We start from the raw sequence: 111513 nt of genomic DNA, 5'->3' as shown, positions 1-111513 counted from the left end.
CGAGCGCCGTCGAGGTGAGCAGCCAGGAGGTGTCGCCGGTGTCGAGCGTCGGCTCTTCCTCGGCCGGAGCCTCGGCGGGCGCGGCCTCGGGGGCGGTTTCCACGACGGTGGTTTCGGCCACGACGGCCTCCACCGCAGGCGCGGCCGCCTCCTGGGCGAGCGCTGGCGACGCGATCGGCGCCCCCAGCATCGCGGCGGCGAGGATGATCCCCGTCAGCCGCTGAATTCCGAAGACTTTCATATTCATAATCCCCTTGTCCCGATGCCCTAGAGCGCCGCTGCGCCGGTTTCGCCGGTGCGGATGCGCACGGCCTCCGCGACGTCGAGGACGAAAATCTTTCCGTCGCCGATCTTGCCGGTGGCGGCCGCGGCCTTGATGGCCTCCACCGCCTTGCCCGCCGCCGCGTCGTCGACGACGGCTTCGAGCTTCACCTTGGGCAGGAAGTTGATCTGGTACTCCGCGCCCCGATAGATCTCGGTCTGGCCCTTCTGCCGGCCATATCCCTTGACCTCCGAGACCGTCAGGCCCTCCACGCCGGCGCCGACGAGCGCTTCGCGCACGTCGTCCAGCTTGAAGGGTTTGACGATCGCCATGATGAGTTTCATCCGCTCGCTCCCGCGTCCGGCCCTGTGGGCGGGCCAACCCCTCTCGTTCGTCGATGACCGCGTTTTCTGGATCCCCGTTCGGCGGTCGTCGGAACGCTATGTCGGGGTTGGGGGAGGGGCGGCCCGCCGGGGCGGCCCGTATGGTCAAGAAGGCGGCAGCCGCTCAATTTTCAGGCGATCGAGGGGGTTGGCGCCTCGAAACTGGACAAAAAAGGGTGTCCGGAGGGGTGTTGCGGTTCTTGACGCCGACCTGAGGCGTCGTAAATCCGGCGCCGTCCAAGCCTAGTGTCCCGTGCCTCCGGGCGGGAACCGCCTTGGAGTTGTCTGCGTAGTCCCTGGGACGCGAACGCTCGCGGCCCGACAACACAAGGATATCGAACGACGATGACCCGTTTCCTGCTTGCCGCCGCCGCCGTGGCCGCCCTTTCAGCCGCCCCGATGGCCGCCCAGGCCCAGGACGCCGCTCCCGCCGCCGGCCCGATCGCCGTCCAGGGAGACCTTGTGGATACGCTGAAGCTCTCGGGCCGGTTCAACACCTTCGTGGGCGGGATCGACGCCACCAACCTCACCGGTCTCCTGAAGACCAACAAGAACCTGACGGTGTTCGCCCCGACCGACGCCGCCTTCGCCGCCATGCCGGCCGACAAGCTGGCTCAGCTCAAGTCGGACAAGGCCGCGATGCAGCGGTTCGTGCTGCACCACGTCGTCAATGCGCCGATCGACTCCGCGAAGATCAAGGGCGCGAAGGGGCCGATTCCCTCGGGCGCCGGCGACACCATCCTCCTCGACGGCAGCGACGAGGGCGGCAAGCTGAAGGTGGACGGCGCCACCATCGTCCAGGCCGACCTCCATACCGGCAGCGGCCTGCTGCACGTGGTGGATCGTGTGCTGGTCGCCGGCGAGGGCGACGCCGAGGCGCCGGCCGCGCCCGCCAGCTGAGGCTTCGGAACGGACGCTTTCTGGCCCGGGGCGGGAACCAAACCGGGCCAGGATCGTAGAGCGTGAGCACACTCGGGACGGGGGCGCACATCTCGCGCAACCAGGAGTTCTGAACATGAAGCTCTCGCATCTGCTGACCGCCGCGACCGTAGCCGCCCTCGCGGCCGGCGCGGCCCAGGCCCAGGTCCACACCCAGACCCATTCGCCGCCCCAGGAGCCTGAGGTCGGTGCGGCGCCCGATCCGGCCCAGGCCGCGCCTGATCCGGCTACGTCGGCCGACACCTCGGTGAATCCGCCCGCCCCGGACGCGCCGGCCGCGAACACGCCGGCTCCGGCGGCGACCGACACCGACGTGAGCGCGCCGGTTTCCGCCTCGACCACCACCTATGACCAGGGCGCGCAGGTCACCACCACGACGGTCACGAACGGCCCGGTGCCGGATACGGCCGAGAACCGCGCCAAGTACGGCCAGCCCCTGTCGCAGACGGGGCGCAAGACGGCCGCCCGGGGCAACTGAAGGCCCCGAGCGAGGAGCCCTTCACACGGGTTGAAGCCAAGGTCGGCGGGCCCTATGGTCCGCCGACTTTTTTTGCGCCTGCGAATTCACGCCGAAGCCCCTCTCGAAGACTCCCTGGCCCTATGCCCGACAAGCCGCTTTCGTTTCAGGGCCTGATCCTGAAGTTGCACGACTATTGGAGCCGTCAGGGCTGCGCGATCCTGCAGCCCTATGACGTCGAGGTGGGGGCCGGAACTCTCTCGCCGATGACCGTCCTGCGGACGCTGGGCCCGAAGCCGTGGAAGGTGGCCTATGTCCAGCCGTCGCGGCGGCCGGCCGACGGCCGCTATGGCGAGAACCCGAACCGGCTGCACCAGCATCACCAGTACCAGGTGATCCTGAAGCCGAATCCGGAAGACCTCCAGGAGCTGTACCTCGGCTGTCTCGAAGCCATCGGCATCGATCCCAGGGTCCACGACATCCGCTTCGTCGAGGACGACTGGGAGAATCCCACCGTCGGCGCCTGGGGGCTTGGATGGGAGGTCTGGTGCGACGGGATGGAGATCACCCAGTACACCTACTTCCAGCAGGTGGGCGGCCTGGACGTCTTCCCGGTGGCCGGCGAGCTCACCATCGGCCTGGAGCGGCTCTCGCTCTACCTGCAGGACAAGGACAACGTCTACGACCTCGCCTTCAACGACGAGTTCACCTACGGCGACATCTACCTGGCCAACGAGCAGCAGTTCTCGGCGTTCGAGCTGGAGGCGGCGGATGTCGCCACCTGCAAGCGCCAGTTCGAGGACATGGAGCGGGAAGTGCCGCGCATCCTCGCCCAGCGGGGCCGCCAGGGTCAGCCGCTGGCGCTGCCGGCCTACGACCATGTGCTGAAGGCCAGCCACCTGTTCAACATCATGGACGCCCGCGGCGCCATCGCGGTCGCCGAGCGCCAGAGCTACATCGGCCGCATCCGCGACCTCTGCAGGATGTGCGCGGAAGCCTGGGTCGAGAGCCAGGGCGGGAACGCGTGATGGCCGCGATGACGACGTTCAGGTCCTCCCCCGTGCGAGCGGGGGAGGGGGACCACGCAGTGGTGGAGGGGGCGTTGGCCCTTCCGCCTTGTGCGCCGCAGCGCCCCCTCCGTCGGCTTCGCCGCCACCTCCCCCGCATGCGGGGGAGGAGCTAGATCGCCATGCCCCAGCTTCTCCTCGAACTCCTCTCCGAAGAGATTCCCGCCCGCATGCAGGCGCAGGCCGCGCGCGACCTGGAACGCATGGCGCGTGACCGCCTGCTGGCCGAGGGCCTCTTGCCCGAGGCTTTGAAGACGTTCGCGGGTTCGCGCCGCCTGACCCTCGTGGCCGAGGGCCTTCCGGAGGCGCAGAAGGATCGTCACGAGGAGATCAAGGGACCGCGCACCGCCGCCCCCGACCAGGCGCTGGACGGCTTCCTTCGCAAGAACAACCTCCAGAAATCCGACCTCGTCGAGAAGGACGGGGTCTGGTTCGCGACCCTGCACCGCCACGGGCGTCCGACGCCGCAGATCGTGGCCGAGATGGTCGAGGCGATCGTCCGCGATTTCCCCTGGCCGAAGTCGATGGTCTCCGGCGTGAGCAGGCTGCGCTGGGTGCGGCCGCTACGGCGCATCCTGTGCGTGTTCGACGGCGAGGTCGTGCCGTTCCAGATCGACGGAATCCCCAGCGGCGACACGACCGTCGGCCATCGCTTCATGGGCTCGGGCCAGGCGTTCAAGGCCCGCACCTTCGACGAATACGCCGAGAAGCTGGAGAAGCGCTTCGTCGTCCTCGACCCCGAGGAGCGGAGGGCGCGCATCCTGGAGTCGGCGAAGACCCTGTGCTTCGCGCGGAACCTGGAACTGGTCGAGGACGCCGGCCTGCTGGACGAGGTGTCCGGGCTGGTGGAGTGGCCGGTCCCGGTGCTGGGCGACATGGACCCGGCGTTCCTGGACCTGCCGCCTGAGGTGATCCGCACGTCCATGCGGGTTCACCAGCGCTACTTCGCCGTGCGCGACCCGCGGACGGGCAAGCTCGCGCCCCACTTCATCACCGTGGCCAACATCGACGCCACCGATGGGGGCGCCACGATCGCCAAGGGCAACGCCAAGGTGCTGTCGGCGCGCCTGTCCGATGCGCGGTTCTTCTGGACCGAGGACCGCAAGGTCCGCCTCGAGGACCGGCTGGAGAAGCTCCGCGGCGTCACCTTCCATGCGAAGCTGGGCGCGATGTACGAGCGCGTCGAGCGGCTGGAGATGATGGCCGCCGCCCTGGCGCCTCGCGTCGGCGCCGATCCGGCCAAGGCTGTGCAGGCCGCGCGCCTGGCCAAGGCCGACCTCGTCAGCGGGGTGGTGGGCGAGTTCCCCGAACTCCAGGGCGTGATGGGCGGCTACTACGCCGAGGCCGAGGGGCTGTCGCCGCTGGTGGCCGAGGCGATCCGCGACCACTACAAGCCCGCCGGGGCGAACGACGAGGTCCCGGACCGTCCGGTCACGATGGCCGTCTCCCTGGCCGACAAGCTGGACACGCTGACCGCCTTCTTCGCGATCGGCGAGAAGCCGACGGGGTCGCGCGATCCCTTCGCCCTGCGCCGTGCGGCTCTGGGCGTGATCCGGATCGTGCTGAATTCCGAGCTGCGCATCCCGCTGCGGGCGGTGGTGGCCGACTGGTACAAGGCGCTGCGCTGCTACGTCGATCCGGGCCGGGCGCTGTGGGTCTCGACGCCGAAGCTGGTGGCCCACCTGGGCGCCGCCGGCCGCGCCAAGAGCCGCGAGTTCGACACCTACCTGCGCGAGTTCGACGAGGCGCTGCTGGACGGGCGGCCGCAGGTGGTGGCGATGGACCGCGAGGTCGATCTCGTCTTCGACCGCCTGGAGCGCGAGACGCATTCCGGCGACGTGCTGTTCGAGTTCCGGCCCTACGAAGAGGTGTCGTCCGAGATCGTCGCCTTCTTCGCCGACCGCCTGGAGGTCTGGCTGCGCGAACGGGGCCAGCGGCACGACCTGGTGGCCGCGGTCTTCGCCCTGGGCGACGACGATCTGGTGCGCGTGGTGGCGCGGGTGAGCGCGCTGGACGCGTTCCTCAAGACCGACGACGGGGCGAACCTGCTCGCGGGCTACAAGCGCGCCGTGAACATCCTCAAGGCCGAGGAGAAGAAGGGGCCGCTGCCCGCCGGGGCGCCGGCGCGGATGGCGTCGTCGGCGCCTGAGGAGGCGGCGCTGATCGCCGCCGTGTCCGATCTGGACGGCGTGCTGGATGCGGCGCTCGACGCCGAGGACTTCGCCGCCGCCATGCGGGCGCTTTCGGGCCTGCGCGCGCCTGTCGATGCGTTCTTCGACAAGGTGTTAGTGAATTCGGATGTAGCGGAGGAGCGCGAGAACAGACTCCGCCTGCTGACCAGGGTGCGCGACGCGATGGGGCAGGTGGCGGACTTCTCGCAGGTTACGGGCTAGACACCGCCCGGGAGACCGCCTGCGGGCGGGAGAGATCGGAAGGTAGACAGGGTTATGGCCGATACGACGGTGAAGACGCGTTGGGTCTATGCCTTCGGCGGCGGTTCGGCCGACGGCGATGCGTCGATGAAGGATCTGCTGGGCGGCAAGGGCGCGAACCTGGCCGAGATGTCGTCGCTGGGCCTGCCGGTCCCGCCGGGCTTCACCATCACCACCGAGGCCTGCACCCACTACTACGCCAACGCGCGCAGCTATCCGGCCGACCTCAAGGACCAGGTGTCGGCTGGCCTGTCGAAGGTGGAGGAGATCACCGGCAAGCGCTTCGGCGACCCGGCGAACCCGCTGCTGGTGTCGGTGCGCTCGGGCGCGCGGGCCTCGATGCCGGGGATGATGGATACGGTCCTGAACCTCGGCCTCAACGACCAGACGGTGGAAGGTCTCGCGAAGCTCTCGGGCGACCGTCGCTTCGCCTTCGATTCCTATCGCCGCTTCATCCAGATGTACTCGAACGTCGTCCTCGACCTGGATCACCACATGTTCGAGGAGATTCTGGACGACCATAAGGACCGCCTGGACATCCATGTCGACACCGGCCTTTCGGCCGAGGATTGGGAGGCGGTGGTCGCCGACTACAAGCGCGCCGTCGAGGACGAGCGCGGCGAGCCCTTCCCGCAGGACCCGAACGAGCAGCTCTGGGGCGCCGTGGGCGCCGTGTTCGCGAGCTGGATGAACGATCGCGCCAAGTTCTATCGCCGGATGCACGACATCCCCGAGAGCTGGGGCACCGCGGTGAACATCCAGTCGATGGTGTTCGGCAACATGGGCGACGGCTCGGCCACCGGCGTCGCCTTCACCCGCAACCCGTCGACGGGCGAGAACAAGCTCTACGGCGAGTTCCTGATCAACGCCCAGGGCGAGGACGTGGTGGCGGGCATCCGCACGCCGCAGCCGCTGACCAAGGCCGCGCGCGAGGAGATGGGCGACGTCAACCCCTCGATGGAAGAGGCGCTGCCCGAGGTGTTCTCCCAGTTCAAGGGCGTCGTCGGCACGCTCGAGAAGCACTACCGCGACATGCAGGACATCGAGTTCACGGTCGAACAGGGCCGGCTCTACATGCTGCAGACCCGCAACGGGAAGCGCACGGCCAAGGCGGCGCTGAAAGTGGCGGTGGACCTGGCCAGCGAGGGCCTGATCAGCCGGGCCGAGGCGGTGATGCGGGTCGAGCCCGCCTCGCTGGACCAGCTCCTGCACCCGACCATCGACCCGGCCAGCCCGCGCGACGTCATCGCCACCGGCCTGCCAGCCAGCCCGGGCGCGGCCACCGGCAAGGTCGTGTTCACGGCGGAAGAGGCCGAGAAGCTGGGCGGCTCGGGCGAGGCGGTGATCCTGGTCCGCGAGGAGACCAGTCCCGAGGACATCCGCGGCATGGACGCCGCGCGCGGCATCGTCACGGCCCGGGGCGGCATGACCAGCCACGCCGCCGTGGTGGCCCGCGGCATGGGCCGCCCCTGCGTCTCGGGCGCCGGCGAGGTCCACATCGACGCCCGCGCCGGCGAGTTCCGCGCCCGCGGCAAGACCATCCGCGCCTACGACATCGTCACCATCGACGGCTCGACCGGCGAGGTCCTGCAGGGCGCGGTGAAGATGATCGAGCCCGAACTCTCGGGCGATTTCGCCACCCTGATGGGATGGGCCGACGAGATGCGCCGCCTGAAGGTCCGCGCCAACGCCGAGACGGCGCTCGACGCCCAGACGGCCCGCCAGTTCGGCGCCGAGGGGATCGGCCTCTGCCGGACCGAGCACATGTTCTTCGATCCGGCGCGGATCGCGGCGGTGCGCGAGATGATCCTGGCCGACGACGTGGCGGGCCGGAAGGCCGCGCTGGCCAAGATCCTGCCGATGCAGCGGCAGGATTTCGTCGAGCTGTTCAAGATCATGGAAGGCCTGCCGGTCACGATCCGCCTGCTGGATCCGCCGCTGCACGAGTTCCTGCCGCACACCGAGGAGGACGTGCAGGCGGTGGCCGAGGCCACGGGCCTCGACGCCGCCAAGCTCCTGCGCCGGGCCCAGGAGATGCACGAGGTGAACCCGATGCTGGGCCACCGCGGCTGCCGCCTGGGGGTCTCGTATCCCGAGATCTACGAGATGCAGGTGCGCGCGATCCTGGAGGCGGCCTGCGAAGTGGCCGCCGAGGGCCGCCCGGCGCCGATCCCCGAGATCATGCATCCCCTGGTGGCCAAGGGTGAGGAGATGCGCTTCCTGCGCCAGCTCACCGATCGCACCGCCAAGGAGGTGATCGCCGAGCAGGGCCGCGAGATCGGCTACATGGTCGGCACGATGGTCGAGCTGCCGCGTGCGGCGCTGCGGGCCGGCGACCTGGCCGAGAACGCCGAATTCTTCTCGTTCGGCACCAACGACCTGACCCAGACGACGTTCGGCATCAGCCGCGACGATTCCGGCCGGTTCCTGAACGCCTACATCGAGAAGGGCATCTTCGAGAAGGACCCCTTCGTCAGCCTGGACCAGGAGGGCGTGGGCGACCTGATCCGCATCGCCGCCGAGCGTGGCCGGGCGCAGCGGCCCGACGTGAAGCTGGGCATCTGCGGCGAACACGGGGGCGACCCGGCCTCGATCCAGTTCTGCGAGGGCGTGGGACTCGATTATGTGAGCTGCTCGCCCTACCGCGTGCCGATCGCCCGGCTCGCCGCGGCGCAGGCCGCCATCGGCGAGCGCGAGAAGGACCGGTAGGCCGGGGGAAGGGGCGCGCTCGGCGCGCCCCTCCGGTGACGGGATCAGGCCGTCTCGCGGTTCGGACCGATCCAGCGGTAGACGAGGCCGCCCAGCGCGCCGCCGACCAGCGGCGCCACCCAGAACAACCAGAGCTGGGACAGCGCCCATCCGCCCACGAACAGGGCGGGACCCGTGCTGCGCGCCGGATTCACCGAGGTGTTGGTGACCGGGATCGAGATCAGGTGGATCAGCGTCAGCGCCAGGCCGATCGCCAGCGGCGCGAAGCCGGCCGGCGCCTTGCCGTGGGTGGCGCCCATGATCACGAAGAGGAAGACCGCGGTCAGGAACACCTCCGCGATCAGCGCCGACGTGAGGCTGTATCCGCCTGGCGAATGGTCGCCGTAGCCGTTGGAGGCGAAGCCCGCCGACACGTCGAAGCCCGGTGCGCCCGAGGCGATGGCGTACAGGACGCCCGCGCCGACGATCGCGCCCAGGACCTGGGCGATGATGTAGGGTGCGATCTGGCCCGCCGGGAACCGGCCGCCGGCGAAAAGCCCCAGGGTCACGGCGGGGTTGAGGTGGCAGCCCGAGATGTGGCCGATGGCGTAGGCCATCGTCACCACGGTGAGGCCGAAGGCCAGCGACACGCCCAGCAGCCCGATCCCCACGTCGGGGAAACCGGCGGCGATCACGGCCGCCCCGCAGCCTCCGAAGGTGAGCCAGGCGGTCCCGATCGCCTCGGCGAGATACTTGCGGAAATCCATGACTGAACGCCTCCCGTTGCAGCGCCTTCCGGCGACCGGGCGGGAGCGTAGGGCGTCGGACTGCCCAAGAAAACACCGATATGGCCTATTCAAAGCGGCGAGGTTTCCGCAGGAGATCCTCCATCCGCCGCGCGCCGTGGAGGACCCGCCAAACCGCGATGCCATCGCCCTCGGGAAGCGGCTCGTAGAAGATGACGTAGGGGCGGACCACGATGCTGCGCGGGCTACCGGGAAACTCCGACCGCTCCCGGCCGATGTACGGAGCCGACGCCACGACTTCGAGCGCGCCGTAGATGCGGGCAAGGAAGGTGTCGGCAATCGTGGGCGAACTCTCGTCCGCGATGTAGGCCCAGAGGTCCAGGAGGTCGGTGCGCGCAAGCGGCGCGCGAAGGATGCGAGGCATCAAGCGGGAGGGAGACGCTACCGGGCTGTGCGCGCATCGCGCAACAGCACGTCGAGCGGCTCAAGCGGCTCCGCCTCTCCCTGCCCGATCTGCTGGCGGCCGGCCGCCAGCTTCGCGGCGACATCGTCATGATTGTCGACCAGGAACCGATCGATATCCCCGTCCGCATCCTGGAGCGGCGTACGTCGCACGCTGGTCGCCTTCAGATTCATTCCGGCAGCATAGCACATTGCGACATGGCGCGGCGATTTTCGGAGCCGTGCAGGCCTTGCTCCTGACTGCTCGGGAGCGCGCTCAGCGCTTCCGGACGAACACCGTGCCGGCCGAGTAGCCGGCGCCGAACGAGCAGATCAGGCCGGTCTCGCCCGGCCGGAAGTCGTCGCTGGCCTTGTGGAAGGCGATGATCGAGCCGGCGGACGAGGTGTTGGCGTATTCGTCCAGGATGATGACGTTCTCATGCGGCGCGGGTTCGCGGCCCAGCACGCGCCGTCCGATCAGCTCGTTCATGTTGATGTTGGCCTGGTGCAGCCACATGCGCTTCAGGCCGGCGGGGTCGATCCCTAGGTCGTTCGCGTGCTCGACGATCATCTCCGCCACCATCGGCACCACCTCGCGGAAGACCTTGCGGCCCTCCTGGACGAACAGCTTGTCGGCCTTGCCGCCGCCCTCGGGGCCTTCGCCCTCGGGCGCGCAGCGGTTGAGGAAGCCGAAGTTGTTGCGGATGTTGTTCGAGAACCGGGTCTTCAGGCGCGTCCCCAGGATGTCCCAGCCGCCGCCCTCGCCTGAACTTGGCGCATCCTCCGCCCGCTCCACGATCACCGCCGTGGCGACGTCGCCGAAGATGAAGTGGCTGTCGCGGTCGCGGAAGTTGAGGTGGCCCGAGCAGATCTCCGGGTTGACCATCAGCACCGCCCGCGCCGAGCCCGAGCCGATGAAGTCGGCGGCGGTCTTGACGCCGAAGGTGGCCGACGAACAGGCCACGTTCATGTCGAAGGCGAAGCCCTCGATCCCCAGCGCCTGCTGCACCTCGATGGCCATGGCCGGATAGGCGCGCTGCATGTTCGAGGCGGCGCAGATCACCGCGTCGATCCGCGAGGCGTCCTTGCCCCAGCGGGCGATCGCCTGGCGGGCCGCCTCGACGGCGATCTCCGCCAGGACCGAAAGCTGGTCGTCGCTGCGCTCGGCGATGTTGGGGGCCATGCGCTCGGGGTCGACCAGGCCGCTCTTGTCGATCACGAACCGGGACTTGATGCCCGAAGCCTTCTCGATGAACTCGACGGAGGAGGGAGCCAGGGCCTCGACCTCGCCGGCCGAGATGGCGTCGGCGTGGGCGGCGTTGAAGCGCTCGACGTAGGCGTTGAAGGTCTCGACCAGCTCGGCGTTCGAGAGGCTGTTCGGCGGGGTGTAGAGCCCGGTGGCGGCGATGACCGCGTCTGTCATGATGTCCTCGGCACGCGAAAGCGGGACTGCATAGCACGGTCCGGGTCGCCGTCACCCGCCCCGGTGATCCGGGTGTTGCATGGAAACCACAGACACAATCGGCCACGGCGTCGCCATAGAACCGGCCGCGCGTCGCCGCGTTTGGGTGTGATCCCGAATGGGACTGGGCGGGCTGTCCAGGACGAGTACGGAGTTCTCCCCAAAAATGAAAAAAGCTCTCATCAGCGTGGCCTCGCTGGCCGCGATCGCCGCCGCCATCCCCGCCGCCTCGCAGGCTCAGGACGCCGTCAACAGCGGCGTCTATGGCAACCTGAACGTCGGTATCGTCGACGCCAAGCAGGTGGACGTGAAGGCCATCCAGGGCCGCCTGGGCTACCGCTTCAACGACTGGATCGGTGTGGAAGGCGAGCTGGGCGCGGGCCTCAAGAGCGACACCGACACCATCGCCGGCGTCGACGTGAACACCAAGCTGAAGCATTCGGCGGGCGCCTATCTCGTCGGCTTTGCGCCGGTCGGCGCCAACACCGACCTGATCGCGCGCGTCGGCTACGGCACGAGCAAGTTCCGCGTGAAGGCCGCCGGCCTTTCGGCCTCGGATTCCGAGGACTCGTTCAACTTCGGCGTGGGCGCCCAGCACCACTTCGACGGCGTGAACGGCGTGCGGGTGGACTACACCCGCTACGAGACCGGCAAGAGCGCCCCGGACGCCAACGTCTGGACCGTGGGCTATTCTCGGAAGTTCTGACCCTTCCGGCCCAGGCTGAAGGAGAGGGCCATGCGGGCGACCGCATGGCCTTTTCCTTGACCGGGGGCCGCCCGGCGCTCACCCTCCCGCCAACCGGAACAAGGGAGACGCGAGCCTTGGACGAGGCGTTCTTCATTCAGCTCGCCCTGTCGGCGGCGGCGGTGGGGGCGCTCGTCGCGATCGTCGCCTGGGCCAAGATCGCCAAGCCCGTCCGGCCGCTCGACGACCACAAGGCGCGCGTGCTCCTCGCCGAGGAGTTTCCCACCCGATCCATAGACGCGATCTGGACCGCCTCGGACGGCGCCGGCGCCCTGGCCAAGTCGGGCGGCATGGCCCTGGTCCTGTGCCGGGTGGGCGACGGCTTTGCCGCACGGCAGATTCCCTGGCCCCAGGCGGTGTCGGCCACGTTCAGGAACGGCCGGCTCCATGTGAACCTCGACGACATCGCCGCGCCGGCGGCGACCATCCGCCTTCCGTCCTGGCCCCCCGAGAACCTGACCAAGGATCTGGCGGCATGACGGAGGCCGAATTCGATCCGGTCGCCCTCGCCACGCCGTTCTTCATCCTCACCATCATCCTCGAGATCGTTCTGGCCCGCCTGGGTAAGGCCAGGGCGAACTACGAGGTCAAGGACACGGCGATCTCCCTGAGCATGGGGCTTGGCTCCACGCTGGCGGGCCTCGTCACCGCCGGCCTCGCTTTCGCAGCGACCCTCTGGGTCTACGAGCACCGCCTCTTCACGATCCCCATGACAGCGGTCTGGGCGTGGGTGGCGATCTTCCTGCTCGAGGACCTCACGTACTATTGGTTCCACCGTCTCAGCCACGAGCGGCGGTTCTGGTGGGCGGCGCACGTCAATCATCACAGCAGCCAGCACTACAACCTCTCGACGGCGTTGCGGCAGACCTGGACGGGCGGTGTGGCGGGAACCTGGCTCCTGTGGCTGCCCCTTGCGTTCCTGGGCTTCCCGCCGGCGATGATCGCGATCCAGAAGGGGATCAGCCTCGTCTACCAGTACTGGATCCACACCGAGGCGATCGGCCGCCTGCCGCGCTGGTTCGAGGCGGTCTTCAACACCCCGTCGCATCACCGAGTGCATCACGCCCGCAATCCGGTCTACTTGGATCGCAACTACGCCGGAATCCTGATCGTCTGGGACAGGCTGTTCGGCACCTTCCAGCCCGAGCTGGACGCCGAGCCGTGCCGCTACGGCATCGTCAAGAACCTGGGCACTTTCAACATCCTGCGGGTGGCGTTCCACGAGTGGATCGCGATGGCGGCGGACGCGCTTCGCCACCCTAGCCACGCCCTGGGCTACATCTTCGGCCCTCCCGGCTGGAGCCACGACGGCAGCCGCGAGACCAGCGCGGCGATTAAGGTCCGGGCCTTGGGCGCACCAATCAACACCCCGCTCATCCCCGCGCATGCGGGGACCCAGGCTTCTTCTTTCACTCCGGCGGCAGAGTCTCGAACAGATCCTGCCAGTCTGGGTTGACGCTCTCGATGAGCCGCAGCTTCCAGATCCGATACCACTTCTTCATGGCCCGCTCGCGCGCGAACGCCGCTTCCCGTGTCTCAAAGTATTCGTAGTAGACCAGCGTCTTCACGCCGTACTTGGAGGTAAAGCCGGGTGACGAGCTCTCGCGATGCTCCAGAGCGCGCCGGCTCAGGCTGTCGGTATGCCCGATGTAGAGCGTGCCGTTGCGCCGGCTGGCCATGATGTAGACGGCGAACATCCCGACCTCTCATAGAGAAAAGCCTGGGTCCCCGCATCCGCGGGGATGAGCGGATATTTTAGTCTCTGAGCAGCGGCAGGCTGAGGCCGCCGACGGGCCGGGCGCCCAGGACCTCGCGGCGGAAACGGAACAGCTCGGCGGGGCGGCCGCCGGTGTCGGCGTCGACCCGGCCCAGGCCTTCCACCAGTTCGGCGCGTTCCAGCGCGCGGCGGAAGTTCTGCTTGTGCAGCGGAACGCCGGCGATGGCCTCCACCGTCCGTTGCAGCGCCGAGAGGGTGAAGGCGTCGGGCATCAGCTCGAAGACCACGGGCCGGTACTTCAGCTTGCCGCGAAGCCGACCGAGGGCGGTGGCGAGGATGCGCCGGTGGTCCGAGATCATGGCCTCGCCCACGGCCGCGACCAGCGCTTCGGCGCGGGCGGGCGAGGCCTCGCTGCGGTCGCGGGCCGCCTCGGGGGCCAGGCCCGCCTCGTAGAGCAGTTCGTAGCGTTCGAGGACGCGTTCCTCGTTCCAGGGCGCGCCGTCCAGGGCGAAGACCAGCCGCGCCCGCGCCAGCTTCTGGGCGTCGTTGCCGGCCCAGGCGCGCAGGGCCGGGCCGATGGTGTCCAAGGCCGGCGGACGTCCGCCGCGCCAATCCTCCCAGGGGAAGATGCGCGACCACGGCCGCCACTCGCTGCCGGCGAAATGGGTGTCGACCGCGGCGGGGGCGAGGGCGAGATAGCCTACGGAGATCACCCGCGCCGCGCCGTCGCCGTCGCCGAGGTTGGCCAGGGGGGCGTCGCGGCCCTTGTCCCCGAAGGTGTAGAGCTGCTCGACATAGCCCAGGTCGAACCGCGTCTGCTCGGTCACGAAGGCGCGCAGGGCCAGTTCGAACGTCCGGTGGCCGTCGGGGTCGAAGGGCCCGAACGGCAGGCCCGAGAGATTGCCCGCCCCCTTGTGCCGGACGGTGAGGGCCACGGCCTCGCCGTCCTTGATGGCCACGACCACCGCCGACAGCCCGATGACGAGGGCCGTGTTCATTCGGTGTCGAACGCCTGGGCGTGGGGGCTGTAGCCGGCCGCCTCGGACAGCACCTCGAAGCGGCGCAGGTAGTGAGCCTGGGCCTCGCCCGGCGCCTGGGGATCGATCCTGAGGGCGTAGCCCTCGGGCGGGGCGCCGAAGAAGTCGAGGCTTTCGGCGGGGTTGAAGCCCGCGAGCTGGACAGCTTCGAAGTAGGCGCACGCGCGGTCGGCCCGCTTGATCAGCTTCCTTATCGCCGGCGGCGTCTTCGCCGGCAGGCCGAAGCGGACATGGATGGCGGTCTCCAGCCGCTCCTCGAAGAGCTTGTAGTCGACCCCCAGGGCGGCCTTGAACGGGCTGATCATGTCGCCGATCACATACTCGGACGCATCGTGCAGCAGGGCGGCCAGCCGCCAGCGCGGCTCGATATCGGGCTGGATGTGGGCGACGATCTCCTCCACCACCACCGAATGCTGGGCCACGGAGAAGGCGTGTTCGCCTAACGTCTGGCCGTTCCAGCGCGCGACGCGGGCCAGGCCGTGGGCGATGTCCTCGATCTCGATGTCCATCGGGGAGGGGTCGAGCAGGTCCAGCCGGCGGCCCGACAGCATCCGTTGCCAGGCCCGGGGCGCCTCTTTTGTGCGACGCAGCCCTTTTCTCACCCGCACATTCCTTTCAGTGTCGCGTTGGTCAACTGGCCCAGGGACTGACAAAGATCAATCCGGGGGCGCGCGCCGTCGGCCAAGATGGGGCGAGGATGGGGCGAGATGAGGATGTTCGCATGAGTTGGGCCCGCATCATGGCGCCTCTGTCGGGTGGACAGGGGGACGCGGCCGCCGTGGCGGCGGCGAAGACGATCGCCGAGCCGTTCGGCGCGGAGCTGGCGTGCGTCTACACGCCGGCGGACGTGGCCGACGTCATGCCCTGGATGGGCGAGGGGTTCCTGGGCGGGGTGCAGACCACGGCGCTGGAGTCGCTGAAGGAGGCCACGGCCGCCGGGGAGGCGAACGCGCGCAGGGCGGCCGAGGGCGCCGGCTACGCCAAGGCCCGGTTCATCGCCCTGGCGACGCCGGTGTGGGCCGGGTTGTCGGCGGAGAGCCGGCTGTCGGACGTGGTGGTCTTCGCGTCCGACTCCGCGCGGGGACGTGGCCCGCTGGCCGAGGCCTTCCAGCAGATGGTGGCGGACGAACAGCGGCCGGTGCTGGTGGCCCGGCAGGGCCTGAAGGTCGGCGGCGTGGCGGTCGTGGCCTGGGACGGCGGCAAGGAGGCGAGCCGGGCGGCGCGCCTGGCGACGCCGATCCTGGAGAAGGCGTCGCGCGTGGTGATCGTGGGCGCGCCCAAGGCCAGTTCGCGCACCTTCGATCCCGAGCGGCTGAAGGCCTATTACGCCGCCCGCGGGGTGGCCGCCGAGGTCAGGCTGCTCACCGACGCCGGCGACGCCGCACCCGCGATCCTGCACGCCGCCGCCGAGGTGGGCGCCGACATCCTGGTGGCCGGCGCCTTCGGCCATCCCCGGCTGCAGGAGTTCATCTTCGGCGGCACGACCCGGACGTTGCTCGGGTCCGACGGGCCGTCCCTCTTCCTGTCCCACTGACACGCCTGTCTGGTTTCCTGGAGGTTGTTCCCATGTCCTTGTCCCGCATCGTGATGCGCCTCGCACGCAATCCCGGCACCGAATTCGCGGGCGGCGACGACCATCGAGGCTACGCCCTGACCGCGCCGCTCACCGACGACGGCCATCTCGACGAGGCCGCCTACGCCAAGGCGCGCGACGCCTGTACGGTGCGCCGCTTCGCCCCCGACGAGCCGCCGGCGGACGGACGCCTGGCGCGGCGGGGCCAGCGCTGGTTCTTCGACTACGACGACAGCGATTCCGCCGATGACGAGCCGGTCCACCGCCTGGGCCAGCACCGGTTCGCGGTGGGCGAGTATGTGACCGTGACCGACGAGGACGGCCGCCCCCTGACCTACAAGGTGGTCGAGGTCCAGCCCGTCTGAGGCCGGGAGCCGAGGGCGCCCCCACGTCACACTTGCCGGCCTCCCGATCGTTCGGCACGCTGAACGCCGATAACCAATACGGGAGGACGTCATGGCCGACGACAAGCCGGAGGTTTCGGGCGCCGACGATCTGGGCTTCGACCCCGATGCGCTGCTCGCGAAGTACCGGGCCGAGCGGGACCGCCGCGTCCGCACCGACGGCAATGCGCAGTACGTCGAGATCGCCGGCCAGTTCGCCCACTACCTGGAGGATCCGTACGTCGAGCCGTTCGACCGCGCGCCGCTGACCGACGACGTCGAGGTGGTGGTGATCGGCGGCGGCTTCGGCGGCCTCCTGGCTGCGGCCCGTCTCAAGGAGGCCGGCGTCACCGACGTGCGGATCATCGAGAAGGGCGGCGACTTCGGCGGCACCTGGTACTGGAACCGCTATCCCGGCGCCGCCTGCGACATCGAGAGCTACATCTACCTGCCGCTGCTGGAGGAGGTGGGCTACCTGCCGGTCGAGAAATATTCCCGCGCGCCCGAGATCCTGAAGCACAGCCGCGCCATCGGCGAGAAGTTCGGCCTCTACGACAACGTCTGCTTCCAGACCGAGGTCAAGGAACTGCGCTGGAACGAGGACGCCGCGCGCTGGATCATCTCCACCAACCGCGGCGACGCCATGCGCGCCCGCTTCGTGGTCATGGCGAATGGCCCGCTGCACCGGCCCAAGCTGCCGGGCATTCCCGGCGTCGAGGGCTTCCAGGGCCACAGCTTCCACACCAGCCGCTGGGACTACGGCTACACCGGCGGCGATTCCAACGGCGGCCTCACCGGCCTGAAGGACAAGCGGGTCGCCATCATCGGCACCGGCGCCACGGCCGTGCAGTGCGTGCCGCACCTGGGCGAATGGGCCAAGGAACTCTACGTCTTCCAGCGCACGCCCTCGTCCATCGACGTGCGCAACAACCGCCCCACCGATCCCGATTGGGCGGCCGGCCTCCAGCCGGGCTGGCAGCAGGAGCGGATGGACAACTTCAACATCCTCGTCTCGGGCGGGTTCGCCGACAAGGACCTGGTCAACGACGGCTGGACCGACATCATCGGCAACATCCTGCTGCTGGCCCGCAAGAAGGCCGAGGCGGGCGAGGCGGTCGGCAATCCCGCCGAGCTGATGCAACTGGCCGACTTCAAGAAGATGGAGCAGGTCCGCGCCCGCGTGGATTCGGTGGTGCAGGACAAGGCCAAGGCCGAGGCGCTGAAGCCCTGGTACAACCAGTTCTGCAAGCGGCCGTGCTTCCACGACGAGTACCTGGCCACGTTCAACCGGCCGAACGTCCACCTGATCGACACGGCCGGGAAGGGCGTGGAGCGGATCACCGCGAACGCGGTCGTGGTCGACGGCAAGGCCTACGAGGTCGACTGCCTGATCTACGCCACCGGCTTCGAGGTGGGCACCGACTACACCCGCCGCTCGGGCTACCAGCTCTACGGGCGGGACGGGATCACGCTGACCGAGAAGTGGAAGGACGGCGCCGCCAGCCTGCACGGCTTCCACGTCCGCGGCTTCCCGAACTGCTTCGTGGTCTCGAACGTCCAGTCCGGCTTCTCGGCCAACTTCCCGCACATGCTGAACGAGCAGTCGAAGCACATCGCCTACATCGTCAAGCACGCCATGGACCGCCAGGCGCGCACCGTCGAGGCCTCGCAGGAGGCCGAGGACGCCTGGATCGGGACGATCGAGAAGCTGGCCCTCCTGCGCGAGAACTTCCTCAAGGAATGCACGCCCGGCTACTACAACAACGAGGGCAGGCCCGAGGTGATGGCCAAGCGCAACAGCTCCTACGGCGCCGGCCCCGTGGCCTTCGCCAAGGTGCTGGAGGACTGGCGCGCCGATGGCTCGCTCAAGGGGCTGGAACTGACGCCTTGAGGGCCGAGCCGACCCGGCCCACTCCCTCGCGCTGAGGTCGTCTGCACGGAATCTGCACGCGAACCTGTCCGCCTCCGCGCGCCGGCATGCGCAGGAGGACGATGGCCCGGCCCCAAGGTGATCCCGAACAGCGGGAGAGCCTTCGCCGATGCGGCCGCGGATGCCGAGCTTCTGGGTCAAGGCGGCGCTCAGTTTGGCGGTCGTGGCCGCGGCCGACGTGCTGCTCTTCGACGCCGGCGGCCTGGGCCTGAACCTCGGCCTGTTCAGCCTGGCCCTGGTGGGCGCCCTCGGCTTCGTGACCCCGGCGATCTTCCGCCACAGGCTGGCGTTGCTGGCCTTCGCCGCCGCGGCCCTCCTGGCGGTGCTCCAGATCGAGCGGGCGACGTTCGTCGGCTGGATGCTGTTCGCCGTCGCCCTTGGGGTCGCCGCGCTGGCGCCGCGCGCGCCCGCTCGCGAGGACGGCTGGCGCTGGACTCAGCGGCTGGTCGTCGGCGGGCTCAAGGCCCTGGTCGGCCCGCTGGTCGATCTGCGCGACGTCCTCAGGGCCAGGGCGCGTCGTGGCCCTGCCCGCACCGCCCTGATGGTCGTGAGCGCCGGGCTGCCCCTTCTGGGCGGCGTGGTGTTCGTCAGCCTGTTCGCCGCGGCCAATCCGGTGATCGAAGGCGCCTTCGCTGCGATCCGGCTGCCCGAGCTGGAGGTCGCTCGCCCCGTCTTCTGGGCCATGATCGCGCTGATCGTCTGGGCCGTGCTGCGTCCGCGCGGCCTGCGGCGGACGCTGGACGCGCCGCGCCTGGACGGCGACCTGGACCTGCCCGGCGTCACGACCGGCTCCATCTGCGCCTCGCTGGTGGTCTTCAACCTGATCTTCGCCGTGCAGAACGGCCTGGACGTCGCCTTTCTCTGGAGCGGGGCGGGGCTGCCCGAGGGCATGACCTTCGCCGACTATGCCCATCGCGGCGCCTATCCGCTGATCGCCACGGCGCTGCTGGCGGGACTGTTCGTGCTGGTGTTCCTGCGGCCCGGATCGGCCACCGCGCAGTCGCAGCCGGTCCGCAAGCTTGTCGCGCTCTGGGTGGCGCAGAACCTGTTCCTCGTGGCGTCCACCGCGCTCCGGACCTTCGACTACGTCGAGGTCTATTCCCTGACCCGCATGCGCATAGCGGCGTTGCTCTGGATGGCGCTGATCGCCGTCGGGCTCGTCCTGATCACCTGGCGGCTGCTGCGGGGAAAGTCCTCGGGCTGGCTGGTCAACGCCAATCTCCTGGCGGCCGGCGCCGCGCTACTCCTGTGCAGCGTGGTGGATCTCGGCGCGATCGCCGCCGCGTGGAACGTCCGCCATGCCCGGGAAGCTGGCGGACGCGGGGTCGGACTCGACCTCTGCTACATGCGCGAACTCCGGGGCGCCGCCGTCGTCTCGCTTGCCGAGATGGAGCGGCGCGAGTTGCCCGAAGACCTGCGGAGGCGGGTGGCCGTCGTCCGCGCGGAACTGGCCGCGGACATGCTGGATCGGACCCGGGACTGGCGGGGCTGGCGGTTCCGCGACGCGCGTCGCCTGGCTCGCCTCGAAGCCCTCGGCTCACCGGCGTCGCGCGCAGGTCACGGAACGGCCTATCGTTGCGATGGCGCGCTGCGAATCCTCCGGCCGTCGTCTCCGGCCACCCCATTGACCCCCAGCCCGAAGCCCGGATCATGACGTCCATGCCGCAGGTCCTCGTCGTCGATGACGATCCCCATATCCGCCAGCTCCTCGCCTTCGCCCTGGAGAAGGCCGGCCTCGCCGTGCGTGAGGCCGAGGACGGGGAAGCGGCCCTGGCCGCCGTCGCCGAGCAGGCTCCCGACCTCGTGGTGCTCGACATCAACATGCCGCGCATGGATGGTCTCGACGTCTGCCGCCGCCTGCGGGCGCAGGGCGACCTGCCGATCCTCTTCCTGTCGTCCCGCGACGACGAGATCGACCGCATCCTGGGCATCGAGCTGGGCGGCGACGACTATGTGACCAAGCCCTTCAGCCCGCGCGAGGTCGTGGCCCGCGTCCAGGCGATTCTGCGCCGCGCCCGGTCGCCACGGCCGGTCGAGGCGGGTGAGAGCCAGACCGAGACCCTGTCCCGCGGCCGTCTGTCGCTGGACGGCGAGAGCTGGAGCGCCCGCTGGGACGGCGCCGAAGTGGGGCTGACCGTCACCGAGTTCGGCATCCTGAAGATCCTGCTCTCGGCGCCCTCGCGGGTCTTCACCCGCGACCAGATCATCGACCGGCTGCACGGCCCGGGCTTCGCCATCACCGACCGCACCATCGACAGCCACGTCCGCAACCTGCGCGGCAAGTTCGCGGCGGTCGGCGGCCACGACGTGGTCGAGACCCGTGCTGGCGTCGGCTATCGCCTGGGGCCGTGCCTGGGCGTCCAGCCGGACGTCGCGTCGCGCGCGTGATCGAGCGGCTCAAGGATCTCGTCGCCCCTCTCTGGCCGAAGCTGCGGCTGCGGACGATCCTATTCGCCGTGCTGGTCTTCGCCGCCGCCATGCCGGCGATCGGGGCCATCGCCCTGCGGGTCTATGAGAACACCCTGGTCCGCCAGACCGAGGCCGAGCTTGTGGCCCAGGGCGCGGCTCTGACCGCGCTCGCGGCGCTGAGCTGGCCCGGCGCGCCGCCGCCGGCGCCGCGCCCCGAGGATCCGCCCGAGAGCTACTTCCGCCCCGAAGGCACCACCATCGACCTCAGCCGCGATCCCGTGCTGCCTGAGCGACCCGACCTGCCGGCGGCGACGCGGCCCGCCCAGCCCGAGGCGGCGGGCGTGATCGCCGTCATCGATCCGGTGATCGAGCGCACAACCCGTACGACGCTGGCCTCGGCCGTGGTGCTGGACGCCGGGGGGGTCGACCGCGACGGCGACGACTACGCCGGCCTGCCCGAGGTGGCCGCGGCGCTCGCCGGCCGGCCGCGCACCGTGCTGCGGGTCAATGGCGACTACCGCCCGCGCTATCGCTTCGAATGGTTGAGCAAGGCCTCGGGCATCCGCCTGCACCATGCCCGGCCGATCCTGGTGGACGGGCAGGTGAAGGGCGTCGTCCTGCTCTCGCGATCGCCCCGCGCCCTGTTCCGCGGCCTCTATGAGGATCGCGGCAAGTTCGGCCTCGCGGCGGTGGTGATCCTGGGGGTCGTGGCGCTGATGGCCGGACTGATCTCGCGCGGCGTCACGCGGCCCATCGAGACTCTCAGCGCCGCCTCGCGCCGCGTGGCCGAGGGCGGCGGCGCCGTGCCCCGGACGCCGCGCACGGCCGCCGTCGAGATCCGCGAGCTCTACGCCGACTTCCGCGCCATGGCCGCGCGGATCGAGCGGCGCAGCGGCTATCTCCGCGACTTCGCCGCCGCCGTCAGCCATGAGTTCAAGACGCCGCTGGCCGGCATCACCGGCGCCGTCGAACTGCTGCAGGACCACTTCGAGACCATGTCGCCCGAGGAACGGCGGCGGTTCCTCGACAACATCGCCGGCGACGCCGACCGGTTGTCGCAGCTCGTGACCCGGCTGCTGGACCTGGCCCGGGCCGACATGGCGTCGCCCGAGGCCGGGGTCGCCACCGGCCTGGCTGAACCCGTTCGCCGCGCCGTCGACGGCCAGAGCCGCACCGACTTCGCCGTGACCATCGACCTGCCGCCGGACCTGCCGCCCGTGGCCGTGCCGGCCGCCACGCTGGAAAGCGTGCTCGCGGTCCTGCTTCAGAACGCCCGCCAGGCCGGCGCCCGTCATGCGGCGGTCGCGGCGATCCAGACGGACGGCGTCGTTGAACTTGCGGTCTCGGACGATGGCCCGGGCGTGCCGCAGGCCGATCGCGAGCGCCTGTTCGAGCCCTTCTTCACCAGCCGGCGGGCCACGGGCGGCACGGGCCTGGGCCTGCCCATCGCCCGCTCGCTCCTGGCCGCCAGCCACGCCAGCCTCGACCTGGCGGAGGGTGGGCAGGGCGGAGCCCGGTTCCGGATGGTCCTGCCGCGCGCCGATTGAGCGGCCTGCACCGAATCTGGACACGCTGCCGCGCACGGCCTGCACGCCGCGCGGCCACTCTTGCGGCATGGACCGGCCGCAACGCCCCACTCCCGACGGCTTCCGCCTCGCCCTGAACCCCACCGGCGAGGCTTGGTCCTGGCGGCTGACCACGCCGGCCGGCGCCGAGGTGGGCGCGCATGCGCCCGACCTCGGCGCTGCGCGCGCCTCGGCCGTCTTCGCGGCGTCGGTGATGCAGGCCCTGGAACGGACGCGCCGGCGGCGATTCTAGCCTGGGCGCTTCCAGCCCAGGGTGACGAAGGTCTCGCTCTCGATCATCCACTGGCCCGTGACCTTGCGCCAGGCGGCGAGGTAGGTCCCGCGCATCTCCTGGTCACGCCAGGCGCCCGTCCAGCGCCCGGCTTCGGCGGCCCGCTCGCCCGCGGCGTCCAGCTCCACCGTTCCGGTCTCGCGCACGAAGGTGATGAAGCCCGGATCCGTGAACTGGGCGGCGAACGCCGCGATCACCGCATCGGCGCCGACGATCAGGCTCCCGTCGCCGACGATCACCGTGGCGTCGCGCAGGAAGAACGGCCGCAGCCGCTCGGCGGCGTGCCGGGCGATCAGACGGTTGGTCAGCTTCCGCCGCGCCCGGATCGCGTCCTCGGGCGTGGTGGCCACGGTCAGGCCGGGTTGGCGGCCAGGCGCTTGTCGAGGTAGGCGCCGACGCGGCCCTCGACGTCGGGCAGGTTCTCCATCCAGAAGTGGCTGGCGCCGTCGACCACGTCGTAGTCGATCACGATGCCCTTCTGGGTGCGCAGCTTCGACACCACCCGCTCCACGTCGATCGGCGGCACCACGGTGTCGTTCTGGCCGTGCAGGATCAGGCCCGAGGCGGGGCAGGGGGCCAGGAAGCTGAAGTCGTAGGCGTTGGTCGGCGGCGAGACCGAGATGAAGCCGTCCGTCTCGGGCCGGCGCATCAGGAGTTGCATGCCCACCCAGGCGCCGAACGAATAGCCCGCCACCCAGCACTGCGACGCCGCCGGGTTGGTGGACTGGAGCCAGTCCAGCGCCGTCGCCGCGTCGGCCAGCTCGCCGATGCCGCCGTCGAACTCGCCCTGCGAACGGCCCACGCCGCGGAAGTTGAACCGCAGGACCGAGAAGCCGCGCTTCATGAACAGGTGGAAGAGCTGCACCGCCACCGGATTGTTCATCTGGCCGCCGGCCTTGGGGTGGGGATGCAGGATCAGGGCGACGGGCGCGGTCTCGCTCTTGCCCTGGGAGTAACGGCCTTCGATCCGCCCGGCGGCGCCGGTCAGAACCACTTCTGGCATTCGAACCCTCTTCCGACTGTCGTCATTCGACGTGGAATACTTGACTGCCACACTCGGTCTTCCTAAGTCGCAGCCATCCGGCGCGACCCTCCCGAGCGAGGCGCGGCTAATACCATAGGCGTCGCCGGATGCGCGCGAAAACTGCAATGGGCGTCCGACCATGCGACTCTCGACGAAAGGCCGCTACGCCGTGATGGCCATGGCCGACCTCGCACAGCGCGAGCACGGAGCCGCCCGCGCCGTCGCCCTGGCCGACATCGCCGCGCGCCAGGAGATCTCGCTGTCGTACCTCGAGCAGCTCTTCGCCCGCCTGCGCCGCAAGGGCCTGGTCAAGAGCGCCCGTGGCCCCGGCGGCGGCTATCGTCTGGCCCGCACCGCCGAGACCACCACCATCGCCGAGATCGTCCATGCGGTCGACGAGCCGCTTCGCGCCACCCGATGCCACGGTCTGGCCAAGGGCTGCATGATGCGCGGCGAGCGCTGCCTGACCCACGACCTCTGGGAGGACCTGGGCCAGCACATCGAATCCTACCTGGCGTCGGTCAGCCTGGCCGACGTGGTGGGCGGAAAGCTGCGCCGGGCCGCATGAGCGTCTACCTGGACCATAACGCCACCACGCGCGTCCGGCCCGAGGCCGCCACCGCCATGGCCCGGGCGCTGGAGGCTGTCGGCAACCCGTCGTCGGTCCACGCCGCCGGCCGCGCCGCCCGCGCGCGGATGGAGCAGGCCCGCGCCGACGTCGCCGCCCTGATCGCCGCGCCGGCCTCGACGGTCGTCTTCACCAGCGGCGGCACCGAGGCCAACGCCCTGGCGATCCAGGGCGCCGTGGCGGCGGGGAGCCGCCGCTTGATCGTCTCGGCCATCGAGCACGACAGCGTCCGCGAGGCCGCCCGCGCCTTCGCCCCCGCCGTCGAGGACCTGCCGGTGGATGCGGACGGGGTCGCCGACCTGGCCTGGCTGCGTGCGCGGCTCGCGGCCTGGAACCCTTCGGACGGCCGGCCCTTCGTGGCCCTGATGCTGGCCAACAACGAGACCGGGGTGATCCAGCCCGTGGCCCAGGCCTCTGCCCTGGTGCGCGAGGCCGACGGCTGGCTGCACGTCGATGCGATCCAGGCGGCCGGCAAGATCCCCACCGACAGCCGGGGCCTGGGCGCCGACACGCTGTCGATCTCGGCCCACAAGATCGGCGGCCCGATGGGCGTCGGCGCGCTCACTTTCGGCCCGCGGGCCAGCCTGGTCCGCGTCCAGCACGGCGGCGGGCAGGAGCGGGGCCGTCGGGCCGGCACCGAGAACCTGCCGGGCGTCGCGGGCTTCGGCGCCGCGGCGCGGGCCGTCGGCGATGTGGGCGACCCCGCTTGGCGCGACTCCGCGGCCGAACGGCTGAAGGCGACCGGCGCCCTCGTCCTGGGCGAGGCCGTCCCGCGCCTGCCCAACACGCTCTGCGTCGCCCTGTCCGGCTGGGACGCCGAGCGCCAGGTGATGGCGCTCGACCTGGCCGGGGTCATGGTCAGCGCGGGTTCGGCCTGCTCTTCGGGCAAGGTGAAGGCCAGCCCCGTCGTCGCGGCGATGGCGCGCGCCGACCTCGCATCCTGCGCCATCCGCGTCTCGGGTGGCTGGGACACCACCGAAGAAGACTGGCGCCGCTTCGCCGACGCGTGGCTCGAAGCCCACGCGCGCCACGCCGCGCGCCGAAAGGAAGTCGCCTGATGGCCGCCGTCAAACAGACCGTCGATCACGTCCGGAGCCTGGAGAAGTACAAGCACGGCTTCGTCACCGATATCGACCAGGAGTTCGCGCCCAAGGGCCTGAACGCCGACATCGTGCGCTTCATCTCGGCCAAGAAGGACGAGCCCGAGTGGATGCTGCAATGGCGGCTGGACGCCTTCGAGCGCTGGCTGGCCATGGACGAGCCGGCCTGGGCCAAGGTCAGCTTCCCGCGCATCGACTACCAGGACGCCCACTACTACGCCGCGCCGAAGCAGAAGGTCGGGCCCAAGAGCCTGGACGAGGTCGATCCCGAGCTTCTGGAGACCTACAAGAAGCTGGGCATTCCGCTGCGCGAGCAGGAGGTGCTGGCCGGCGTCGAGGGCGCGCCGAAGTACGCCGTGGACGCGGTGTTCGACAGCGTCAGCGTGGTCACCACCTTCAAGAAGGAGCTGGCCCAGGCCGGCGTCATCTTCTGCTCGATGAGCGAGGCGATCCGTGACCACGGCGACCTCGTGCGCCGGTACCTGGGCTCGGTGGTGCCGGTGAGCGACAACTACTTCGCCTGCCTGAACAGCGCGGTCTTCTCGGACGGCAGCTTCGTCTACGTGCCGCCGGGCGTGCGCTGCCCGATGGAGCTCTCCACCTACTTCCGGATCAACGCCGAGAATTCGGGCCAGTTCGAGCGCACGCTGATCATCGCGGACAAGGGGGCCTACGTCTCGTACCTGGAGGGCTGCACCGCCCCGATGCGCGACGAGAACCAGCTCCATGCCGCGGTGGTGGAACTGGTCGCCCTGGACGACGCCGAGATCAAGTATTCCACCGTCCAGAACTGGTACCCCGGCGACGCCGAGACGGGGAAGGGCGGCATCTACAACTTCGTCACCAAGCGCGCCGACTGCCGCGGCGACCGCTCGAAGGTGTCGTGGACCCAGGTCGAGACCGGCTCGGCCATCACCTGGAAGTACCCCTCGTGCGTGCTGCGGGGCGAGGGCAGTTCGGGCGAGTTCTATTCGATCGCCATCACCAACGGCCGCCAGCAGGCCGACACCGGCACCAAGATGATCCATCTGGGGCCGAACACCCGCTCGCGGATCATCTCCAAGGGCATCAGCGCGGGGAAGAGCACCAATACCTATCGCGGCCTGGTCTCGGCGCACCCGAAGGCCAGGGGCGCGCGCAACTTCACCCAGTGCGACAGCCTGCTGATCGGCAAGACCTGCGCGGCCCACACCGTCCCCTACATCGAGGCGCGCAACGGCCAGTCGGTGTTCGAGCATGAGGCCACCACGACGCGGCTCTCCGAGGACCAGCTCTTCTACGCGATGCAGCGTGGCCTCTCCGAGGAGGAGGCGGTGCAGCTTCTGGTGAACGGGTTCGTGAAGGACGTCCTTCAGGAACTGCCGATGGAATTCGCCGTCGAGGCGCAGAAGTTGGTGGCCATCAGCCTCGAAGGGAGCGTGGGGTGACCATGGGCCGGAAAGCCATCGCGTGGTGACCTTATCGGAAAGAATGATCGAGATTTATCAATGCTGTCTGTAAAGAACCTGCACGCCGAGATCGACGGCAAGGAGATCCTCAAGGGGCTCACCCTGGACGTCCCCGCGGGCGAGGTCCACGCGATCATGGGGCCGAACGGCGCGGGCAAGTCGACGCTGAGCTATGTGCTGACCGGGCGCGAGGGCTACGAGGTCACTGAAGGCTCCGCGACGCTGGACGGCGAGGATCTTCTGGCGCTGGCGCCCGATGCGCGGGCGGCCCGCGGCGTGTTCCTGTCGTTCCAGTATCCGCTGGAGATTCCGGGCGTGCCGGCGCTCACCTTCATCCGCACCGCGCTGAACGCCCAGCGCAAGGCGCGCGGCGAGGCCGAGATCACCGCGCCCGAGTTCCTGAAGCTGGCCCGCGCCAAGGCGGCGGACCTGAAGATCGACTTCGACATGCTGAAGCGCGCCCTCAACGTCGGCTTCTCCGGCGGTGAGAAGAAGCGGATGGAAATCCTTCAGATGGCGATGCTTTCGCCGCGCTTCCTGATCCTGGACGAGACCGATTCCGGCCTCGATATCGACGCGCTGCGCATCGTGGCCGACGGGGTGAATGCGCTGCGCGGCCCCGACCGCGCCATGCTGGTGATCACCCACTACCAGCGGCTGCTGGACTATATCAAACCCGACCGCGTCCATGTGCTCTCGGCCGGCCGCATCGTCGCCTCGGGCGGACCTGAGCTGGCGCTGGAGCTCGAGCGCGAAGGCTACGACAAGTACGCGAGGGCCGCTTGAGCGTCGCGACGGCCATACGCGAGCGCGACGCCGCGCGCCTGCCCGGCAAGCGCGACGAGGACTGGCGCTGGACCGACCTGCGCGGCCTGATCCGCCAGGTGCCGCCGCCGTCGGCCGAGGTCGATCCGGCGACGGCCGGCGTCGGACCGTTCGACGCGCTGTCCGACGAGCGGGTGGTGATCGTGAACGGCCGGGGCGCCGTCCACATCGGCGTCGAGCCGGGGGAGACGAAGGTGGTCGTCCTGCGCCACCTCTCCAGGGGGGACGGCGCGCACGCTGCGCGGGTGTCGGTCGAGGTTGAGGCCGGCGGTCGGTTGACCCTGCTGGAATCCTATGAGGGCGACGCCGGCGGCTACCTGGCCCAGGCGGGCCTGTTGTTCAGCGTCGGCAAGGACGCGGCGCTCGAACGCATCATTCTGGCCGAGGACGGCGCCGAGGGCGTGACGGTCAGCCAGGCCGAGGTCGAACTCTCGCCCGGCGCGGCCTTCGCCCAGACGGTGGCGACCTCGGGTGCGCGCCGCCAGCGGATCGAGATACGCGTGGCGCATCCGGGCGGCCACGCCGGCCTGCGCCTGGACGGGGTCTATATCCTCGACGGCAAGCGCCACGCCGACCTGACCAGCGTCGTCACCCATGCCGGCGTCGACGGCGCGACCGGGCAACTCGCGAAGGGCGTCGTACGCGACCAGGCGCGCGCGGTCTTCCAGGGCCGCATCGTGGTGGCCGAGGGGGCCGACCGCACCGACGCGCGGATGGGCCACCACGCCCTGATCCTCTCGGATCGCGCCGAGGTGGACGCCAAGCCCGAGCTGGAGATCTACGCCGACGACGTCGCCTGCGCGCACGGAAACACGGTGGGCGCCCTGGACGAGGACGCCCTGTTCTACGCCCGCCAGCGCGGCGTTCCCGAGCCGCAGGCCCGTGCGCTGCTGACCGAGGCCTTCATCGGCGAGGTCGTGGACCGGATCGGGCACGAGCCGGCCCGCGAGATCGTCCGCGCCTGGGTCGCCGAAAGGCTGGGAGGCTGACATGGCGTTCGACGTCCAGGCCGCCCGCGCCGACTTCCCGATCCTGCTGCGCCGGGTCCACGACAAGCCGCTGGTCTATCTGGACAGCGCCGCCTCGGCCCAGAAGCCGCGGCAGGTGATCGAGGCCATGACGCGGGCGATGGAGCATTCCTACGCCAACGTGCATCGGGGCCTGCACACCCTGGCCAACGAGACCACCGACGCCTACGAGGCGGCGCGCCGCAAGGTGGCGGCGTTCATCAACGCCGATGTCGGCGAGATCGTCTTCACCAAGGGCGGCACCGAGGCGGTGAACCTGGTCGCCCAGGGCCTGGGGGCGGGCCTGCATCCCGGCGACGAGATCGTGCTCTCCGAGATGGAGCACCACGCCAACATCGTGCCCTGGCACTTCCTGCGCGAGCGCAAGGGTGTGGTGCTCAAGTGGATCCCGGTGACGGACGACGGCCGGCTGGACCTGGAGGCGTTCCAGGGTCTTCTGGGGCCGCGGACGAGAGTGGTGGCGCTCAGCCACATGTCGAACGTCCTGGGCACCACCAACGACGCCAAGGCCCTGGCGCGGATGGCGCACGAGGCGGGCGCCCTGGTCCTGTTCGACGGCTGCCAGGCCATCGTCCACAAGCCGGTGGACGTGGGTGACATCGACGCCGACTTCTACGTCTTCTCCGGCCACAAGCTCTACGGGCCGACCGGTATCGGCGTCCTGTACGGCAAGGCCGAACGGCTGGCCGCCCTGCCGCCCTACCAGGGCGGGGGCGAGATGATCGGCATGGTGACGCGCGACGAGATCACCTACGCCGAGCCGCCGCACCGCTTCGAGGCCGGCACGCCGCCGATCCTTGAGGCCATCGGTCTGGGCGCGGCGATCGACTGGCTGTCGAGCCAGGACCGGCTGGCCATCGCCGAACACGAGCATGGCCTGTACGACCGCGTCCGCGCGCGGCTGGCCGGCTTCAACTGGCTGCGGGTGATCGGCGACGCGCCGGGGAAGGGGGCCATCCTGTCGTTCACGATCGACGGCGCCCACGCCCACGACGTGGCCCAGATCCTCGACCGCTATGGCGTGGCCGTGCGCGCCGGGACCCACTGCGCCGAGCCCCTGATGCGGCGTTTCGGCGTGACGTCGAGCGCCCGGGCCTCGTTCGCCCTATATAACACCGAGGAGGAGGCTGACGCCTTCGTCGACGCCTTGACCAAGACACAAGCCTTCTTCGCCTGAGTGATGTGACCCGATGGACGACGCGACCGCGATAGAGCCGACCGCCACGCCGCCCCTCAGCCAGGCGGAGCTCGACCGGCTGACCGATCTGCTGATCGAGAAGCTGAAGACCGTCTACGACCCCGAGATCCCGGTCGACATCTACGAGCTGGGCCTCGTCTACCGGGTGGACGTCTCGGACGACAAGGACGTGGCCATCGACATGACCCTGACCGCGCCAGGCTGCCCGGTCGCCGGCGAGATGCCGGGCTGGGTGGAGGACGCGGTGAAGGAGATCTCCGACGTCCGCTCGGTGAAGGTGGACCTCGTCTTCGACCCGCCGTGGGACCCCTCGCGCATGAGCGACGAGGCCAAGCTCGCCCTGAACATGTTCTGACCGGCATGACCTGATGGAAAACCTCGACCTCACCCCCCAGCCCCGCGCACGGCGCCCCCGGCCCAAGGTGGTCACGCTCAGCGACGCGGCCGCCGAGCGCGTACGCGAGATCATGAGCCGGGCGGAAAGGCCCTACGCCGGCCTGCGCGTGGGCGTGAAGAACGGCGGCTGCGCCGGTCAGGAGTATGTCCTGGAGTACGCCGAGACCGCCAATCCCCTGGACGAGGTGGTGGAGGACAAGGGCGTCACCATCCTGGTGGACCCCAAGGCGGTGCTGTTCCTGATCGGGACCGAGATCGACTACGAGGTGACCAGGCTCTCGGCCAAGTTCGTGTTCCGCAACCCGAACGAGACCGACGCCTGCGGCTGCGGCGAGAGTGTGACCATTACACCGGTGAAACTCGACTGAGGCGGCGAACGGGGCTTATCCTGTGGTCAGCAACTCGGGACCCGACATGACCGACGACGTCGAACTGCGCCGACTGGCCATCCGCCGCGCCGACATGAAGCTGGCGTTCCGAAGCCATCTGCTGGCCTACGTCGTGGTCAACGCCGGCCTGTTCGCGATCAACCTGCTCACGGCGCCCGGCCACTGGTGGTTCTACTGGCCGATGCTGGGCTGGGGCATCGGGCTCGCGGCCCACGCCGCTTCGGTCTACCTGAATGGCGAAGGCATGCGCGACCGGCTCATCGAGGAAGAGCTCGAGAAGCTGAAGAAGACCCGCGGACTCTGAGGTTCCGGCGTCCTGAACGACGAAGCCTCCGGAACGAGGTTCCGGAGGCTCGATCCAGGCGTCGAAGGCGAGATCAGCGGCCGGTGAACTTCGCCGGGCGCTTCTGCACGAAGGCCGCGACCCCTTCGGCCGCATCCGCGGTGAGCTGTGCGGCGCCCTGGCCGTAGGCCTCGGCCTCGAGCTGTTCGACGAAACTGGAATCCAGCGCGTCCCACACCAGGTTGCGGGTCAGGCCGAGCGAGGCGGGGCCTTCGGCCAGGGCGCGGGCGTACTGCATCGCCGCGTCCTTCAGTTCGGCGTCCGGCACGCACCTGTTGATCAGGCCCCATTCCGCCGCGGTCTTCGCCGGCAGCTTCTCGCCCAGCAGCATCAGCTCCATCGCGCGCGCCTTGCCCACGAGACGCGGCAGCATCCAGGTCGCGCCGCCGTCCGGCACCAGGCCGATGCGGCGGAAGGCCAGGAGGAAGTAGGCGCTCTCGGCGGCGACCGCGAGGTCGGCGGCCAGCGCGATCGAGACGCCGACGCCGGCGGCGACGCCGTTCACCGCGGCCACCAGCGGCTTGGGCGACTTGCGCACCGCGGCGACGAAGGGGTTGAAGGTGCCGATCAGCGCGCTGTTCGCCTTGCCGGCGGGGCTTCCGCGGCCCGTTCCACCGCCTCCCGACAGGTTCGCGCCCGAGCAGAAGCCGCGGCCTTCGCCCGTGATGACGATGGCGCGGGCCTTGTCGCCATAGGCGAAGTCGTCGAAGGCCGCCGTCAATTCGGCCATCAACTCCAGGCCCGCGGCGTTCAGCGTGCCGGGGTCGTTCAGGGTGATGACGCCCACGCCGTCCTCGAGCGATGTCTTGACCTTGGCGGGAGCTTGGGAGCCGTCCATGGCGTCCTCCGTGATGTCTGGGTTCCCGGCGAATGAAGGCCAGATACCCCGGCGTCAACCAAGGAGAACTAGGCGGCGCGGCTGGCCGCGCCGGGCTCGGCGATCGAGGTGCGGTTGCGTCCGCCCCGCTTCGAGGCGTAGAGCGCGCCGTCCGCCCGTTCGATCAGGGCGGGGGCGGTTTCGCCGGGAAGCTGTTCGGCGATGCCGATGGAGATGGTGATGGCGCCCAGGTCCTCGTTTGTGGAGCGGCGCTTCAGGGTGCGGGACGAGATCTCCTCGCGCGCGCTTTCGAGCGCGCCCAGGGCGGCGTCGCGGCCCTCGCCGGGGAAGATCACCGCGAACTCCTCGCCGCCATAGCGCGCCGCGAAACGGCCGCCGGGCTGGGCGATGCGGGCCATGACCGCGGCCACGTAACGGATCACCTGGTCGCCGGTCTGGTGCCCCCAGGTGTCGTTGAAGGTCTTGAAGTGGTCGATGTCGACGATCGCCAGGCACAGCGGCTCGCCCGCCGCCGTCCCGCTCACGGCCGCGTCCAGCGTCTCGTCGAAGGCCTTGCGGTTGGCCAGCAGGGTCAGGCCGTCGGTCATGGCTTCGCGACGGGCCGTCTCCAGGTGCTCCTTGAGGCGGCCGAGTTCGTCGTTGGTCTCGGCAAGCTGCGATTCCAGCGACTTGTTCTCGTCGCGGACACGGGCGGTGGCGACGGTCAGGTTGTCGACCATGGCGCGCACGGCCTCGGCGTCCTCGTCGTGCTCCAGCGACTTGCTGGCGCTGGCCAGTTGCTGGCCGTAGGCCTCGCTGCTCTCGCGCGCCGATTCCAGGGCCCGGCTGACGTTTTCCAGTTCTTCGGTCAGGTTCTTCCCGGCGTTCAGGATCTCGCCCGACAGCTTGGCGCTGGGCAGATGCTTCCCGGCGATCGCCTCGCCCGCCTGTTCGGTGAAGGGCGCCCCCGACTTGAGCAGCGCGCCGATCTCGGTCGCGACCTCGCTGTCCTTCGAGGCGACATAGTGCATCCAGAGTTCGAAGTTCAGGGCCGTGGGCCAGACACGGTTCTGTTCCATGGCGTCGATGGCCACGCGCGCCCACTCATACGCCTTCGGGCTGCGAAGGATGGAATCAAGGTCCCTGGACATGGCGCGGACGCTAGGGGGCCGAGCCCAAAGAACGCGTTAAAGGCGCCGATTAATCGTTCGTGGACAGCGGCGTCGCACGCAGCAGGAAGGCCGGCGTATCGCCGCCGAAACCCACGACGTCGTCGTCATCCTCACGATCGCGGCGACGGCCGGGACGTTCGCCGCGCGGCTCGCGTTCACGGTTGTCGCGTTCACGGGCGTCGCGTTCGGGGCGGGCTTCGCGTTCCGGCCGGGTATCCGCGCGGGGCGCCCGTTCACGGCGGGGCCGGGCCGGAGCCTCGGGGATGTCCGCGGGCGCCTCCACCGTGGCCTCGGGCGGCGCGGCGACCTCGTCGGCCGGCCGGTGTTCGCGGGCGCGGCGCGGGCTGCGGTCCCGGTCGCGGCCGTTCCGGTCGCGGCCGCCTTTGCGTTCGCGTCCGGGGCGGGGCGTGTCCTTGATGGTCGAGAAGTCGATGTCGAACGTGACCTCGTCCGGGGTCTTGCCGATCAGCTTCAACACCTTGTCGAGGTTCTTCGCGTCAGCCGGCGTGACGATCATGAAGGCCTCGCCGGTGCGCCCGGCGCGGCCCGTGCGGCCGATGCGGTGGACGTAGTCGTCGGCGTGGTGCGGCACGTCGAAGTTGAAGACGTGGCTGACGGCCGGGATGTCGAGGCCGCGCGCGGCCACGTCGGACGCCACCAGCAGCTTCAGCTCGCCCTTGCGGAACGATTCCAGCGTCCGCATCCGCGTGGACTGGTCGAGGTCGCCATGGATGGGCGCGGCGTCGAACCCGTGGGTCTTCAGCGACTTGGCGACGACATCGACCTCGGACTTGCGGTTGCAGAAGACGATGCCGTTGTTGACCTCGGACCGCTCGATGAGGGCGCGGAGCGCCGTGCGCTTGGCCTTGGGATCGCTGCTGGGGATGCGGGCCAGGTGCTGGGCGATGGTGTCGGCGGTGGTCGCCGGCCGCGAGGCCTCGATCCGCTCGGGGTCCTTCAGGAACTGCTTGGTCAGCCGCGTGATCTCAGGCGGCATGGTCGCCGAGAAGAACAGGGTCTGCCGCTTGGGCGGCGTCAGCTTGAAGATGCGCTCGATGTCGGGGATGAAGCCCATGTCGAGCATGCGGTCGGCCTCGTCGACCACCATGATCTGGACGCCGGTGAGCAGCAGCTTGCCACGCTCGAAATGGTCCAGCAGGCGGCCGGGCGTGGCGATGAGGACGTCGACGCCGCGGTCCAGCTTCAGCTCCTGGTCGGAGAACGAGACGCCGCCGATCAGCAGGGCCCACGAAAGCTTGGTGTATTTGGCGTACTTCTCGAAACTGGCGGCCACCTGGTCGGCCAGTTCGCGGGTGGGCGCGATCACCAGCGCGCGCGGCATCCGCGCGCGGGCGCGGCCGGCGGCCAGCCGGTCGATCATCGGCAGGGTGAAGGCGGCGGTCTTGCCGGTGCCCGTCTGGGCGATGCCCAGGACGTCGCGGCCGTGCAGCGCGAAGGGGATGGCGGCGGCCTGGATGGGTGTGGCCGTGGTGTAGCCCGTCTCGGCGACGGCGCTCAGGGTCGCGGGCGACAGGCCCAGTTCTGAAAATTCGGTCATTCGCTAACGATGGGTGCGGGGCCCCTCCGGAAACCGGGCAGGGCGCGTCGCGGCGGCGCGGACGGAATTCGCCACGCGGGCGGAACATACGGCGGACATCCGTCAAGTCAACGCGATGCGCTCCACAGAGGGTGAAATGACACCATGGCGGCGCCCTTGCGGCGCCGGTTGAGTGGTTTCGTGCAGGAGGCGAACCCGATTGCCTTGACCCGCCCGCGGCGCGTTAACCTCGATCGACACGTATACAATGGGGGCTTCTCGTATGAGTATGAAGCAACTCGTCGCGGCGTGCGCTGCCTTGATCGTGGTCTCGGCGGCAGGATCGGCTCAGGCCGCATGTGTTGGCGTGACGATCGATTCGGCCTTTGCCGCCGACTACACCTGCAACGATCTGGGCTCGGCGCCGGGGGTTCCCGCATCCTACGGCGGGGTCACCTTCCTCGACGCCAATACGCTGCTGCTGGGCGGCGCGGCGAATGGCGCGTCCGGCGCGATCTACTCCATGAGCGTCACTCGCGACCTCGATGGCCACATCATCGGCCTGGGGGATGCGACCCTGTTCGCCACGGCGCCCAACATCGACGGCGGCCTGGCGTTCGGCCCCGACGGGGTGCTGTTCACCACCGGCTATCCCACCAACACCCTGATCCAGATCGCGCCCGGCGCGGATTCCCCGGGCAAGGTGATCGCGCTCTCGTCGCTGGGGATCGCCTCGTCTGTCGGCACCCTGCAGTTCGTACCCGACGGGTTCGACGGCGCCGGGGGATTGAAGCTGGCCAGCTACAACGCGGGGATCTTCTATGACGTCTCGCTGACGCCCGACGGCGCCGGCTTCTTCGACGTCAGCGTCAACAGCTCGGTCTTCATCGGCGGCGGGCCGGAAGGCCTGGTCTATGTGTCGGGCTCGAACACCGGCTTCGGCGTCGACAGCCTGATGGTGTCGGAATACAGCACCGGCCAGGTCGGAATCTGGGACATCGACGCGAACGGCAATCCCGTCCTGGGCACCCGCCGCACGTTCCTGTCGGGCCTGACCGGCGCCGAGGGCGCGGTGATCGACCCGGTCACCGGCGACTTCATCTTCTCGACCTTCGGCGGCGGCAACCGCGTGCTGGTGGTCAGCGGGTTCGAGGCTCCGACCCAGCCCCCGACGGGCGCGATCCCGGAACCCTCCACCTGGGCCATGCTGATCCTGGGCTTCGGGGCGGCGGGAACGGTGCTTCGCTCACGCCGGCGGGCGATGGCGGCCTGATCGCGATCCGGCGGTGGCGCGTCTCCGCTTGGAGACGTGTCGCCGCCGGCCGGTCTCTGCGCGTCAGGGTCTCCCTCGGGGCGTCAGGGTCTCCCCGCGATACGCTGGCCAGGTCGCGCGCCGCGTCAGACGTCCAGGTCGGCGGCGGCGAACTCGGCGTTCTCCTGGATGAACTGGAAGCGCGCCTCGGGCTTGCGGCCCATCAGCCGCTCGACCAGGTCCTCCACCTGCTCCTCGGCCCGGGGCAGGGTGACCCGCGCGAGCGTGCGGGTCTTCGGGTCCATGGTGGTTTCCTTGAGCTGGCCTGGCATCATCTCGCCCAGGCCCTTGAAGCGGCTGATCTCGGGCTTCTTGCCCTTGAAGTCCGAGGCCAGGAGCTGGTCGCGGTGCTCGTTGTCGCGGGCGTAGACGGCCTTGCCGCCGTGGCTCAGCCGATAGAGCGGGGGCAGCGCCAGGTAGAGCCGCCCCGAGCGGATCAGGTCGGGCATGGTGCGCCAGAAGAAGGTGATCAGCAGGCTGGCGATGTGGGCCCCGTCCACGTCGGCGTCGGTCATGATGACGATGCGGTCGTAGCGCAGGTCTTCCTCGCGGAACTTCGACCCGGCCTGGGCGCCCAGGGCCAGCAACAGGTCCGAGAGCTCCTTGTTGCCGCCGAACTTGTCGGTCGAGGCCGAGGCGACGTTCAGGATCTTGCCGCGCAAGGGCAGGATCGCCTGGGTCCTGCGGTCGCGCGCCTGCTTGGCCGAGCCGCCGGCCGAGTCGCCCTCGACCAGGAACAGTTCGGTCCCTTCGGTGGACGATCCGGCGCAGTCGGCCAGCTTGCCGGGCAGGCGCAGCTTGCGGGTGGCCGAGGCGCGGGCGACCTCCTTCTCCTTGCGGCGCTTCAGGCGCTCCTCGGCGCGCTCGACCACGAACTGGAGCAGGGCGCTGGCGGCCTTGGGCTGGGCGGTCAGCCAATGGTCGAAGGGATCGGCCAGCGCCTTCTCCACCAGCCGCTGGGCCTCGGTGGAGGACAGCTTCTCCTTGGTCTGGCCCTGGAACTCGGGATCGCGGATGAAGACGCTGACCAGGGCGCCGGCCTGGGCCACGACGTCGTCGGCGGTGATGATCCCGCCGCGCTTCTCGCCCACCAGCTCGGCGTACTGCTTGAGGCCGCGGGTCAGCGCCGCCCGCAGGCCGCTCTCGTGCGTGCCCCCCTCGGGGGTCGGCACGGTGTTGCAGTACGACTGCATGAAGCTGTCGGCCTCGCCGAAGCCGGCGGGGGTCCAGGCAACGGCCCATTCCACCTTGCCCGCCTCGCCGGGGCGCTCGTAGCGGCCGCTGAAGGGTTCGGGCGTGACGGTCTCCAGCCCCTGGATGCGTTCGCCCAGGAAGTCGGCCAGGCCGTTGGGGAAGCGGAAGACGGCCTCGGGCGGGGTCTGGTCCTGGAGGCGGGACGGGTCGCACTTCCAGCGGATCTCGACGCCGCCGAAGAGATAGGCCTTGGAGCGGGCCATCCGGTAGAGGCGTGCGGGCCGGAACGCCGCGCCCTCGCCGAAGATCACCGGGTCGGGGGTGAAGCGGATCTGGGTGCCCTTCTTGCGCGTGGGGCCCAGCTTCTCGATGCCGCCCAGGGGCTTGCCGCGCGTGAAGGCCTGGCGCCACTCGAAGCCGTCCTTCCAGACGGTCACCTCGACGCGCTCGGAGAGCGCGTTGACGACCGAGACGCCCACGCCGTGCAGGCCGCCCGAGGTCTCGTAGGCCTTGCCTGAGAATTTCCCGCCCGAGTGCAGGACGGTCATGATGACCTCCAGCGCCGACTTGCCCGGATGCTTGGGGTGGGGGTCGACGGGGATGCCGCGGCCGTCGTCGGTGACGCTGAGCGCGCCGTCGGCCTCGAGCGAGACGGTGATGGCCTTGGCGTGGCCGGCGACGGCCTCGTCCATGGCGTTGTCCAGGACCTCGGCGAAGAGGTGGTGCAGGGCGCGCTCGTCGGTCCCGCCGATGTACATGCCCGGCCGCTTGCGGACCGGCTCCAGCCCTTCCAGGACCTCGATGTCCTTGGCCGAATAGCCGCCTTTGGCGGGGGAGGCGTCCGGACGCGGCTCGTGGCTCTCGGCCAGCGGCGCGGCCGGCGCCGGGTTCAGGGCGTCGTCGAAGAGGTCGGGCGCAGGCTGGGCGGAAGACTTGGACATCAAGAGAACATTGCGGCGATTCGAGAAGGCCCACCCTATGGGCGCAGGGCGGGCCGGGCGCAATGCGCGGTGCGGCGGCCGGAGCAGGTGCGTGGAGCCTGATTCTGCCGCACCATGCTCGGCGGGGCTGCAGGGAGGGTGGCGTGGCGAACTGGAAGGATCCCGAGATCGCCGGCGTGCGGGCGATCCTGGCGGCGCGCCAGCCCGAGCCCGGCGCGCCGACCCCCGGCTATGCCGAACGCCGGGCCGCCATGGACGCCCTGGGCGAGAAGGGCGCTCTGCCGGTCGGCTGCTATCATGAACCCGTCACGCTGGGGGGCGTCCGCGGCGAGCGGGTGGTCCCGCAGGGCGCGGCGCCGGGGCGCACGATGCTCTACCTGCACGGCGGGGCCTATACGATGGGCAGTCCGCGCAGCCACCGGCCGCTGGTGGCGCGCCTGGCCGAGGCGGCGCGGACGGTGGCGGTGGCGATCGACTACCGCCTCGGACCCGAGCATCGGTTCCCGGCGGCGGTCGACGACGCGGTGGCGGCCTATCGCGCCCTGCTGGATGGCGGCGCCGAGCCGCAACGGGTGGTGGTGGTCGGGGATTCGGCCGGCGGCGGCCTGGCGATGGCGCTGGCCCTGGCGTTGAAGCGGGACGGCCTGCCCCAGCCGGCGGGCTGGTTCGTCATCAGCCCCTGGGCCGACCTGACCCAGTCGGGCGCCAGCTACGCCAGCAAGACGGCGAGCGATCCCACCATCAGCAAGCCGCGCCTGGACGAGAACGCCCGCGCCTACCTGGGAGGGCTGGACCCCCGCGATCCCCTGGCCTCGCCGGTGTTCGGCGATTTCGAGGGGGTGTCTCCCGTGCTGATCCAGGTGGGGTCCGAGGAGGCGCTGCTCAGCGACAGCATCACCCTGGCCGACGTGCTGGCCCATGCGCGGGTGGCTGTGCGCCTGGAGGTCTGGCCCGAGATGATCCACGTCTTCCACGCCTGGGGCCCGGTGCTCCAGGCGGCCCGGCGGGCGGTCGCCGACGCCGGGGCCTGGATGGACGAACGGTTCGGCTGAGGCGGTGAGGCGTCGTGGCGTCGTCGGCGTGCTCGTTGGCCTCGGGCTCGCGCTGACCGTCGGCGCCGCGCCGCCGAGGCCGTCGACGCTGGTGGTGTGGGCCTGGGAGCGGCCCGAGGATCTGCGGTTTCTGTCTCCCGACGCCGAGGTCGCGGTGCTGGCCGGCTTCATCGAGATCTCGGGGCCGCGCACGGCCATACGGGGACGGCTTCACCCGTTGCGTGCGAAGGCCGGCCAGGTGACGACCGCGGTCGTCCATGTGGAGATCGACCCGCGCCGGCCGTTCGAGTGGTCGGAGGCGCGCGAGGCCGAGGTGGCGGCCGCCATCCTGGACCTGGGCGGCGCGGCCTGGGCGCGCCGGCTTCAGGTCGATTTCGAGGTCAGGGCTTCGCAGCGCCCGATCCTCCTCGGCGTGCTGCGCCGGGTCCGGGAAGGCCTGAAGCCGGGCGTCGCGCTCTCGATGACCGCCCTGGCGTCATGGTGCGAGACCGAAGGGTGGCTGGCCGAGGCTCCGGTGGATGAGGTCGTGCCGATGCTGTTCAGGATGGGCCGCGCCGGCGCCCCGATCCGCGAGAAGCTGGGCGCCGGCGGAGATTTCCGCAACGCGCGATGCCGGGACGCCCTGGCGATCTCCACCGACGCCCCGCTGCCGGGTGCGCCCGCGGGCCGGCGGGTCTATCTGTTCAATCCGCGAAGCTGGTCGGCGGCCGATTTCGCGGCCATCGAGGAGAGGGTTCGGGCATGGCGGTCCGTGCGGTGAGGTTTGGGCTCGGGCTCGTGGCCGCGGGCGTGCTGGCCGCCGCCGGGGGCGCCGCCTCTGCGTCGGGCGTGGCGGGCGGCGTGCCCTGGTACGTCGACCGCTTCGGGGGCGAGCCTGCGGACCTCGACGCCATGTATCGCGGACGGGTCGGGGTGGTGATGGCGCGTGCGCCGCGTCCCCAGCTCTACATGGCCTGGCGGCTGCTGCATGGCCAGGCCGTGGGGCCGGCGGCCGGGGCGGCGCTGTCGGTCCCTTGCTGCGATGGCCCGCTGAAGAATGTCTACGACGATCCCAGGGGCGAGACGGGCTCCAGCCAGTGGCTCGCCGCGCGCCGGCTGGTGAAGGACGCGCCGCGCAAGGCCTACACGCCGACGGGCCGTGAACAGCCGTACTACATGTGGTCGGCCCAGTGCTTCGACGACGCCTTCCGCAACGCCGCCCAGACCCTGAAGGCGCGGGTCGCCGCCCACGGCGGCGCCTCGCCGTGGGTGATCGCCTGGCTGGACGCCCAGGACGCGGTGTTCGCCACCTGCCAGGAGGAGGTCGCCCTGCCGCCGCTTCCCGCGGGCGCGCCGGCCTGGCTGAAGGCCGACCGCGCCTACCAGGCGGCCGCCCACGCCCTCTACGCCGGGCGGACGACCGACGCGGCGGCGGGGTTCGGCGCGATCTCGCTGGACGACGCGTCGCCCTGGCGCGGGATGGGACCCTACCTGAAGGCCCGCGCGCTGCGCCGGGCGGCGCTGGCCGAGCCGTCTCCCGAGCGCTTCACCCTGGCGCGGGTGGCTATCGCCGACCTGTCGCGCCGGCCCGCCGGGACCTTCGGCCGGGACGAGGTTCGGCCGATGTTGCGCAGCCTGGCCTTCCGCGACCGCCCCCGGGACCTGATGGCCGAGCTCTCCGCAGACCTCGCCGCGCCCGCCGCGTCGGCCGATCTGGCGGTGGCGTTCCGCGACGCCGTCAGCCTGGCCCGCCTGGGCCAGCCGCCGCCCGAGCCGCTGGAGTGGATCGCGACCCTGCGGCCCGAGGTGGATGATGAAGCCGCCCTGGCGGCGAACTGGGAGCCCCAGGCGATGGCGCGGCTTCGGCGCGAGGCGCGGCTGGCGTCGCAGGCGCACGCGCTCCGGCGCTGGCGGGCCGGCGGCTCGACCGCTTGGCTGGTCGCGGCCCTGGCCCTGGGCGAACCCGGCGACGGGACGGCCGCGTCCCTGGTCGTCGCGGCGCGCGCGGTGGGCGGCGCGGATCCGGGGTGGCTCACCGTCCAGTATCACCTGGGCCGGCTGACTCTCGTGGGCGAACCGCCGGCGGCGACCCGCGCGCGCCTGGATGCCATCCTGGCCCGGCGCGACCTGTCGGCCAGCGACCGCAACCTGTTCGCCGCCCAGCGGGCGCAGGTGGCCGCCGACCTGGGCGACTTCGCCCGCTTCGCGCTGCGGCGCCGGATCTGCCCCTTGGCGGCCTATGTCGACGGCGTGGCCTCGCCGGACAACGGCTGCAAGCGCGAGGTGTGGCTGCCCGCCCACGCGCCCGACAGCAGTGTGTTCGACGGCGTCGGCCAGACGGGGACCGTGGGCTTCGGCGAGGACGCCCGGGCGATCATCGACCGCATGCCGCTGGCCCAGCGCATCGCCCTCTCGCGGCATCCCGCCGTCCCCGGCCAGCTCAGGCTGGACCTCGCGATCACCAGCTACGCGCGCGCCGTGCTGCTCCAGGACCATGCCGCGGTCGACGGGCTGGCGGCCGATCTTGCGAAGCTGCTGCCGCAACTGGCGCCGGAATGGCGGCGCATCCGCGAGACGCCCGTGGGGCCCGCGAAGCGCTTCGCCGAGTTCTTCGTCCTCGCGAAGGTTCCGGGCGTCCGCACCGACCTCGTGGACTATACGCGGCCCGAAGGGACGGTGGCCCAGTTCCAGTACTACTGGATCCCGTGGGTGCTGGTGAGCCGGCCGGTGATGCCCGCGCCGCCGCCGCTGGCCCTCTATCAGGCGGACGGCAGCGGGGCGGAGGCCGACGATCCGGATTCGATCACCGACCTGACATGCCTGGGCGAGTGTGGCGTCGCCGCCGCGCCGCTTCGGTTGCCCGACTTCGTCGTGGCCGGGCAGCCGCAGGCGCTGGACGAACGGAGCCGCTTCGTCCGCCGGGAGGCTGCGGGCTGGGCCGAGCCCCCGCCGCCCATGCCCGCGGGCGCCGTGTCGGTGTGGGACGAGATGCTGGCCTTCGCCCGCGCCAACCCCGGACATCCCCAGGTCCCCGAGGCGCTCTACTGGATCAACCGCGCCGGCCGGTGGGGGGGCAGCCATGCGCAGTCGGGCAAGCGGGCGTTCCAGCTTCTCCATGCCCGCTACCCGAAGTCGACCTGGGCGAAGCGCTCGCCCTACTACTACGACTGAGGTTGGCCCAGGCGGCCTACTTCGAGCTGTAGATCGCCGTCAGCAGGTCGGGGGCGCCGGGGATGCGTTCCAGCCGCGGGTAGCGGAGGCCGCCGCGGTAGTCGATCGACACCTCGCCGAAGTGCTCCCCGTTGCGCACGGTGAGCCGGATCGGCGCGCCGGACTTGCCCGCCGTGACGGCGGCCCTCAGGCGGTCGGGGGTGTAGGCGAAGCCGTTCACGGCCAGGATGCGTGTCGAGACCGTCAGGCCGGCGTCGAAGGCGGGGCTGTCCCACAGCACGCCCGTGACATCGCCCTCGCGGCCGATCACCAGGCCCAGCGAGTAGGAGAGGTCGGTCCGCTTGTGGAAGGCCTCCACGCTGCGGAAGTAGTCGGTGGGCGTCTCGGCGTAGACGAGCTTCCAGCCGCCGCGGGTCAGGCCGTCCAGCGGCGGGCGGGGCGCGACGTCCTGCAGCCGGGCCTTCAGGAATCCGGCCCAGTCGTAGGGTTCGACGGCGTTCAGCGCGGCGACCACGTCGACGAAGGTGAAGGGGCGGGGCGTCGGGTCGCCGTTCCGCCCGCCGAAGAAGGCGCGGGCGAAGTCGTCCAGCGAGCGGCGGCCGCGGGAACGCTCGCGGATCAGGGTGTCGGCGTCCAGCCAGACGAGCTGGCCTTCGGAATAGTAGTCCTCGCTGCGTTGCCAGCTCAGCCAGGGCTGGGGGCGGCGCGCGGCGATGACGGGGTCCAGGGTGGTGTCCTCCACGCCCCGCCAGCGCCGGCCGGCGCGGGTCTCGTAGACGGCGGCGGTCGAAGCCAGGGCCTCCAGGCTCTGGGCGACCGAGAGGAAACCCGCGCGGCCGCCCAGGACGTAGCCCCAGTACTGGTCCTGGCCCTCGTAGACCCACAGGAGCTGGCTCCGCATGGGCACGTTGAAGTTGGGGGTCCAGAGGTCGGCCGGGCGACGAGACTTGCCGATCCAGGCGTGGGCGTACTCGTGCGGCAGCAGGTTCCGGTCGGCCTGGGCGTTGTTCCAGTCGAGGAAGTAGCCCGGCTCCACCTGGTTTTCGCTGGATCGGTGGTGCTCGAGGCCGATGGAGCCCATGCGGTCGGTGATCGCCAGCAGGAACTCGTAGCGGTCGAAGGGGCGCGAGCCGAACAGCCGGTCGGCCTGGCGCACGAGGTTGCGGTGGATCTCGATGATGGCGGGGCTGGCGGCCAGTTCCTCGGGCCGATCGGCGACGACGTGCAGGCGCACCGGGATCTTCCCGCCGGGATCCAGATCGTAGAGGCGGAAGTGACGGCCCGCGAACAGCGGCGAATCCACCAGCGTCTCGAAGTCGGTGGGCTGGAAGCGCACGACGTTCCCCTGGGTCTGGGCGGTGTCCAGGGCCGCGGCGTGGCTCCAGCCCGTGGGCAGCTTCAGGGTGGTCTCGAACGGGATGCGGCGCGTGAACCAGCCGGCGGGGTAGAGGGCCAGGGCGTTCCACTGGAGGTTCATCAGCTCGGGCGTGACCACCACGCGGCCCTGGTTCGGGGCGGTGGGCGACAGGAACTGGAACTCCACCTCCAGCGCGCGCGCGCCGGTCGGCGGATCGACGTGGAAGGCGTAGACATCGACGGTGTCGCGCGTCCAGGCGACGGGCTGTCCGTCCGCCTTGACGGTGAGGCCGGCCAGCTTGTCGATCGGGCCGCGCGGCGCGTGGTTCCCCGGCAGCCAGGCGGGGTAGAGCAGGGTGACGCGGCCGGGCTCGGCGATGGGAATGACCTGCTTCACCCGCACGATGCGGCGGACGGTGTCGGTGGCGTCCACCTCCAGCTTGATCGCGCCCGGATAGGCGATGTCGCGCGGCGCCGGGATCGGTGCGGGCAGGGGCGTGGGCTGGGGTCCGGGGGAAGGCTGGGCGAAGGCTGGCGCGCCGAGGGCGAGCGCCGCGGCGGCGGCGAGCAGGGGAAGCTTCAATTCAGGCAGACCCGATGTTGTGGCGTGGCCGTGACACTAGGCCGTCCGGCGCGGGCGTCACAACCCCAGGGCGTCACAACTCCAGGGCGTCGCGAAGCGGCAACGCTTGTCATGGAACCACGAAAGACACGAAAGGACACGAAAGGGGGCGTACTGATCGGCCGCGAAGCGGCGCCTTCCAAATTCAACGAACCGCGGAAGACGCGGAAAAGCGCGGAAGGCGAAGCTGCGATTTCCGCGTCCTTCCGCGTTTTCCGCGGTTCCCATGAGGGAGCCTCCGCTCGCGCGGGGGCTCGGGGATCGGCCACGCTTTTCGTGTCCTTTCGTGTCTTTCGTGGTTCGAAAGACACCGGCGCGAAAAGGGCCGCGGATTGCTCCGCGGCCCTTCGGATCGCGTCAGGAAAGCGCGACTAGCACTTGAAGTACATGTCGAATTCCACTGGGTGCGGATGGAGCTGGAGGCGCATGACCTCTTCCATCTTCAGCTCGATGTAGCTGTCGATGAAGTCGTCGTCCATGACGCCGCCCTTCTTGAGGAAGGCGCGGTCCTTGTCGAGGCTCTCGAGGGCCTCGCGCAGCGAGCCGCAGACTTCCGGGATCTTCTTCTGCTCGCGCGGCGGCAGGTCGTAGAGGTTCTTGTCCGCCGGGGCGCCGGGATCGATCTTGTTCTCGATGCCGTCGAGGCCGGCCATCAGCAGCGCCGTGAAGGTCAGGTACGGGTTGCCCATGGGGTCGGGGAAGCGGGCTTCGATCCGCTTGCCCTTCGGGCTGTCCACGTGCGGGATGCGGATCGAGGCCGAACGGTTGCGGGCCGAGTAGGCCAGCTTCACCGGGGCTTCGTACCCGGGCACCAGGCGCTTGTACGAGTTCGTCGTGGAGTTCGAGAACGCGTTGATCGCCTTGGCGTGCTTGATGATGCCGCCGATGTACCAGAGGCACAGGTCGGACAGGCCCGCGTACTTGTCGCCGGCGAACAGGGGCTTGCCGTTGCTCCAGATCGACTGGTGGACGTGCATGCCCGAGCCGTTGTCGGCGAACATCGGCTTGGCCATGAAGGTGGCCGTCTTGCCGTAGGCGTGGGCCACATTGTGGATCACGTACTTATAGAGCTGAAGGCGGTCGGCCATGGTGATCATGGTGTCGAACTTCAGGCCCAGCTCGTGCTGCGCCGGCGCCACCTCGGGGTGGTGCTTCTCGGGCTTCATGCCCAGCTCGCCCATGACCGCGAGCATCTCGCCGCGCAGGTCCTGGCCGGAGTCGACGGGGTTCACGGGGAAATACCCGCCCTTGGGGCCCGGACGATGGCCCATGTTGCCTTCCGGGTACGCCTTGCCCGAGCTGACCGGCAGTTCGGTCGAGTCGTAGGCGTAGAAGGTGTTGTGCGGGGCGGTGTCCCAGCGCACGTCGTCGAACACGAAGAACTCGGCCTCGGGGCCGAAGTACACCGTGTCGCCGATGCCCGCCGACTTGACGTAGGTCAGCGCCGCCTTGGCGATCGAGCGGGGATCGCGGTTGTAGGGCGTGTTGGTGTCGGGGTTCACGATGTCGCAGAACAGCGCCAGCGTGGTCTGCTGGTAGAACGGGTCGATGATCGCCGAGTCCAGGTCGGGACGCAGCTTCATGTCGGACTCGTTGATCGCCTTCCAGCCGGCGATGGACGAGCCGTCGAACATGGTGCCGTCGGTCAGGAAGTCCTCGTCCACCAGGTCGATGTCGAAGGTCACGTGCTGCATCTTGCCGCGCACGTCGGTGAAACGGACGTCGACGTATTTGACGTCCTTTTCCTTGATCTGGTCCAGGATGTCTTTGGCGGAAGCCATGGCGGTTATCCCCTTCTTGAAGTCGACAGTTCGTTGATCAGACGGCGACCGAGCCGGTCTCGCCGGTGCGGATGCGCACGACGTCCAGGACGTCGGACACGAAGATCTTGCCGTCGCCGATCCGGCCTGTGCGGGCGGCCGCGGCGATGGCCTCGAGCGCGCGATCGACCTGATCGTCGGCGACGACGACCTCGATCTTGATCTTGGGCAGGAAGTCCACGACGTACTCTGCGCCGCGGTACAGCTCCGTCTGCCCCTTCTGGCGGCCGTAGCCCTTGGCCTCGATGACCGTCATGCCCTGGACGCCCAGGTCCTGCAGGGCCTCCTTCACTTCGTCGAGCTTGAACGGCTTGATGATGGCTTCGATCTTTTTCATGCACCCGTCTTCGTACTCGCGGCCGGCCTGGTCCGACTGGGACGCGCCCGGCGGTCGGCGGCGAACCAGCACGCGCCGGGCGGCGGCCACAAGCCGGCTTCGTTTGCCTGCCGCTGCGGCCGGCTGGGAAACTGATCGGGCGCCTGGAAATCAGGCGCCACAAGATCAAAAACTGATCATGTCGGAAAACGGCCCGCTGCGGCGGGTTCGCCGGCCCGGAGAGTGGCCAAAGGCGTTTGGGAGGCGGCTGGACCATGGACGAACGGACCCCTGTGCTCATCGGGGCGGGTCAATTCACCTATCGCGGCGATCCGGCGTCATCGCCATCGCCCACCACTTTGCTGAAGATTGCGGCGGAACGCGCGGCGACCGACGCGGGCCTGGGCGCCGACGCCCTGGCGCGGGCCGATGCGGTGGCGGTGGCAGGCTACAGCATCGACGCGGCGGGATCGAAACAGGGCGCGATCCCGCATTCCAGCAACCCGCCGGCCCAGCTCTCGGCGATGCTGGGCGCGGCGCCTCGCTGGGCGGCCTACTCCGAGATGGGCGGCAACACCCCCCAATACATGATCAACGTCCTGGCCGAGCGGATCGCCCGCGGCGAGACCGGGGTGGCGCTGGCCGTGGGCTGCGAGTTCCTGGGCTCGACCATGAAGCGGCTGGCCCGGGGGCTGCCGTTCGACGACTGGGCCGCGGTGGAGGACGAGAGCCTGGATCCGCCGCCCCGCATCGGCGATCCTCGGCCGGGGAACTCGCCCTACGAGGCGCGTTACGGCCTGAACCGGCCGATTAACGTCTATCCGCTGTTCGAGAATGCGCTGCGGGCTCGGGACGGCCGCTCGATCGCCGACCACCAGGCGCGGCTGGGCCGGCTGTTCTCGCGGTTCACCGAGGTGGCGGCCGGCAACCCCGAGGCCTGGTTCCCGATCCGCCGCACGCCCGAGGAACTGGTCACGGTCACCGAGAAGAACCGGATGATCGGCTTCCCGTACCCGAAGCTGCTGAACGCCATCATGGAGGTGGACCAGTCGGCGGCGGTGATCCTGGCCAGCGTGAAGGCGGCCCGTGAACTGGGCGTGCCCGAGGATCGCTGGGTCTATCTCCACGGTTGCGCCGACGCGAACGACCTGTGGCATGTGCTGGAGCGCCGGGACTTCCACTCCAGCCCGGCCATGCGCCTGACGGGCCGGCGCGCGCTGGAGATGGCCGGCGTGGGCCTCGACCGCATCGACCACATCGACCTCTATTCCTGCTTCCCCGTCGCGGTGGAGATCGGGGCCGAGGAACTGGGCCTGCCTCTGGACGACCCGCGGGGGTTCACCGTGACCGGCGGCCTGCCGTACATGGGCGGCCCGGGAAACAACTATCCCATGCATTCGGTGGCCACGATGATGGGGCTGCTGCGGGCGAAGTCGGGGACCTACGGCCTGGTCACCGCCAACGGCTGGTACCTGACCAAGCAGTCGACCGGCGTCTATTCCACCACGCCGCCGTCGCGCCCCTTCGAGCGCCAGGACCCGGCGGTGATCCAGCGCGAGATCGACGCCATGCCGCATCCCGAGGTGGTCGAGACGCCCGAGGGAAGGGCCGTCGTCGAGACCTACACGGTGGTCCACAAGCGCGAGGGACCGTTCCTGGGCATCGTGGTGGGCCGCGACGCGAACGGGCGCCGCTTCGCCGCGCACACGCCGGCGGATCCCGCGACGCTGGCGGGGATGGAGACGCAGGAACAGGTTGGCCGGACGGGAACTGTGGGCCAGAAGGAGGGCCGCAACCTGTTCACTCCGGATTGATCCTCATGGCGCGTCTCTACCTGATCCGGCATGGTCGGCCTTCCTCCACCTGGGGCGGGCACGACGACGATCCGGGGCTGGACGAGACGGGCCGGGGCCAGGCCGAGGCGGCGCGCGACTGGCTTTTGTCGCGGCCGGAGGTCGAGCGGCCCCGCCTGGTGGTCAGTTCCCCGCTACGCCGCTGCCGCGAGACCGCGATCCCGACCGCCGAGTCGCTGGGCGTGGCCGTGGAGGTCGATCCTGTCGTCGGCGAGATCCCGACGCCCGTGGCGCTCTCGGCCGAGGAACGCCCCGGATGGCTGCGCGGCGCCTTCCAGGGGACCTGGCAGGCCATTCCGGGCGACAGGGACTATGACGCTTGGCGCGGCGACATCGTGGCCTCGCTGGCGGCGCGGGGGAACACGGCCGTCTTCTCCCACTATGTGGCGATCAACGCGGCCGTCTCGCGGTTGATGGGCATGGACCGGGTGCTGGCGTTCCGGCCCGACCATTGCTCGATCACCGTCCTCGAGACCGACGGGACGACGGTCCGGCTCGTGGAGACGGGCGCCGAAGCGGCGACGAACGTGCTTTGACCGGCCATGTGCTCCAGGGCTCCGGTCTCCAGGGCTCCGGTCCCCGGGGCCGGCCGATCCTGACGGTCGCGGAGATGGCCGCGGCCGACCGCGCGGCCATCGCGGCGGGCGCGCCCGGGATCGAACTTATGGAGCGGGCCGGGGCGGCGGTGGCCGAGGCCATCGTGCGCCGCTTCGAGGCCCAGCCCGTCACCGTCCTGTGCGGGCCGGGCGACAACGGCGGGGACGGCTACGTCGTGGCCCGGCTGCTGAGGCGCCAGGGTTGGCCGGTGGAGGTCCGTACGCTGGGCGAGCCGGCGACGCCCGCCGCGAAGGCGATGGCCGCGCGCTGGGACGGACCGGCGGCGCCGCTCGACGCGCGGCTCGCCGAGAGCTGGGGCGAGGGCCTCGTGGTCGACGCCCTGTTCGGGGCGGGGCTGGCGCGACCGCTGGACGGCCCGGCGGCCCAGGCGGCGACGGCGCTGGCGGGCGCGCCCGAGCGCGTGGTGGCCGTCGACACGCCCAGCGGCGTGCCGGGCGACACGGGCCAGCCGGCGGGGCCCGCGTTCTGCGCCGGACTGACCGTCACGTTCCACGCGCGCAAGCCGGCCCATGTGCTGGAGCCCGGCCGTGACCTCTGCGGCGAGGTGGTGGTGGCCGACATCGGCCTTGGACCGACCCCTTCGCCCATGGTCGAGAACGGTCCCGAGCTCTGGCTGCCGCGCTTCCCGTGGCCGCGCGCGGTCTCGCACAAGCATTCGCGCGGGCGCCTGATCGTGGTGAGCGGCGACGCCTGGAACACGGGCGCGGCGCGGCTCTCGGCGCGGGCCGGACTGCGGATCGGGGCGGGCCTCGTCACGATGTACGCCAACCCCGAGGCGCTGGCGCCCAACGCCGCCCACCTGGAGGCGGTGATGCTGCGGCCGTTCGAGACCGACCTGGAGCTGGAGCAGGCGGCCGACGAGGCCGACGCGGCGATCATCGGGCCGGCGGCGGGCGTCAATGAGACGACCCTGCTGAACGTGCTGGCCCTGGCGCGGACGGGGGCGGCGCTGGTGATCGACGCCGACGCCATCACCGTCTTCCGGGACGATCCCGAGGAGCTGTTCTCGGTGCTGGACCGGGACGACGTCCTGACGCCGCACCCGGGCGAGTTCGACCGCCTGTTCCCCGGCGTACTGAAGGCCGCGCCCGAGCGGCTGACGGCGGCCCGGCGGGCGGCGGAGAAGGCGGGGGCGGTGGTGCTGCTGAAGGGCGCAGACACGGTGGTGGCCGCGCCTGACGGCCGCGCGGCGGTGAACGTCAACGGCTCGCCTTGGCTGGCCACCGCCGGTTCGGGCGATGTGCTGGCCGGCTTCATCGGCGGGCTGGTGAGCCAGGGCATGGAGAGCTTCGAGGCCGCCTGCGCGGCCGCCTGGATCCACGCCGAGGCGGCCGAGCTGCACGGCCCGGGCCTGATCTCGGAGGACCTGCCGGGCCTCGCGCCGGCCGTGCTTCGGCGGCTCTACGACGAGCGGTGAGCGTCGAGGCTGTCGGCTCCGCGCGCGCCGCAGGCGCTATGGGACCCGCGGAAAACGCGGAAGGGATCGCGTCTGCTGAACGTCCGCGCCCGTCGGCGTCGTCCGCGGCCGATTCCTTCGGCGCTGCGCGCCCCAGGGCATGGAAAGGCTTCTGCGACCCTTCATCCGCCCCGCTTCGTGGACCCCTGAGAACGGCGGTTTCTACAGGAACAGCTCGCCGCTGACGCCCCGGGCCATGTCTTCGAGGATCTCCAGGGCCAGGACGTCGAGGGCCGCCCCTTCCCGGTAGTCGCCCGGCGCCGCCAGGCGGGCGCGGCCGTCGCGCAGCAGCTTGGCGGCCGCGGCCTCGGTGATCGGGCGCTCGGGATCGTAGACGGCGACCGGGTGGCCGCCGTGGTCGGTCATCACCCGCATCACCGGGATGTCGGTGAGGCCGTCCCCGAAGAAGGCGATGCGGCCGAAGGGCACCGGCCGGCGCTGCTGGGCCTGGACCTCGTTGACCCCGTCGGTGTCCCACTCGTCCAACGTCCACTTGTTGATGCGGAAGAGGTACTGGGTCTTGCCCGTGTAGTTGATGGCCAGCGCGATCCCGATGGCGTCGCCGTCGCCGTCGAACATGAAGCCCGAGGCGTAGATCCGGTCGAACCAGCCGGCGATGGGCGAGCCCTCGATCAGTTCCCGGTTGCCGGACGAGATGATGAAGTGGCGCAGGTCGAGGCCCAGGGCGTCGGCCCGTGCGTTCTGGCGCGCGAACCACTGCTCGACCCCGGGGAAGAGGCGCAGATCCGCGCCGCGTCGGCGCCAGCTCTCCAGGCTGAGCTCGAGGCCCTTCTCGCGCGCCTTGGCCAGCATCAGGTGCATGTAGGCCAGGATGCCGTCGCCCCGCTGCTCGCGGGCGAGGCGCGTGGTCTCGCGCCAGAACTCGGCGTGGTCCATCCCCAGTTCGTCCGGGATGAAGGCGTGTTCCTGCATGTTGCCCGGCGCGAGCGTGCCGTCGAAGTCGTAGGCGAAGACGGCGAGGGGACGGCTCATGCCTTGCAGTAGCGCTTGCGGGAGAGGGCGGAAAGGGTCGCCCCGGCCCCGCGACGGGAGGCGGGGGCCGGGGCTGACGGCGACGGGTGTCGGGGAACAGGACCGTCGCCGCGTAACTGTCCGCTGGTGTTGGGAGATGCTCGGACCTGGGAGATACGGCCCGGGCCGAACGGCGGATGCAGGCCCGGGGAGCGTCGTTTGGGCGCGTCTCAGGCCGCCTTTCGCCGGGTCCGCTCCTGCACCGTGTCGGCGGCCAGCGCGAGGCCTGCGATCAGCAGCGGGATCAGGAAGAAGAACAGGCGGTAGCCCAGGAAAGCCGCGGCCAGGCCGGCGGGATTTATGCCCCGCAGCAGGGTGGAGAGCGTGCCCTCGAAGACCCCCACGCCGCCCGGCACGTGCGAGATCAGGCCGATGGCGACCGAGGGCGCATAGGCGCCGACGAAGGTGAAGTAGCTGACCGCGCCGTCGGGCAGCAGCACCCAGATGATCGCCGCGGCCATCGCATTGTCCACCGTGCCGATGCCGAGCTGGGTGAACGCCATCTTCAGCGACGGCAACCGCACGGTGTGGCCGAAGGCGCGGATCGGCCGGTGCAGCACGCCGCAGAGCACGAGATAGGACGCCACCCCCAGCAGGAGCAGCGCGCCCAGGGAGTCGGCCACGGGCGTGGCGATCCGCGAGACGGTGGCGATGTCGTTGCGGCCCGCGAGGATCAGGCTGAACCCCGCGAGGAAGGACAGCCCGACGGTGAAGGTGAAGCTGTTGAACAGCGTGATCGCCGCCACCTGGCGCAGCGGCACGTTGTGCTTGGCGTAGAAGCGCGCCCGCACGGCGCCCGAGACCAGCAGGTTGGCGCCCAGGCTGTGCGACAGCGCGCAGGCGATGAAGCCGCCCGCGAAGGCCTGGCCGGGCGGGACCTTCGAGCCCACCCACCGCATGCCCATCCATTCCACCAGGCCCATGAGGGCGAAGCTGAAGGCCGAGAACAGGATGGCCAGGATCGTGGAGTCCCAGCCCCAGGCGCGGATGGCGGCCGTCACGTCCGAAAGCCGGATCTCGTGGAACTCCCGCCACAGGATGTAGGCGGCGGCCGCCAGCAGCAGGAAGGCCAGCAGGTGCCAGGCCAGCCGGCGCAGCATGGGGAAGAAGCGCGAGCCCTGGGTCTCGGGCAGGGCGGCGGCCAGCTCCTCCTCGAGATCGTCGGGCCTTTCGCCCGGCCGGATTTGGGGGTCTTGGGTCAGCAAGGTCCTGCCGGGTCGGGAGAATCGCGCCTGTCGGTGGCGTCCGTCATTGGTTCCGGGGTGGAACCGATGCGCAAGGCGCCGGTTTCGTTTCGCGTCCCCATTGCGGGGCGGGCGAACATAGGAAGGAGACAGCCATGCGGGAAGACGTGTTGGGATATCGACGCGATCTGGAAGCCGAGCGGCTGCGCCGCCTGCGCGACCGGGACGATCCCCGATATGATCGGGCTTCGCATCGCGACGACTATGGTCAGGCCGACTATTCCGAACGGTACGGGTACGATCCCCGCACGCGTTCGGGCTACCGTGTCCATGACGATGGGCGGTCGCCGTACGCGGGCGGGCTGCCCGGGTCGCGCTACGTCGCCCCGCGAGACGCCAGGGAGCGAGACGCCAGGGAGCGAGACGCCCGCGAGACGGAGTGGGAGCGTCGCCGCGGCCGCCGGGACGGCCCCTCGGACCGGGTGCTGTGGGCCGTGGTCACCGAGCGGCTGGACGCCGAGCGGCGGCTCGACCTCCGGGACGTGGAGGTCGACGTGATCGACGGCGAGGTGATCCTCGACGGCACGGTCCGCCACAAGGCCGACAAACGCCGGATCGAGGATGTGGCCGACATCGACGGCGTGCGGAACGTGCAGAACAACCTGCGGGTCCGTGAGCGTGGCCGGTGGACGTTCCTCTGAGCCCGCCGCATCCTCGCGGCGACGCCTTCCGGGATCTGAGCGCATGAGCAAACCCGTCGTGGTCAACATCCCGCACCAGCTCGGCCGCGCCGAGGCGCGCCGGCGCATCGAGGAGGGGCTGGGCGGCCTGACCCGTCAGATCGGCGCGGTCGGGCGACTGGACAGCGCCTGGGCCGGCGATGTCCTCAGTTTCCAGGCGACGGCGGTGGGGCAGGAGGTTTCGGGCGCCGTGACGGTGGCCGACGACGAGGTGCGCCTGGAGATCCGGCTGCCCGGCCTCCTCGGTCTCCTCGCGGACAAGATCCGCGGCAAGGTCCAGGCCGAGGGGCGCGTCCTGCTGGAAGGGCCCAAGCGCTCCTGAGGCGCTACGGCCAAGGCAACCCGGAACCGCTCCGGGCGTTCTTTCGGGGCGACAAACAGGAGGAGCCGGACATGCCCCGTAAGCAGACCGAAGAACAGGCCAGGCGCGCGTTCACCCACGGTTCGAGCGGCGCGACGGCCGACATGGCCAGCGACCCCGACAAGGCGATCGGCGAGCACCGCCATATCGAGACGCCGGCGTCCCGCCCCGCCAGGCATCTGCGCGAAGGCGAGAAGGTGGATCACATGGCCGAACGCGAAGCCGCCGCCGAGGATCGTCAGGAAGCGCTGCTGGACGAGGCGATCGAGGAGACCTTCCCCGGTTCCGATCCGATCAGCCCCAAGCACATCACCTGAGGAGCGCTTCGTAGGCCTCCTGCGCCTCGACCCACTCCAGTTCGGCCGCTTCCAGGGCCTTCTGGGCCGCCTCGCGTCGGCGGCCCAGCTCGGTGGCCTTGGCGGCGTCGTTGGTGAAGGTGGCCGGGTCGCTCAGGGCCCGGTCGATGATCGCGACCATCTCGGTCGCCTTTCCGAGCGCCGCCTCGGCGGCCTCGGCGCGGCGACGGGCGGTTCCGGTCGGGACCCGGGCCTTGGGAGGCGGTGGCGGCGGCGCGGCCGCGGGCGCCGGCTCGGCCTTCACCTGCGTCGGCGCCCGGGCCGCCGCCCGGGCGCGGTCCAGCACGTAGGACGCATAGTCCTCCATGTCGCCGTCGAAGGGCTGGATGCCGCCGTCCGCGGCGAGCCAGAGGCGGTCGGCCACCAGTTCCATGAGCGAGCGGTCGTGGGTGATCAGGATCACCGCGCCCTCGTAGTCGTTCAGCGCGTCCAGCAGGGCGCGGCGCGAATCGATGTCGAGGTGGTTGGTCGGTTCGTCGAGGATCAGGAGGTGAGGGGCCTCCATCGCCACGAGGTTGAGGAGCAGCCGGGCCCGCTCGCCGCCCGACAGGTTGGCGACGGTGGTGTCGCACTTCTCGAAGCCGATGCCGTACTGGGCCAGGCGCGAGCGGCGGGACGCCTCGCTGGCCTCGGGCATGACCCGGCGGATGATCTCCAGCGGCGTGTCGTCGGGGTCCATCGCCTCGATCTGGTGCTGGTGGAACCAGCCCACCTTGAGGCGCGCGCTGCGGTGGAGCTTTCCGGCCTCGGTGGTCAGCGCCCCGGCCACCAGCTTGGCGAACGTCGACTTGCCGGCGCCGTTGACGCCCAGCAGGCCGATGCGGTCGTCGATGTCGAGCCGCAGGTTCAGCTTCTTCAGGATCGGGGCGCCGCCATATCCCACCGCGGCGTCCTCCAGCCGCAGCAGCGGCGGGGCCAGGGGCCGGTCGGGCGAGGGCAGGACGAAGGGGACGACCCGGTCCTCGATCACCGCGGCCACGGGAGGCAGCCGGGCGATCATCTTCAGGCGGGACTGGGCCTGGGTCGCCTTCGACGCCTTCGCGCGGAAGCGGTCCACGAACGACTGGAGGTGAGCCCGCTGGGCCTCGATCTTCACCCGCGTCGCTTCCTGGAAACGAAGCTTCTCGGTGAGCTGGAGCTCGAAGCTGTCGTAGCCGCCGGCGTACAGGTTCAGCTTGCCGTCCTTGAGGTGGAGGATGTGGTCCACCGAGTTGTTCAGCAGTTCGCGGTCGTGGCTGATGACGATGGCGTTGTGCGGGTACTTCTTCAGCCGCGCCTCCAGCCAGAGGGCGCCCTCCAGGTCGAGGTAGTTGGTGGGCTCGTCGAGCAGCAGCAGGTCGGGCTCGGCGAACAGGCTGGCGGCCAGCGCCACGCGCATCCGCCATCCGCCCGAGAACTCGGCCATCGGCCGGGCGAGGTCGGCCTGACTGAAGCCCAGGCCGGCCAGGATCTCGGCGGCGCGGGAGGGCGCGCGGTCGGCGTCGATCTCGATCAGGCGGGCATAGATGTCGCCCATCTCCTCGGGCGGCGCGGTCTCCAGCCGCCCCAGCAGGGTGTGACGTTCGACGTCGGCCTCCAGCACGGTGTCGAGCAGGCTGACCGGCGTGGCGGGATGCTCCTGGTCCACCGAGCCGATTCGCGCCTGCCGCGGCACGCCGACCTCGCCCGAGCCCGGCGTGAGCTGGCCCAGGATGACCTTGAACAGGGTGGATTTGCCCACGCCGTTGCGGCCCACGAGGCCGACCTTGGCGTCCTTGGGCAGCGTGACCGTGGCCTGGTCGAAGAAGCGGCGTCCCCAGGCGTCGAGGACAAGGTCTTTGATCTGAAGCATGTGAAACCGTCGGCGCGCGTCTAGCAGACGTTGTGCGGTGCGTCATCGCTGCGGGTTGCGTTGGCGCGCGCGTTGACGATATAGACCCCGCCGAAGCGTGATGGGCCGAGCCTCTCGCGCCACTCCCCATATTCGTACGAGCCCCAGCGGAGCCCATGACCGAACGCACCTTCTCGATCATCAAGCCGGACGCCACGCGGCGCAACCTGACCGGCAAGGTCAATGCGGTGATCGAGGACGCCGGCCTGCGCATCGTGGCCCAGCGCCGCATCCGGATGACCGAGGCCCAGGCGAAGACGTTCTACGAAGTCCACGCCGAGCGCCCCTTCTACGGCGAACTGGTCGAGTTCATGACCTCGGCTCCCGTGGTTGTGCAGGTCCTGGAAGGCGACAACGCCGTTGCCCGCTATCGCGAAGTGATGGGCGCCACCAACCCGGCCCAGGCCGCCGACGGCACCATCCGCAAGCTGTACGCCGAGAGCGTGGGCGAGAATTCGGTCCACGGTTCGGACAGCCTCGAGAACGCCAAGATCGAGATCGCCCAGTTCTTCACCGACGCCGATATCGTCGGCTGAACCGAGCGGCTTGAGCCGGGCCGCCGGCGCCTGCCGGGCGGTCCACAGTTTTTTCAACAGCAAACGAGAACATGAGAGAATCCAAGGTCCTCCCTGGCTTCTCCGACCGCCTCGCCGCACAGGCCGAGGCCCGGAAAGCCCTCCTCGCCAAGTTCAAGCCCAAGCCCGCCGTCCAGGCCGCTGAAGGCGCCTTCGAGACCACCGCCCAGAAGAAGGCCCGGGAGCTCGAGGAAGTGCGCGCCCGCCGCGTCGCCGAGAAGGAAGCCGCCCGCCTCGCCAAGGAACAGGCCGAGGAAGAGCGTCGCAAGGCGATCGAGAACGACGAAGAGCTGATGCTCCAGCTCAAGCGCGAAGAGCGCAAGGCCCGAAAGGCGGCCGAGAAGGAAGCCGCCCGCGCCAAGCGCGAACTCAAGGCCCAGATGCGCCGCACCGGCTGACGCCGGCGTTCACGGTGTCCGTCGGACAAGTCCGGGCGTGACCGATCCGCCCGGGCCTGCGATGCTGGCCGCTCGCCGGGAGGCCGCCATGACGGAACCGCACCTCATCTACTTCTCGGACCCGATGTGCTCGTGGTGCTACGGGTTCTCGCCGGTGGTCGATCAGATCCGGCAGGCCTATGGCCGCGCGCTGCCCATCCGGATCGTCATGGGCGGCCTGCGCCCGGGAACGGAAACCCCGATGACGGACGAGGCCCGGCAGGGCGTCGTCGGCCACTGGGTCCATGTCCAAGAGGCCACCGGCCTGCCGTTCACCCCCGCGGCTCTGGAACGCCCCGGCTTCGTCTATGACACCGATCCCGCCGCCCGCGCCGTGGTGGTGGCGCGCCGCCAGGGCGACGAGGTCGCCGCCCGCTACCTGGGCGCCGTCCAGCGGGCCTTCTACGCCGAAGGGCGCGACGTCACCGCGGGCGAGACGCTGGCCGACCTCGCCGCCGACTTCGGCCTGGACCGCGACGCCTTCCTGGCCGACTGGGGGGCGGAGGCGACCCGGCAGGAGACCTGGCGCGACTACGCGATCTCGCACCGCGCCGGCGTGAAGGGCTTTCCGACCCTGGTGGGCGGGCCGAACGAGCAGGGCGTCTTCGGCGTGGTCACCCGTGGCTACTCGCCGCCCGAGCAGGTTCTGGCGGTGCTGCGCGACTGGATCGCGGGCATGGCGGCCTGATCCGCGGCGCCGAGCCGCCTTGCGCATCCCGGCGGGGCACGCGATATCGAAGGCGAGCGGGCGCACATAGGCCCGCCCCGAGATCTCAAGAAGGACTTCCGATGCGCGATCCCGTGACCACCGCCCTTGGCCTCGTGCCGATGGTCGTCGAGCAGACGAGCCGGGGCGAGCGCGCCTACGACATCTTCTCCCGTCTCCTGAAGGACCGGATCATCTTCCTGGCCGGTCCGGTCGAGGACGGCATGGCCAGCCTGATCTGCGCGCAACTCCTGCACCTGGAGGCCGAGAACCCCAAGAAGGAGATCCAGATGTACATCAACTCCCCCGGCGGGGTGGTGACGTCTGGCCTCGCGATCTACGACACCATGCAGTACATCAAGAGCCCGGTGATCACCCTCTGCCTCGGCATGGCGGCCTCGATGGGATCGTTCCTGCTGATGGCCGGCGAGAAGGGCCAGCGGATCGCCCTGCCCAACAGCCGGATCATGGTGCACCAGCCGTCGGGCGGGTACTCGGGCAAGGCCACCGACATCCAGCGCCACGCCGAAGACATCCTGAAGACCAAGCGCCGGCTGAACGAGATCTACGCCAAGCACACCGGCCAGCCGGTCGAGGTGGTCGAGGAGACCCTGGACCGCGACCACTTCATGACCGCCCACGAGGCCAAGGACTGGGGCCTGGTGGACCACGTCTGGGAAAAGCGCGACGGCGAGGACTGACGCTTCGAGCCTCCGCACGAGCGGGCGCTCCGTCATGCAACCGCGGAAAACGCGGAAGGACGCGGAATCGCAGCTTCGCCTTCCGCGTTTTCCGCGGTTTTCCTGAAGGCGCCGCTTCGCGGCGGTCGGGAGCCTACGGCCGGCCCTTGAACACCCGGAAATAGGGCTCCTCGGCGGCGGCCAGCATCTCGGTGTCGCCGGACGTGTCGCCATAGGCGGCGCGGATGCGCGTCTCCCCGTAGGCCATCCGCAGGCGGACCACTTTCTCCGCGCCGCGGCAGTTGGGTCCGGCGAAGGCGCCGGTCACCCGCCCGCGCTCGTCGTAGGCGAGGGGGGTGCCCAGGAGGTCGTCGGCGCCCAGGCCCCGGGCGAACGGCGCCACCACCACGTCGGGCGAGGCGGTCACGATCACCAGCCGCACCCGCTCCTTGCGCCAGCGCTTCCAGGCGCCGACCGCGTCGGGGCGCAGGAGGCTGCGGGAGTGGAGTTCGGCGAAGCGGCGGGCGTCCGCCTCCAGCCGTTCGCGCGCCACGCCGCCGAGATAGACCCGGGTGGCCGCGGCCTTGATGCGGCCGCGGTCGTGGTGGAACAGATAGGCCAGCCCCGCCGGGATCAGCCGCAGCCCGCCCATCCACCACACCGCCGCCGGCGTGCGCCACTTCAGGAAGGCCGTGTAGCTGTCGCGGATCGTCAGCGTGCCGTCGAAGTCGAAGGCGACGATCGGCGGGCCCGGACCCGCCCCAGAGCCGACCCCGGGCGAGGCCCCCGAGCCTGCCCCGGAACCGGCCGTCGCCTCACCATCTTGCGCCATTTCGGGCCGTTTCCCATTTGGTAAGCGGCGGCGCACAAGGTCCGCGCGCCGCGCCGCACATTGTCGCTCCCGCGAGCGAAGGCTTGTGATCCCGGCGCGGATCGGGGAATGTCAAGACTTGGACAACCCGCGGCGCGTATCCTGCAACGTCAGGGCGCACAGGCCCCGGGGCGAAACCGGCCAGACGACCGGACGATTTCGTCGACAGAGTGAGATGAGACCATGACCAAGGCCGCCAGCGGAGATTCGAAGAGCACCCTGTATTGCTCTTTCTGCGGCAAGAGCCAGCACGAAGTCCGCAAGCTCATCGCGGGCCCGACCGTGTTCATCTGTGATGAATGCGTCGAACTGTGCATGGACATCATCCGCGAAGAGCACAAGATCTCGTTCGTGAAGTCCAAGGACGGCGTCCCGACTCCGAAGGAGATCCGGGAAGTCCTCGACGATTACGTGATCGGCCAGGACCACGCCAAGAAGGTCCTCTCGGTCGCGGTCCACAACCACTACAAGCGCCTGAACCACGCGACGAAGAACAACGACGTCGAGCTGGGCAAGGCCAACATCCTGCTGATCGGCCCCACCGGCACGGGCAAGACCCTGCTGGCCCAGACGCTGGCCCGAATCATCGACGTGCCGTTCACCGTGGCCGACGCCACGACGCTGACCGAAGCCGGCTACGTCGGCGAGGACGTCGAGAACATCATCCTGAAGCTGCTCCAGGCCGCCGACTACAACGTCGAGCGGGCCCAGCGTGGCATCGTCTACATCGACGAGGTCGACAAGATCAGCCGCAAGTCGGACAACCCCTCGATCACCCGCGACGTGTCGGGCGAGGGCGTCCAGCAGGCGCTGCTGAAGATCATGGAGGGCACCGTCGCCTCGGTGCCGCCGCAGGGCGGGCGCAAGCATCCGCAGCAGGAGTTCCTGCAGGTCGACACCACCAACATCCTGTTCATCTGCGGCGGCGCGTTCGCGGGCCTCGAGAAGATCATCTCGGCGCGCGGCCAGGGCACCAGCGTGGGCTTCGGCGCCAAGGTCTCCGATCCCGACGAGCGCCGCACGGGCGAGATCTTCCGCCAGGTCGAGCCCGACGACCTGCTGCGCTTCGGCCTGATCCCCGAGTTCATCGGCCGCCTGCCGGTGATCGCGACGCTGGACGACCTCGACGACAAGGCGCTCGTGAAGATCCTCACCGAGCCCAAGAACGCGTTCGTGAAGCAGTACGCCCGCCTCTTCGAGATGGAGAACGTGGGCCTCACCTTCACCGACGACGCGCTGATGGCGGTGGCCCGCAAGGCCATCCAGCGCAAGACCGGCGCGCGCGGCCTCCGTTCGATCCTGGAAGGCGTGCTGCTCGACACGATGTACGAACTGCCCACCTACGACGGCGTCGAGGAGGTCGTGGTCAACGCCGAGGTCATCGAAGGCCGGGCGCAGCCGCTGATCATCTACGCCGAGCGTCGGGACAAGGGCGGGGCGGCCTGAGGCCGACCTGAGGCGCCAAGCCATGCTCGTGGCCGATCGGCCGGAGCGGGCGGCGAGGGCTCCCGTCTAACGCGCTCCGCCCGGACCGGACGAGGCGAACAGCGCATACGACGCGTCCGATGGATCGCGGCGGCCAGGGGTCCTGCCGATGTCGACGAGCAGCGCCGGGGAGGCCGGGTGGGCTTCGGTCCAGTCGAACACCAGTCGGCGGTGCGAAAACCGCCATTCGCCGTCGCGCCTCTCGATCCGGTCGAGATACCGCCCGCCCGCGTGATACTCGAAGGGAGCGTCCCGTGTCGGCGCCGGGAACGCGCCGAGGATCGCCTCGGCGGCCGCCGATCCGACGAACACCTCAAGGCTCCGCGCCGACCCGAGATAGTGGCGACCGACGACATAGGTCTCCGCGAACGCCCGGTCGCCATGGAGGGTGACACGCGAATTCGCCACGAGATGCATGGTGGCCAGGCAGTGTTCGCGCAGCGTCGGCAGAACACGATCGCAGAAGGCCATCGCCGGCCGGTCCCCGGCGCCGTGGTCGTCGACGGCGTCGGGCCAGTAGGTGGAGCGCAGGAGCGCGTCGTCGCAGCGATCGACGCCGCGGCAGTAGTCCAGGATCAGATCGGCGATCTTCCGGCGATCCTCGAATTCGCCGAGTCGGGCCCCAACATCGTCGATCATGTGTTTCACCTGCGGTGGGGGATCGGGCCGGCGCCTCGCCGGCGCCTTCGTGAACGGGGGTAGTGCCAGCGTTCGGGGCGAACGATAACCCTGACGTCGTCCAGGCGGGGCGCGCCGGCCGGCCAGCGGCGGGGCTCATCGAGGGAAAGGCGGCGGCCGCCTCTCCGCCGCGCCCGAGCGGCGAGGAGGGGCCATATGAGAGACCCAATGTCGCGCCGGGGTCCTGTCGAGCTTGAAAGCCCGGGGAAACCGTCCACATAAAGCGTCGAGCAAACCGCCGAGGTCCGGCGGACGGGTCGTCCGACTCAGGCGCATCGTCTGGGTGACTGCGATCCGATGGGCGGCGTCGCCACTCGAGGGGCCCGCCAGGAGTTTAGAGCATCATGTCAGAGAACAAGATCCTGCCGATCCTGCCCTTGCGGGACATCGTGGTCTTTCCTCACCAGCCGGTGCCGCTGTTCGTGGGCCGGGAGAAGTCCGTTCGCGCTCTGGAAGAGGCGATGCGGGCCGAGGGCAAGCAGATCCTGCTGGCCACCCAGAAGGACAAGGACGACGACGATCCGTCCCCGAACGCCATCTATGACGTGGGCGTCGTGGCCACCATCCTCCAGCTCCTGAAGCTGCCCGACGGCACCGTGAAGGTGCTGGTCGAGGGCAAGGCGCGCGCGGGCATCGCCGGCTTCACCGGCCGCGAGGATTTCTACGAGGCCGAGATCACCATGGTCCAGGAGGACGGCGTCGGTTCGCCCGAGGCCGAGGCCCTGTCGCGCGCGGTGATCGAGCAGTTCGAAAACTATGTGAAGCTGAACAAGAAGGTCCCGCCCGAGGCCCTGGCCGCGATCCCGCAGATCGACAACCCGTCCGAGCTGGCGGACCGCATCGCGGGCCATCTCAGCGTCAAGATCGCCGAGAAGCAGCAGCTTCTGGAAGTCTTCAACGTCGTGAAGCGCCTGGAGAAGGTCTACGCCCTGATGGAGGGCGAGATCTCGGTCATGCAGACCGAGAAGAAGATCCGCAACCGCGTGAAGCGGCAGATGGAGAAGACCCAGCGCGAGTACTACCTCAACGAGCAGATGAAGGCGATCCAGCGCGAGCTGGGCGAGCAGGACGACCATCGCGACGAGCTGATCGAGCTGGAGAAGCGGATCAAGAAGACCCGGCTCTCCAAGGAGGCCCGCACGAAGGCCGAGGCCGAGCTGAAGAAGCTGCGCAACATGAGCCCGATGTCGGCCGAGAGCACGGTCGTGCGGAACTACCTCGACTGGCTGCTCTCGATCCCGTGGGGCAAGTCCAAGCAGAAGCCCATCGACCTGCAGAAGGCCGAGGACATCCTCAACGCCGACCACTACGGCCTGGAGAAGGTCAAGGAGCGGATCCTGGAGTACCTGGCGGTGCAGAGCCGCGTGGGCACGCTCAAGGGCCCGATCCTGTGCCTGGTCGGCCCGCCCGGCGTAGGCAAGACCTCGCTGGGCAAGTCGATCGCCAGGGCCACCAGCCGCGAGTTCGTCCGGGTCTCCCTGGGCGGGGTGCGCGACGAGGCCGAGATCCGCGGCCACCGCCGGACCTACATCGGCTCGATGCCCGGCAAGGTCATCCAGTCGATGAAGAAGGCCAAAACCACCAACGCCTTCTTCCTGCTGGACGAGATCGACAAGATGGGCGCCGACTGGCGCGGCGATCCGTCGTCGGCGCTGCTCGAGGTGCTGGACCCGGCGCAGAACTCGACCTTCGGGGACCACTACCTCGAGGTGGACTACGATCTGTCGCCGGTGATGTTCGTCACCACGGCCAACTCGCTCAACATGCCCCAGCCCCTGCTGGACCGCATGGAGATCATCCGCATCCCCGGCTACACCGAGGACGAGAAGGTCGAGATCGCCAAGCGGCACATCCTGCCCAAGCTCACCAAGGACCACGGGCTGAAGCCCGAGGAGTTCGTGGTGCCGGAGGACAGCATCCGCGGCCTGATCCGCTACTACACGCGTGAGGCCGGCGTGCGGAACCTGGAGCGCGAGCTGGGCAACCTGGCGCGCAAGACGGTCCGCGACCTGATGCGCGAGAAGCTGATCTCGATCACCGTCGACGACGAGCGGCTGGAAAAGTACGCGGGCGTCAAGAAGTACCGCTACGGCGAGACCGACAAGGAGGATGCCGTCGGCATCATCACCGGGCTGGCCTACACGGACTTCGGCGGCGACATCCTGACCATCGAGGCGGTCAAGATGCCGGGCAAGGGTCGCATGACCGTGACCGGCAACCTGAAGGACGTGATGAAGGAGTCGATCTCGGCCGCGAACAGCTATGTGCGCGCCCGGGCGACGAAGTTCGGCATCGAGCCGCCGATCTTCGAGCGGACCGACGTCCACATCCACGTGCCCGACGGCGCCACGCCCAAGGACGGCCCGTCCGCGGGGGCGGCCATGGCCACGGCCATCGTCTCGGTGCTGACGGGCATCCCGATCCGGGCCGACATCGCCATGACCGGCGAGGTCACGCTGCGGGGCCGGGTGACCGCCATCGGCGGCCTGAAGGAGAAGCTGCTCGCGGCGCTGCGTTCAGGCGTGAAGACGGTGCTGATCCCGGAGGAGAACGAGAAGGACCTGGCCGACATCCCGGACAACGTGAAGTCCGAGCTGGAGATCATCCCGGTCAACACGATGGACGAGGTGCTGGCTCGGGCCCTGACCCGCGCGCCGGTCGCGATCGAGTGGAAGGAAGTCGAGCCGGTGGCCGTGGCCGCCGACGGCGACGACCCCGCCGACGCGATGGGATTGCACTAGTTCGAAGAGCGGGTATCCCGGCGGCGTTCGCCCCGGACGATCACATTCCTGAGTGAAGGGCGGCGCGGGAGGAACTCCCGCGCCGCCGCCGTTTGACGGCCCGGCGTTGTCATGCCTCAATTCGCGCAAGGCGCAGGTGGGCGGTGGCCCAAGACTCACCGCGTCAGACAACGAGAATTGGGCTGGGAGAAAACGCAGATGACCAAGGCCGAACTGGTCTCGGCGATCGCTGACAAGGCGGGTCTCAACAAGGCGCAGGCCAAGGACGCGCTCGACGCGTTCATCGCTTCCGTCTCGACCACCTTGAAGGCCGGCGACGAGGTTCGCCTCGTGGGTTTCGGAAGCTTCGTGCCCGTCCAGCGGGCCGCCGGCATGGCGCGGAATCCGCGTACCGGCGAGAAGGTGACGCGCCCCGCGACGCAGACCTGCCGCTTTCGCGTGGGCGATGCGCTCAAGACCACCCTGAACAGCTGACGCGACGGACACGAGGAGAGAGGGCGGCCGCCGAAAGCGGCCGCTCTTTTCGTTTGGCAAGGCGCCGCGGACGCGCTAGGCACGGCCCTTCTTCGGGGAGTAGCCGTCCGCGAGACAGCGGAGCCCGCGTCAACAGACTTGCCGACGTCCTTCGGGGCCGAAGCATGGCGCGAGCGGCGGGCCTTCAGGGCCTGGATTGGCGAGACCGGCGATACGGCCTCACTAGCCCACGGGCGCGGCGGAGGTCTCGTGTCGTCGTGTCGGAACGCCGCGTCCCCATGAGTGTGCATCCTTGGAAGCCTTCCTCGTCTCCACCGGCCTCGTGGCCGTCGCCGAAATCGGCGACAAGACCCAGCTCCTGGCGCTGATGCTGGCCGCCCGGTTCCGGCGGCCTGTCCCCATCATTCTCGGCATCCTTGCCGCGACCCTTCTGAACCATGCGGCCGCCGCCTCGCTCGGCTACTTCATCGCCCGCTGGCTCTCGGGTCCCGCCTTCCAGATCGCCATCGGCGTGGGCTTCATCCTCATGGCCGCCTGGGCGCTGATCCCCGACAAGGACGACGAGGCGGCGGCCAACCGGTCGGCCGGCGGCGTCTTCCTGACCACGCTGGTCGCCTTCTTCCTGGTCGAGATCGGCGACAAGACCCAGATCGCCACCACGCTGCTGGCGGCCCGGTTCAACGAGATCTTCCTGGTCACCCTGGGCACCACGTTCGGGATGATGCTGGCCAACATCCCGGCCGTTCTGGTGGGTGAGGCGGCCACCAAGGTCGTGCCGCTGAAGTACGTCCGGATCGCGGCCGCCGTGGTGTTTGCGCTCATCGGCGCAGGCGTCCTCGTGGCGGCCTTCCTCAAGTCGGGCTTTTCCTCCTAAGGTCCGGCGCGCACAGGGAATCCCATGACCGCAGCGACCGCCGACCGGAACGATACGGCCTTTCTCGGCCACCCGAAGGGGCTGGGCTACCTCGCCTTCACCGAGGCCTGGGAGCGCTTCTCCTACTACGGGATGCAGTCGCTGCTGGTCCTCTACATGTCGAAGACCCTGCTCTTCGCGCCGCATGTCGAGCAGATCGTCGGCTACGAGGCCTTCCACGGCTTCATCCAGGCCGTCTACCGGCCGGGGCCGTCGCCCCAGGCGGTCGCCTCGGCGATCTTCGGCCTCTACACCAGCCTGGTCTATCTGACGCCGATCCTGGGCGGCCTGCTGGCCGACCGGGTGCTGGGGCGGACGCGGACCATTACCCTGGGCGCGCTGCTGATGGCGGCGGGTCACTTCCTGATGGCCTTCGACGCCACCTTCCTCCTGGCGCTGCTCTGCCTCGTGCTGGGGACCGGCTGCTTCAAGGGCAACATCGCGGGGCAGGTGGGGGCGCTCTACGGCGAGAAGGACCTCCGCCGCGCCGACGCCTTCCAGATCTTCTACCTGGGCATCAATGCCGGCGTGATCGCCGCGCCGCTGGTGGCCGGCACCCTGGGCGAGAAGGTGGGCTGGCACTGGGGCTTCGGCGTCGCGGGCGTCGGCATGCTGATCTCGCTGGCGATCTACCTGGCCGCACGCCGTCACCTGCCGCCCGATCCTCCGCTGAAGCGCACGGCGGGCGCGCCGCGTCCCCGGCTGGGGCCGTCGGAATGGCGGACGGTCGCGGTCCTGGTGCTGTTGCTGCCGGTTCTGACCTCGGCGGTGCTGATCAACCAGCAGATCTTCAACGCCTATCTCGTCTGGGCCGATCGCGGCGTGGACCTGAGCCTGGGCGGCGAGCGGCTGCCCACCACCTGGCTCATCACCCTGGACAGCTCGGTGTCGGTGACGTTCCTCTTCGCGATGGTGGTGTTCTGGCGGCTGTGGGCGAAGCGTTTCCCCGAGCCGGACGAGATGGGCAAGCTGACCATCGGCGCCTTCGTCGCCGTCTCGGGCGCCGCCTGCCTGGCGGTGGGCGCGCTCGGCGCCGAGGCGGCGGGAACCCAGGTCAGCCTGTGGTGGTGCATCGCCTTCCACGTGCTGAACAGCATCGCCTTCGCCAACATGATGCCGGTGTCGCTGGCCCTCTACGCCCGCGCCGCGCCGGCCGCGATCGGGGGCACGATCATCGGCGTCTACTACCTGCATCTCGTGGCCGGGAATCAGCTCGTGGGGATCCTGGGGACCTGGCTCGAACGCATGCCGGCCAGCCAGTTCTGGCTGATCCACACGGGCATCGCCGCCGGGGCGGCGGTCCTGCTGCTGCTGGTCGGCCGCGTCTTCGCCGCCTGGCTCAGCCCCGAGGCGGTCGGTGCGCGGGCGAACTGATCGGGAGATGGTGGGCGGCGAGGGATTCGAACCCCCGACCCCCTCGGTGTAAACGAGGTGCTCTAACCAGCTGAGCTAGCCGCCCGGGCGGTCCTTACTAGTGAATGACGCCCCGGAGTTCCAGGGTGTGGCGGGAGGTTCTGTCGATGCGTCGCCGCGCGCTGGGGAAGACCGGTCTCGAAGTCTCCGAGCTGGGCTTCGGCTGTGCGAGCTGGTGGGGCAAGCCGCGGTTTCCCGAGCGCGAGGCCCTGGGGCTGGTCCATGAGGCCATCGACCGCGGCGTGACCCTGTTCGACACCGGCGCCAGCTATTCGGCCGGCGAGGCCGAGCCCCGGCTGGGCCGGGCGCTGAAGGGTCGCGACGTCTCCAGCCTCGTGATCGCCACCAAGGCCGGCACCTTCCACGCGGGGGGCGGCCGCATCGGGCGCGACATGCGGCCCGCCGCCGTCGTCGCCAGCGCCGAGCGCAGCCTGGAGCGCCTGGGCCTGGAGACCCTGGGCCTGCTGCAACTGCACGGCCCGTCGGTCGAGGAACTGGACGCGGCGATGCTGCGCACGCTGGAGGACCTGAAGGCCCGCGGCGTGGCCCGCGCGGTGGGCCTGAACAGCTTCGATCCGGCCGTGATCGAACATGCCGTGGGCCTGCCGCAGATCGACGTGGTGATGGTAGACTACAACGTCCTGCGGCCCGAGCGTCGGCCGCTGGTCGCCAGGGCGGCGGCGGCCGGGAAGGGGGTCCTGGCGGGGATGCCGCTGGCGATGGGCCATACCCGGCCGCTGCTGGCGCGCCTGAAGGGGCCGCAGGACCTCTGGTACGCCGCCCGCGGCCTGGCCCGCCATCGCGGCGAACTGGCGCGCGGTCGCGCCTTCCGCTTCCTGCATGATCTGCCGGACATGACCGGCAGCCAGGTGGCCCTGGCCTATGTGCTGGACGATCCCGGCGTCAGCGCGGCGGTCTTCGGCGCCACCCGGCCGGCGCATCTGCGCGAAAACCTGGCGGCCTCGGGGATGATGCTGTCCCAAGCCCTGCGCGACCGCATCCGGGCGGCCCAGGAGGCCGACGGCTGACGCGACGTGAGTCTTCCGCCCGCCGCCGCGCGGGGGCATTCTGGCGAGACGGAACAACGATAACCAGAACAACGACAGATCAGGGCAGGATCGACATGGCCGACGCTTCGCTCGATATCGAGGAGATCCTGAAGGACGCGCACCTTCCGGCCCTGCTCACCGCGCTGGTCCACATGACGGGCGACGCCGGCTGGCTGCGCAGCGAATGGACGCCGGTCTACAACCCGCTCTCACGCGGCGACACGGGCATTCCCGAGGACGAGCAGGCCAGGATCCGCAAGCTGGCGGCCGAGGCGATCCGCGCCCACCTGGACGGCAAGCCCCTGGCCATGCCCGGCCCGGACGTCGCCACCCTGCGCCGGCAGATGGACTTCGTGGCCGGCGCGCCCATCCCCGAACAGTACGTGGACTTCCTGCTCGACGAACTGACCCTGAACGGCCGGTCCAGCAAGGACCCTCAGTTCGAGCAGCCGGCGCTCAAGGCGGCGGCGCGCAAGCTCAAGGTGCTGGTGGTGGGCGCCGGCATGTCGGGCCTGCTCACCGGCATCCGTCTCACCCAGGCGGGCGTCCCGTTCGAGATCGTGGACAAGAACGCCGACGTGGGCGGCACCTGGTTCGAGAACACCTATCCGGGCTGCCGGGTCGACAACTCGAACCACATGTACAGCTACTCGTTCGAGCCCAACCACTTCTGGCCCCAGCACTTCTCGCCCCAGCCGGTGCTGCTGGAGTATTTCCGCGGGATCGCCGCCAAGTACGACCTCAAGAAACACATCCGCTTCGAGACCCTGGTCGAGACCCTGGCCTGGGACGAGGGCCGCAACGTCTGGCGCGCCACGCTGAAGGGCAAGGACGGGAAGACCGAGGTGGTCGAGGCGACGGCGGTGGTCACTGCGGTCGGCCAGCTCAACCGGCCCCGCTATCCCGAGATCGAGGGCCTGGGCAGCTTCGAAGGACCGGCCTTCCACTCGGCCGAATGGCGCCACGACGTGGACCTGAAGGGCAAGCGGGTGGGCGTGATCGGGACGGGGGCCTCGGCCTACCAGTTCGTGCCCGAGATCGCGTCCGACGTGGCCAGCCTGACGGTCTTTCAGCGCTCGCCGCCCTGGGGCCTGCCGGTGCCACACTACCACGAGGACGTGCCCGAGGGCATGAAGTGGACGCTCGAGCACGTACCCTATTTCGACAAATGGTACCGCTTCTGGCTGTTCTGGATGACCACCGAGGGCTTCCTGCCGATGGTGAAGTCCGACCCGAACTGGAACGGCGGCCCCGACGCGGTGGGCCCCGAGAACGCCATGCTGCGCGAGATGGCCACCCAGTCGCTTCAGGCGCAGATCGCCGACCGGCCCGACCTCGCCGAAAAGGTGATCCCGCAATACCCCATCGGCGGCAAGCGCTCGGTGCTGGACAATGGCGTCTGGCTGGCGGCGCTCAAGCGGCCGAACGTGCAGCTCGTCACCGACAGGACCGTCCGCATCACGCCCAAGGGCGTCGTCACGGCCGACGGGACCGAGCACGAGTTCGACGTGCTGATCTACGGCACGGGCTTCCAGGCCTCGAACTTCCTGTCGTTCCTCAAGATCAAGGGGCGCGGCGGGCGCGACCTGCACGAGAGCTGGGGCGGCGACGCGCGCGCCTACCTGGGCATGACGCACCCCGGCTTCCCGAACCTGTTCACGATCTACGGGCCCAACACCAACATCGTGGTCAACGGCTCGATCATCTTCTTCTCCGAGTGCTCGGTCCGCTACATCGTCGGCTGCCTGAAGCTGCTGGCCGAGAGCGGGGCGGCCGCGCTGGAGCCGAAGCAGGCGGTCTACGACGACTTCAACCGCCGGGTGGACGAGGCCAACGCCGGCTGGGCCTGGGGTTCGCCCAACGTCTCCTCCTGGTACAAGAACAGCTTCGGCCGCGTCAGCCAGAACTGGCCCTTCGGCCTGATCGACTACTGGAAGGCCACCCTGGCGCCCAACCCCGACGACTTCGTGCTGGAGCGCGCGCCCGAACCCGTAGGCTAGAGCGCTCTCCGGCGACGTGGAGCCCGGCTCTAGGCCAGCAGCGCCAGCAGGGCGAACGAGGCCAGCCAGTGCTCGCCCACGTAGTCGCCCGCCACGTGGGGCAGGGCCGCGGCGATGTGCGCGTCGGCGGTCCCGGCGACGACGCCCTGCGCAGGATGATCGGCCGGCAGGGCCGCGGCGATGGCGCGCCAGCACCAGGCGCGGGACAGGTTCAGGCCGTCCAGATGGGCGATCTTGCCGTCGGTGCGGTCGGTGGGCGTGACAGGCGCGAAGAGGCTGGCGGGACGCGCCGCCGCCGCGTCGGGCAGGAAGGCGTCGAACCAGGCCGCGAACCCCGCGGGCAGGAGCCGGGCCATGCAGGCGGCTTCCATCAGCGTGGGCGACAGGAAGTCGTCCAGCGACGGCTCCCAGGCCTGGGCTCCCCGGTCGCCGCCGTACCAGTCGCGGGCGCGGCCCTCGAACAGGCTCAGGAGTTCTGCGTCGTCGGCCGCTGCTGCATAGTCGGCCGCCAGCGTCAGGGCGAAGGCCGTCGAACTGTGGACGCCCGTGCGGATGGGCCACGCGGCCAGCGGCAGGAAGGCGCGGAACCTCTGTGCGAAGGCCTCGGCCAGCGGCTGGTGGGCGGCCGCCCACGGCGCGTCGTGGGCCAGGAGTTCGGCCTGGAGCTTCAGCAGCCACGCCCAGCCGTAGGGGCGCTCGAAGCCCCGCGCCGAGGGCCGCTCCAGATAGGCGGCCTCGATGGCCACGTTCCGGGCCGTGAAGGCCGCGTCGAACAGCGCACGGATCGCGGCCGCCTCCGGAATGTCCGGATGCCGACGCAGCACCGTCGCCAGCGCCCAGTACCCGTGGACGCAGGAGTGCCAGTCGAAGCTGCCGTAGAAGATCGGGTGCAGGTCGCGGGGACCGCGCACGTCGGCGGGTCCGTCCAGCACATGGTCCATCTTGTTGGGGTATTCGCGCGCCACATGGCTCAGCGCGATGCCGGCGAAGCGCGAGGCGATCTCCGGCGTCAGTTCGGCGCGATGGGGCATGCGCCGTCAGCTCCGCGCCAGCCAGGCGTCGGCCAGGGCCAGGAAGCCGTCCACCGGGATCACCTCGGCGCGGGCCTGCGGGTCGAGCCCGGCCGCGCGGACCAGGTCCTCCCCGCCCAGGCCGCCGCCAGCCAGGGGTTTCAGGCTGGCGCGCAGCATCTTGCGGCGCTGGCCGAAGGCGGCGGCGGTGACGCGCTGCAGCGCCTCCAGGCGTTCGGGCGAGGGCCGGTCGGGCCGGGGCTCCAGCCGCACGACCGCCGAATCCACCTTGGGCGGCGGGGTGAAGGCGCGGGCCGGGGCCTCCAGCACGCGCTCGGCGCGGCAGGTGGCCTGGGCGAGCACGCCCAGGCGGCCATAGGCGCGCCCGCCGGGGCCTTCGGTGATCCGGTCGGCCACCTCGCGCTGGAACATCAGGGTCATGGACGCCGGAGTCCACGCGCCGGTCAGCCACTTGATCAGCAGCGGCGTGCCCACATTGTAGGGCAGGTTCGAGACGACGTGCGCGGGCGCGCCGGCCGCGATCACGGCCTCGTCGGCGGCCAGGGCGTCATCGAAGACCAGGGTCAGCCGCTCGCACGCCTGCGCCACCTCGCCGAGGAGGGGCCGGAACCGCTCGTCCTTCTCGATGGCCGTCACCCGCGCGCCGGTCTCCAGCAGGGCGCGGGTGAGGCCGCCGGGGCCCGGGCCGACCTCGATCACATGGTCGCCGTCGCCCACCCGGGCCAGCCGGGCGATCTTGCGCGTGACGTTGAGGTCGAGGAGGAAATGCTGGCCGAACGCCTTCTTGGCCCAGAGCCCGTGCGCCTCCAGCGCCGCGCGCAGGGTCGGCAGGTCGTCCAGGCTCACTGCCGGCGCCCGGCGATCCCGGCGGCCAGGCGGACGGCGGCGATCAGGCTGTCGGGCCGGGCGATCCCGCGGCCCGCGATGTCGAAGGCGGTGCCGTGGTCGGGCGAGGTCCGCACGATCGGCAGGCCCAGCGTCACGTTCACACCCCCCCAGAAGTCCAGCATCTTCACCGGGATCAGCGCCTGGTCGTGATAGAGGCAGACCGCCGCGTCGTAGCCGGCCCGCACCTCGGCGGGAAACAGGCTGTCGGCGGGGTAGGGCCCCCTGGCGTCCACGCCCAGGTCGCGGAGCGCCCGGACGGCGGGCGTCACGATGCGGGTCTCCTCCTGGCCGATGGTCCCGCTCTCGCCGGCGTGGGGGTTGAGGCCGGCCACCGCGATCCGCGGCGCGGCGATCCCGAAGTCCCGCCGCATCGCCTGGGCCGTGACCAGGCCCGTGTTGACGATCCCTTCGATGGTGAGGGTGGCCGGAACCTTCGCCAGCGGCTCGTGGACCGTCACCAGCGTGGTCCTCAGGTCCCCGGCGGTCAGCATCATCACCGGCCCGCGCGCCCCGTCGTGCCGGGTGGCGGCCGTCAGCTCGCCCAGGAACTCGGTGTGGCCGGGAAACCGGAAGCCCGCCGCATAGAGCGGGGCCTTGGCGATGGGCGCGGTGACAACGCCGCCCGCGGCGCCCGAGAGGGCCAGGCCGACGGCGGTCTCGATCCAGCGGATCACGGCGTCCGCGGCGCCCGGGTCGGGCTTGCCGGCCACCACCGGCGCCCGCAGGGGAATGTCCAGGACCGGCAGGGCCTCGGGAAAGGCCGCCGCCGCCTCGTCGGGCGACGAGATGGCCTGCACGGGCGCGCCGCTTCCCGGCGCCGAGCGCAGCGCCTGGGCGTCGCCGACGACGAAGAACGGGACGGTTTCGTGGCGCAGCGCCCGCCAGGCCTTGACGACGATCTCGGGTCCGATCCCGGCGGGATCGCCGAGGGTCAGGGCCAGGGGGTGGGCGAGCGGGCGGGGCGTCACCGCGTCTCGATGGTGGCCGAGTTGCGCAGGTCGCGCATGTAGCGGCGGGCGATCATGCCGAGTTGCTGGCTGAACAGCCGCTGTTCGACCTGTTCCTTGTCGATCCCCCCGGCGCCGGCCGCGCGCTTTCCGCAGACGGCGATCAGGTGCATCCCCGCGGCGGTGCGGATCGGGTCCGAGACCTGCCCGATGTCGAGCTTTTCGGCGGCTTCGCGGAACTGCGGCGCCAGGTCGTCCAGCTCGGCTTCGCCCAGGTCGCCGGCCACCACGCCCTGGGCCTGGGCGGCCGTGGCCTCCAGGGTGGCGCAGTCGCGGATCTGGGGCTTGAGGGCGGCCAGCCGGGCGCGGGCCGCGGCCTCGTCGTCGGCGCTGGCGCCCTGGGGCAGGGCGACGGCCGCCTGCTTCAGGTTGACCAGGGTGGCGCTGCCGCCGGCGCGCTTGTCGCGGAGATAGAGGATATAGACGCCGTCCCGCACCGCGATCGGCTGCGAGAGCTGTCCGGGGCGCATCTGCTCGAGCACCGCCTCGACCTCGGGCGGCATCTCGCCTGCGCTGACCCAGCCCGCGTCGCCGCCCGTCGCGGCGGTGGGCAGGGCCGAGAACTGCCGGGCGACGGCCGGGAAGGGCGCGCCCTGCTGCATCTGGGAGACCAGTTGCTGGGCCCCGGCCATGGCCTGCTGCATGCCGCCCACGCGGCTGGCGTCGATCAGGACCTCGCCGATCTGGTACTGCGGCTTGGAGGCCTCGGCGGCGAACCGCGCCTGGGTGGCCGCGATCTGGTCGTCGCCGATGCGCAGGCGGCTGCCGTATCGCCCGCGGATCCACCGCTGCCAGCTCATGCTGGCGCGGATCTGCTGGCGCAGCGTGTCCACGCCGATCCCGCGCGACGCCAGGAAGCCCAGGAACTGCTCCCGGTTCATGTTGTTCTGCTGGGCCATGTCGGCGATCTCTTCGTCGACTTCGGCGTTGTCGGCGACGATCTCGATCTTCTGCTCCCGCTCGACCCGGCGCAGTTCCTGGAACTGGAGCTGCTCGTCCACCAGCGAGACCAGCGCCTCGCGCTGGAACTGCGGCAGGTTCTCCTGGGTCGGCTGGACGCCCGAGGTCGCGATCAGCAGGCGCATGCGCTGGGCGAGATCGTAGGTCGAGATGATGTCGTCGTTGACGACGGCCGCGACCGATTCCGACAGGCCGGCGGGCGCCGCCGGGGCGGCCGGGGCCTCGCCCGGCTGAGCCTGGGCCTGTTGGGCTTGGGCCTGGGCCTGGTGGGGCGCGGCGAGGAGCGCGCAGGCGATCAGCACGCCGAACGCCGGCGATCCCGACAAACTCCGCTTCATGGGCGAGTGGTTTCCTTCACGGGCGCGCATATCGGCCGCCATCTTACCTGCTGTTGAATGAGCCGCCCAATGTGGCGAGCGTTAGGCGGACCGACACCGACTCGCTGGGCAGCAGACGGCCGATGATCGTGTCTTCGCGGCGATAGATGACGTCCACCCGCAGGCAGTCGTCGCGGTAGAAGACGCCCACGTCCCGGATCACCCACGCGTCGCGGGCCAGGTCGCGGTTGCCGTACAGGCTGACGCCGTAGTTGCGGCCCAGGTAGACTTCGCCGCCCAGGTCCAGGTTCTCGCGCTTCACCCCGTTGATGTCGAAGTCGTCGGTCAGGTAGCGCACGAAGCCCGAGCCGTACTTGTTCGCCACGTTGGCGCCGGCTTCGAGGCGACGGATGTCGAGCGTATCGTTGTCGAGGCGGGCGCGGGCGAACACCGACAGGCCGCGGATGGGCTGGGCGTCGGCGGCCACCACCCAGTCGGACGCCTTGGTCCGCAGGCCGGTGCGGGCGGTGAACACCTCGTTGCGGTCGGCGCGGAAGCTGCGGCCGATGAGCAGGTTGGCCCGGCGGCCGTCGTCCCACAGCACCGCGGCGCGGCCGGCCACGTTCATCCGCAGGCCGTCCTCGTAGAGGTCGTGGCCGGGGAACTTGTTCGAGCGGAACAGCGTGGTCTCGTCGAACTCGAACGCGACGCTGTCCTCGTTGAGATAGACGGGATCGCCCGCGGCGGTCCGGCCGATGACCACCTGCTTGGCGTCGGGCGAGGCCACCACCTGGACCACCGGCTCGATCACGACTGTGGTGTCGCTGAAGCGGCGGAAGAAGGGATAGGTCACGTCCACGCCGGCCGTCGCCAGCGCCCGGGTCATGCTGTCCTTGCGCGTGGCCGAGCCGACGCCGGTCAGGATGTCGTGGATGCGGTAGCCGTCGACCCGCGCCGACAGGAAGGGTTCGACGCGCAGGCCCCCCGGCGTGGTGAGGGCGCGACGCCAGTCCAGCTCGCCCGTGGCGCGGGCGCTGTCCAGGCCGGGCAGGCGCTGGGTCAGGTCGGTGGGCGACTGCTCGCGGCTGAGCACCACGGCGTTGGTGTGGATCCTCAGCCGTCCCCCCGCCACGCGCGAGGCCGGCTCGTAGTGGCCTTCGATGAGCGGGCCGATGACGGGGAAGACGCGGTCGTTCTCGCCCGAGTTCAGGCCGGTGATCGGGTTGAAGGCGCCGGGCCGCAAGCCCTGGATCGTCATGGCGGCGGCCGAGAAGTAGGATCGCTGGTCCTGCCGGACGGTGTAGAGCTGCGAGATCAGCCGTCGGTCGTCGGCCACGTAGGGGCCCCGGCTGACGTAGACCTTGCCCACCTCGTACTTGTCGAAGATCAGGTCGTCCGACGTGCGCTCGGCCGTGAAGCCCCACAGCCACTTCTCGTCCACCTGGAAGGCGCCGCGCGCCAGGATGTAGCTGCGGTCGGTCTCGGGGCCGAACTCGTTGCCCTTGCCGTCGAAGTCCTTGGCGTGGGTGTAGCCGAACCGCATCGACACTTCGCCGGAATAGAAGCGCTTGCGCAGCTCGCCGTTCAGGAACGGGGCGATCTTGGTGTTGATCTGCGGGCTGACCGTCAGGTCCATCGAGGGCGAGATCGCCCAGTAGTACGGTTGCTCGTACGAGAAGCCGCGCCGGTCGGACGCCGAAGCCTTGGGAACCAGGAACCCCGACGAGCGCTGCGCCTGGGGGTCGGCGTGCCAGAACAGCGGCAGGTAGGCCACCGAGAGGCCGAACAGTTTGAACCGCGCGTTGCGGTAGTAGACGATGCGCCGCTCCTTGTCGCGGATCACCCGGTCGGCGGCGATCGACCAGGTGGGCGTGCGGGGCGAGCCGTCCGCGGCGCAGGTCTCGCAAGGCGTGTAGATCGCCTTGGTCAGTTCCTCGATGGTCTCGTTGCGGCGCGCGGCGCTGGCGGCCGCGATCTTCACGTTCTCCTGGAGCCGGGCCGAGAAGCCCAGGGCCACGCCCGCGCGCATGTCGTCGTCCAGAACGATCTCGCTGGCGTACTCCGACGTGCCGTCCTCGTTGATGATGGCGATGTTGCCCGTGGCGCGGATGACGCCGGTGCCGTCGTCGTAGACCATCCTGTCGGCGCGCAGCGTGCGGCCGTTGTAGCGCACCTCGATGTTGCCGTTGGCCGTGGTGACGCCCGCGTCGTCGTCACGGACGACCTCGTCGGCCTCCATGTACATCTCGCCCGCCTGCAGGCCGTCGGGGCCGGGCGCGGCGGCCGGGATGGGGGCGGCCGGCGTTGGGGCGACGGGCGTTGGGGCGGCCGGGGCGGACGTCTGGGCCACGGCGGGCAGGGCCGCGATCAGCGAGATCGCCGCCCCGGCCATGAGGGCATGCCTCGTCACGGCGCGCCGCATCAGGGGGGCGCGGCCGGCCGGGGCAGGGTCGGCCAGTACGCGCTGGGGGATTCGCGGCGTGCGCCGGCGCGGACTCATCAACCTTTTCTATCCCCTATGCGCGTCTCTCGGCGGCGTGCCGGCGCATCGTTTTTTGACAGGCCCGCGATGCATAGCGCCGCGCACCGCCGATTCAACCGTCTTCCGTGTAGCAAAGCAGGGTGACCCCGGCGAGCGCCGACACGAGGGCCGGCGCCCAGGCCGCGGCGAACAGCGGGATGATGTCGGCCTTGGCCAGCGCGCCCGCGAACTGGTTGAAGAAGAACAGGATGAAGCCCAGCGCCACGCCGGCGCCCGCCAGCCCCGCCAGGCCGCCCAGGCGGGTGAGGCGCAGCGAGAACGCCGCCGCCAGCACCGCCATCGCCGCGAACAGCAGCGGCGTGGCCAGCAGTTGCTGGAACCGCAGCCGGTAGCCCGAGGCCGAGAAGCCCGCCTGCTCGGTGAGCTGGATGGCCTTGGGCAGGCGCCAGAAGGGGATGGCCTCGGGCGAGGCCAGGCTCTCCATCGCCGCCTCCGGGTCCAGCGACGAACGGATGGTGAGCGTGTCGGACCGGATCGAGCTGTCGCCGGCCATGGCCTCGCGCACGTTCCTCAGCCGCCAGAACCCGGGCATGAGCGTGGCCTCGGTCGCCTCCAGCCGGCGGCGGAAGACAGGCGTGCCGCGGGGGTCGTTCTCGTAGATGAACAGCGAGACGCCGCGCAGGGTGACGGTGCCGTCGTGGGCCTCGCGCGCCTTGGCGTGGATCACCACCTGGCCCGAGCCGTCGCCCTGCCGCAGCCAGACCTCGCGGGGCGTGTCGCCCAGGTAGTTGGCCATGATCCGCGCGCGTTCGTACTCGAAGCGGGCGTTCATCGCCGCCGCCGCCGGGTTCAGGACCGCCACCGCCACGACGCCCAGGGCGAAGGCCGCGCCGGCCGAGGGCAGGATGAACCGCCACGCCGAGACGCCCGCCGCGCGCATGGCCACCAGTTCGCTGCGCCGGTTCAGGCCCACGAAGGCCGCGATGCCCCCGAACAGGAAGCAGAACGGCAGCAGGATCTGGATCAGCGACGGCGCCCGGAGCAGGGTGAGCTGGAAGAGGCTGTCGGCGCCCACGTCCACCCGCGTTCCGATCTGGCTCGCCAGTTCGACGAACTGGATCAGCACGATCACCGCCGAGATGATCGCGAGCGCGCCCAGCACGCCCAGCAGCAGGTAGCCCACCACATAGCGCTCGATACGGCCGAACAGGATCATGCGCGGACCCCCACGTAGGGCGCGGGGTCCGCGGGCCGCCGTGTGATGTCGATGTGGCGGTTGATCTTCCCGCGGAAGATCTGGGCCAGTGCGATCCAGGTGGCGGCCAGCGGCGTGAGGTACTGGCCGAGGTTGAGCCAGACCTCGTCCTCGGCGCCGGACTGGAAGAGGAAGCCCACCAGCCGGACGGCGGCGGCCGTCGCGCCCACGATGGCGATTCGCCGCCCATACCCCAGCCTGGAGAAGCCGCCGCCGATGATGGCGTTCAGCGCCAGGGCCATGAAGGCGATGTTGTACAGCGGCGAGGCGATCCGCGCGTGGCCCTCCGCCAGCAGCTCCAGCCGGTTCCGCTTCTCCCAGTCCTGCTGGAGGTCGGGGAAGAACAGCTCGTGGAGGTAGCGGTCCGAGGGCTTGTAGTGGATCAGCTCGTCCGTGCTGGCCAGGGGCTCCAGGTCGAAGGTGTATTCGTCGAAGGTCAGGTAGTTCAGCACCCCGCGGCTGGAGAACTCCTGGTTGGTGCCCTTGCGCATGAACAGCACGGGTCTGCCCTGGGCGCGGCCCACCCGGCCGGACTCGGCGGTGTAGGTGGTGGTGCCGCCGTCGGCCTTGATCTGGTGGATGAAGAGATTCTGCAGGTCGCCCTGGCTGTTCACGCTCTGGGCGTAGACCGTGAGGCCCGGCGCGGGTTCGGTGAACTCGCCCTCGCGGACCAGCGTCGCGGCCAGGTCGGTGCGCACCTGGAACAGCTCCTGCCGCAGGGTGCGGAAGCTGGCCGGCTGCACGAACAGGTTCATGACCAGCGCCACGAACGCGATGCTGCACGCCAGCCGCATGGCCGGCGAGATCACCCGCCACCGGCTCATCCCGCCCGCGAAGCAGACGACGATCTCCTGCTCGGTATGCAGCCGGTTCAGCGCCACCAGCGCGGCCACGAAGACCGCGATGGGCAGGATCAGGTTGATGAGCTGCGGCATGTAGAGCAGCGTCACCTTCAGGAACACCAGCGCGCTCTGGCGCTGGTTCACGATCAGGTCCAGCCCGGCCAGGCTCTGGCTCAGCAGCGCGACCGCCGTCAGCGCCAGTGTGGCCAGGACGACGGGGCCGAGGAGTTGCCGCAGGAGGTATCGGTCGATCAGGCGCATCGTCTAAAAAGCGGCCTTGGCTGAGATTGAGCGCGCCCCGTCCGCGGACCTGTTCTAAATCATGCGTCGCCGCCCCGCACAACCTGACCGTGGGCCGCAGTCGCACCTGCTAGAGAGACGTCGAAATGGATATCGAGTTCATCGCGGCCGGCGCCGCGATTCCCGCCAGGACCGCCCTAGCCCGCGTCGTCTTCGAGGGCGAGGTCCAGGCCGGCGCCGTGGCCCAGGCCGTGGCGGCCAGCCGCTTCACCGGCGCCAAGGGCCAGACGCTCGATATCCTCGCGCCGCAGGGGACCGACGCGGCGCGCCTCGTCCTGGTGGGCGCGGGCAAGAAGGACGCCTTCGGCGCCCTCGGCGCCGAGCACGCGGCGGCCAGCGCCTATGCGGCGGTGAAGGCGTCGGGGCTGGAGACGCTCCGCATCGAGGGCATCGAGGGCGCCGGGCTGGCGGCCCATGCGGCGCTGGGCGTGCGGCTGGCCAGCTATCGCTTCGACAAGTACCGGACCAAGGAGCCGGCCGACAAGAAGCCGTCGATCGTGAAGACCCTGGTGGTCACCGACGCCGCCGACGACGCGCTGGGCGCGTTCGCCGACATGGCGGCCCTGGCCAACGCCGTCAGCTTCACCCGCGACTTGGTGTCCGAGCCGCCGAACGTCCTCTTCCCCGCCGAGTTCGCCCGGAGGGTGAAGGCGCTGGAGAGCCTGGGCCTGGAGATCGAGATCCTGGGCGAGGCCGAGATGAAGGCGCTGGGCATGGGTTCGCTGCTGGCGGTGGGGCAGGGCAGCATCCGCGAGAGCCAGCTCGTCGTCATCCGCTGGAACGGCGCCGCCGATAAATCGGCCCAGCCTGTGGCCTTCGTCGGCAAGGGCGTGTGCTTCGACACCGGCGGCATCTCGCTGAAGCCGGCCGACGGCATGGAGGACATGAAGTGGGACATGGGCGGCGCCGGGGCCGTGGCGGGCCTCATGCACGTCCTGGCCGGCCGCAAGGCGAAGGTGAACGCCGTGGGCGTCCTGGGCCTGGTCGAGAACATGCCGGACGGGAACAGCTACCGGCCGGGCGACGTCCTGACCTCCATGTCGGGCCAGACGATCGAGGTGGTGAACACCGACGCCGAGGGCCGCCTCGTGCTGGCCGACGCGCTCTGGTACTGCAACGACCGCTTCAAGCCCAGGTTCATGGTCGACCTGGCCACGCTCACGGGCGCCATCATCATCTCGCTGGGCAACGACCTGGCGGGCTGCTTCTCCAACGACGACGCGCTGGCCGAAGACCTGCTGGCGGCCGCCAGGGCCGAGGAAGAGGGCCTGTGGCGGATGCCCATGCCCGACGCCTACAACAAGCAGATCGACTCGATGATCGCCGACATGAAGAATACCGGCGGCCGGCCGGGCGGCTCGATCACCGCCGCCCTGTTCCTCAAGCGGTTCGTGGGCGACACGCCCTGGGCCCACCTCGACATCGCCTCCACCGCCTGGAAGAAGCCCTCGGCCGTGCCCACCAGCCCGGACGGCGCCACGGGCTACGGCATCCGGCTCCTGAACCGCCTGGTCCGGGACAGATACGAGGGCTGACGTGGCCGAGCCTGCGTCCGCCTGCGAGGTCTGGTTCTACCACCTGGAGCGCACCGGGCTGGACCAGGCCCTGCCCGAACTGCTGGAGAAGACGCTTCAGCGGGGCTGGCGGGCCATCGTCCGCTCGTCGGCGCCCGAGCGGGTGGAGCACCTGGACGGCTGGCTCTGGAGCTACCGCGACGACAGCTTCCTGCCGCACGGCCCGGCCGGTGAGGCCGTGGCGCCGCGCCAGCCGATCCTGCTCACCACGGACGAGGCCAATCCGAACGGCGCCGACGCCCTGTTCCTGATCGACGGGGCCGAGCCGGGAGACCTGGACGGCTACAGCCGCTGCGTGGTCCTCTTCGACGGCGGCGACGAGGTCCAGCTCCGGAACGCCCGCGGGCTCTGGAGCCTGGTGAAGGGCCGCGGACATCCGGTGTCGTACTGGCGCCAGCAGGGCGGCCGATGGGAGAAGCAGGCATGAAGGCTTGGATCGTGGCGATGGCCGTGGCCGCCCTGGGGGGAAGCCTGGCCGGATGTTCCACCCCGTCCGCGCCGGAGCCGCCGCCGGCGCCTGCGCCGCCCACCCCTCCGGAACCGCCTGCGCCGCCGCCGGCGCCCGACACCTGTGGCGCGGCCGAGCACCAGCATCTGGTCGGGCGCCCCCGCAGCGAGATCCCGACGCCGGTGAGGCCCGAGCGTCAGCGCGTCGCCTGCACCACCTGCCCGGTGACGATGGACTATCGCGTCGATCGCCTGAACTTCTACTTCGACGCCGCGACCGGGATCATCAAGGAGGTCCGCTGCGGCTGACGCCGCGTCCGTCGCGGCCTGCCGCCTTTCGACGTTTCAGCGGATGGCGACGCCCAGTTCGCGCAGCAGCCCCAGCCACGCCTCGCGGCCCTTCACGCGGTCGAAGCGGGCGACCGCCGTCTCGCGGGCGGCCTGGCGCTGGGCGGCGTAGGCGCCGGGGTCGCGACACGCTTCGACGAGCGCGCCGGCGAGCGCGTCATGGTCGAAGAAGGGCAGCAGCCGGCCGTTGATTCCATTCTCGATCGCGTCGTGCAGCGGCGGGGTGTCGGAGCCGATGACGTAGCAGCCACAGGCCATCGCCTCGCACAGCGACCACGAGAGCACGAAGGGGTAGGTGTAGTAGACGTGGGCGCACCCCAGGCGCAGGGCGTCCAGCATGACCGTGTGGGGCGTCCGGCCCAGGAAGCCTACGCGCGCCGGGTCGATCTCGACGCCGTCGAAACAGACCTCCCGCCACGACCGCCCGTCCGCGGCGCTGCCGCCATAGGGCCGCCGCGCCGCCTCTCCGATGATCAGCACATGGGCGTCGGGCGCCTCCCGCAGCAGGCGGGGCAGGGCGCGCGCGAAGACGTGCAGCCCGCGCAGCGGCTCCATGTTGTTGTTGACGTAGGTGACGACCGGCGTCCCGGGCGACAGCGTCCGCCCGTCGGGAAGGGGGAAGGGCGCGGCGGGGCCGGGCCGGGCCAGGTCGATGTCGATCCCCTCGTGGATGATCCGAGCCTGCGACCGGAACGCGCGGGGCAGCGCGCCCGCCTGGAACGGGGTCGGGCAGACGATGGCGTCCGCGTCCGCGCAGGCCAGGCTCATCACCGCGTTCTTGGCGTCGGCGCGGAGCACCGAGTCCTGGTCGTGCGGGAAGAATTCGGTGTCGAAACCCACATCCAGCCCGCGGCCGCGATACCAGAACTCGGCGAACACCACCTGGCGCGCCTCGGGGAACAGGTCTCGCAGGAAGGTCATCTCGCCCCAGCCGGGATGGCCCACGATGACCGCCGGGTCCCAGCCCTCGTGCTTCAGCGACCGCGCGGCTTCGAAGGCGGACCGCCCGCGGATCAGGTCCGCCTCGGCCCGGACCGCGAGGGGGAAGATGTTCAGTGTCGTCCCCCGGGGGAGCGCGTAGCGCGCCATCCGGACGCCTTCCACGGCGCCGGCATGGTCCTGGGCGATGGCGCAGCAGGGGACCCCGCGCGCGACCAGGGTCTCGGCGAGGTCGCGGAACTGGCCGGGGAAGTTGTTGTGGACGAAGAGGACGCCGCGGGACATGGCGGCTATCTGCCCGCCCGCCGGCCGCCTGTCACTCACGCGCTGCTTACGCCGCCCGCCGAAGATCCCTGGTGCGGATGAGAGGAGTCGAACCTCCACGCCTCGCGGCGCTGGAACCTAAATCCAGTGCGTCTACCAATTCCGCCACATCCGCATGGGGCCGGCGCCTGCCATCGCGGGCGCGGGGCGGCGCGTCAAGGGCCGACTTGGCGGGCGACCCGGACGGCGCCGGCGTCTTCCGTTCGGGCTTCGGCGAGGTTTCCGGGCCGCTTTGGCGGGCTTTTCGGGGGCTTTCACGGCCGCCGCCGCCGTGACATAAGGCGCGTTCGCGCCGCCGGGCCCTGTCCGGCGGCCTTCCCCGTTTGGCTTGAGAGGGTGCTCGGGCGCACGCCGCGTCCCGCGTCCAGGAAACTAAGAATGTCGATGCAGATCGTTGAGAAGTCCGGCGAAGGCCTGAGCCGCGTCTATGGCGTGACCGTCCCGGTCGCCGAGCTTTCCGAGCGTCTGGAGGCCCGGATCAAGGAGATCGCACCGACTCTCAACGTGAAGGGCTTCCGGCCCGGCAAGGTGCCGACCGCCCATGTGCGCCGCCTGTACGGCAAGGCCCTGATGAGCGAGGTCGTCCAGCAGAGCCTGACCGAAAGCACCCAGAAGGTGCTGGACGACAACAAGCTGCGCCCCGCCGGCGAGCCCGAGCTGAAGCCCGAGGGCGACATCGAGGCCGTGATCGACGGCAAGGCCGACCTCGCCTACGAGCTGACCGTCGACCTGATGCCCGAGTTCGAGCCGGTGGACGCCGCCACCCTGTCGCTGACCCGTCCGGTCTACGCGCCCACCGAGGCCGAGGTGGACGAGGCGGTCGCCGAACTGGCGAAGCAGAACCGCACCTATGAGCCGCGCACGGGCAAGACCGTGAAGGCCAAGGACGGCGACCAGCTCGTGGTCGATTTCGTCGGCCGCGTGGACGGCGAGGCCTTCGAGGGCGGCACGGCCACCGACGTCGAGCTGGTGCTGGGCTCGGGCCAGTTCATCCCGGGCTTCGAGGAACAGCTCGTGGGCGCCAAGCCCGACAGCGACGTGACCGTGAAGGTGACGTTCCCGGAAGGCTACCAGGCCGCGCACCTGGCGGGTAAGGCCGCCGAGTTCGAGACCAAGGTCAAGGAAGTCCGCGCGCCCGTGGACGCGCCGGCCGACGACGAGTTCGCCAAGCGCCTCGGCCTGGAGAGCCTGGAGAAGCTCAAGGAGCTGGTGAAGGGCAACCTCGACGAGCAGTACGCCGGCGCCTCGCGCTTCAAGCTCAAGCGCGCCCTGCTGGACGAGCTGGATTCGAAGCACGACTTCCCGCTGCCGCCCAAGATGGTCGAGGCCGAATTCGGCTCGATCTGGCAGCAGGTGGAGCAGGACAAGGCCGCCGGCCAGCTTCCCCCGGAAGACGCCGACAAGACCGACGACCAGCTCCGGAAGGAATACCGCAAGATCGCCGAGCGGCGCGTGCGCCTGGGCCTCGTGCTGGCCGAGATCGGTCGCAACGCCAACGTCCAGGTCACCGAGGCCGAGCTGAACGAGGCGATCCGCCGCGAGGCCATCAAGTACGGCGCCCAGGCCCAGGAGATCTTCAACCTGCTGCGCCAGAACGCCAACGCCCAGGCCCAGCTCCGCGCCCCGATCTTCGAGGACAAGGTCGTCGACCTCATCGTCTCCAAGGCCAAGGTCGAGGATCAGGCGGTGTCGAAGGACGACCTCCTGAAGGAAGACGACCTGCCCGCCGGCTACGCCGAGTAGGCGGGCAGGCGCGTCCGAGGTCCGTCAGGCGCCGAAGCTTGCGCGGCTTCGGCCGGTCGTGCGCCGCCAGCCGGGCCGAAGCCGTCCCCGCCGAAACCATCCAGGCGCGGTTCTCGCGCGAGCGTGGCGAGGATGCGTTCTTCGGCCGTTAGGTTATCATGGGTGATCACTCTAGAGTTGATTTCTCATGCAACAGTTGAAACGCAGCATAGAGAAGAAGAAGGCGGAGCTGGACCGGCTCCGGCCGCTGCGTCCGGACGCGCTCAAGAACCTCGTCCACTATTACGATGTCGAACTGACCTACACGTCGAACGCGATCGAGGGAAACACGCTGACGCATCGCGAAACGGCGGAACTCATCGAGCATGGCATTACGGTCGGAGGCAAACCGCTACGCGACCATCTCGAAGCCGAGGACCACTATCAGGCCGTGCGCTGGATGCGCGAGCTCGCCAGCCGCGACACGCCGCTCGGCGAGACCACCGTGACCGAACTGCACCGGCGCATCGTGGCGCGCAGCAGGCCGGAGATCGCCGGCGTCTACAGCGACCATTCCCGCCGGATCGCGGGCTCGGCCGTGGTGTTCCCGAATCCGCTGAAGATCCCCGAGCTGATGGACGCGTTCGGCCGTGAGCTCGAAACCGCGCCGCTCTCGCCGGCGTCGGCGTTCGGGACGCATTTCCGGCTGACGGCCATCCACCCGTTCAGCGACGGCAACGGCCGCACGGCGCGCCTGCTCATGAACCTCATGCTTCTGCGCGGCGGCTATGCGCCTGTGGCCGTCCGGCCCGAGGATCGCGCGCGCTATCTCGATGCGTTGGAGCGGGCGTCGCTTGTCGAGGACCTCGTTCCCTTGCAGACCCTCATGCACGAGCGCCTGGACGCCACCCTGGAGGCGTACCTGAACGCCTTTCGCGAAGCGCTGCCAGGCCGGCCTGAGCGGGGTCGGCCGCCGGCGTCCTGACGGACGCCTCGCAAGTCGTGGTGCAGATGGCGACCTGCGCCGACGATGCTTCCATACGGACGGTCATCGGCGCGAGCGTTTGGACGGCGGCGCCACGTTCGCCACGACGCCGGCATGCTCTACGGCCCGGGTTCCCCTGTGGGGAGGGATGGTCGCTAGAGCGAGCGCAGATGCTTCAGCAGTTCGGGATTTTCCACCTGGGCGCGGCGTTCGTTGATGGCGCGGTGCAGGTTGAACGCGTCGGTCGGGTCGAGCGGCGCCAAGCCTGACGGGGCGAATTCGTCGAAGGCCTCGAAACCGGCGCCGGCGCCGGAAACCGCGGCGTCGGAAACGACGGCGTCAGAAGCGCGCGCGTCTTCGGGCACGGCGTGCGTGTGCGGGTCCATGCGTGTCTCCCGTACCTCGCGGGCGCGAGGCCTCTCCCAAAGTTAAGGTATCATTCACACCTTGCGGTCGCCAACGCCGGAAATGGCCCGGCCGTCGCCACGCCGATCACAGTCCAGTGTGCGGCCAGTGCGCAGCCAGTGCGCGGGGCCGGGGACCCGTCGCAGGGGACCGATCACGAATTCGTTGGCTTCCGTAGCGTGCGGCACGTACGCTTGAGACTCAACGCCGCGCCGGGGCGTGAAGCCACCCCTGACCAACAGGGGCGACATCTCGCTCCGGGAGTAGAGCGTCCCGGAAGGAAGCGAGTTTTGCAGCGCACGCGTGAGGCTGGTCCCGACTACTTTCACAAGGTCGTCGATTGCCAGTGGGCCTGTCCGGCCCACACCCCCGTTCCCGAATACATCCGGCTGATCGCCGAGGGTCGGTATTCGGACGCCTACATGATCAACTGGACGTCCAACGTCTTCCCGGGCGTGCTGGGCCGCACCTGCGACCGGCCCTGCGAGCCGGCGTGCCGCCGCGGCCGGGTCGAGGACGAGCCGGTGGCCATCTGCCGGCTGAAGCGTGTGGCGGCCGACAACAAGGGTGATGTCCTGGCCCGCATGCCCGAGCCGGCCACAGTGCGGAACGGCAAGCGCGTGGCGCTGGTGGGCGCGGGGCCGGCCTCGCTGACGGTGGCGCGCGACCTCGCGACCCTGGGCTACGACCTGGTGCTCTACGACGCCGAGGCCAAGGCCGGCGGCTTCATCCGCAGCCAGATCCCGCGTTTCCGCCTCCCGGAGGAGGTCATCGACGAGGAGGTCGGCTTCGTCACCCGCCTGGGCGGCGTGGACCTTCGCCTGGGCCAGCGGGTCGACAGCCTGAAGGGGCTGCTCGACGAAGGGTACGACGCCGTGTTCGTGGGCTCGGGCGCGCCGCGCGGCCGCGACCTGGACCTGCCGGGCCGCCAGGAGGCCGCGGCCAACATCCACATCGGCATCGACTGGCTGGCCAGCGTCTCGTTCGGCCACATCGCGACGATCGGCCGTCGCGTCATCGTGCTGGGCGGCGGCAACACCGCCATGGACTGCTGCCGCACGTCGCGCCGCCTGGGCGGCGAGGACGTCAAGGTCATCGTCCGGTCCGGCTTCGAGGAGATGAAGGCGTCCCCCTGGGAGAAGGAGGACGCCATGCACGAGGACATCCCGATCCTCAACATGCGCGTGCCCAAGGCGTTCACCCACGAGGGCGGCCGGCTGACGGGCGTCCTCTTCGAGGTGGTGAAGGCCGAGTTCGACGACCGCGGCCGCCGCAGGCTGGTCCCCTCGGGCGAACCCGACGAGCACCACGCCTGCGACGACGTGCTGGTGGCCGTGGGCCAGGAGAACGCCTTCCCCTGGATCGAGGGTGACATCGGCCTCGAGTTCGACGAATGGCACATGCCCAAGGTCGATCCCGCCACCTTCCAGTCGACGCTGCCCGGGGTCTTCTTCGGCGGCGACGCCGCGTTCGGGCCCAAGAACATCATCTGGGCCGTGGCCCACGGCCACGAGGCCGCCGTCTCGATCCACAAGTTCTGCCACGGCCAGGACGTTGCCGACCGCCCGCCGCCCACCGCCACGCTCGTCAGCCAGAAGATGGGCATCCACGAGTGGAGCTACGACAACGACATTTCGAACGACCGGCGCTTCAAGGTCCCGATGCGCGACAAGGGCGAGGCGTTGCGCGACGTCCGCCTGGAGGTGGAGCTGGGTTTCGACCGCGACCTGGCGCTGATGGAGGCCCAGCGGTGCCTCAACTGCGACGCCCAGACCGTGTTCGCCGACAAGCTCTGCATCGAGTGCGACGCCTGCGTCGACATCTGCCCGATGGACTGCATCACCTTCACCGAGGACGGGCCGGATACCGAGGAGGGGGAGGGCGACCTGCGCGGCCGCCTCAAGGCGCCGGCCGTCAACCTGACCCAGGACCTCTACGTCTCGGGCAAGCTGGCCACCGGCCGGGTGATGGCCAAGGACGAGGACGTCTGCCTGCACTGCGGCCTCTGCGCCGAGCGGTGCCCGACGGGCGCATGGGACATGCAGAAGCTGTATCTGGAGACGACCCATGCGGGGGGCTGTCATGCCTGAGGCCCGCCCCTCTGAGGCCCGCGTCAACGACTTCGTCGTCAAGTTCGCCAACGTCAACGGTTCGGGCTCGGCCAGCGCCAACGGCCTCTTCGCCCGCGCGGTGATGCGGATGGGCGTGCCGGTGGCGGCGCGCAACATCTTCCCGTCCAACATCCAGGGCCTGCCCACCTGGTACGAGGTGCGGATCACCGAGGCCGGCCACCTGGGCCGTCGCGGCGGCGTCGACCTGATGGTCGCCATGAACCCCCAGACCTGGGACCGCGACGTGGCCGAGATCGAGAGCGGGGGCTTCCTGTTCTACGATTCCACCAAGCCCATGCCCGCCTCGCGCTTCCGCGACGACGTCACCGTCGTCGGCGTGCCGCTGACGGCCATGTGCAACGAGGCCTACGAGCTGCCGCGCGAGCGCCAGCTCTTCAAGAACACCATCTACGTCGGTGCGCTGGCCGCTCTCCTGGGCATGGACGTCGCCGCCATCGAGGCGCTGCTGGCCGAGGACTTCGCCGGCAAGGACCGCCTGATCAAGGCCAACGTCGAGGCCCTGCGCATGGGCGTGGGCTATGTGCAGAAGTTCCTCGCCCCCCTGCCGCTCCAGGTCCGGCACGCCGACGCGGTGGGCGACCGCATCTATGTCGAGGGCAACCAGGCCGCCGCCCTGGGCGCGGTCTATGGCGGCGCCACCGTCTGCGCCTGGTATCCGATCACGCCGTCCACCTCGCTGGCCGAGGCCTTCACCGCCTATTGCCAGGACCTGCGCGTCGACCCCGAAACGGGCAAGGCCCGGTACGCCATCATCCAGGGCGAGGACGAGATCGCCTCGATCGGCATGGTGGTGGGCGCCGGCTGGAACGGCTGCCGCGCCTTCACCGCCACCTCGGGGCCGGGCGTCAGCCTGATGACCGAGTTCATCGGCCTCAGCTACTTCGCCGAGATCCCGGCGGTGATCTTCGACGTCCAGCGGGGCGGCCCCTCCACCGGCATGCCCACCCGCACCCAGCAGGCCGACCTGATCGCCGCCGCCTACGCCGGCCACGGCGACACCAAGCATCCGATGCTGCTGCCGGCCGATCCGGGCGAATGCTTCGAGATGGGCGCCCAGGCGTTCGACCTGGCCGACCGGCTCCAGACCACGGTCTTCGTCATGCTCGACCTCGACATCGGCATGAACGAGTGGCTGACCCGGCCCTTCCAGTGGGACGACAGCCGCCGGCTCGACCGCGGCAAGGTGATGACCGCCGAGATGCTGGAGGCGGGCGCCGACTTCGGCCGCTACAAGGAGGTGGACGGCGACGGCGTGCCTTTCCGCACCTATCCGGGCACGCACCCGACGAAGGGCGGCTATTTCACCCGCGGCACCTCGCGCAATCCCTACGCCCGCTACTCCGAGGAGGGCGCGGTCTACGTCGACAACATGGAGCGCCTGCTGCGCAAGTTCGAGACCGCCAAGGCCCTCGTGCCCCAGCCGGTCCTGCGGCCGGCGAAGGGCAAGGCGCATGAGGGTCCGGCCCGCGACGGCGTCATCTACTACGGCTCCACCAGCCCGGCGATGGACGAGGCGCTCGAGATGCTCGAGGCCCGGGGCCACCGCGTGGACGCCCTGCGCATCCGCGCCTTCCCGTTCCCGGACTCCGTGCTCGACTTCATCGCCGCCCATGAACGCGTCTTCGTGGTCGAGCAGAACCGCGACGCCCAGCTCCGCACGCTGCTCATGAACGAGGGCGAGGTCGATCCGGCCCGGCTGCCGGCCATCCTGCACTACGACGGCACGCCCATCACCGCGCGCTTCATCGCCGGCGCCATCGCCGCGCGCCTGACCCAGGGCCAGTACGAGGCGGCCGAATGACCTACATCCTCAAGCCCCAGCTGCATCACCCCAGCCTGCCCACCAACAGCCTGGGCTACACCCGGCGCGACTACGAGGGCTCGGTCTCGACGCTCTGCGCCGGCTGCGGCCACGACAGCATCTCGGCGGCGATCATCCAGGCCTGTTTCGAGCTGGAGCTGCCGCCCCACCGGGTGGCCAAGCTGTCGGGCATCGGCTGTTCGTCCAAGACGCCCGACTATTTCCTGGGCGCCAGCCACGGCTTCAACACCGTCCACGGCCGCATGCCCTCGGTGCTGACCGGCGCCAACCTGGCCAACCGCGACCTGATCTACCTGGGCGTCTCGGGCGACGGCGACAGCGCCTCGATCGGCCTGGGCCAGTTCGCCCACGCCATCCGCCGCGGCGTCAACATGCTCTACATCGTCGAGAACAACGGCGTGTACGGCCTCACCAAGGGCCAGTTCTCGGCCACCTCCGACAAGGGCAGCAAGTCCAAGCGCGGCGTGGTCAACCACGACGCCGGCATCGACATGGTCAGCCTGGCCCTCCAGATGGGGGCCACCTACGTCGCCCGCAGCTTCTCGGGCGACAAGGCCCAGCTCGTCCCCCTCATCAAGGCGGGGCTGGCGCACAAGGGCGCGGCCTTCATCGACTGCATCAGCCCGTGCGTGCAGTTCAACAACCACAACGGCTCGACCAAGAGCTTCGACTATGTGCGCGAGCACAACGAGGCCGTGAACCGCCTCGACGTCATCACCCCGCGCGACGAGATCAAGGTCGACTACGCCCCGGGCGAGACCGTCCGCGTCCAGCAGCACGACGGCTCGATCCTCTCGCTCCACAAGCTGAACGAGCTCTACAACCCCTCCAGCCGCGCCCAGGCGCTGGGCTACCTCCAGGCGCGGCAGGCGCGGGGCCAGATCGTCACCGGCCTGCTGTTCGTCGACCCCGAGTCCGGCGACCTGCACGACGCCGTGGGCACGGTGGAGACGCCCCTGAACCAGCTCGGCGAGGCGGAGCTGGTGCCCGGCGCGGCGGCCCTGGAGCGGATCAACGCCGCGTTGCGGTAGTCCTCAGGCGAAGGCGCGACCTTGGCCTTGGCGCAGGGCGTGAACGGCTGCTTGGCGGCAGAAGCGGGCGCACGCTACCCATCCACGAGGCGACTCTCGTCTAGCCCGGCACCGCCGTGAACTTCCGCTGTGGCGGATGGCTGGTCATGTCGTGGTCGTGGCCGGTGAGCGCATCGACCAGGTTCCGCAGCTTGTCGAGATGATTGTCGAGCAACCCGCGCGGCGTGGTGTCGTGCTCGTTGCAGAGGAAGGCGGCGGCCGCGGTGGCGACGCCATGTTGCGCGCCATTGCCCATCAGCTTGACCGACGAGCCCGCGACGTGCGTGACGCTGATGTGCTTGCCGGCCATCAGCAGGTTGTCGATGTTGGCCGAGTAGAGGCAGCGGAACGGAATCCCGTAGGACTGCTGGTCGCGGCCGTCGAAGATCCAGTCCTTCAGGCGGAAGTCGTACTTCCCTTCCCCCGGCGCCCAGGCGCAGTGGATGCAGAAGGACCCGTCGTTGGCGATCAGCATGTCGTTGAAACGGGTGTGATTGCGGATGTCGTTTTCGGTGAGGACGTAGTCACCCTTGTACCGCCGGAACTCGCCCTGGGCGGCGACGAACGCCATCCAGTCGAACTCGAGGTTGGCGTAGGTCTCGGGCTCCAGGTTCTTGACGTTCGAGAAGGTGCCGTAGAGCGCGCGCATCAGGTAGTCGCGCACCAGCTCGCCCGAGGTGTAGGGGTCCAGCCACTGGCCGTACTCCCAATAGTGGGTCGCCGGGAACTGCATCATCCAGGCCTGGCTCGGCGTGTCGCTGAACTGGAACACCGGCGTGTCGGGGTTCGCGCCGGCGGCGGGGCCGGGCATGTTCTCGATGCCGGACTGCTTGAGCTGCCCGCTCAGGTTGGCGTAGTCCTTCGAGACCTCGGTCGCCCACGGCACCTCGGGGAACGGGACGGGATGGTCCGCCATCCTCGTGCGGAAGAAGAGCGTGTTCCCGTGGTGCATCTCATCGGCGACCTCGGGCGCGTAGCCCTCGTCGAATTCCGAGCGCGCTTCCCGGCCGAACATGGTCTCGGCATCCACCAGCACGCCGAGCTGTGCCACGCCGCTCGCGTCGATGAACACCTTGCCGCGGAAGCGGCGCTCGAAGCCGCCCCTGGCCTCGACAGCATCGACCGAGACGATGCGGTCGCCGACGCGCTTCGCACCCACGATGCGGTGCTCCATGAAGACGGCGGCGGTGGGCTCGGCTTCCAGCAGCGCGCCCGCCATCAGGTCGCCGTCGGGCGTGCGCTGCGACAGCTCGCGCAGCACCGAGCCTTGGGCGCCGCGCGGCATCAGCCCGATCTCCTTGCTGGCGTTGCCGCCGAGGACGGGCCTGTCGTGGATCAGCGCCACCCTCTGCCCGAGGCGCGCCGCGGTCAGCGCCGCCGCGCAGCCGGAGACGCCGCCGCCCACGACCACCACATCGAACTCCCCTTCGTCGCTCGGTTCGTCCGGCAGTCCCCGCAGCGCCTTGCGCCATCTGCGGCTCGCGTCGTCGACGTCGTTGGGCGGGACCGCGCCGTCGGCGCCCAGGTAGATCGCGTCGCACCGTCCATCGAAGCCGGTGAGATCGTGCAACGCCAACGCGATCTCGCCCTTTGGAAGCGCGACCTTGCCGGCCGACTGCCACGACCAGTCCCGGTCGTTGGCCCCGAATTCGGTGTCGAGCACCTGGCCGTCGATCGAGAGCGTGAAGCGGCCCGGATGGTGGCCGGGCGCCCAATCCTTGGCGCGCACCCAGACCTCGAACTCGCCCGCCGCAGGAAGCGTGACGACCGTCGTCGCGTCGGCGACCGGCTTTCCGAGACCGTGGGCCAGCAAGTAGGGCGAACCCATCTGGGTCTCGAACTGGGAGTCGACGACCCAGCCTCCGTAGTTCTGGAAGTCCTCCGCCTCGATCAGGACGCCCGTGGCGGCGAGGGACTGGGTCATGGTCGGCTCCGTATTCTCGACAGGAGGGTTGTCTTGGAAGGTGCGGGTCAGCCGCCGATGGCGCGACGGCGCGGTCCGACCATCAGCCCTTCGATGCGTGAGCCTTCGGCCACGAGCACCGGACGCAGGGCGCGGAACAGGCGGCCGTAGTTGTAGAAGGGCACGCTGGGCCAGAGGTGGTGCATCAGGTGCAGGTTCTGCTGGAGCAGCAGGAAGGCGCCGCCCGGCCAGAGGCTGATACGCGTGTTGTGATAGCGCTCGGTCCGGTCGAACGGATGGTGCGGCGCCCACTGGAAGAAGATGTTGAGGATCAGGACGCCGAGCCGGGTCGGCAGGAACCAGAGCATCAGCCAGTCGAGGACGTGGCCCGTCGCGACGGCGGCGACCAGCAGCGCGAGCGTAAAGACCGTCACGGCCGAGACCTGCGCGATCTCCGCGGGGCTCAGGATCGTGCCGAGGCGCCTGTAGCGTTCGGCGTTGATGAACCGCAGCGCGAACAACGGCGTCAGGCTCATCGGCAGCATCACCAGCCACTTGATGAGCAGCTGGACGAAGGTCCCCTTCACGAAGATGTCGGGATCGCGCTCGGTGTTGGTGTGGGCGTGGTGCAGCAGATGCGTGCGCTGGAGCGCCGGCCATCCGGCCCCCATGCCGAGCGCGCCGATCCAGCCGACAACGGTGTTGATCCAGGCCAGGCGGGTCGGCTTCGAGACGACGTTGCCGTGGATGGACTCGTGGACGAGCGAGTAGTGGGCGTAGGACACCACCGTCAGGATCGGCGTGCAGGCCCACAGCGGAATGACGCCGGTGAAGCCGAGATGGATCACGCTCAGCAGGGTCGTCGGCAGGGCGACCGCCAGCACCAGCGTCGGCCACGCGACCGCGGGCGAGAGCGACAGGGCGATCCGTTTTTCCTCGGCGTGGGAGAGGCCCGCTGCGGCGCGCAGCGCCTTCACGTCGAGAGACCCGTCGTCCATCGGCTCGTCCTCCGCCTCAGTTGCCCTGAGTTCGAGGGAATGATAGCAACTTCTAAATTCAAAGCGACTCAAAAATGACGAGCGCGTCACCTTTTCTCGGGGTTGGCTGGGTAGTCATGAAGCGTAGCGAACTCGGCGGACTGACCTGTTCCCTGGCGGGCGCGCTGGCGGAGATCGGCGACGCCTGGAGCCTGCTGGTCGTCAAGGAGCTGATGCTGCGCAACCGCCGCTTCGATGGTCTCGCGGCCCAGATGGGCGTGTCGGACAGTTCGCTTGCGGCGCGGCTCAAGCGGCTCGAGACGCTCGGCATCGTCGAGCGGCGGGCCTATCAGGAGCGCCCCGTCCGCTACGAATACCGGCTGACCAGGAAGGGGGAAGACCTTTGGCCGACCCTGGTCGCGCTCACGGGCTGGGGCGATCGGTGGCAGGGGCGTGAGACGCCGCCGCTCACCTACGGATGCGTCGCCTGTGGCGTGGCGGACGCCCGGCCGCACCTGACGTGCGAGAGCTGCGGGGACCATCTGACTCCGCGCGCCGTCGTCGCCGTGCAGTCGGAGGCGATGCAGGCCGAACGCGCCCGCCTGATGCGAAAGGGCTGAAGGCCCTCGAGGCGCCCGAAGACGGTGTCATGCGTCGCCCGCGACGAGGGTCCCGGAGGCTGCTGGGGATTGCGCTGTCGGGGCTGGGCGCTCGCCCTTCTCCTTCACTCGTCATCCCAGGGCTCGTCCCGGGGACCCATGGTTCCGCTTCCTTCGGCCTATGGGGCCGTCCCCAAGGCGTTGCGGCCGAGGAATGGGTCGCCGGGACACGCTCGGCGATGACGAGTTTGTGTTGGGACACGGGTCCCTCACAGCCCGCGTAGGCCGCGGGCTCGAAGGTATAGTGGCGGGTTGCGCCCCAGGTCCGATACGTGGGGACGGTCAGGTTCGTCGAACCAAGCGGGCCCTCGACTAGTCTGCGAGCACATCGCGCAGCCAGGCTTGGATGATCGCGAAGGCCTCGGCGGACTTGGTGGTCGCGCAGTGGCCGGTCCCGGGGATGAGGTGGACGCTGGTGGCGCGGCGCCCCTCGAAGACGAGCGTGTCTTCCTGCGGGACATGGACGTCGTCGGCGCCGTTGATGACGAGCATCGGCCCATTGCGATCCTGATCGAGCAGCGCGCGGAGTGAAAAGCCGGCCATCTGCGCCGACAGTTCCTCAGGCTCGGGGCGGCGGTCATGGCCGAGGGCGTTGGCGACGATGTCGAACATCCCGAACCGGGTCGGTCGCCCGCCTCCCGGCCTGGCGCCGACAGGGCCGCCGAAGTCGACCGCGGCGTCGACGAGGCCCGAAAGGCCCAGGCGCGCCGCGAAGTGACCGCCCATCGACACGCCGAAATAGGCGACCTTTCGGGCTCCCATCGCCCGCGCGGCGGCGACCACGCCTTCGGCGATCTCGGCGCCGCCGTCGGCCGACATCGCGACCTGGGACTCACCTGTCCCGGCGATGTCGAACGTCATGACCCGGGCCACCCCCATGAGCGCAAGGGCGACGAACAGGCCGTGCATATCCATCTTCCAGGTGTCGACGCCGCCGGTCACGACGAGGACGGGGGCGTCGGCGGCCAGGCCCTTCATCGACAGGATGTGGACCGGCACGGGCGTGCGTCCGCCCTTGTGTGGAAGGTCCAGAACCCGACGCTCGAACGCGACGGGAAAGTCCGGCGCCGCGCGCAGATATTGTTCGAGCTGGTTCTCCAGCGCCGTCCGCATGGCCGGGGTCGCCAAGGTCGGGAACTTCGCCCAGCCAAAGGCGACGGCCGCCAGGCTGGGTTGGCCGTTCTCGGCGTAGCGCCGGGCGAGCCTGGACCATTCGAACACCCAGCCGCCGGGCGCGTCCGCCCACATGTCGACGATCTGAGTCCTCACCCCGTCGAGGTCGGCGGGGGCGATGCCCGTGGAGAGCATCTGCGGCGTCCGTTCCACGAACAGCTCGGCCGGATCGATCGGAAATGCGTACGCCATCAAACATCCTCCAGCAGCGCCGGAGCAATTATACCAAAAGAGTCATATGTCAATTTTTACATATGAGCTTTCCGATCATGCGAAGACCACGTCCTCGGCGCGGCGGATGGCGCCTTCGCACCAGGCGATGCGGGCGTCACGCTCGATCAGCGCGAACTCGTAGCTCGTGCGAACCCCGATCAACCTTTCGCCGGCGCCGTCCTCGGCCAGGCGCGACTTGGGAACGGCTGACGCTGCGCTCTTCCAGCGTTCCTCGAGCAGGCGCTTCTCGGCCTCGCACTGCTGTCGAAACTGGACGAGCGCCGCCTTGACCGCGTCCCGTCCGATCAGGGCGATGTTGTAGGCGATGAGTACGATCTCATCTTCGGAGAGGCTCTCGCGGGGCTGAAGCAGCCAGCTCGTCAGCCGCGCCTGCCCCTGCGCCGAAAGGCGATATTCCTTCTTGTTCGGCCGACCCTGCTGCTCGACCCACTGGCCCGCGAGGTCGCCTGCCTCTTCCAAAGCGGTCAGCGCGGGGTAGATCTGACTGTGTTTCACGGGCCGGATCAGAGGGATCGGCGCCCGCAGGATCGCGGCCACCTCATACCCGGTGAGCTTGCCGCTCGTGGCGAGCAGCGACATCAACAGCATCTCAAGGGTGTTCGAGGTACGTCTTCTGCTGGTCATGGGCGCCCGATGGAATCTTGATCTCCAGATCGTAAGGGCTGCTTCTCCCGGCACAATTGCGGGAGCGGTGGCCGGATCGGGGACGAACTGGCTGCCCGCTGGGATACGTGTAGGGCTTATCCATTGGGTTCGGCGGCGACTCACCAGCGACAAGCCCCTCACCAGGTCGCTTGGTGGTGTGCCAACCAGCAGACGTCCCGAACGTCGTCAATGAGTTCCTCCCGCTGCCGCTCCAGCCTACGTCCGATTCTGACGTACCCAGCCTCCACAGTTCCTCCCGACATGCTGGAAGCGCTCGACATCACCGAGGCGGAGGCCCTGGGCCTCTCCGAACTGGCGCAGCACGACCTGGCGCTGGCGCGGGACTATGCGCGGCGCGCGCTGGCGGCCGAGGACAACGAGGAGGCCGGGCGGCTGGGGCGCAGCTATCAGCGGGCGGCGCGGTCGTATCGCCAGACGCTGGCGGTCAAGGCGCGGCTGAAGCGCGACCTGGCCGTGGCGGCCCACGCCCGGGCCCAGGCCGAGGCCGCCGCGCCCAAGCCCAGGCCCGGTCAGGCCGCCGTCGCGCGCCGGATCGGCGAGCTGCGCACCGCGCTGCTGCGCCTGGGCTGGGACGAGGCCGAGCGACCTGAATCCGACGGAACGGACGTGGCGCCGGACGGCGGGGGCGGCGAGGGCGCAGCGACCGTCGATTTCGAGACCGCGTGCCGGGACTTCGGCTATCGCCGGGCCGACATCGACGACCTGATCGCCGACGAGCGGGCCAGCCCCGAGTTCTGCGACGAGCCGCTGGACGACCATGTCGCCCGCCTGGCGCTGCACCTGAGGTTCCCGCCCGGCGGCATCGGGCGCTGGCCCGACCTTCCGGACCCGCCGGGGGCCGCCCTGGCGCGAGGCGTCCACGGCATCGACTGGCGCAGTTCGGCGTGAGGCGGGCCGCTGACGGCGCGAAGCGCCCTCAAGACGAGAAAGCCGCGGAAAACGCGGAAACACGCGGAAGGACTCCCGGCCGGTCCCGCTGGCGGGCGCCTTTCCGCGCCTGTCCGCGTTTTCCGCGGTTCCTGTTCCTTTTCGCGCCTGCGGCGCCGGCTCACGCCGGAGCCAGTTCGCCCACCACGAAGGCGTCCTCGCCGTCGCGGACCAGGCCTTCCAGCACGTCGGGAAGGTCATGGGGATCCACGATCAGCACCAGGCCGATCCCGCAGTTGAAGGTGCGGCGCATCTCGTGCTCGGACATGCCGCCGGTCGCCTGGAGCCAGTTGAACACCGGGGGGAGGACCCACGCGTTCCAGTCGAAGCGCGCAGCCAGCCCCTCGGCGATGGCGCGCGGCGGGTTCTCGACCAGGCCGCCGCCCGTGATGTGCGCCAGCCCCTTGATCCGGCCGGCCTTCAGGTGCGGCAGGACGCTGCGGACATAGATGCGCGTGGGCTCCAGCAACGCCCCGGCCAGGGTCTTGCCGTGGGCGAAAGGGCAGGGCGCGTCCCACGCCAGGCCCGAGTGCGTCACGATCCGGCGGATCAGCGAATAGCCGTTGGAGTGCGGGCCGGACGAGGCCAGCCCCACCAGGATGTCGCCCGGCTTCTGGTCGGAGAGGCGCGGCAGCACCTTGTCGCGGTCGACGGCGCCGACGCAGAATCCGGCCATGTCGTAGTCGCCCTCGGCGTACATGCCGGGCATCTCGGCCGTCTCGCCGCCCACCAGGGCGCAGTTGGCCTGCCGGCAGCCCTCGGCGATGCCCTCCACCACGGCGGCGGCCGCCTCCACGTCGAGCTTGCCGGTGGCGTAGTAGTCCAGGAACATCAGCGGCTCGGCGCCCTGGGCCAGCAGGTCGTTGACGCACATGCCCACGAGGTCGATCCCCACCGTGCCGTGCAGGCCGGTCTCGATCGCCACCTTCAGCTTGGTGCCCACCCCGTCGGTGGTGGTGACCAGCAGCGGGTCGTCGTAGCCGGCGGCCTTGAGGTCGAACAGCGCCCCGAAGCCGCCCAGCGACGCCTCGGCGCCCGCCCGGCGGGTGGACTTGGCCAGCGGCTTGATGCGCTCGACCAGCTCGTTCCCGGCGTCGATGTCCACGCCGGCTTGCGCATAGGTGAGACCGTTCGGTCGCTCGGACATTTACGAACCCGGGCTGGAGGTGCAGAGAAACGCGCGCGCGGCCTTGCAGAGTCGGCCGCGCGCGGGGCTATAGCTGATTTATGACGCCGATCACCACCACTGCCGAACTCGAAGCCTTCTGCGCGAAGCTCAAGGGACAGGCGTTCGTCGCGGTCGACACCGAGTTCATGCGCGAGACCACCTACTGGCCGAAGCTGTGCCTGATCCAGGCCGCCGCGCCCGGCGCCGAGGCCGTGATCGACCCGCTGGCCGAGGGCATGGACCTGGAGCCGTTCCTGGAGGTGATGCGGGACGAGTCGATCCTGAAGGTGTTCCACGCCGCCCGCCAGGACGTCGAGATCTTCAACAACCTGAAGGCCATGCCCCGGCCGCTGTTCGACACCCAGGTCGCGGGCATGGCGGCGGGCTTCGGCGAGCAGATCGCCTACGACGCCCTGGTCCGCCAGATGCTGAAGCTGGACATCGACAAGTCCAGCCGGTTCACCGACTGGGCGCGCCGGCCGCTGTCGGATTCGCAGCTCTCGTACGCCCTGGCCGACGTGACCCACCTGGCCAAGCTGTATCCCATGCTGCGCGAGCGGCTGGAGCGGGAGAAACGGCTGGCCTGGGTCACCGACGAGATGGCCGACCTGACCGACCAGGCCAACTACGACGTCGAGCCCGACAACGCCTGGAAACGGCTGCGGCCCCGCCGGCATACGGCCAAGTACCTGGCGGTCTATCGCGCCGTCGCCGCCTGGCGCGAGCGGACGGCCCAGCTTCGCGACCAGCCCCGCGGCCGCATCCTGAAGGACGAGGCCATCGACGAGATCGCCACCCAGGCGCCGACCGACGCCGACGGCCTGGACCGGCTGCGCTCGGTGCCGAAGGGCTTTTCCGGCTCGCGGTTCGGTCCCGACCTGGTCGCCGCCGTGCGCGAGGCGCTGCGTGACCCCGAGGCCTACGCCCCGGTGATCGAGAAGACCCGCCAGCAGAGTTCGCCGGCCGCCGGCGCCGTGGTCGAGCTTCTCAAGGTGCTGCTGAAGGCGCGGGCCGAGGAGTCCGGGGTGGCCTCCAAGCTGATCGCCACGGTCTCGGACCTGGAGCAGATCGCCAACGACGACCGGGCCGACATCGCGGCCTTGAAGGGCTGGCGGCGCGAGGCGTTCGGCGAGGACGCCCTGAAGCTGAAGCGCGGCGAACTGGCCCTGGTGCTGGACGGCGCCCGCGTGCGTGTCGTCGAGGTGCGCCGCGCGCCCAAGGCGGCGGCCGCGCGCTGATCCCCACGTCCCTGGGGATAACCGCAGGCGGTTGTTTGAGCACGGGGATTTTCGGGATCCCTCGTGTTCTCCACATCGGGTCCACCGCCTGTCGGCGCAAGCGCCCACAGGCCTCGTGGCCAGGGCCATTGCCGGCCGAACGGCGTCGGGTGAACCTCCCCTTGCCGAGAGGAACTGCGGCGCGGCGGACCGGGCGACCGGGCGGCGAAGCGGGCAGGCGGCTCTCCAGGGCGGTTTCCGGGGCGACCCGGTTCTCGCGGGAGCGCCGAAGGAGACGGACCCAAGCAAGGCCGGGCGACCGGCGGCGCGACGTTCCCTCCGCCTCGAAGGCTCAGGTCCCCCAACGGATCTGGTTCGGAGGGCGGTGTTCCGGGTGACCGGGGCACCGCCCTCTTCATTTGCCGGGATCAGGTCATTTGGCCGGCTCCGGGCAGGCCAGGATCAGGGCGGGTCCAGCTTCAGCTTCAGCGACTGCGCCAAGGTCTGCGCGCGCCGCGCCGCCTGCTCGCCCAGCAGCATGTCCTCCCATCCCGTCAGGGTGGTCAGCGACAGGCGATCGCCGCGGATGGCCAGCGACGACTTCTCCAGCAGGCGCGGATTGTGGCCCGACAGGTCGCAGCCCAGGCGCAGGGCCGCGCCCAGGGCGCGGGCGCGCTGGCGCCGTTCGCCCGACAGGATTCGCAGCGCCGACGTATCCGGCGGCTGGGGCGAGGCCGAATGGCGGGCGAAGGCCACCGAGGCCAGGAACACCCGCTCGGGGTGGGTCATGCCGGCCAGGGGCGCCCGCAGGATCTGCTCGAACGCCAGGTCGGCGCGATGGTCGGGGTGCAGGCGCGCGCCCAGTTCGGCCAGCCGGCAAGCCGCCGCGACCAGGACGGCGTCGCGCGCCTCGAACACGGGTGTCAGGCGTTCGAACAGCGGGCCGAGCCACGCCTCCAGCGTCTGTCCCAGGTCCGGCGAGATGCCCCGCTGCGCCGTGAGCGCCTCGCAGCCCTCGATCAGCGGGTCGAGGCGGCGAACCTCGGGCGGCATAGCCTCGAACAGCAGGCCTTCCCGGACCCCGTAGGCGGACACCACGATCCGTTCGATGCCCAGCCGCTCGATGAGCCGCTCCAGCACGGCGGCCGAATAGGGTAGGGTCTCGTAGCGCCGCTTCGAGACGCCCTGGATACCCTCCAGCGAGGAGCGCGACTGCCGCTGGACGAAGCGGGCGAGCTCGATCGCGTCGCCGCGCCCGATCTCGTACTGGTGGGCGATATGCAGCGGATAGTCGGCGAGCTGCATGTGCAGGAGCGCCAGGTTGCGCCAGCCCCCGCCGACGGCGTGGAGTGCGGGGCTGGCGAAAGTCCGGGCATGCGGGGCCAGGCGGTCGTCCACCTGGCGTCGCACCCGGTCGGCGTTCAGGGGCTTGGGCGCGCCCAGGGCGAAGGGGCCCAGCGGGAGTGTGATCCCCTCGACGTGCGCCATCCCGTTCAGTCGCACCAACTCCAGGCTCGACCCGCCCAGGTCCCCCACCACACCCTGCGCGTCGGGCTGTCCGCAGAGCACGCCCAGGGCGGCGTAGCGCGCCTCCTCGTCGCCGCTCAGCACCCGGATGTCGAGGCCGGCCTCGGCCTTCACGCGTTCGAGAAAGGTCCGGCCGTCGGCGGCGTCGCGCACCGCGGCGGTGGCGCAGGCCGTCACCCGTTCCGGCGGCCAGCCGTCGAGGACGGCGCGGAACCGGCGGAGCGCGGCGATGGCGTCCTCGACGCCCTCGGGCGAAAGGCGCCGGGAGGCGCCCAGGTCACGACCCAGGCCCGCGACGACCTTTTCGTTGTAGACGGTCCAGAGCGCGCGGCCGTCCACCCGGTAGACGACCAGGCGGACCGAGTTGGATCCGACGTCGATGACGGCCGCCTGACGTCCATCGGGCCGTCCATCGGGGCGGCCGGGACTATCCCCGCGAGGCCACATTTTCGATCGCGCGCGGCATGTCCTTCACCTTCTGCCCGCGACCGGAAAGACTCGGATTGGTCATGAAGTACTCGTGCGCCGAAAAGGCGTTCGGGTGATCCCAGGCAGGATCACGCCTATAGCCGCCGTCGGCGTCGAGGGTCCAGCTTTGCGCCTCGTCCTTCAGGTTGGCGAGCATGATCTGATGCAGCACCTGCTGGTGGACGGTGGGATTCTCGATCGGCGTCAGCACCTCGACCCGGCGGTCAAGGTTGCGCGGCATCCAGTCGGCCGACGAGATGAAGACGCGCGCATGCTGCGACGGCATGGCGTGGCCGTTGGCGAACGCCACGATCCGTCCATGCTCGAGGAAGCGGCCGACGATCGACTTCACCCGGATGTTCTCCGAGAGCCCGGCGATTTCCGGCCGCAGGCAGCAGATGCCGCGAATGACCAGGTCGCAGGGTACGCCTGCCTGGCTGGCGGCGTAGAGCGCGTCGATGATCTCAGGGTCGACCAGCGAGTTCATCTTGGCCCAGATGGCGGCCGGCCTACCGGCCTTCTGGTTCTCGATCTCGCGGTCGATCAGGCGGATGAGGTCGCGCTTCATGGTGACCGGCGAGAACGACAGGCGCTCGAGGCCCACGGGCTGAGCGTAGCCGGTGACGTAGTTGAACAGCTTGGCCGCGTCCCGGCCGAAGGCCGGCTCGGTCGTGAACAGCGAGAGGTCGGTGTAAACGCGCGCCGTGATCGGGTGATAGTTGCCGGTCCCGAAGTGGCAATAGCTGCGGAGCTGCTCGCCCTCGCGCCGCACCACCATCGAGAGCTTGGCGTGGGTCTTGTACTCGATGAAGCCGTAGACGACGTGGACGCCCGCGCGCTCCAGGTCGCGCGCCCACTTCAGGTTGGCCTCTTCGTCGAACCGCGCCTTGATCTCGATGAGGGCGGTGACGTTCTTCCCGTTGTCGGCCGCCTCGATCAGCGCCGCGACGATCGGGCTGTCCTTCGAGGTCCGGTACAGCGTCTGTTTGATGGCCAGGACGTTGGGATCGCGGGCCGCCTGGCGCAGGAACTGGACCACCACGTCGAAGCTCTCGAACGGGTGGTGGACCAGGATGTCCTTTTCGCGGATCGCCGCGAAGCAGTCGCCGCCGTGGTCGCGGATGCGCTCGGGAAACCGCGGCTCGAAGGGCTTGAACTTGAGGTCGGGCCGGTCGGACGGGATGAGCTGGGTCAGCTCGTCCAGGCCCAGGAGCCCGTCCATGACGATGATGTCTTCCGGATTGGCGTGCAGGCTCTCCGAGATGAACGCCCGCAGTTCTTCGGGCGTGGAGGCCTCCAGTTCGACGCGGACCACCGAGCCCAGCCGGCGCTGCTTCAGCCGCGCTTCGAACTCGCGGACGAGGTCCTCGGCCTCTTCCTCGATCTCGACGTCGGAGTCGCGGATCAGGCGGAAGACCCCGTGCGCCTCGACCTCGCAGCCTGGGAACAGGTGGTCGAGGAAGAGCGTCACCAGGCTTTCCAGCGAGATCACCCGTCGCTGGGCCTTGCGGCGGGTCGGTCGGCCGGGCGCGACGTCCCAGAAGCGGGCGACCTGGGCGGGGAGGGGGGCGAGCGCATAGAGCAGCCGTCCGTCCGAGATGCGCCGGATCTTCAGCACCAGCGAGAACGCCAGGTTCGCGATGAACGGGAAGGGGTGCGCCGGATCGATGGCCAGGGGCGTCAGCACCGGGAACAGCTCGGACAGGAAGCGGGGCTCCAGCGCGGCGCGCTCGGCCTCGGTCACTTCGTCGGCGGACACGTAGCGCAGGCCTTCGCCCGCCAGTTCGGCGCGCAGCTCGCGCCAGCGGGTCTGCTGGTCGGCCATGAGATCGGCGGCGGCGGCGTTGACCCGCAGGAGCTGCTCGGCCGGCGTCAGCTCGTCCTGGCTGACCACCCGGATCCCCTCGCGCACCTGGGCCTTCAGGCCGGCCACGCGGACCATGTAGAATTCGTCGAGGTTGTTGGCGCTGATGGCCAGGAACCGCAGACGTTCCAGCAGGGGGTGGCGCGGGTTGGTGCTCTCGGCCAGCACCCGCCGGTTGAAGGCCAGCCACGACAGTTCGCGGTTGAAGAAGCGCGCGGGCGACGAAACCAGATCCTCGATGGCCACGGGCGTCGCCTCCTGCGACGCGGCCAGCGCGGCGGTCGTGGGGGAGACGTCGTTGGGCGGCATCGTTGCTTCTCGGTCGGCGTCAGGCGCGGTTCAAACGTCGCCCGGAAAGGTTAAGGTCCTCATTGCGGCCATCCGGTGACGGCCAGAACGGCTTCACCTTGCGATACGCCTTGAAGGCGCGGTCGGCCGCGTCCATCACCGCGGCTTCGGCCTCGGTGAGACGTCCCACCTCGAGCCCCGCGGCGAAGGCGAGTTCGCCGTTGCGCTTGCCGACGGCCTTCAGGGCGACGGACCGCGCCACCGCCATGTCGTTCAGCTCGCCCAGGTGGTCCTGCAGGGCGCGCAGCGCGGCCACGAAGCGGGCGCGTCGCTTGGGGTGCTCGGTGAAGGCCTCGGCGAAGAAGGCGGCGGCGTAGCGCAGCTTCTTGGCCTGCTTGCGCAGGTCGTGGCGGGCGGCGGCGTCGATCTCCAGGAAACGGCGCGAACGGCGGCGCAGCCGTTGGTCCAGTTGCGCCAGCACCGGCGCGGCCAGGACAGTGACCGGCCCTTCCCGCAGGCGGCGCGAGGCCGCGTCGTCGAGATGCCGCCAGGCGCCGGCCTCGACCCACTCGGCCACGTCGAGCAGCAGCGCGCGGAAGCGGGGCGAGCCGACGGCGTCCACCGCCCGCTCATAGGCCTCGGCCTGGGCGATGCGCAGCGCCCGGAAGAAGGCGGCCCGGCCGTCGTTCTCCTCGATCTCGTCGCGGACGGCCGCCTTCTGGAGGAAGACGTCGATGTCCCGGGCGTCCGACAATTCCCCAGCCAGCCAGCGGGTCTCGGCGCGGAAACGGTTGAAGCCTTCGGCGTCCAGGATCGCCTTGAAGACCGACAGGCCGGCGCGAAGCCGGCGCAGCCCGACGCGGAGCTGGTGCAGGGCGTCGGGATTGTTGGCGCGGCGCAGCAGGTCGGCGTTGCCGGCCACCTGGACCAGCGCGCCCCGCATGGTCACCTGGAACGCCGGAGCGACCGCCGTCTTCGGCCCCACGGCGTTACGCTGGGCCTTGAGCGCGGCGAGGCCGTCGTGGCCCACCAGTCGGTACCCGCGCTCGGCCTTGCTCTCGAAGGCCAGGATCAGGGGCGCGACGTCCATCAGCTGCCGCGCTAGGTCGAACAGCGCCTGTGGCGGCCCGGCCAGCAGCTCCAGTTCCAGCTCGGCGATGGGATCGCGCCGCTCGCCCGCGACGACGGCGCCGGTGTCGAGCGAGACTTCGATCTGGGCCGCGTCCGACGACCAGACATGGATGCGCCGCTCGACCTCGACCGTGAAGGCGGGAGCCAGGGGGGCGCCGGCGATCGCAGCCGCGGCGGGCGTGCCGGCCAGGACGTCGAGGTCGAGGTCCGCGCCGCCGACCCGGGTTTCCCACTCGTCCCTCTGGAAGAGTGCGCCGCCGTCCCGATGCTTGAGGGTCTGGGTGAAGGTCTCGCCCTTGCGGCGGACACGCAGGCTGAAGCCCTGGTCGCGCAGCGCATGGCCGGGCGTGTCGAAATAGGTGGCGTGGAGCTGGGAGACCTTGGCCTGGGCGCGGGGGAAAAGGCTCCCTTCCAGCGCCTCCAGGGCGCCGGCGCCGAGCTGGAACTTGAGTTCAAGTTCCGGGGCGGCCTTCGCGGGGGCCCGCGCGAGCATGCCGGAGGTCCCGTCGGACGTGGCCGGTGCGCCACGGCCCACACCACTGCCGGAAAATGATTCGGCTTGTCTATCGCGCGGGCGAAGATTCTTCCGATTTCGCCGTTCTTCCTCCAGACGCGGGCTCAGGGGGCGGGCTCAGGGGTCGGGTCGATCCCGGGCCTCCAGGATCTGCCGCGCCAGCACGCGGGTCACCGGGCGGAAGCCCTCGTCGCCCGCCTCGTCGAGGCGCTGGACGATGCTCTCCGCATCGGGGATCGAGCGCGGCATCCGCGCCAGGAGATAGGGGTAGACCGCCTCGGGCGGACGGATGTTGCGGTCGCGGAAGAAGCGCCGGAGGACGCCTTCCAGCACCGTGTCGTCGGGCGGGGCGATCTGGGCCACGGGAAGGGCGTTCAGGCGCGACCGCAGGTCGGGCAGGTCGGTGGGCCACGTGGCCGGAAGGGTGCGCGCCGTCAGAAGCAGGCCGCCGCCTTCCTGCGCCGCCAGGTTGATCAGATGGAAGAGCCCCTCGGCGGAGACACCACGGTCGGCGTCCTCCAGCAGCACGGGCCGCCCGGCCGCGGCGCCCAGGTCCGGATCGTCGGGATCGGCGAGCAGGGCGTCCGCCCGGGTGGCCCAGGCGTGCGCCAGGTGCGACTTGCCCGCGCCTTCCGGTCCCAGCAGCGTGAGGCACCCGTCGCGCCAGCGCGGCCACGCCTCGACGGCGGCCACGGCCTCCGCGTTGGAGGGTCCGCGCACGAATTCGTCGAAGGACGGGGGGGCGTCGCGACCCAGGCTCAGCCGCAGTTGCCGCGCCATGACTCTCGCCGGACCGTAGGTTTCACGCCCCGCTTCTAGGCCTGTCCGGGCCGGGGCGCCACTGGCCGCATTGCGGTTACGCCCGTGATCCACAGCGTCGCTGCGCCCGGCCGTCACGGCTGGACGGATTCAGCCCTGGCGCGGCCCCAGTTCGCGCGCGCCCGCCAACGTCCAACCGTCGGGCCTCAGCAGCTCGATGGGCGAGAAACGGACCTTGTAGTCCATCTTCTCCGAGCCCCGGACCCAATAGCCCAGGTAGACATAGGGCAGTCCGGTCAGGCAGGCCTGGATGACGTGGTCGAGGATCACGAAGGACCCGAGGCTGCGCCGCACGGGCGCCGGATCGTAGAAGCTGTAGACCAGCGACAGGCCGTCGCCCATCACGTCGACCAGCGCGCAGGCCAGCAGGTCGCCGGGCCTGCCGTTCGCCGTGCGCGTGCGATATTCCACGACATGGGTGCGCACGGCCGTGTCCTCGACCATCGCCACGTAGTCGGGCCACGTCATCTCGGCCATGCCGCCGGTGGCATGACGGGTGAGCAGGTAGCGGCGCAGCAGGTCGAACTGCTCCATCGTGGCCTCGGCCTCGACGAGGCGGCGCTCGATGTCGTCGTTGCGTGACAGGACCTTCCGCTCGGAGCGCGAGAACACGTAGTCCGCCGCCGGGATCCGCGCCGAGACGCACGCCGAGCACGCTTCGCAGGCCGGGCGGTAGGCGATGTTCTGGGACCGGCGGAAGCCGACGGCGGTCAGGCTGTCGTTCACCGCTGCGCCGTCCGAAAGGGGCAGGTGGGCGAACACCTTCCGTTCGTATCGCTCGGGAAGATACGGGCATGGCGACGGCGCCGTGAGGAAGAACCGGAGCTGTCGGGTCGGGAAGTGTTGCGTCACGGAGCGCGCGGCGCCTCGTCTGCCGGGTGTGTGATCCGATTAGGCGTCATGCCGCGGCTCGGCGCAAGCGGAGTTACAGTCCCGCGTCGGATGGCATCAGCGGCGCCTCTCGCAGCAACACGATGGCGATGCGGCGATTGCCGGGCAGCAGGGGGTCGTCGGGATAGAGGGGCTCGGAGGACGCCTTGCCCGACACCTGGTAGACGCGGTCGGTGTCCACGCCGGACCCCTGCAGGACCTTGCGGGACGCGTCGGCCCGAGCGGCCGACAGCGGCCAGTCGCTTTCCGGCTTCACCCCGCCCGCGCTGGCGCTGGTGTGGCCATAGATGCTGATGCGGTTCGGAAGCTGGTTGATGGTCTTGGAGATCGCCCGCAGCAGGATCCGGGCGCGTTCGTTGGGCTGGGCCGAGCCCTGGTTGAACATCGAACGGCCTTCCTGGTCGATGAGCTGGATGCGCAGCCCCTCGGGCGTCTGGTCGATGATGATGTTCTTGGACAGCTCGGCCAGTTCCGGCATCGACTGGAGCGCCTGACGGAGCGACTGGGCGGCCGAGTCGAACGCCTGGTCCTCGCGTTGCTGGCGCGCCAGCAGCATGGCCGCGGCTTCGGCCTCCTCGGGCTTGGCGGGCTTTCCGGCCTCGCGGCTGTCGCCGTCGTTGGGGTTCTGCGACGAGGGGGCCAGTTCCTCGATGATGTCGCTGGACCCGGCGCTCTTGGAGCCGTCGCTGCCCAGGGCCGAGCCGCCCAGGATGCCGCCGGCGCCCGACATGGTCTGCGATACGCTGGCGGGCGCGAAATAGTCGGCGATGCCCCGCTTCTGTTCGGGGCTCGTGGTGTTAATGAGCCACATCAGCAGGAAGAACGCCATCATGGCGGTGACGAAGTCGGCATAGGCGACCTTCCAGGCGCCGCCATGATGCCCGTGGCCGCCGCCCTTCTTGATCTTCTTGATGACGATCGGCTGTTCGCCCACAGCCATGGTTCACCCGCCTTAACGCTGATTCAGCCGCAAGGTGCTTTGGCCGCGTTAAGATGGGGTTTCGGACGTCGGGGGGCCCTTGCTTCCGCCCGGTTTGCTTCCGCCCGGGAACTGCGCTCAAGCTGCCGGTCACGGACCGGCCAGGGAGGGCCAAGCGACATGCAGACCCGCTTCGTCGAGGCCAACGGCTTCCGCTTCGCCGTGGACGAGATGGGCGAGGGCGATCATCTCGCACTGTGCCTTCACGGCTTTCCCGAGAGCCGGTTTTCGTGGCGCTTCCAGCTCCCGCTGCTGGCGGACATGGGCTATCGCGCCTGGGCGCCGGACCTGCGCGGGTACGGAGAGACCGAGCCCAAGCCGGGCGCCGTCTCGGCCTATGTCATCGACCGGCTGATGGAGGATGTCGCGGCGCTGATCGACGCCAGCGGGGCGAAGCGGGTCACGCTGATCGGCCACGACTGGGGCGCAGGCCTGGCCTGGTCGTTCGCGATCAACCGCGTGCGGCCGCTGGAACGGCTGGTGATCATGAACGTGCCGCATCCGGCGGTGATGGCCGAGAACCTGCGCAGCAACCCCGCCCAGCGGAAGAAGTCCTGGTACATCTTCTTCTTCCAGCTTCCCTGGCTGCCGGAGCGGATGATGACGGCCCGGGACGCCCGCGGGGTGCGGCGCGCGTTCCACGAGATGGCGGTCGATAAGACAAACTTCACGCCCGAGGTGCTGGACCACTATGCCCGGAACGCCCGTCGGCCGGGCGCCATCCGCGGCATGATCAACTGGTATCGCGGCGCGTTCCGCGCGCGGCGGCGGTTGTCCGAGCCCTGGCCGCTGCTGGAGACGCCCACCCTCATCGTCTGGGGCGAGGAGGACGCGGCGCTGGGGATCGAGCTTTTGGACGGGACCGAGGCCCATGTCCGCGACCTAACCATCGAACGCCTGCCCGGCGTTTCGCACTGGGTGCAGCAGGAGGCGCCGCAGAAGGTCAATCCGATCCTGGAGGCGTGGCTGTCGACGCCGCGATGACGGCCGGCAGGATCGCGGCGTCGAGCAGGGGCGCGAGCGGTGTCCGGCCGGGCGTCGCCGGGTCGATCCAGCGCAGGTCCTCGATCTCGGCGCCGGCCTGTGGCGTTCCGTCGATCGCGACGAGATAGGCCGAGGACCTGACGCGGGCGCCGGGCTCGTTGGCCGCCGCCGCCTCGAAGCGGCCGAGCGTCCGGGCCTCCACCAGCGCCACGCCGAGTTCTTCGCGAAGTTCGCGCGCCAGGGCCGGAAGATCGTCCTCGCCCGGCTCGCGCTTGCCGCCGGGAAGCATGAATCGCGCCGTCCCCCGCTTGCGCACCGTCAGCACCCGGCCCGCGGCGTCGCGGATGACAGCGCCCACGACCTCGACGATCATCGGCTCAAAATCGCGGGAGGACGACATGGCGAGGGCGATCCGGGTGCTGGCGGACGGGCTGCATTTCGGCGAGGGGCCAAGGTGGCGCGACGGTCGTCTCTGGTTGAGCGACTTCTACGACCACGCGGTCAAGTCCGTCTCCCTGTCCGGCGATCTGCGCACCGAGTTCGAGATCGACGACCGGCCCTCGGGCCTGGGCTGGACGCCGGGCGGTGACCTGCTGATCGTCTCGATGACGCAGAAGAAGGTGCTCCGGCGCGGGGCGGACGGCGCGGTCTCGGTCCATGCCGACCTCGGCGGCGTGGCCACGTTCCACTGCAACGACATGGTCGTGGACGCCTCGGGCGGGGCCTATGTGGGCAACTTCGGGTTCGACCTGGACGCCGCGATCGAGGCGCGCGGGGTGGAGAGCGTGATCGCGGACCATCCGGCCGCGAGGCTGGCCTATGTGACGGCCGACGGCGAGGTGCGGGTGGCGGCCGAGGACATGCACTTTCCGAACGGCCCGGTCATCACGCCCGACGGCGCCACGCTCATCGTGGGCGAGACCCTGGCCGGCCGGCTGACGGCGTTCGACATCGGGCCGGGCGGGGCGCTGTCGAACCGGCGCGTCTGGGCCGAGACCTGGCCCCGCGTGCCGGACGGGATCTGCCTGGACGCCGACGGCGCGATATGGGTCGCCAATCCGATCGCGCCCGAGTGCGTCCGGATCGCGGAGGGTGGCGAGGTGCTGGAGGTGATCGACACCGGCCAGCCCTGCTTCGCCTGCATGCTGGGCGGTGCGGACGGGCGCACGCTGTTCATGCTGACCGCCGCGACATCCGACCACGAGGCGGCGGCGCGCGAGCGGACGGGGCGGATCGTGGTCGCCGAGGTGGACAGTCCGCGCGCCGGACGGCCCTAAGCCCCCAGCGCCTTGAGCCCCGAGCGCCTCAAGCCCGCAGCGCCTTACGCCCCGAGCATCCGCGCCGCGCGGGGCGCGAAGTAGGTGATGATCCCGGACGCGCCGGCGCGCTTGAAGGCTCCCAGGCTCTCCAGGATGGCGCGCTCCTCGTCCAGCCAGCCGTTCTGCGCGGCGGCCATGATCATGGCGTACTCGCCCGAGACCTGGAACGCGTAGGTGGGCATGGAGAAGGCGTCCACCACCTGGCGCACGATGTCGAGGTACGGCAGGCCGGGCTTCACCATCACCATGTCCGCGCCCTCGGCGATATCGAGGGCCACTTCGCGCAGGGCCTCGGCGTGGTTGGCCGAGTCCATCTGGTAGGTCTTCTTGTCGCCGGGGTTGTCGACGCTGCCGGTCCCCAGCTTTCCGGAACCGATGGCCTCCCTGTAGGGACCGTAGAAGGCCGAGGCGTACTTGGCCGCGTAGGACATGATCATCACGTCCTGAAGGCCCTCGGCCTCCAGCGCCGTCCGCAGCGCGCCGACCCGGCCGTCCATCATGTCGGAGGGGGCCAGGATGTCGCAGCCGGCCAGGGCCTGGACCAGGCCCTGGGCGACCAGCGCTTCGACCGTGGCGTCGTTGACGATGCGGCCGTTCTCCAGCAGCCCGTCGTGGCCGTGGTCGGTGAAGGGGTCCAGCGCCACGTCGCACATGATCCCCACCTCGGGCGCGGCGTCCTTCATGGCCCTGACCGCGCGGCAGACCAGGCCGTCCGGGTCGGCCGCCGAGCTTCCGGTCGCGTCCTTCCGGGCGCCGTCGATGTGGGGGAAGACGGCGATGGCGGGAATGCCCAGGGCGCGGGCCTCCTTGGCCGCGGCGGCGCACTCGGCCACCGACAGGCGCTCGATCCCCGGCATGGACGCCACCGGGACCTTGCCGTCGCCCTCATGGACCACCATCGACCAGATCAGGTCGGACGGCGTCAGCACGCTCTCGCGCACGAGCCGGCGGACCCAGTCGGCCTGGCGCAGGCGGCGCATCCGAAGGGCGGGATAGGCGGCGAGGGGGGCTCTGGTCATGGGCGGGCGGTTTGGACCCGGACGAGGGCGCGCGCAAGATCGCGCGTCATTGACTCCCCCCACCTCGCGCGCTCAACCCCACGGCCATGAATTTCGATCTCACCGAGGACCAGCGGGCGATCGAGGACGCGGCGCGCGCCTTCGCCCTGGCGGAACTGGCGCCGCGTTCGGCGCGCTGGGACGAAGAGGGCGGCCTGGACCGGGCGGTGCTTGAGGCTGCGGCGGGTCTGGGCTTCGCGGGCCTCTAT

At 70.1% G+C, this 111513-nt stretch carries 104 protein-coding genes and 2 tRNA genes (1 of these 106 only partly in view); 59 read left to right on the top strand and 47 right to left on the bottom strand.

The genetic code is table 11. The annotated features are described in order from the left end of the window. Both WG212_RS17440 and WG212_RS17435 read right to left on the bottom strand, forming a co-directional pair. On the bottom strand, positions 1 to 241 hold the start of the coding sequence (locus WG212_RS17440; protein WP_337188453.1) for an ammonium transporter. It extends 1160 nt beyond the left edge of the window; only the first 241 of its 1401 coding nucleotides appear in the window; its start codon is at positions 239 to 241; the stop codon falls past the left edge of the window. 26 nt (positions 242 to 267) lie between these two features. Next, positions 268 to 606: a P-II family nitrogen regulator gene (locus tag WG212_RS17435; protein WP_293381183.1), complete on the bottom strand. Its 339-nt coding sequence runs from the start codon at positions 604 to 606 to the stop codon at positions 268 to 270. Positions 607 to 990: 384 nt separating this feature from the next. Here WG212_RS17435 and WG212_RS17430 point away from each other — a divergent pair, with 384 nt between their 5' ends. The 5 genes from WG212_RS17430 (at position 991) to ppdK (ending at position 8249) form a co-directional block, all read left to right on the top strand. Then, positions 991 to 1545: a fasciclin domain-containing protein gene (locus tag WG212_RS17430; RefSeq protein ID WP_337188382.1), complete on the top strand. Its 555-nt coding sequence runs from the start codon at positions 991 to 993 to the stop codon at positions 1543 to 1545. Between the two features lie 115 nt (positions 1546 to 1660). Further along, positions 1661 to 2062: a hypothetical protein gene (locus tag WG212_RS17425; protein WP_337188381.1), complete on the top strand. Its 402-nt coding sequence runs from the start codon at positions 1661 to 1663 to the stop codon at positions 2060 to 2062. Positions 2063 to 2184: 122 nt separating this feature from the next. Further along, complete coding sequence (locus WG212_RS17420; protein ID WP_337188380.1) at positions 2185 to 3069, top strand: glycine--tRNA ligase subunit alpha; 885 nt, start codon at positions 2185 to 2187, stop codon at positions 3067 to 3069. Between the two features lie 161 nt (positions 3070 to 3230). After that, positions 3231 to 5501: a glycine--tRNA ligase subunit beta gene (gene glyS, locus WG212_RS17415; RefSeq protein WP_337188379.1), complete on the top strand. Its 2271-nt coding sequence runs from the start codon at positions 3231 to 3233 to the stop codon at positions 5499 to 5501. A 54-nt stretch (positions 5502 to 5555) separates the two neighbouring features. Beyond that, positions 5556 to 8249, top strand: coding sequence for a pyruvate, phosphate dikinase (ppdK, locus tag WG212_RS17410; RefSeq protein ID WP_337188378.1), 2694 nt, complete (start codon positions 5556 to 5558; stop codon positions 8247 to 8249). Positions 8250 to 8293: 44 nt separating this feature from the next. Here ppdK and aqpZ read toward each other — a convergent pair whose 3' ends face one another. From aqpZ to WG212_RS17390, 4 genes are all read right to left on the bottom strand, one after another. Beyond that, complete coding sequence (aqpZ, locus tag WG212_RS17405) at positions 8294 to 8995, bottom strand: aquaporin Z (protein WP_337188377.1); 702 nt, start codon at positions 8993 to 8995, stop codon at positions 8294 to 8296. Between the two features lie 85 nt (positions 8996 to 9080). Next, positions 9081 to 9398: a type II toxin-antitoxin system RelE/ParE family toxin gene (locus WG212_RS17400; RefSeq protein ID WP_337188376.1), complete on the bottom strand. Its 318-nt coding sequence runs from the start codon at positions 9396 to 9398 to the stop codon at positions 9081 to 9083. 17 nt (positions 9399 to 9415) lie between these two features. After that, the gene (locus tag WG212_RS17395) at positions 9416 to 9610 is read right to left on the bottom strand and encodes a hypothetical protein (protein ID WP_337188375.1); all 195 of its coding nucleotides are present in this window, start codon (positions 9608 to 9610) and stop codon (positions 9416 to 9418) included. Positions 9611 to 9692: 82 nt separating this feature from the next. Continuing rightward, complete coding sequence (locus WG212_RS17390) at positions 9693 to 10838, bottom strand: beta-ketoacyl-ACP synthase III (protein WP_337188374.1); 1146 nt, start codon at positions 10836 to 10838, stop codon at positions 9693 to 9695. A 205-nt stretch (positions 10839 to 11043) separates the two neighbouring features. On the opposite strand from WG212_RS17390, the gene WG212_RS17385 reads away from it, so the two are divergent. The 3 genes from WG212_RS17385 to WG212_RS17375 all read left to right on the top strand — a co-directional run bounded on the left by WG212_RS17385 (position 11044) and on the right by WG212_RS17375 (position 13078). After that, on the top strand, positions 11044 to 11583 hold the full coding sequence (locus WG212_RS17385) for a porin family protein (protein WP_337188373.1): 540 nt from the start codon (positions 11044 to 11046) through the stop codon (positions 11581 to 11583). Positions 11584 to 11699: 116 nt separating this feature from the next. Then, positions 11700 to 12101, top strand: coding sequence for a hypothetical protein (locus WG212_RS17380; protein WP_337188372.1), 402 nt, complete (start codon positions 11700 to 11702; stop codon positions 12099 to 12101). Then, a complete protein-coding gene (locus tag WG212_RS17375) occupies positions 12098 to 13078 on the top strand; it encodes a sterol desaturase family protein (RefSeq protein WP_337188371.1) in 981 nt (326 codons plus the stop codon). The genes WG212_RS17380 and WG212_RS17375 overlap by 4 nt, the downstream gene beginning before the upstream one ends. On the opposite strand, the gene WG212_RS17370 is transcribed toward WG212_RS17375, so the two are convergent. The 3 genes from WG212_RS17370 to WG212_RS17360 are packed head-to-tail and all read right to left on the bottom strand — an operon-like array spanning position 13032 to position 14927. Beyond that, positions 13032 to 13319, bottom strand: a complete 288-nt coding sequence (locus WG212_RS17370) for a GIY-YIG nuclease family protein (protein WP_337188370.1) — start codon at positions 13317 to 13319, stop codon at positions 13032 to 13034. The genes WG212_RS17375 and WG212_RS17370 overlap by 47 nt on opposite strands. A 58-nt stretch (positions 13320 to 13377) precedes the next feature. Beyond that, the gene (locus WG212_RS17365; protein WP_337188369.1) at positions 13378 to 14337 is read right to left on the bottom strand and encodes an NAD regulator; all 960 of its coding nucleotides are present in this window, start codon (positions 14335 to 14337) and stop codon (positions 13378 to 13380) included. Then, on the bottom strand, positions 14334 to 14927 hold the full coding sequence (locus tag WG212_RS17360) for an HD family hydrolase (RefSeq protein ID WP_337188452.1): 594 nt from the start codon (positions 14925 to 14927) through the stop codon (positions 14334 to 14336). The genes WG212_RS17365 and WG212_RS17360 overlap by 4 nt, the downstream gene beginning before the upstream one ends. A 170-nt stretch (positions 14928 to 15097) precedes the next feature. Between WG212_RS17360 and WG212_RS17355 the strand changes: the two genes are divergently transcribed. The 7 genes from WG212_RS17355 (at position 15098) to WG212_RS17325 (ending at position 22489) form a co-directional block, all read left to right on the top strand. Then, complete coding sequence (locus tag WG212_RS17355) at positions 15098 to 15910, top strand: universal stress protein (protein ID WP_337188368.1); 813 nt, start codon at positions 15098 to 15100, stop codon at positions 15908 to 15910. Positions 15911 to 15942: 32 nt separating this feature from the next. Further along, positions 15943 to 16314, top strand: coding sequence for a hypothetical protein (locus tag WG212_RS17350; protein WP_337188367.1), 372 nt, complete (start codon positions 15943 to 15945; stop codon positions 16312 to 16314). Between the two features lie 91 nt (positions 16315 to 16405). Beyond that, on the top strand, positions 16406 to 18223 hold the full coding sequence (locus WG212_RS17345; RefSeq protein ID WP_337188366.1) for an NAD(P)/FAD-dependent oxidoreductase: 1818 nt from the start codon (positions 16406 to 16408) through the stop codon (positions 18221 to 18223). A 148-nt stretch (positions 18224 to 18371) separates the two neighbouring features. Then, positions 18372 to 19916, top strand: coding sequence for a DUF4173 domain-containing protein (locus WG212_RS17340; protein WP_337188365.1), 1545 nt, complete (start codon positions 18372 to 18374; stop codon positions 19914 to 19916). Beyond that, positions 19913 to 20650 carry a response regulator transcription factor gene (locus WG212_RS17335; RefSeq protein WP_337188364.1) on the top strand — a complete coding sequence of 246 codons (738 nt, stop codon included), beginning with the start codon at positions 19913 to 19915 and terminating at the stop codon, positions 20648 to 20650. Before WG212_RS17340 ends, WG212_RS17335 begins: the two co-directional genes overlap by 4 nt. After that, positions 20647 to 22218: a HAMP domain-containing sensor histidine kinase gene (locus WG212_RS17330; protein ID WP_337188363.1), complete on the top strand. Its 1572-nt coding sequence runs from the start codon at positions 20647 to 20649 to the stop codon at positions 22216 to 22218. Before WG212_RS17335 ends, WG212_RS17330 begins: the two co-directional genes overlap by 4 nt. Before the next feature lie 67 nt (positions 22219 to 22285). Next, complete coding sequence (locus tag WG212_RS17325) at positions 22286 to 22489, top strand: hypothetical protein (RefSeq protein WP_337188362.1); 204 nt, start codon at positions 22286 to 22288, stop codon at positions 22487 to 22489. On the opposite strand, the gene WG212_RS17320 is transcribed toward WG212_RS17325, so the two are convergent. Continuing rightward, positions 22486 to 22878, bottom strand: coding sequence for a DUF4440 domain-containing protein (locus tag WG212_RS17320; RefSeq protein ID WP_337188361.1), 393 nt, complete (start codon positions 22876 to 22878; stop codon positions 22486 to 22488). The two genes, WG212_RS17325 and WG212_RS17320, sit on opposite strands and share 4 nt — an antisense overlap. Positions 22879 to 22880: 2 nt before the next feature. Next, complete coding sequence (locus WG212_RS17315; RefSeq protein WP_337188360.1) at positions 22881 to 23531, bottom strand: alpha/beta hydrolase; 651 nt, start codon at positions 23529 to 23531, stop codon at positions 22881 to 22883. Positions 23532 to 23691: 160 nt separating this feature from the next. Here WG212_RS17315 and WG212_RS17310 point away from each other — a divergent pair, with 160 nt between their 5' ends. The 9 genes from WG212_RS17310 to WG212_RS17270 are packed head-to-tail and all read left to right on the top strand — an operon-like array spanning position 23692 to position 30868. After that, positions 23692 to 24120, top strand: coding sequence for an Rrf2 family transcriptional regulator (locus WG212_RS17310; protein ID WP_337188359.1), 429 nt, complete (start codon positions 23692 to 23694; stop codon positions 24118 to 24120). After that, complete coding sequence (locus tag WG212_RS17305; RefSeq protein WP_337188358.1) at positions 24117 to 25238, top strand: cysteine desulfurase family protein; 1122 nt, start codon at positions 24117 to 24119, stop codon at positions 25236 to 25238. Before WG212_RS17310 ends, WG212_RS17305 begins: the two co-directional genes overlap by 4 nt. Next, a complete protein-coding gene (gene sufB / locus WG212_RS17300) occupies positions 25238 to 26707 on the top strand; it encodes a Fe-S cluster assembly protein SufB (RefSeq protein ID WP_337188357.1) in 1470 nt (489 codons plus the stop codon). The genes WG212_RS17305 and sufB overlap by 1 nt, the downstream gene beginning before the upstream one ends. Positions 26708 to 26767: 60 nt before the next feature. Further along, positions 26768 to 27514, top strand: coding sequence for a Fe-S cluster assembly ATPase SufC (sufC, locus tag WG212_RS17295; RefSeq protein WP_337188356.1), 747 nt, complete (start codon positions 26768 to 26770; stop codon positions 27512 to 27514). Beyond that, the gene (gene sufD, locus WG212_RS17290; RefSeq protein WP_337188355.1) at positions 27511 to 28542 is read left to right on the top strand and encodes a Fe-S cluster assembly protein SufD; all 1032 of its coding nucleotides are present in this window, start codon (positions 27511 to 27513) and stop codon (positions 28540 to 28542) included. The genes sufC and sufD overlap by 4 nt, the downstream gene beginning before the upstream one ends. Before the next feature lies 1 nt (position 28543). Then, positions 28544 to 29758 carry a cysteine desulfurase gene (locus WG212_RS17285; protein ID WP_337188354.1) on the top strand — a complete coding sequence of 405 codons (1215 nt, stop codon included), beginning with the start codon at positions 28544 to 28546 and terminating at the stop codon, positions 29756 to 29758. 13 nt (positions 29759 to 29771) lie between these two features. Beyond that, complete coding sequence (locus WG212_RS17280; RefSeq protein WP_337188353.1) at positions 29772 to 30134, top strand: SUF system Fe-S cluster assembly protein; 363 nt, start codon at positions 29772 to 29774, stop codon at positions 30132 to 30134. Positions 30135 to 30147: 13 nt separating this feature from the next. Next, the gene (locus WG212_RS17275; RefSeq protein ID WP_337188352.1) at positions 30148 to 30543 is read left to right on the top strand and encodes an iron-sulfur cluster assembly accessory protein; all 396 of its coding nucleotides are present in this window, start codon (positions 30148 to 30150) and stop codon (positions 30541 to 30543) included. A 46-nt stretch (positions 30544 to 30589) separates the two neighbouring features. Beyond that, complete coding sequence (locus WG212_RS17270) at positions 30590 to 30868, top strand: 2TM domain-containing protein (RefSeq protein ID WP_293381091.1); 279 nt, start codon at positions 30590 to 30592, stop codon at positions 30866 to 30868. A gap of 73 nt (positions 30869 to 30941) precedes the next feature. Here the strand turns inward: WG212_RS17270 and WG212_RS17265 are convergent, their stop codons facing one another. From WG212_RS17265 to WG212_RS17255, 3 genes are all read right to left on the bottom strand, one after another. Further along, positions 30942 to 31745, bottom strand: a complete 804-nt coding sequence (locus tag WG212_RS17265; protein ID WP_337188351.1) for an enoyl-CoA hydratase/isomerase — start codon at positions 31743 to 31745, stop codon at positions 30942 to 30944. A 68-nt stretch (positions 31746 to 31813) separates the two neighbouring features. After that, the gene (locus tag WG212_RS17260; RefSeq protein ID WP_337188350.1) at positions 31814 to 32875 is read right to left on the bottom strand and encodes a GGDEF domain-containing protein; all 1062 of its coding nucleotides are present in this window, start codon (positions 32873 to 32875) and stop codon (positions 31814 to 31816) included. A 49-nt stretch (positions 32876 to 32924) separates the two neighbouring features. Next, positions 32925 to 34454: a DEAD/DEAH box helicase gene (locus tag WG212_RS17255; protein WP_337188349.1), complete on the bottom strand. Its 1530-nt coding sequence runs from the start codon at positions 34452 to 34454 to the stop codon at positions 32925 to 32927. Between the two features lie 346 nt (positions 34455 to 34800). On the opposite strand from WG212_RS17255, the gene WG212_RS17250 reads away from it, so the two are divergent. Then, positions 34801 to 35706 (top strand): PEPxxWA-CTERM sorting domain-containing protein, encoded by a 906-nt coding sequence (locus WG212_RS17250; RefSeq protein WP_337188348.1) that lies wholly within the window; start codon positions 34801 to 34803, stop codon positions 35704 to 35706. A 125-nt stretch (positions 35707 to 35831) separates the two neighbouring features. On the opposite strand, the gene parE is transcribed toward WG212_RS17250, so the two are convergent. Continuing rightward, entirely contained in the window at positions 35832 to 37880 is a 2049-nt protein-coding gene (gene parE, locus WG212_RS17245) for a DNA topoisomerase IV subunit B (protein ID WP_337188347.1), read from the bottom strand. Positions 37881 to 38023: 143 nt separating this feature from the next. Here parE and WG212_RS17240 point away from each other — a divergent pair, with 143 nt between their 5' ends. From WG212_RS17240 to WG212_RS17230, 3 genes are read left to right on the top strand one after another with little or no spacing between them, the layout of a single operon-like run. Further along, entirely contained in the window at positions 38024 to 38932 is a 909-nt protein-coding gene (locus WG212_RS17240) for an alpha/beta hydrolase (protein WP_337188346.1), read from the top strand. Between the two features lie 28 nt (positions 38933 to 38960). Continuing rightward, complete coding sequence (locus WG212_RS17235; RefSeq protein ID WP_337188345.1) at positions 38961 to 39692, top strand: hypothetical protein; 732 nt, start codon at positions 38961 to 38963, stop codon at positions 39690 to 39692. Beyond that, positions 39674 to 42082: a hypothetical protein gene (locus WG212_RS17230; RefSeq protein WP_337188344.1), complete on the top strand. Its 2409-nt coding sequence runs from the start codon at positions 39674 to 39676 to the stop codon at positions 42080 to 42082. The genes WG212_RS17235 and WG212_RS17230 overlap by 19 nt, the downstream gene beginning before the upstream one ends. A gap of 16 nt (positions 42083 to 42098) precedes the next feature. Here the strand turns inward: WG212_RS17230 and WG212_RS17225 are convergent, their stop codons facing one another. From WG212_RS17225 to WG212_RS17215, 3 genes are all read right to left on the bottom strand, one after another. After that, the gene (locus WG212_RS17225) at positions 42099 to 44021 is read right to left on the bottom strand and encodes a peptidase M61 (protein ID WP_337188343.1); all 1923 of its coding nucleotides are present in this window, start codon (positions 44019 to 44021) and stop codon (positions 42099 to 42101) included. 410 nt (positions 44022 to 44431) lie between these two features. Continuing rightward, positions 44432 to 45841, bottom strand: a complete 1410-nt coding sequence (gene glnA / locus WG212_RS17220; protein WP_337188342.1) for a type I glutamate--ammonia ligase — start codon at positions 45839 to 45841, stop codon at positions 44432 to 44434. Positions 45842 to 45878: 37 nt separating this feature from the next. Next, on the bottom strand, positions 45879 to 46217 hold the full coding sequence (locus tag WG212_RS17215) for a P-II family nitrogen regulator (RefSeq protein WP_337188341.1): 339 nt from the start codon (positions 46215 to 46217) through the stop codon (positions 45879 to 45881). 254 nt (positions 46218 to 46471) lie between these two features. Between WG212_RS17215 and WG212_RS17210 the strand changes: the two genes are divergently transcribed. The 3 genes from WG212_RS17210 (at position 46472) to WG212_RS17200 (ending at position 50084) form a co-directional block, all read left to right on the top strand. Next, complete coding sequence (locus WG212_RS17210) at positions 46472 to 48010, top strand: acetyl-CoA acetyltransferase (RefSeq protein WP_337188340.1); 1539 nt, start codon at positions 46472 to 46474, stop codon at positions 48008 to 48010. Between the two features lie 5 nt (positions 48011 to 48015). Next, a complete protein-coding gene (locus WG212_RS17205) occupies positions 48016 to 48585 on the top strand; it encodes a histidine phosphatase family protein (protein ID WP_337188339.1) in 570 nt (189 codons plus the stop codon). Positions 48586 to 48659: 74 nt separating this feature from the next. Next, positions 48660 to 50084, top strand: a complete 1425-nt coding sequence (locus tag WG212_RS17200; protein WP_337188451.1) for an NAD(P)H-hydrate dehydratase — start codon at positions 48660 to 48662, stop codon at positions 50082 to 50084. A gap of 201 nt (positions 50085 to 50285) precedes the next feature. Here the strand turns inward: WG212_RS17200 and WG212_RS17195 are convergent, their stop codons facing one another. Together WG212_RS17195 and WG212_RS17190 are read right to left on the bottom strand one after the other, a co-directional pair. Further along, on the bottom strand, positions 50286 to 51116 hold the full coding sequence (locus WG212_RS17195) for an HAD family hydrolase (RefSeq protein ID WP_337188338.1): 831 nt from the start codon (positions 51114 to 51116) through the stop codon (positions 50286 to 50288). 209 nt (positions 51117 to 51325) lie between these two features. Further along, on the bottom strand, positions 51326 to 52360 hold the full coding sequence (locus WG212_RS17190) for a lysylphosphatidylglycerol synthase domain-containing protein (RefSeq protein ID WP_337188337.1): 1035 nt from the start codon (positions 52358 to 52360) through the stop codon (positions 51326 to 51328). A gap of 134 nt (positions 52361 to 52494) precedes the next feature. On the opposite strand from WG212_RS17190, the gene WG212_RS17185 reads away from it, so the two are divergent. The 3 genes from WG212_RS17185 (at position 52495) to WG212_RS17175 (ending at position 53757) form a co-directional block, all read left to right on the top strand. Continuing rightward, complete coding sequence (locus tag WG212_RS17185; RefSeq protein ID WP_337188336.1) at positions 52495 to 53040, top strand: BON domain-containing protein; 546 nt, start codon at positions 52495 to 52497, stop codon at positions 53038 to 53040. A 43-nt stretch (positions 53041 to 53083) separates the two neighbouring features. Further along, entirely contained in the window at positions 53084 to 53401 is a 318-nt protein-coding gene (locus WG212_RS17180) for a polyhydroxyalkanoic acid system family protein (RefSeq protein WP_337188335.1), read from the top strand. 71 nt (positions 53402 to 53472) lie between these two features. Then, positions 53473 to 53757 carry a hypothetical protein gene (locus WG212_RS17175; protein WP_337188334.1) on the top strand — a complete coding sequence of 95 codons (285 nt, stop codon included), beginning with the start codon at positions 53473 to 53475 and terminating at the stop codon, positions 53755 to 53757. On the opposite strand, the gene WG212_RS17170 is transcribed toward WG212_RS17175, so the two are convergent. Further along, the gene (locus tag WG212_RS17170; RefSeq protein ID WP_337188333.1) at positions 53750 to 55627 is read right to left on the bottom strand and encodes an ABC-F family ATP-binding cassette domain-containing protein; all 1878 of its coding nucleotides are present in this window, start codon (positions 55625 to 55627) and stop codon (positions 53750 to 53752) included. The genes WG212_RS17175 and WG212_RS17170 overlap by 8 nt on opposite strands. Positions 55628 to 55782: 155 nt before the next feature. Between WG212_RS17170 and ndk the strand changes: the two genes are divergently transcribed. The 4 genes from ndk (at position 55783) to WG212_RS17150 (ending at position 58085) form a co-directional block, all read left to right on the top strand. Beyond that, positions 55783 to 56202, top strand: a complete 420-nt coding sequence (ndk, locus tag WG212_RS17165; RefSeq protein WP_337188332.1) for a nucleoside-diphosphate kinase — start codon at positions 55783 to 55785, stop codon at positions 56200 to 56202. Positions 56203 to 56273: 71 nt separating this feature from the next. Continuing rightward, the gene (locus tag WG212_RS17160) at positions 56274 to 56639 is read left to right on the top strand and encodes a DUF6481 family protein (protein ID WP_337188331.1); all 366 of its coding nucleotides are present in this window, start codon (positions 56274 to 56276) and stop codon (positions 56637 to 56639) included. A gap of 88 nt (positions 56640 to 56727) precedes the next feature. Then, a complete protein-coding gene (locus WG212_RS17155) occupies positions 56728 to 57366 on the top strand; it encodes a DsbA family protein (protein WP_337188330.1) in 639 nt (212 codons plus the stop codon). Between the two features lie 101 nt (positions 57367 to 57467). Continuing rightward, positions 57468 to 58085: an ATP-dependent Clp protease proteolytic subunit gene (locus WG212_RS17150; protein WP_293383138.1), complete on the top strand. Its 618-nt coding sequence runs from the start codon at positions 57468 to 57470 to the stop codon at positions 58083 to 58085. A 133-nt stretch (positions 58086 to 58218) separates the two neighbouring features. Here WG212_RS17150 and WG212_RS17145 read toward each other — a convergent pair whose 3' ends face one another. Further along, on the bottom strand, positions 58219 to 58896 hold the full coding sequence (locus tag WG212_RS17145) for an HAD-IB family hydrolase (protein ID WP_337188329.1): 678 nt from the start codon (positions 58894 to 58896) through the stop codon (positions 58219 to 58221). Between the two features lie 222 nt (positions 58897 to 59118). Between WG212_RS17145 and clpX the strand changes: the two genes are divergently transcribed. Next, the gene (gene clpX / locus WG212_RS17140; RefSeq protein WP_337188328.1) at positions 59119 to 60381 is read left to right on the top strand and encodes an ATP-dependent Clp protease ATP-binding subunit ClpX; all 1263 of its coding nucleotides are present in this window, start codon (positions 59119 to 59121) and stop codon (positions 60379 to 60381) included. 66 nt (positions 60382 to 60447) lie between these two features. Here the strand turns inward: clpX and WG212_RS17135 are convergent, their stop codons facing one another. Continuing rightward, on the bottom strand, positions 60448 to 61059 hold the full coding sequence (locus WG212_RS17135; protein WP_337188450.1) for a nuclear transport factor 2 family protein: 612 nt from the start codon (positions 61057 to 61059) through the stop codon (positions 60448 to 60450). 383 nt (positions 61060 to 61442) lie between these two features. Between WG212_RS17135 and lon the strand changes: the two genes are divergently transcribed. From lon to WG212_RS17115, 4 genes are all read left to right on the top strand, one after another. Then, the gene (gene lon / locus WG212_RS17130) at positions 61443 to 63839 is read left to right on the top strand and encodes an endopeptidase La (RefSeq protein WP_337188327.1); all 2397 of its coding nucleotides are present in this window, start codon (positions 61443 to 61445) and stop codon (positions 63837 to 63839) included. 198 nt (positions 63840 to 64037) lie between these two features. Further along, the gene (locus WG212_RS17125; protein ID WP_337188326.1) at positions 64038 to 64313 is read left to right on the top strand and encodes an HU family DNA-binding protein; all 276 of its coding nucleotides are present in this window, start codon (positions 64038 to 64040) and stop codon (positions 64311 to 64313) included. A 292-nt stretch (positions 64314 to 64605) separates the two neighbouring features. Further along, positions 64606 to 65187 (top strand): TMEM165/GDT1 family protein, encoded by a 582-nt coding sequence (locus tag WG212_RS17120; protein WP_337188325.1) that lies wholly within the window; start codon positions 64606 to 64608, stop codon positions 65185 to 65187. 24 nt (positions 65188 to 65211) lie between these two features. Continuing rightward, on the top strand, positions 65212 to 66600 hold the full coding sequence (locus WG212_RS17115; RefSeq protein ID WP_337188324.1) for a peptide MFS transporter: 1389 nt from the start codon (positions 65212 to 65214) through the stop codon (positions 66598 to 66600). An 8-nt stretch (positions 66601 to 66608) separates the two neighbouring features. On the opposite strand, the gene WG212_RS17110 is transcribed toward WG212_RS17115, so the two are convergent. Beyond that, a tRNA-Val gene (locus WG212_RS17110) sits at positions 66609 to 66685 on the bottom strand. A gap of 61 nt (positions 66686 to 66746) precedes the next feature. Between WG212_RS17110 and WG212_RS17105 the strand changes: the two genes are divergently transcribed. Together WG212_RS17105 and WG212_RS17100 are read left to right on the top strand one after the other, a co-directional pair. Continuing rightward, positions 66747 to 67667, top strand: coding sequence for an aldo/keto reductase (locus WG212_RS17105; protein WP_337188323.1), 921 nt, complete (start codon positions 66747 to 66749; stop codon positions 67665 to 67667). Positions 67668 to 67762: 95 nt separating this feature from the next. Next, complete coding sequence (locus WG212_RS17100) at positions 67763 to 69688, top strand: NAD(P)/FAD-dependent oxidoreductase (RefSeq protein WP_337188322.1); 1926 nt, start codon at positions 67763 to 67765, stop codon at positions 69686 to 69688. Positions 69689 to 69717: 29 nt separating this feature from the next. Here WG212_RS17100 and WG212_RS17095 read toward each other — a convergent pair whose 3' ends face one another. From WG212_RS17095 to lptF, 7 genes are all read right to left on the bottom strand, one after another. After that, a complete protein-coding gene (locus WG212_RS17095) occupies positions 69718 to 70719 on the bottom strand; it encodes a DUF2891 domain-containing protein (RefSeq protein ID WP_337188321.1) in 1002 nt (333 codons plus the stop codon). A gap of 6 nt (positions 70720 to 70725) precedes the next feature. Further along, on the bottom strand, positions 70726 to 71565 hold the full coding sequence (rsmA, locus tag WG212_RS17090) for a 16S rRNA (adenine(1518)-N(6)/adenine(1519)-N(6))-dimethyltransferase RsmA (protein ID WP_337188320.1): 840 nt from the start codon (positions 71563 to 71565) through the stop codon (positions 70726 to 70728). Beyond that, positions 71562 to 72575, bottom strand: a complete 1014-nt coding sequence (gene pdxA, locus WG212_RS17085) for a 4-hydroxythreonine-4-phosphate dehydrogenase PdxA (RefSeq protein WP_337188319.1) — start codon at positions 72573 to 72575, stop codon at positions 71562 to 71564. Before pdxA ends, rsmA begins: the two co-directional genes overlap by 4 nt. Beyond that, positions 72572 to 73912 carry a peptidylprolyl isomerase gene (locus tag WG212_RS17080; protein WP_337188318.1) on the bottom strand — a complete coding sequence of 447 codons (1341 nt, stop codon included), beginning with the start codon at positions 73910 to 73912 and terminating at the stop codon, positions 72572 to 72574. The genes pdxA and WG212_RS17080 overlap by 4 nt, the downstream gene beginning before the upstream one ends. A gap of 43 nt (positions 73913 to 73955) precedes the next feature. After that, on the bottom strand, positions 73956 to 76391 hold the full coding sequence (gene lptD, locus WG212_RS17075) for an LPS assembly protein LptD (protein ID WP_337188317.1): 2436 nt from the start codon (positions 76389 to 76391) through the stop codon (positions 73956 to 73958). A 94-nt stretch (positions 76392 to 76485) separates the two neighbouring features. Next, positions 76486 to 77589: an LPS export ABC transporter permease LptG gene (gene lptG, locus WG212_RS17070; protein WP_337188316.1), complete on the bottom strand. Its 1104-nt coding sequence runs from the start codon at positions 77587 to 77589 to the stop codon at positions 76486 to 76488. Beyond that, the gene (lptF, locus tag WG212_RS17065; RefSeq protein WP_337188315.1) at positions 77586 to 78731 is read right to left on the bottom strand and encodes an LPS export ABC transporter permease LptF; all 1146 of its coding nucleotides are present in this window, start codon (positions 78729 to 78731) and stop codon (positions 77586 to 77588) included. Before lptF ends, lptG begins: the two co-directional genes overlap by 4 nt. Before the next feature lie 125 nt (positions 78732 to 78856). On the opposite strand from lptF, the gene WG212_RS17060 reads away from it, so the two are divergent. The 3 genes from WG212_RS17060 to WG212_RS17050 are packed head-to-tail and all read left to right on the top strand — an operon-like array spanning position 78857 to position 81100. After that, positions 78857 to 80305 (top strand): leucyl aminopeptidase, encoded by a 1449-nt coding sequence (locus tag WG212_RS17060; protein WP_337188314.1) that lies wholly within the window; start codon positions 78857 to 78859, stop codon positions 80303 to 80305. 1 nt (position 80306) lies between these two features. Beyond that, positions 80307 to 80771: a DNA polymerase III subunit chi gene (locus WG212_RS17055; protein WP_337188313.1), complete on the top strand. Its 465-nt coding sequence runs from the start codon at positions 80307 to 80309 to the stop codon at positions 80769 to 80771. Continuing rightward, on the top strand, positions 80768 to 81100 hold the full coding sequence (locus WG212_RS17050; RefSeq protein WP_337188312.1) for a peptidase inhibitor I78: 333 nt from the start codon (positions 80768 to 80770) through the stop codon (positions 81098 to 81100). The genes WG212_RS17055 and WG212_RS17050 overlap by 4 nt, the downstream gene beginning before the upstream one ends. A gap of 36 nt (positions 81101 to 81136) precedes the next feature. Here WG212_RS17050 and WG212_RS17045 read toward each other — a convergent pair whose 3' ends face one another. Together WG212_RS17045 and WG212_RS17040 are read right to left on the bottom strand one after the other, a co-directional pair. Beyond that, on the bottom strand, positions 81137 to 82363 hold the full coding sequence (locus WG212_RS17045) for a glycosyltransferase (RefSeq protein ID WP_337188311.1): 1227 nt from the start codon (positions 82361 to 82363) through the stop codon (positions 81137 to 81139). 69 nt (positions 82364 to 82432) lie between these two features. After that, positions 82433 to 82517: transfer RNA gene (locus WG212_RS17040), tRNA-Leu, on the bottom strand. Between the two features lie 269 nt (positions 82518 to 82786). Between WG212_RS17040 and tig the strand changes: the two genes are divergently transcribed. Beyond that, entirely contained in the window at positions 82787 to 84145 is a 1359-nt protein-coding gene (gene tig, locus WG212_RS17035; protein WP_337188449.1) for a trigger factor, read from the top strand. Positions 84146 to 84332: 187 nt separating this feature from the next. After that, positions 84333 to 85109 (top strand): Fic family protein, encoded by a 777-nt coding sequence (locus tag WG212_RS17030; protein WP_337188310.1) that lies wholly within the window; start codon positions 84333 to 84335, stop codon positions 85107 to 85109. A gap of 155 nt (positions 85110 to 85264) precedes the next feature. Here WG212_RS17030 and WG212_RS17025 read toward each other — a convergent pair whose 3' ends face one another. Then, positions 85265 to 85495: a hypothetical protein gene (locus tag WG212_RS17025; RefSeq protein ID WP_337188309.1), complete on the bottom strand. Its 231-nt coding sequence runs from the start codon at positions 85493 to 85495 to the stop codon at positions 85265 to 85267. 309 nt (positions 85496 to 85804) lie between these two features. On the opposite strand from WG212_RS17025, the gene WG212_RS17020 reads away from it, so the two are divergent. Genes WG212_RS17020 through WG212_RS17010 form a run of 3 tightly spaced genes read left to right on the top strand, consistent with a single transcriptional unit; the run spans position 85805 to position 90499 of the window. After that, the gene (locus tag WG212_RS17020) at positions 85805 to 87604 is read left to right on the top strand and encodes an FAD-dependent oxidoreductase (protein WP_337188308.1); all 1800 of its coding nucleotides are present in this window, start codon (positions 85805 to 85807) and stop codon (positions 87602 to 87604) included. Continuing rightward, complete coding sequence (locus WG212_RS17015; RefSeq protein ID WP_337188307.1) at positions 87597 to 89447, top strand: 2-oxoacid:acceptor oxidoreductase subunit alpha; 1851 nt, start codon at positions 87597 to 87599, stop codon at positions 89445 to 89447. The genes WG212_RS17020 and WG212_RS17015 overlap by 8 nt, the downstream gene beginning before the upstream one ends. Beyond that, complete coding sequence (locus WG212_RS17010) at positions 89444 to 90499, top strand: 2-oxoacid:ferredoxin oxidoreductase subunit beta (RefSeq protein WP_337188306.1); 1056 nt, start codon at positions 89444 to 89446, stop codon at positions 90497 to 90499. Before WG212_RS17015 ends, WG212_RS17010 begins: the two co-directional genes overlap by 4 nt. Positions 90500 to 90599: 100 nt before the next feature. Here WG212_RS17010 and WG212_RS17005 read toward each other — a convergent pair whose 3' ends face one another. Together WG212_RS17005 and WG212_RS17000 are read right to left on the bottom strand one after the other, a co-directional pair. Further along, positions 90600 to 92462 carry an FAD-dependent oxidoreductase gene (locus WG212_RS17005; protein ID WP_337188305.1) on the bottom strand — a complete coding sequence of 621 codons (1863 nt, stop codon included), beginning with the start codon at positions 92460 to 92462 and terminating at the stop codon, positions 90600 to 90602. Between the two features lie 47 nt (positions 92463 to 92509). Further along, positions 92510 to 93439: a fatty acid desaturase gene (locus WG212_RS17000; protein WP_337188304.1), complete on the bottom strand. Its 930-nt coding sequence runs from the start codon at positions 93437 to 93439 to the stop codon at positions 92510 to 92512. A gap of 116 nt (positions 93440 to 93555) precedes the next feature. Between WG212_RS17000 and WG212_RS16995 the strand changes: the two genes are divergently transcribed. Continuing rightward, the gene (locus WG212_RS16995) at positions 93556 to 94038 is read left to right on the top strand and encodes a helix-turn-helix domain-containing protein (protein ID WP_337188303.1); all 483 of its coding nucleotides are present in this window, start codon (positions 93556 to 93558) and stop codon (positions 94036 to 94038) included. Between the two features lie 351 nt (positions 94039 to 94389). On the opposite strand, the gene WG212_RS16990 is transcribed toward WG212_RS16995, so the two are convergent. After that, positions 94390 to 95442, bottom strand: coding sequence for an alpha/beta fold hydrolase (locus WG212_RS16990; protein ID WP_337188302.1), 1053 nt, complete (start codon positions 95440 to 95442; stop codon positions 94390 to 94392). 75 nt (positions 95443 to 95517) lie between these two features. Beyond that, positions 95518 to 96108, bottom strand: coding sequence for a PadR family transcriptional regulator (locus WG212_RS16985; RefSeq protein ID WP_337188301.1), 591 nt, complete (start codon positions 96106 to 96108; stop codon positions 95518 to 95520). A gap of 282 nt (positions 96109 to 96390) precedes the next feature. Between WG212_RS16985 and WG212_RS16980 the strand changes: the two genes are divergently transcribed. Next, positions 96391 to 97038, top strand: a complete 648-nt coding sequence (locus WG212_RS16980) for a hypothetical protein (RefSeq protein ID WP_337188300.1) — start codon at positions 96391 to 96393, stop codon at positions 97036 to 97038. 160 nt (positions 97039 to 97198) lie between these two features. Here WG212_RS16980 and purM read toward each other — a convergent pair whose 3' ends face one another. Next, positions 97199 to 98224: a phosphoribosylformylglycinamidine cyclo-ligase gene (gene purM / locus WG212_RS16975; RefSeq protein WP_337188299.1), complete on the bottom strand. Its 1026-nt coding sequence runs from the start codon at positions 98222 to 98224 to the stop codon at positions 97199 to 97201. Positions 98225 to 98304: 80 nt separating this feature from the next. On the opposite strand from purM, the gene rnd reads away from it, so the two are divergent. Continuing rightward, positions 98305 to 99483: a ribonuclease D gene (gene rnd, locus WG212_RS16970; RefSeq protein WP_337188298.1), complete on the top strand. Its 1179-nt coding sequence runs from the start codon at positions 98305 to 98307 to the stop codon at positions 99481 to 99483. Positions 99484 to 99924: 441 nt separating this feature from the next. On the opposite strand, the gene WG212_RS16965 is transcribed toward rnd, so the two are convergent. The 6 genes from WG212_RS16965 to WG212_RS16940 form a co-directional block, all read right to left on the bottom strand. Continuing rightward, the gene (locus tag WG212_RS16965; RefSeq protein ID WP_337188297.1) at positions 99925 to 101436 is read right to left on the bottom strand and encodes a Ppx/GppA phosphatase family protein; all 1512 of its coding nucleotides are present in this window, start codon (positions 101434 to 101436) and stop codon (positions 99925 to 99927) included. After that, the gene (locus tag WG212_RS16960; protein WP_337188296.1) at positions 101417 to 103630 is read right to left on the bottom strand and encodes an RNA degradosome polyphosphate kinase; all 2214 of its coding nucleotides are present in this window, start codon (positions 103628 to 103630) and stop codon (positions 101417 to 101419) included. Before WG212_RS16960 ends, WG212_RS16965 begins: the two co-directional genes overlap by 20 nt. Before the next feature lie 19 nt (positions 103631 to 103649). After that, the gene (locus WG212_RS16955; RefSeq protein ID WP_337188295.1) at positions 103650 to 105233 is read right to left on the bottom strand and encodes a CHAD domain-containing protein; all 1584 of its coding nucleotides are present in this window, start codon (positions 105231 to 105233) and stop codon (positions 103650 to 103652) included. A 138-nt stretch (positions 105234 to 105371) separates the two neighbouring features. After that, a complete protein-coding gene (locus tag WG212_RS16950) occupies positions 105372 to 106034 on the bottom strand; it encodes a chromosomal replication initiator DnaA (RefSeq protein WP_337188294.1) in 663 nt (220 codons plus the stop codon). Between the two features lie 129 nt (positions 106035 to 106163). Continuing rightward, the gene (locus WG212_RS16945) at positions 106164 to 106925 is read right to left on the bottom strand and encodes an arginyltransferase (protein WP_337188293.1); all 762 of its coding nucleotides are present in this window, start codon (positions 106923 to 106925) and stop codon (positions 106164 to 106166) included. A 73-nt stretch (positions 106926 to 106998) separates the two neighbouring features. Next, the gene (locus WG212_RS16940; RefSeq protein WP_337188292.1) at positions 106999 to 107904 is read right to left on the bottom strand and encodes a flagellar motor protein MotB; all 906 of its coding nucleotides are present in this window, start codon (positions 107902 to 107904) and stop codon (positions 106999 to 107001) included. A 159-nt stretch (positions 107905 to 108063) separates the two neighbouring features. Between WG212_RS16940 and WG212_RS16935 the strand changes: the two genes are divergently transcribed. After that, on the top strand, positions 108064 to 108927 hold the full coding sequence (locus WG212_RS16935; RefSeq protein WP_337188291.1) for an alpha/beta hydrolase: 864 nt from the start codon (positions 108064 to 108066) through the stop codon (positions 108925 to 108927). Here the strand turns inward: WG212_RS16935 and WG212_RS16930 are convergent. Next, positions 108887 to 109327 carry an NUDIX domain-containing protein gene (locus tag WG212_RS16930; protein ID WP_337188290.1) on the bottom strand — a complete coding sequence of 147 codons (441 nt, stop codon included), beginning with the start codon at positions 109325 to 109327 and terminating at the stop codon, positions 108887 to 108889. The two genes, WG212_RS16935 and WG212_RS16930, sit on opposite strands and share 41 nt — an antisense overlap. On the opposite strand from WG212_RS16930, the gene WG212_RS16925 reads away from it, so the two are divergent. Continuing rightward, a complete protein-coding gene (locus WG212_RS16925; protein WP_337188289.1) occupies positions 109326 to 110204 on the top strand; it encodes an SMP-30/gluconolactonase/LRE family protein in 879 nt (292 codons plus the stop codon). The two genes, WG212_RS16930 and WG212_RS16925, sit on opposite strands and share 2 nt — an antisense overlap. A 44-nt stretch (positions 110205 to 110248) precedes the next feature. On the opposite strand, the gene hemB is transcribed toward WG212_RS16925, so the two are convergent. Continuing rightward, positions 110249 to 111265 (bottom strand): porphobilinogen synthase, encoded by a 1017-nt coding sequence (hemB, locus tag WG212_RS16920; RefSeq protein ID WP_337188288.1) that lies wholly within the window; start codon positions 111263 to 111265, stop codon positions 110249 to 110251. 86 nt (positions 111266 to 111351) lie between these two features. Here hemB and WG212_RS16915 point away from each other — a divergent pair. After that, a partial coding sequence (locus WG212_RS16915; protein WP_337188448.1) for an acyl-CoA dehydrogenase family protein occupies positions 111352 to 111513 on the top strand: 162 nt, incomplete at its 3' end.

Origin of the sequence: Phenylobacterium sp. (assembly GCF_037189685.1) — a bacterium.
In the GTDB taxonomy this organism is placed as follows: domain Bacteria; phylum Pseudomonadota; class Alphaproteobacteria; order Caulobacterales; family Caulobacteraceae; genus Phenylobacterium.
The sequence above is the reverse complement of the archived record's forward strand: the minus strand, read 5'-3'. Positions and strand labels throughout refer to the sequence as shown.

What these genes read in the sequence shown, in the direction of transcription:
- WG212_RS17400 (WP_337188376.1), bottom strand. Translation starts at nt 9,398, where the DNA reads ATGCCTCGCATCCTTCGCGCGCCGCTTGCGCGCACCGACCTCCTGGAC.
- WG212_RS17045 (WP_337188311.1), bottom strand. Translation starts at nt 82,363, where the DNA reads ATGTCCCGCGGCGTCCTCTTCGTCCACAACAACTTCCCCGGCCAGTTC.
- WG212_RS17345 (WP_337188366.1), top strand. Translation starts at nt 16,406, where the DNA reads ATGGCCGACGACAAGCCGGAGGTTTCGGGCGCCGACGATCTGGGCTTC.
- sufC (WP_337188356.1), top strand. Translation starts at nt 26,768, where the DNA reads ATGCTGTCTGTAAAGAACCTGCACGCCGAGATCGACGGCAAGGAGATC.
- WG212_RS17215 (WP_337188341.1), bottom strand. Translation starts at nt 46,217, where the DNA reads ATGAAAAAGATCGAAGCCATCATCAAGCCGTTCAAGCTCGACGAAGTG.
- lptG (WP_337188316.1), bottom strand. Translation starts at nt 77,589, where the DNA reads ATGATCCTGTTCGGCCGTATCGAGCGCTATGTGGTGGGCTACCTGCTG.
- WG212_RS16995 (WP_337188303.1), top strand. Translation starts at nt 93,556, where the DNA reads ATGAAGCGTAGCGAACTCGGCGGACTGACCTGTTCCCTGGCGGGCGCG.
- WG212_RS17135 (WP_337188450.1), bottom strand. Translation starts at nt 61,059, where the DNA reads ATGATCGACGATGTTGGGGCCCGACTCGGCGAATTCGAGGATCGCCGG.
- WG212_RS17095 (WP_337188321.1), bottom strand. Translation starts at nt 70,719, where the DNA reads ATGCCCCATCGCGCCGAACTGACGCCGGAGATCGCCTCGCGCTTCGCC.
- WG212_RS17180 (WP_337188335.1), top strand. Translation starts at nt 53,084, where the DNA reads ATGAGCAAACCCGTCGTGGTCAACATCCCGCACCAGCTCGGCCGCGCC.
- hemB (WP_337188288.1), bottom strand. Translation starts at nt 111,265, where the DNA reads ATGACCAGAGCCCCCCTCGCCGCCTATCCCGCCCTTCGGATGCGCCGC.
- WG212_RS17125 (WP_337188326.1), top strand. Translation starts at nt 64,038, where the DNA reads ATGACCAAGGCCGAACTGGTCTCGGCGATCGCTGACAAGGCGGGTCTC.
- WG212_RS17265 (WP_337188351.1), bottom strand. Translation starts at nt 31,745, where the DNA reads ATGGACGGCTCCCAAGCTCCCGCCAAGGTCAAGACATCGCTCGAGGAC.
- WG212_RS17210 (WP_337188340.1), top strand. Translation starts at nt 46,472, where the DNA reads ATGGACGAACGGACCCCTGTGCTCATCGGGGCGGGTCAATTCACCTAT.
- WG212_RS17160 (WP_337188331.1), top strand. Translation starts at nt 56,274, where the DNA reads ATGAGAGAATCCAAGGTCCTCCCTGGCTTCTCCGACCGCCTCGCCGCA.
- WG212_RS17000 (WP_337188304.1), bottom strand. Translation starts at nt 93,439, where the DNA reads ATGGACGACGGGTCTCTCGACGTGAAGGCGCTGCGCGCCGCAGCGGGC.
- WG212_RS17195 (WP_337188338.1), bottom strand. Translation starts at nt 51,116, where the DNA reads ATGAGCCGTCCCCTCGCCGTCTTCGCCTACGACTTCGACGGCACGCTC.
- WG212_RS16980 (WP_337188300.1), top strand. Translation starts at nt 96,391, where the DNA reads ATGCTGGAAGCGCTCGACATCACCGAGGCGGAGGCCCTGGGCCTCTCC.
- WG212_RS17390 (WP_337188374.1), bottom strand. Translation starts at nt 10,838, where the DNA reads ATGACAGACGCGGTCATCGCCGCCACCGGGCTCTACACCCCGCCGAAC.
- WG212_RS16965 (WP_337188297.1), bottom strand. Translation starts at nt 101,436, where the DNA reads ATGTGGCCTCGCGGGGATAGTCCCGGCCGCCCCGATGGACGGCCCGAT.
- purM (WP_337188299.1), bottom strand. Translation starts at nt 98,224, where the DNA reads ATGTCCGAGCGACCGAACGGTCTCACCTATGCGCAAGCCGGCGTGGAC.
- WG212_RS17100 (WP_337188322.1), top strand. Translation starts at nt 67,763, where the DNA reads ATGGCCGACGCTTCGCTCGATATCGAGGAGATCCTGAAGGACGCGCAC.
- lptF (WP_337188315.1), bottom strand. Translation starts at nt 78,731, where the DNA reads ATGCGCCTGATCGACCGATACCTCCTGCGGCAACTCCTCGGCCCCGTC.
- WG212_RS17350 (WP_337188367.1), top strand. Translation starts at nt 15,943, where the DNA reads ATGTCCTTGTCCCGCATCGTGATGCGCCTCGCACGCAATCCCGGCACC.
- WG212_RS17355 (WP_337188368.1), top strand. Translation starts at nt 15,098, where the DNA reads ATGAGTTGGGCCCGCATCATGGCGCCTCTGTCGGGTGGACAGGGGGAC.
- WG212_RS17305 (WP_337188358.1), top strand. Translation starts at nt 24,117, where the DNA reads ATGAGCGTCTACCTGGACCATAACGCCACCACGCGCGTCCGGCCCGAG.
- ndk (WP_337188332.1), top strand. Translation starts at nt 55,783, where the DNA reads ATGACCGAACGCACCTTCTCGATCATCAAGCCGGACGCCACGCGGCGC.
- WG212_RS16990 (WP_337188302.1), bottom strand. Translation starts at nt 95,442, where the DNA reads ATGGCGTACGCATTTCCGATCGATCCGGCCGAGCTGTTCGTGGAACGG.
- WG212_RS17360 (WP_337188452.1), bottom strand. Translation starts at nt 14,927, where the DNA reads ATGCTGTCGGGCCGCCGGCTGGACCTGCTCGACCCCTCCCCGATGGAC.
- WG212_RS17145 (WP_337188329.1), bottom strand. Translation starts at nt 58,896, where the DNA reads ATGGCGCAAGATGGTGAGGCGACGGCCGGTTCCGGGGCAGGCTCGGGG.
- WG212_RS16955 (WP_337188295.1), bottom strand. Translation starts at nt 105,233, where the DNA reads ATGCTCGCGCGGGCCCCCGCGAAGGCCGCCCCGGAACTTGAACTCAAG.
- WG212_RS17385 (WP_337188373.1), top strand. Translation starts at nt 11,044, where the DNA reads ATGAAAAAAGCTCTCATCAGCGTGGCCTCGCTGGCCGCGATCGCCGCC.
- WG212_RS17285 (WP_337188354.1), top strand. Translation starts at nt 28,544, where the DNA reads ATGGCGTTCGACGTCCAGGCCGCCCGCGCCGACTTCCCGATCCTGCTG.
- WG212_RS16930 (WP_337188290.1), bottom strand. Translation starts at nt 109,327, where the DNA reads ATGTCGTCCTCCCGCGATTTTGAGCCGATGATCGTCGAGGTCGTGGGC.
- WG212_RS17170 (WP_337188333.1), bottom strand. Translation starts at nt 55,627, where the DNA reads ATGCTTCAGATCAAAGACCTTGTCCTCGACGCCTGGGGACGCCGCTTC.
- ppdK (WP_337188378.1), top strand. Translation starts at nt 5,556, where the DNA reads ATGGCCGATACGACGGTGAAGACGCGTTGGGTCTATGCCTTCGGCGGC.
- WG212_RS17315 (WP_337188360.1), bottom strand. Translation starts at nt 23,531, where the DNA reads ATGCCAGAAGTGGTTCTGACCGGCGCCGCCGGGCGGATCGAAGGCCGT.
- WG212_RS16940 (WP_337188292.1), bottom strand. Translation starts at nt 107,904, where the DNA reads ATGGCTGTGGGCGAACAGCCGATCGTCATCAAGAAGATCAAGAAGGGC.
- glyS (WP_337188379.1), top strand. Translation starts at nt 3,231, where the DNA reads ATGCCCCAGCTTCTCCTCGAACTCCTCTCCGAAGAGATTCCCGCCCGC.
- WG212_RS17370 (WP_337188370.1), bottom strand. Translation starts at nt 13,319, where the DNA reads ATGTTCGCCGTCTACATCATGGCCAGCCGGCGCAACGGCACGCTCTAC.
- glnA (WP_337188342.1), bottom strand. Translation starts at nt 45,841, where the DNA reads ATGGCTTCCGCCAAAGACATCCTGGACCAGATCAAGGAAAAGGACGTC.
- lon (WP_337188327.1), top strand. Translation starts at nt 61,443, where the DNA reads ATGTCAGAGAACAAGATCCTGCCGATCCTGCCCTTGCGGGACATCGTG.
- WG212_RS17155 (WP_337188330.1), top strand. Translation starts at nt 56,728, where the DNA reads ATGACGGAACCGCACCTCATCTACTTCTCGGACCCGATGTGCTCGTGG.
- WG212_RS17255 (WP_337188349.1), bottom strand. Translation starts at nt 34,454, where the DNA reads ATGACCGAATTTTCAGAACTGGGCCTGTCGCCCGCGACCCTGAGCGCC.
- clpX (WP_337188328.1), top strand. Translation starts at nt 59,119, where the DNA reads ATGACCAAGGCCGCCAGCGGAGATTCGAAGAGCACCCTGTATTGCTCT.
- WG212_RS17430 (WP_337188382.1), top strand. Translation starts at nt 991, where the DNA reads ATGACCCGTTTCCTGCTTGCCGCCGCCGCCGTGGCCGCCCTTTCAGCC.
- WG212_RS17115 (WP_337188324.1), top strand. Translation starts at nt 65,212, where the DNA reads ATGACCGCAGCGACCGCCGACCGGAACGATACGGCCTTTCTCGGCCAC.
- WG212_RS17280 (WP_337188353.1), top strand. Translation starts at nt 29,772, where the DNA reads ATGGACGACGCGACCGCGATAGAGCCGACCGCCACGCCGCCCCTCAGC.
- WG212_RS17150 (WP_293383138.1), top strand. Translation starts at nt 57,468, where the DNA reads ATGCGCGATCCCGTGACCACCGCCCTTGGCCTCGTGCCGATGGTCGTC.
- WG212_RS16925 (WP_337188289.1), top strand. Translation starts at nt 109,326, where the DNA reads ATGGCGAGGGCGATCCGGGTGCTGGCGGACGGGCTGCATTTCGGCGAG.
- WG212_RS17425 (WP_337188381.1), top strand. Translation starts at nt 1,661, where the DNA reads ATGAAGCTCTCGCATCTGCTGACCGCCGCGACCGTAGCCGCCCTCGCG.
- lptD (WP_337188317.1), bottom strand. Translation starts at nt 76,391, where the DNA reads ATGAGTCCGCGCCGGCGCACGCCGCGAATCCCCCAGCGCGTACTGGCC.
- WG212_RS17270 (WP_293381091.1), top strand. Translation starts at nt 30,590, where the DNA reads ATGACCGACGACGTCGAACTGCGCCGACTGGCCATCCGCCGCGCCGAC.
- WG212_RS17275 (WP_337188352.1), top strand. Translation starts at nt 30,148, where the DNA reads ATGGAAAACCTCGACCTCACCCCCCAGCCCCGCGCACGGCGCCCCCGG.
- WG212_RS16950 (WP_337188294.1), bottom strand. Translation starts at nt 106,034, where the DNA reads ATGGCGCGGCAACTGCGGCTGAGCCTGGGTCGCGACGCCCCCCCGTCC.
- WG212_RS16960 (WP_337188296.1), bottom strand. Translation starts at nt 103,630, where the DNA reads ATGCCGCCCAACGACGTCTCCCCCACGACCGCCGCGCTGGCCGCGTCG.
- WG212_RS17395 (WP_337188375.1), bottom strand. Translation starts at nt 9,610, where the DNA reads ATGAATCTGAAGGCGACCAGCGTGCGACGTACGCCGCTCCAGGATGCG.
- WG212_RS17230 (WP_337188344.1), top strand. Translation starts at nt 39,674, where the DNA reads ATGGCGGTCCGTGCGGTGAGGTTTGGGCTCGGGCTCGTGGCCGCGGGC.
- WG212_RS17420 (WP_337188380.1), top strand. Translation starts at nt 2,185, where the DNA reads ATGCCCGACAAGCCGCTTTCGTTTCAGGGCCTGATCCTGAAGTTGCAC.
- WG212_RS17025 (WP_337188309.1), bottom strand. Translation starts at nt 85,495, where the DNA reads ATGGACCCGCACACGCACGCCGTGCCCGAAGACGCGCGCGCTTCTGAC.
- WG212_RS17185 (WP_337188336.1), top strand. Translation starts at nt 52,495, where the DNA reads ATGCGGGAAGACGTGTTGGGATATCGACGCGATCTGGAAGCCGAGCGG.
- WG212_RS17205 (WP_337188339.1), top strand. Translation starts at nt 48,016, where the DNA reads ATGGCGCGTCTCTACCTGATCCGGCATGGTCGGCCTTCCTCCACCTGG.
- WG212_RS17435 (WP_293381183.1), bottom strand. Translation starts at nt 606, where the DNA reads ATGAAACTCATCATGGCGATCGTCAAACCCTTCAAGCTGGACGACGTG.
- WG212_RS17015 (WP_337188307.1), top strand. Translation starts at nt 87,597, where the DNA reads ATGCCTGAGGCCCGCCCCTCTGAGGCCCGCGTCAACGACTTCGTCGTC.
- WG212_RS17260 (WP_337188350.1), bottom strand. Translation starts at nt 32,875, where the DNA reads ATGTCCAGGGACCTTGATTCCATCCTTCGCAGCCCGAAGGCGTATGAG.
- rnd (WP_337188298.1), top strand. Translation starts at nt 98,305, where the DNA reads ATGACGCCGATCACCACCACTGCCGAACTCGAAGCCTTCTGCGCGAAG.
- WG212_RS16935 (WP_337188291.1), top strand. Translation starts at nt 108,064, where the DNA reads ATGCAGACCCGCTTCGTCGAGGCCAACGGCTTCCGCTTCGCCGTGGAC.
- WG212_RS17200 (WP_337188451.1), top strand. Translation starts at nt 48,660, where the DNA reads ATGGCCGCGGCCGACCGCGCGGCCATCGCGGCGGGCGCGCCCGGGATC.
- WG212_RS17365 (WP_337188369.1), bottom strand. Translation starts at nt 14,337, where the DNA reads ATGAACACGGCCCTCGTCATCGGGCTGTCGGCGGTGGTCGTGGCCATC.
- sufB (WP_337188357.1), top strand. Translation starts at nt 25,238, where the DNA reads ATGGCCGCCGTCAAACAGACCGTCGATCACGTCCGGAGCCTGGAGAAG.
- WG212_RS17080 (WP_337188318.1), bottom strand. Translation starts at nt 73,912, where the DNA reads ATGAAGCGGAGTTTGTCGGGATCGCCGGCGTTCGGCGTGCTGATCGCC.
- WG212_RS17310 (WP_337188359.1), top strand. Translation starts at nt 23,692, where the DNA reads ATGCGACTCTCGACGAAAGGCCGCTACGCCGTGATGGCCATGGCCGAC.
- WG212_RS17010 (WP_337188306.1), top strand. Translation starts at nt 89,444, where the DNA reads ATGACCTACATCCTCAAGCCCCAGCTGCATCACCCCAGCCTGCCCACC.
- aqpZ (WP_337188377.1), bottom strand. Translation starts at nt 8,995, where the DNA reads ATGGATTTCCGCAAGTATCTCGCCGAGGCGATCGGGACCGCCTGGCTC.
- WG212_RS17105 (WP_337188323.1), top strand. Translation starts at nt 66,747, where the DNA reads ATGCGTCGCCGCGCGCTGGGGAAGACCGGTCTCGAAGTCTCCGAGCTG.
- parE (WP_337188347.1), bottom strand. Translation starts at nt 37,880, where the DNA reads ATGTCCAAGTCTTCCGCCCAGCCTGCGCCCGACCTCTTCGACGACGCC.
- WG212_RS17335 (WP_337188364.1), top strand. Translation starts at nt 19,913, where the DNA reads ATGACGTCCATGCCGCAGGTCCTCGTCGTCGATGACGATCCCCATATC.
- WG212_RS16985 (WP_337188301.1), bottom strand. Translation starts at nt 96,108, where the DNA reads ATGACCAGCAGAAGACGTACCTCGAACACCCTTGAGATGCTGTTGATG.
- WG212_RS17175 (WP_337188334.1), top strand. Translation starts at nt 53,473, where the DNA reads ATGCCCCGTAAGCAGACCGAAGAACAGGCCAGGCGCGCGTTCACCCAC.
- tig (WP_337188449.1), top strand. Translation starts at nt 82,787, where the DNA reads ATGCAGATCGTTGAGAAGTCCGGCGAAGGCCTGAGCCGCGTCTATGGC.
- WG212_RS17375 (WP_337188371.1), top strand. Translation starts at nt 12,098, where the DNA reads ATGACGGAGGCCGAATTCGATCCGGTCGCCCTCGCCACGCCGTTCTTC.
- WG212_RS17005 (WP_337188305.1), bottom strand. Translation starts at nt 92,462, where the DNA reads ATGACCCAGTCCCTCGCCGCCACGGGCGTCCTGATCGAGGCGGAGGAC.
- WG212_RS17050 (WP_337188312.1), top strand. Translation starts at nt 80,768, where the DNA reads ATGAAGGCTTGGATCGTGGCGATGGCCGTGGCCGCCCTGGGGGGAAGC.
- WG212_RS17325 (WP_337188362.1), top strand. Translation starts at nt 22,286, where the DNA reads ATGGACCGGCCGCAACGCCCCACTCCCGACGGCTTCCGCCTCGCCCTG.
- WG212_RS17340 (WP_337188365.1), top strand. Translation starts at nt 18,372, where the DNA reads ATGCGGCCGCGGATGCCGAGCTTCTGGGTCAAGGCGGCGCTCAGTTTG.
- WG212_RS17030 (WP_337188310.1), top strand. Translation starts at nt 84,333, where the DNA reads ATGCAACAGTTGAAACGCAGCATAGAGAAGAAGAAGGCGGAGCTGGAC.
- WG212_RS17060 (WP_337188314.1), top strand. Translation starts at nt 78,857, where the DNA reads ATGGATATCGAGTTCATCGCGGCCGGCGCCGCGATTCCCGCCAGGACC.